This is a genomic window from Enterobacter cloacae complex sp. P14RS (genome assembly GCF_014895895.1).
Lineage (GTDB): Bacteria > Pseudomonadota > Gammaproteobacteria > Enterobacterales > Enterobacteriaceae > Enterobacter > Enterobacter bugandensis.
Window position 1 is genome coordinate 171385 of sequence record NZ_JADBQM010000021.1, and the last position, 115343, is coordinate 286727.

Annotated in this window: 98 protein-coding genes and 1 pseudogene (2 of these 99 only partly in view); 41 read left to right on the top strand and 58 right to left on the bottom strand. The window is 57.3% G+C overall.

Annotated elements, in window-relative coordinates; all coding sequences use genetic code 11:
* Positions 1-315 carry the end of a LysR family transcriptional regulator gene (locus IM295_RS16905; RefSeq protein WP_193067015.1) on the top strand. It extends 585 nt beyond the left edge of the window, so only the last 315 of its 900 coding nucleotides appear in the window; its start codon lies beyond the left edge, outside the window; the stop codon is at positions 313-315.
* Between the two features lie 36 nt (positions 316-351).
* Here IM295_RS16905 and IM295_RS16910 read toward each other — a convergent pair whose 3' ends face one another.
* A complete protein-coding gene (locus IM295_RS16910) occupies positions 352-1260 on the bottom strand; it encodes a LysR family transcriptional regulator (RefSeq protein ID WP_014831948.1) in 909 nt (302 codons plus the stop codon).
* A 212-nt stretch (positions 1261-1472) separates the two neighbouring features.
* Here IM295_RS16910 and IM295_RS16915 point away from each other — a divergent pair, with 212 nt between their 5' ends.
* On the top strand, positions 1473-2459 hold the full coding sequence (locus IM295_RS16915) for an aldo/keto reductase (RefSeq protein ID WP_193067016.1): 987 nt from the start codon (positions 1473-1475) through the stop codon (positions 2457-2459).
* A 46-nt stretch (positions 2460-2505) separates the two neighbouring features.
* Entirely contained in the window at positions 2506-3687 is a 1182-nt protein-coding gene (locus tag IM295_RS16920; protein WP_193067017.1) for an aldo/keto reductase, read from the top strand.
* A 141-nt stretch (positions 3688-3828) separates the two neighbouring features.
* Here the strand turns inward: IM295_RS16920 and IM295_RS16925 are convergent, their stop codons facing one another.
* Complete coding sequence (locus tag IM295_RS16925; RefSeq protein ID WP_193067018.1) at positions 3829-4866, bottom strand: aldo/keto reductase; 1038 nt, start codon at positions 4864-4866, stop codon at positions 3829-3831.
* A 255-nt stretch (positions 4867-5121) separates the two neighbouring features.
* Here IM295_RS16925 and IM295_RS16930 point away from each other — a divergent pair, with 255 nt between their 5' ends.
* Positions 5122-5565 (top strand): PACE efflux transporter, encoded by a 444-nt coding sequence (locus tag IM295_RS16930; RefSeq protein WP_193067019.1) that lies wholly within the window; start codon positions 5122-5124, stop codon positions 5563-5565.
* A 99-nt stretch (positions 5566-5664) separates the two neighbouring features.
* The gene (locus tag IM295_RS16935) at positions 5665-6036 is read left to right on the top strand and encodes a VOC family protein (protein ID WP_193067020.1); all 372 of its coding nucleotides are present in this window, start codon (positions 5665-5667) and stop codon (positions 6034-6036) included.
* A 57-nt stretch (positions 6037-6093) separates the two neighbouring features.
* On the opposite strand, the gene IM295_RS16940 is transcribed toward IM295_RS16935, so the two are convergent.
* Complete coding sequence (locus IM295_RS16940; protein ID WP_193067021.1) at positions 6094-6849, bottom strand: DeoR/GlpR family DNA-binding transcription regulator; 756 nt, start codon at positions 6847-6849, stop codon at positions 6094-6096.
* An 86-nt stretch (positions 6850-6935) separates the two neighbouring features.
* Here IM295_RS16940 and IM295_RS16945 point away from each other — a divergent pair, with 86 nt between their 5' ends.
* Together IM295_RS16945 and tam are read left to right on the top strand one after the other, a co-directional pair.
* Positions 6936-7520: an NUDIX domain-containing protein gene (locus tag IM295_RS16945; protein ID WP_059357551.1), complete on the top strand. Its 585-nt coding sequence runs from the start codon at positions 6936-6938 to the stop codon at positions 7518-7520.
* Between the two features lie 83 nt (positions 7521-7603).
* On the top strand, positions 7604-8362 hold the full coding sequence (gene tam / locus IM295_RS16950; protein WP_193067022.1) for a trans-aconitate 2-methyltransferase: 759 nt from the start codon (positions 7604-7606) through the stop codon (positions 8360-8362).
* 6 nt (positions 8363-8368) lie between these two features.
* Here the strand turns inward: tam and IM295_RS16955 are convergent, their stop codons facing one another.
* The 5 genes from IM295_RS16955 to IM295_RS16975 all read right to left on the bottom strand — a co-directional run bounded on the left by IM295_RS16955 (position 8369) and on the right by IM295_RS16975 (position 13357).
* Positions 8369-9559 (bottom strand): cytochrome c biogenesis protein/redoxin, encoded by a 1191-nt coding sequence (locus tag IM295_RS16955; protein ID WP_193067023.1) that lies wholly within the window; start codon positions 9557-9559, stop codon positions 8369-8371.
* 136 nt (positions 9560-9695) lie between these two features.
* Entirely contained in the window at positions 9696-10994 is a 1299-nt protein-coding gene (locus IM295_RS16960) for an ATP-binding protein (RefSeq protein ID WP_193067024.1), read from the bottom strand.
* Complete coding sequence (locus IM295_RS16965; RefSeq protein ID WP_059357547.1) at positions 10991-11731, bottom strand: response regulator; 741 nt, start codon at positions 11729-11731, stop codon at positions 10991-10993. The genes IM295_RS16960 and IM295_RS16965 overlap by 4 nt, the downstream gene beginning before the upstream one ends.
* Positions 11732-11775: 44 nt before the next feature.
* Positions 11776-12771: an alpha/beta fold hydrolase gene (locus IM295_RS16970; protein ID WP_028013157.1), complete on the bottom strand. Its 996-nt coding sequence runs from the start codon at positions 12769-12771 to the stop codon at positions 11776-11778.
* Positions 12772-12916: 145 nt separating this feature from the next.
* Entirely contained in the window at positions 12917-13357 is a 441-nt protein-coding gene (locus tag IM295_RS16975; protein ID WP_041909975.1) for a GNAT family N-acetyltransferase, read from the bottom strand.
* Between the two features lie 184 nt (positions 13358-13541).
* Between IM295_RS16975 and IM295_RS16980 the strand changes: the two genes are divergently transcribed.
* On the top strand, positions 13542-14090 hold the full coding sequence (locus tag IM295_RS16980) for a GNAT family N-acetyltransferase (RefSeq protein ID WP_193067025.1): 549 nt from the start codon (positions 13542-13544) through the stop codon (positions 14088-14090).
* Here IM295_RS16980 and IM295_RS16985 read toward each other — a convergent pair.
* From IM295_RS16985 to sad, 8 genes are all read right to left on the bottom strand, one after another.
* A complete protein-coding gene (locus tag IM295_RS16985) occupies positions 14078-14992 on the bottom strand; it encodes a bestrophin family protein (protein WP_045260518.1) in 915 nt (304 codons plus the stop codon). The two genes, IM295_RS16980 and IM295_RS16985, sit on opposite strands and share 13 nt — an antisense overlap.
* A gap of 200 nt (positions 14993-15192) precedes the next feature.
* Entirely contained in the window at positions 15193-16644 is a 1452-nt protein-coding gene (locus IM295_RS16990) for a tagaturonate reductase (protein ID WP_193067026.1), read from the bottom strand.
* A 116-nt stretch (positions 16645-16760) separates the two neighbouring features.
* Positions 16761-17288, bottom strand: a complete 528-nt coding sequence (locus IM295_RS16995) for a GNAT family N-acetyltransferase (protein ID WP_193067027.1) — start codon at positions 17286-17288, stop codon at positions 16761-16763.
* An 83-nt stretch (positions 17289-17371) separates the two neighbouring features.
* Positions 17372-18337 carry a sensor domain-containing diguanylate cyclase gene (locus IM295_RS17000; protein WP_028013150.1) on the bottom strand — a complete coding sequence of 322 codons (966 nt, stop codon included), beginning with the start codon at positions 18335-18337 and terminating at the stop codon, positions 17372-17374.
* Between the two features lie 176 nt (positions 18338-18513).
* The gene (locus IM295_RS17005) at positions 18514-18870 is read right to left on the bottom strand and encodes a DUF4186 domain-containing protein (RefSeq protein WP_193067028.1); all 357 of its coding nucleotides are present in this window, start codon (positions 18868-18870) and stop codon (positions 18514-18516) included.
* Positions 18870-19796: a glutaminase B gene (glsB, locus tag IM295_RS17010; RefSeq protein WP_028013148.1), complete on the bottom strand. Its 927-nt coding sequence runs from the start codon at positions 19794-19796 to the stop codon at positions 18870-18872. The genes IM295_RS17005 and glsB overlap by 1 nt, the downstream gene beginning before the upstream one ends.
* Before the next feature lie 62 nt (positions 19797-19858).
* Positions 19859-21448, bottom strand: a complete 1590-nt coding sequence (locus IM295_RS17015) for a methyl-accepting chemotaxis protein (RefSeq protein WP_193067029.1) — start codon at positions 21446-21448, stop codon at positions 19859-19861.
* A gap of 107 nt (positions 21449-21555) precedes the next feature.
* Positions 21556-22944 carry a succinate-semialdehyde dehydrogenase gene (sad, locus tag IM295_RS17020; protein WP_193067030.1) on the bottom strand — a complete coding sequence of 463 codons (1389 nt, stop codon included), beginning with the start codon at positions 22942-22944 and terminating at the stop codon, positions 21556-21558.
* A gap of 98 nt (positions 22945-23042) precedes the next feature.
* Here sad and IM295_RS17025 point away from each other — a divergent pair, with 98 nt between their 5' ends.
* A complete protein-coding gene (locus IM295_RS17025) occupies positions 23043-23921 on the top strand; it encodes a LysR family transcriptional regulator (RefSeq protein ID WP_193067031.1) in 879 nt (292 codons plus the stop codon).
* Here the strand turns inward: IM295_RS17025 and IM295_RS17030 are convergent.
* The 3 genes from IM295_RS17030 to IM295_RS17040 form a co-directional block, all read right to left on the bottom strand.
* On the bottom strand, positions 23875-24357 hold the full coding sequence (locus IM295_RS17030) for a GNAT family N-acetyltransferase (RefSeq protein ID WP_193067032.1): 483 nt from the start codon (positions 24355-24357) through the stop codon (positions 23875-23877). The genes IM295_RS17025 and IM295_RS17030 overlap by 47 nt on opposite strands.
* Positions 24358-24447: 90 nt before the next feature.
* Positions 24448-25242: a PhzF family phenazine biosynthesis protein gene (locus tag IM295_RS17035; protein ID WP_193067033.1), complete on the bottom strand. Its 795-nt coding sequence runs from the start codon at positions 25240-25242 to the stop codon at positions 24448-24450.
* A 26-nt stretch (positions 25243-25268) separates the two neighbouring features.
* Entirely contained in the window at positions 25269-26057 is a 789-nt protein-coding gene (locus IM295_RS17040; protein ID WP_045260510.1) for a PhzF family phenazine biosynthesis protein, read from the bottom strand.
* 177 nt (positions 26058-26234) lie between these two features.
* Between IM295_RS17040 and IM295_RS17045 the strand changes: the two genes are divergently transcribed.
* Entirely contained in the window at positions 26235-27431 is a 1197-nt protein-coding gene (locus IM295_RS17045) for a sugar transporter (protein ID WP_193067034.1), read from the top strand.
* A 46-nt stretch (positions 27432-27477) separates the two neighbouring features.
* Here the strand turns inward: IM295_RS17045 and IM295_RS17050 are convergent, their stop codons facing one another.
* Positions 27478-28143 carry a MarC family NAAT transporter gene (locus IM295_RS17050; RefSeq protein ID WP_041909999.1) on the bottom strand — a complete coding sequence of 222 codons (666 nt, stop codon included), beginning with the start codon at positions 28141-28143 and terminating at the stop codon, positions 27478-27480.
* A 256-nt stretch (positions 28144-28399) separates the two neighbouring features.
* Between IM295_RS17050 and marR the strand changes: the two genes are divergently transcribed.
* Genes marR through marB form a run of 3 tightly spaced genes read left to right on the top strand, consistent with a single transcriptional unit; the run spans position 28400 to position 29487 of the window.
* On the top strand, positions 28400-28834 hold the full coding sequence (marR, locus tag IM295_RS17055) for a multiple antibiotic resistance transcriptional regulator MarR (protein WP_028013139.1): 435 nt from the start codon (positions 28400-28402) through the stop codon (positions 28832-28834).
* 20 nt (positions 28835-28854) lie between these two features.
* Complete coding sequence (gene marA, locus IM295_RS17060) at positions 28855-29235, top strand: MDR efflux pump AcrAB transcriptional activator MarA (RefSeq protein WP_008502237.1); 381 nt, start codon at positions 28855-28857, stop codon at positions 29233-29235.
* A 33-nt stretch (positions 29236-29268) separates the two neighbouring features.
* Positions 29269-29487, top strand: coding sequence for a multiple antibiotic resistance protein MarB (gene marB, locus IM295_RS17065; protein WP_028013138.1), 219 nt, complete (start codon positions 29269-29271; stop codon positions 29485-29487).
* A 38-nt stretch (positions 29488-29525) separates the two neighbouring features.
* Here marB and eamA read toward each other — a convergent pair whose 3' ends face one another.
* A complete protein-coding gene (eamA, locus tag IM295_RS17070; RefSeq protein WP_028013137.1) occupies positions 29526-30425 on the bottom strand; it encodes an O-acetylserine/cysteine exporter in 900 nt (299 codons plus the stop codon).
* Positions 30426-30619: 194 nt separating this feature from the next.
* Between eamA and ydeE the strand changes: the two genes are divergently transcribed.
* A complete protein-coding gene (ydeE, locus tag IM295_RS17075; RefSeq protein WP_193067035.1) occupies positions 30620-31813 on the top strand; it encodes an efflux MFS transporter YdeE in 1194 nt (397 codons plus the stop codon).
* A 46-nt stretch (positions 31814-31859) separates the two neighbouring features.
* Here the strand turns inward: ydeE and zinT are convergent, their stop codons facing one another.
* The 8 genes from zinT to IM295_RS17115 all read right to left on the bottom strand — a co-directional run bounded on the left by zinT (position 31860) and on the right by IM295_RS17115 (position 39877).
* Entirely contained in the window at positions 31860-32501 is a 642-nt protein-coding gene (gene zinT, locus IM295_RS17080) for a metal-binding protein ZinT (protein WP_041910003.1), read from the bottom strand.
* A 52-nt stretch (positions 32502-32553) separates the two neighbouring features.
* Positions 32554-33252 (bottom strand): urea ABC transporter ATP-binding subunit UrtE, encoded by a 699-nt coding sequence (urtE, locus tag IM295_RS17085; protein WP_028013134.1) that lies wholly within the window; start codon positions 33250-33252, stop codon positions 32554-32556.
* A 9-nt stretch (positions 33253-33261) separates the two neighbouring features.
* The gene (urtD, locus tag IM295_RS17090) at positions 33262-34059 is read right to left on the bottom strand and encodes an urea ABC transporter ATP-binding protein UrtD (RefSeq protein ID WP_193067036.1); all 798 of its coding nucleotides are present in this window, start codon (positions 34057-34059) and stop codon (positions 33262-33264) included.
* The gene (gene urtC, locus IM295_RS17095; protein ID WP_045630411.1) at positions 34059-35132 is read right to left on the bottom strand and encodes an urea ABC transporter permease subunit UrtC; all 1074 of its coding nucleotides are present in this window, start codon (positions 35130-35132) and stop codon (positions 34059-34061) included. Before urtC ends, urtD begins: the two co-directional genes overlap by 1 nt.
* The gene (gene urtB, locus IM295_RS17100; RefSeq protein WP_193067037.1) at positions 35132-36706 is read right to left on the bottom strand and encodes an urea ABC transporter permease subunit UrtB; all 1575 of its coding nucleotides are present in this window, start codon (positions 36704-36706) and stop codon (positions 35132-35134) included. Before urtB ends, urtC begins: the two co-directional genes overlap by 1 nt.
* A 24-nt stretch (positions 36707-36730) precedes the next feature.
* Positions 36731-38002, bottom strand: coding sequence for an urea ABC transporter substrate-binding protein (gene urtA / locus IM295_RS17105; protein ID WP_028013130.1), 1272 nt, complete (start codon positions 38000-38002; stop codon positions 36731-36733).
* Between the two features lie 201 nt (positions 38003-38203).
* Positions 38204-39307, bottom strand: coding sequence for a cobalamin-independent methionine synthase II family protein (locus tag IM295_RS17110; protein WP_041910011.1), 1104 nt, complete (start codon positions 39305-39307; stop codon positions 38204-38206).
* 156 nt (positions 39308-39463) lie between these two features.
* Positions 39464-39877, bottom strand: coding sequence for a rhodanese-like domain-containing protein (locus tag IM295_RS17115; RefSeq protein WP_047365183.1), 414 nt, complete (start codon positions 39875-39877; stop codon positions 39464-39466).
* 73 nt (positions 39878-39950) lie between these two features.
* On the opposite strand from IM295_RS17115, the gene ftrA reads away from it, so the two are divergent.
* Positions 39951-40958, top strand: a complete 1008-nt coding sequence (ftrA, locus tag IM295_RS17120; protein WP_193067038.1) for a transcriptional regulator FtrA — start codon at positions 39951-39953, stop codon at positions 40956-40958.
* 156 nt (positions 40959-41114) lie between these two features.
* On the opposite strand, the gene IM295_RS17125 is transcribed toward ftrA, so the two are convergent.
* Positions 41115-41477 (bottom strand): hypothetical protein, encoded by a 363-nt coding sequence (locus IM295_RS17125; RefSeq protein ID WP_045260501.1) that lies wholly within the window; start codon positions 41475-41477, stop codon positions 41115-41117.
* Between the two features lie 246 nt (positions 41478-41723).
* Between IM295_RS17125 and IM295_RS17130 the strand changes: the two genes are divergently transcribed.
* Positions 41724-41954 (top strand): DUF2554 family protein, encoded by a 231-nt coding sequence (locus tag IM295_RS17130; protein ID WP_047368536.1) that lies wholly within the window; start codon positions 41724-41726, stop codon positions 41952-41954.
* Here the strand turns inward: IM295_RS17130 and IM295_RS17135 are convergent, their stop codons facing one another.
* Positions 41955-43919, bottom strand: coding sequence for a U32 family peptidase (locus tag IM295_RS17135; RefSeq protein WP_063942481.1), 1965 nt, complete (start codon positions 43917-43919; stop codon positions 41955-41957).
* 80 nt (positions 43920-43999) lie between these two features.
* Complete coding sequence (locus IM295_RS17140) at positions 44000-44527, bottom strand: helix-turn-helix domain-containing protein (RefSeq protein WP_193067039.1); 528 nt, start codon at positions 44525-44527, stop codon at positions 44000-44002.
* 92 nt (positions 44528-44619) lie between these two features.
* On the opposite strand from IM295_RS17140, the gene IM295_RS17145 reads away from it, so the two are divergent.
* Positions 44620-45792, top strand: coding sequence for a benzoate/H(+) symporter BenE family transporter (locus tag IM295_RS17145; RefSeq protein ID WP_193067040.1), 1173 nt, complete (start codon positions 44620-44622; stop codon positions 45790-45792).
* Here the strand turns inward: IM295_RS17145 and IM295_RS17150 are convergent.
* Entirely contained in the window at positions 45766-46638 is an 873-nt protein-coding gene (locus tag IM295_RS17150) for a helix-turn-helix transcriptional regulator (protein WP_193067041.1), read from the bottom strand. The two genes, IM295_RS17145 and IM295_RS17150, sit on opposite strands and share 27 nt — an antisense overlap.
* Before the next feature lie 174 nt (positions 46639-46812).
* Between IM295_RS17150 and IM295_RS17155 the strand changes: the two genes are divergently transcribed.
* Positions 46813-47709: a DMT family transporter gene (locus IM295_RS17155; protein ID WP_193067042.1), complete on the top strand. Its 897-nt coding sequence runs from the start codon at positions 46813-46815 to the stop codon at positions 47707-47709.
* A 33-nt stretch (positions 47710-47742) separates the two neighbouring features.
* Here the strand turns inward: IM295_RS17155 and IM295_RS17160 are convergent, their stop codons facing one another.
* Complete coding sequence (locus tag IM295_RS17160; protein WP_028013119.1) at positions 47743-48417, bottom strand: DUF3313 domain-containing protein; 675 nt, start codon at positions 48415-48417, stop codon at positions 47743-47745.
* Positions 48418-48551: 134 nt separating this feature from the next.
* Entirely contained in the window at positions 48552-50147 is a 1596-nt protein-coding gene (locus IM295_RS17165) for an ABC transporter substrate-binding protein (protein ID WP_163332444.1), read from the bottom strand.
* A 111-nt stretch (positions 50148-50258) separates the two neighbouring features.
* Between IM295_RS17165 and pepT the strand changes: the two genes are divergently transcribed.
* Entirely contained in the window at positions 50259-51488 is a 1230-nt protein-coding gene (gene pepT / locus IM295_RS17170; protein WP_193067043.1) for a peptidase T, read from the top strand.
* Here pepT and tehB read toward each other — a convergent pair.
* Positions 51485-52078 carry a tellurite resistance methyltransferase TehB gene (gene tehB, locus IM295_RS17175; protein WP_193067044.1) on the bottom strand — a complete coding sequence of 198 codons (594 nt, stop codon included), beginning with the start codon at positions 52076-52078 and terminating at the stop codon, positions 51485-51487. The two genes, pepT and tehB, sit on opposite strands and share 4 nt — an antisense overlap.
* Positions 52078-53079, bottom strand: coding sequence for a dicarboxylate transporter/tellurite-resistance protein TehA (gene tehA / locus IM295_RS17180; RefSeq protein ID WP_193067045.1), 1002 nt, complete (start codon positions 53077-53079; stop codon positions 52078-52080). Before tehA ends, tehB begins: the two co-directional genes overlap by 1 nt.
* A gap of 122 nt (positions 53080-53201) precedes the next feature.
* On the opposite strand from tehA, the gene ydcK reads away from it, so the two are divergent.
* A complete protein-coding gene (gene ydcK / locus IM295_RS17185) occupies positions 53202-54182 on the top strand; it encodes a YdcK family protein (RefSeq protein ID WP_193067046.1) in 981 nt (326 codons plus the stop codon).
* Here ydcK and rimL read toward each other — a convergent pair.
* The 4 genes from rimL to IM295_RS17205 all read right to left on the bottom strand — a co-directional run bounded on the left by rimL (position 54177) and on the right by IM295_RS17205 (position 58622).
* Positions 54177-54725 carry a 50S ribosomal protein L7/L12-serine acetyltransferase gene (gene rimL / locus IM295_RS17190; protein ID WP_193067047.1) on the bottom strand — a complete coding sequence of 183 codons (549 nt, stop codon included), beginning with the start codon at positions 54723-54725 and terminating at the stop codon, positions 54177-54179. The two genes, ydcK and rimL, sit on opposite strands and share 6 nt — an antisense overlap.
* Before the next feature lie 45 nt (positions 54726-54770).
* The gene (locus IM295_RS17195; RefSeq protein ID WP_045260490.1) at positions 54771-56426 is read right to left on the bottom strand and encodes a glucan biosynthesis protein D; all 1656 of its coding nucleotides are present in this window, start codon (positions 56424-56426) and stop codon (positions 54771-54773) included.
* 242 nt (positions 56427-56668) lie between these two features.
* Complete coding sequence (locus tag IM295_RS17200) at positions 56669-57442, bottom strand: transporter substrate-binding domain-containing protein (protein ID WP_025756391.1); 774 nt, start codon at positions 57440-57442, stop codon at positions 56669-56671.
* Between the two features lie 10 nt (positions 57443-57452).
* Complete coding sequence (locus IM295_RS17205; RefSeq protein ID WP_193067048.1) at positions 57453-58622, bottom strand: pyridoxal phosphate-dependent aminotransferase; 1170 nt, start codon at positions 58620-58622, stop codon at positions 57453-57455.
* 114 nt (positions 58623-58736) lie between these two features.
* Between IM295_RS17205 and IM295_RS17210 the strand changes: the two genes are divergently transcribed.
* On the top strand, positions 58737-59579 hold the full coding sequence (locus tag IM295_RS17210) for a LysR family transcriptional regulator (protein WP_192971053.1): 843 nt from the start codon (positions 58737-58739) through the stop codon (positions 59577-59579).
* Here IM295_RS17210 and IM295_RS17215 read toward each other — a convergent pair.
* Both IM295_RS17215 and IM295_RS17220 read right to left on the bottom strand, forming a co-directional pair.
* Positions 59566-61071 (bottom strand): carboxylesterase/lipase family protein, encoded by a 1506-nt coding sequence (locus IM295_RS17215; protein ID WP_193067049.1) that lies wholly within the window; start codon positions 61069-61071, stop codon positions 59566-59568. The genes IM295_RS17210 and IM295_RS17215 overlap by 14 nt on opposite strands.
* 43 nt (positions 61072-61114) lie before the next feature.
* Positions 61115-62458 carry a VOC family protein gene (locus tag IM295_RS17220; RefSeq protein WP_028013108.1) on the bottom strand — a complete coding sequence of 448 codons (1344 nt, stop codon included), beginning with the start codon at positions 62456-62458 and terminating at the stop codon, positions 61115-61117.
* A gap of 506 nt (positions 62459-62964) precedes the next feature.
* Here IM295_RS17220 and IM295_RS17225 point away from each other — a divergent pair.
* From IM295_RS17225 to IM295_RS17260, 8 genes are all read left to right on the top strand, one after another.
* Positions 62965-63150, top strand: a complete 186-nt coding sequence (locus tag IM295_RS17225) for a general stress protein (protein WP_004150795.1) — start codon at positions 62965-62967, stop codon at positions 63148-63150.
* A 94-nt stretch (positions 63151-63244) separates the two neighbouring features.
* On the top strand, positions 63245-63739 hold the full coding sequence (locus IM295_RS17230) for a ferritin-like domain-containing protein (protein ID WP_008502272.1): 495 nt from the start codon (positions 63245-63247) through the stop codon (positions 63737-63739).
* Between the two features lie 23 nt (positions 63740-63762).
* Positions 63763-63966, top strand: a complete 204-nt coding sequence (locus IM295_RS17235) for a hypothetical protein (RefSeq protein ID WP_008502273.1) — start codon at positions 63763-63765, stop codon at positions 63964-63966.
* A 25-nt stretch (positions 63967-63991) separates the two neighbouring features.
* Positions 63992-64498, top strand: a complete 507-nt coding sequence (locus IM295_RS17240) for a ferritin-like domain-containing protein (RefSeq protein ID WP_028013107.1) — start codon at positions 63992-63994, stop codon at positions 64496-64498.
* 17 nt (positions 64499-64515) lie between these two features.
* Positions 64516-65388 carry a manganese catalase family protein gene (locus IM295_RS17245; protein ID WP_028013106.1) on the top strand — a complete coding sequence of 291 codons (873 nt, stop codon included), beginning with the start codon at positions 64516-64518 and terminating at the stop codon, positions 65386-65388.
* Positions 65389-65455: 67 nt separating this feature from the next.
* On the top strand, positions 65456-66859 hold the full coding sequence (locus IM295_RS17250; protein ID WP_028013105.1) for a cytochrome ubiquinol oxidase subunit I: 1404 nt from the start codon (positions 65456-65458) through the stop codon (positions 66857-66859).
* Entirely contained in the window at positions 66859-67869 is a 1011-nt protein-coding gene (gene cydB / locus IM295_RS17255; RefSeq protein WP_193067050.1) for a cytochrome d ubiquinol oxidase subunit II, read from the top strand. Before IM295_RS17250 ends, cydB begins: the two co-directional genes overlap by 1 nt.
* A gap of 8 nt (positions 67870-67877) precedes the next feature.
* Positions 67878-69503, top strand: coding sequence for an alpha-amylase family protein (locus IM295_RS17260; protein ID WP_193067051.1), 1626 nt, complete (start codon positions 67878-67880; stop codon positions 69501-69503).
* Here the strand turns inward: IM295_RS17260 and IM295_RS17265 are convergent, their stop codons facing one another.
* The 4 genes from IM295_RS17265 to IM295_RS17280 are packed head-to-tail and all read right to left on the bottom strand — an operon-like array spanning position 69504 to position 71997.
* Positions 69504-70490, bottom strand: coding sequence for an SDR family oxidoreductase (locus IM295_RS17265; protein ID WP_193067052.1), 987 nt, complete (start codon positions 70488-70490; stop codon positions 69504-69506). It lies immediately after the preceding gene.
* Positions 70491-70507: 17 nt separating this feature from the next.
* Complete coding sequence (locus IM295_RS17270; protein WP_047368522.1) at positions 70508-71026, bottom strand: 2-oxo-tetronate isomerase; 519 nt, start codon at positions 71024-71026, stop codon at positions 70508-70510.
* A gap of 11 nt (positions 71027-71037) precedes the next feature.
* Positions 71038-71484 (bottom strand): DUF421 domain-containing protein, encoded by a 447-nt coding sequence (locus IM295_RS17275; protein ID WP_028013100.1) that lies wholly within the window; start codon positions 71482-71484, stop codon positions 71038-71040.
* 9 nt (positions 71485-71493) lie between these two features.
* A complete protein-coding gene (locus IM295_RS17280) occupies positions 71494-71997 on the bottom strand; it encodes a hypothetical protein (protein WP_193067053.1) in 504 nt (167 codons plus the stop codon).
* A 139-nt stretch (positions 71998-72136) separates the two neighbouring features.
* Here IM295_RS17280 and IM295_RS17285 point away from each other — a divergent pair, with 139 nt between their 5' ends.
* The 4 genes from IM295_RS17285 to IM295_RS17300 all read left to right on the top strand — a co-directional run bounded on the left by IM295_RS17285 (position 72137) and on the right by IM295_RS17300 (position 77218).
* Positions 72137-72526, top strand: coding sequence for a YdeI family stress tolerance OB fold protein (locus IM295_RS17285; protein WP_008502282.1), 390 nt, complete (start codon positions 72137-72139; stop codon positions 72524-72526).
* 64 nt (positions 72527-72590) lie between these two features.
* Positions 72591-73475, top strand: a complete 885-nt coding sequence (locus IM295_RS17290; protein ID WP_028013098.1) for an SDR family oxidoreductase — start codon at positions 72591-72593, stop codon at positions 73473-73475.
* A 182-nt stretch (positions 73476-73657) separates the two neighbouring features.
* On the top strand, positions 73658-74581 hold the full coding sequence (locus IM295_RS17295; RefSeq protein WP_193067054.1) for a LysR substrate-binding domain-containing protein: 924 nt from the start codon (positions 73658-73660) through the stop codon (positions 74579-74581).
* Between the two features lie 255 nt (positions 74582-74836).
* Positions 74837-77218, top strand: a complete 2382-nt coding sequence (locus IM295_RS17300; protein WP_193067055.1) for a glucose/quinate/shikimate family membrane-bound PQQ-dependent dehydrogenase — start codon at positions 74837-74839, stop codon at positions 77216-77218.
* 76 nt (positions 77219-77294) lie between these two features.
* On the opposite strand, the gene IM295_RS17305 is transcribed toward IM295_RS17300, so the two are convergent.
* From IM295_RS17305 to IM295_RS17320, 4 genes are all read right to left on the bottom strand, one after another.
* Complete coding sequence (locus IM295_RS17305) at positions 77295-78989, bottom strand: methyl-accepting chemotaxis protein (RefSeq protein ID WP_193067056.1); 1695 nt, start codon at positions 78987-78989, stop codon at positions 77295-77297.
* A gap of 160 nt (positions 78990-79149) precedes the next feature.
* On the bottom strand, positions 79150-80268 hold the full coding sequence (locus IM295_RS17310) for an S-(hydroxymethyl)glutathione dehydrogenase/class III alcohol dehydrogenase (RefSeq protein WP_041910069.1): 1119 nt from the start codon (positions 80266-80268) through the stop codon (positions 79150-79152).
* A 31-nt stretch (positions 80269-80299) separates the two neighbouring features.
* A complete protein-coding gene (locus IM295_RS17315) occupies positions 80300-80575 on the bottom strand; it encodes a metal/formaldehyde-sensitive transcriptional repressor (protein WP_028013093.1) in 276 nt (91 codons plus the stop codon).
* A 91-nt stretch (positions 80576-80666) separates the two neighbouring features.
* Entirely contained in the window at positions 80667-81605 is a 939-nt protein-coding gene (locus tag IM295_RS17320) for a LysR family transcriptional regulator (protein ID WP_193067057.1), read from the bottom strand.
* Positions 81606-81695: 90 nt separating this feature from the next.
* On the opposite strand from IM295_RS17320, the gene IM295_RS17325 reads away from it, so the two are divergent.
* The 3 genes from IM295_RS17325 (at position 81696) to IM295_RS17335 (ending at position 83354) form a co-directional block, all read left to right on the top strand.
* Positions 81696-82172 carry a GNAT family N-acetyltransferase gene (locus IM295_RS17325; protein WP_193067058.1) on the top strand — a complete coding sequence of 159 codons (477 nt, stop codon included), beginning with the start codon at positions 81696-81698 and terminating at the stop codon, positions 82170-82172.
* A gap of 121 nt (positions 82173-82293) precedes the next feature.
* Positions 82294-82962, top strand: a complete 669-nt coding sequence (locus IM295_RS17330; RefSeq protein WP_028013090.1) for an epoxyqueuosine reductase QueH — start codon at positions 82294-82296, stop codon at positions 82960-82962.
* 119 nt (positions 82963-83081) lie between these two features.
* On the top strand, positions 83082-83354 hold the full coding sequence (locus IM295_RS17335) for a YqjD family protein (RefSeq protein ID WP_028013089.1): 273 nt from the start codon (positions 83082-83084) through the stop codon (positions 83352-83354).
* Between the two features lie 25 nt (positions 83355-83379).
* On the opposite strand, the gene IM295_RS17340 is transcribed toward IM295_RS17335, so the two are convergent.
* On the bottom strand, positions 83380-84843 hold the full coding sequence (locus IM295_RS17340; protein ID WP_193067059.1) for an EAL domain-containing protein: 1464 nt from the start codon (positions 84841-84843) through the stop codon (positions 83380-83382).
* Between the two features lie 281 nt (positions 84844-85124).
* On the opposite strand from IM295_RS17340, the gene IM295_RS17345 reads away from it, so the two are divergent.
* Positions 85125-86009 carry a MarR family transcriptional regulator gene (locus IM295_RS17345; RefSeq protein ID WP_193067116.1) on the top strand — a complete coding sequence of 295 codons (885 nt, stop codon included), beginning with the start codon at positions 85125-85127 and terminating at the stop codon, positions 86007-86009.
* 34 nt (positions 86010-86043) lie between these two features.
* Here the strand turns inward: IM295_RS17345 and IM295_RS17350 are convergent, their stop codons facing one another.
* The 4 genes and pseudogenes from IM295_RS17350 to IM295_RS17365 all read right to left on the bottom strand — a co-directional run bounded on the left by IM295_RS17350 (position 86044) and on the right by IM295_RS17365 (position 108871).
* Positions 86044-87219, bottom strand: coding sequence for an HlyD family type I secretion periplasmic adaptor subunit (locus tag IM295_RS17350; RefSeq protein ID WP_028013086.1), 1176 nt, complete (start codon positions 87217-87219; stop codon positions 86044-86046).
* Positions 87216-89393, bottom strand: a complete 2178-nt coding sequence (locus IM295_RS17355) for a type I secretion system permease/ATPase (protein WP_047368514.1) — start codon at positions 89391-89393, stop codon at positions 87216-87218. The genes IM295_RS17350 and IM295_RS17355 overlap by 4 nt, the downstream gene beginning before the upstream one ends.
* Positions 89394-89465: 72 nt before the next feature.
* Positions 89466-107412 (bottom strand): annotated as a pseudogene (locus tag IM295_RS17360) (Ig-like domain-containing protein).
* Positions 107413-107533: 121 nt separating this feature from the next.
* Positions 107534-108871, bottom strand: coding sequence for a TolC family outer membrane protein (locus IM295_RS17365; protein ID WP_041910078.1), 1338 nt, complete (start codon positions 108869-108871; stop codon positions 107534-107536).
* Between the two features lie 716 nt (positions 108872-109587).
* Here IM295_RS17365 and IM295_RS17370 point away from each other — a divergent pair.
* Positions 109588-110331 carry a DeoR/GlpR family DNA-binding transcription regulator gene (locus tag IM295_RS17370; protein WP_028013082.1) on the top strand — a complete coding sequence of 248 codons (744 nt, stop codon included), beginning with the start codon at positions 109588-109590 and terminating at the stop codon, positions 110329-110331.
* A gap of 13 nt (positions 110332-110344) precedes the next feature.
* A complete protein-coding gene (locus IM295_RS17375) occupies positions 110345-111412 on the top strand; it encodes an oxidoreductase (RefSeq protein ID WP_193067060.1) in 1068 nt (355 codons plus the stop codon).
* Positions 111413-111456: 44 nt separating this feature from the next.
* Here IM295_RS17375 and cybB read toward each other — a convergent pair whose 3' ends face one another.
* Complete coding sequence (gene cybB, locus IM295_RS17380) at positions 111457-111987, bottom strand: cytochrome b561 (protein WP_032644876.1); 531 nt, start codon at positions 111985-111987, stop codon at positions 111457-111459.
* A 188-nt stretch (positions 111988-112175) separates the two neighbouring features.
* Here cybB and gap point away from each other — a divergent pair, with 188 nt between their 5' ends.
* The gene (gene gap, locus IM295_RS17385; protein WP_028013079.1) at positions 112176-113177 is read left to right on the top strand and encodes a type I glyceraldehyde-3-phosphate dehydrogenase; all 1002 of its coding nucleotides are present in this window, start codon (positions 112176-112178) and stop codon (positions 113175-113177) included.
* 53 nt (positions 113178-113230) lie between these two features.
* Here gap and IM295_RS17390 read toward each other — a convergent pair whose 3' ends face one another.
* Positions 113231-114025 carry a YdcF family protein gene (locus IM295_RS17390; protein WP_193067061.1) on the bottom strand — a complete coding sequence of 265 codons (795 nt, stop codon included), beginning with the start codon at positions 114023-114025 and terminating at the stop codon, positions 113231-113233.
* A gap of 202 nt (positions 114026-114227) precedes the next feature.
* Here IM295_RS17390 and IM295_RS17395 point away from each other — a divergent pair, with 202 nt between their 5' ends.
* Positions 114228-115343: the 5' portion of an MFS transporter gene (locus tag IM295_RS17395; protein WP_032644875.1), read on the top strand. 537 nt of this gene lie beyond the right edge of the window; only the first 1116 of its 1653 coding nucleotides appear in the window; it begins with the start codon at positions 114228-114230; its stop codon lies beyond the right edge, outside the window.

A 115343-nucleotide genomic window follows, 5' to 3' on the forward strand; every position in this document is an offset into this window, starting at 1 on the left:
CGTTTTATTACTAACAACCGCATCCTTCCGTTGATTCTGAACGATCGCGGAGAGCAGTTGACGGTTGAGATGCCCGGACAGTTAATCAGCAACGATATTGACGTTATGGCAGACGGGATCCGTAACGGCCTGGGAATTGGACGTTTGTTTGATCCCATCTGGCAGTTACAGCCGGACAGGGAGCGCTTTATACCCGTGATGGAAAGCTACTGGAAAACCTACCCGCCAGTGTATCTCTATTATCCCAAAAACGCGGGTAAAACGAAAAGAGTGAAGGCCCTGATTGATTTTCTGATATCCGCTACGGGGCGATAAAGACGATAACGCATCGTCCCGTATGGAAGCGCTATTTCACAACCCCAGCGGCCTGGCCTCCTGTATGAACTCAATCAGAAGGCGAAGCCCGGTCGGCAGTTGCCGGCGGCTTGAATAATAGATATAAAAACCTTCCTCCAGCGGGGACCATTCCGTAAGCACCAGGCGGAGCCGTCCATCCTTCACATATGGTGCAACAAGAGGCTCCGGAAAATACATCAGGCCGGCCCCGCCTAATACGGCCACAAGACCCGTTTCAGCCTGGTTGACCGTCACTGAGCCAGGCACAGTGATTTGGTACGTTTCGCCATCTCGCTCAAGTTCCCAGCGATAAATCCGATCGTCGCCGAGACGATTGCTTATACAGCGATGGTGTAACAAATCATCCGGATGTTCAGGCGTTCCGTAGCGTTCAAGGTAGTCGGGGGATGCGGCGATAACCCAGCGAATATCGGCAGATAAACGCCGGGCAACCATGTCTTCCGGGACGGTGCCACCATAGCGGATACCGGCATCGAAGCCCGCATCAGTGACGTCAACCATACGGTTACTGGCCACAATATCGATTTCAATATCGGGATAGCGATCCATAAACGCGGGCATAACCGGTGCAAGCAAAAGATTGGCCGCTTCAACGGCAGCATTGATGCGGATACGCCCGGTAGGCGTATTACGATACCGGTTAAGCGATTCAAGCGCGCCTTCTATCTTGTCGAAAGGCTGAAGGACAGACTGAACCAGTTCTTCACCTGCAGCCGTAGGTGTAACGCTCTTGGTCGTGCGATTAAGGAGGCGAACCCCGAGCCGGGTTTCCAGTCCCTTCAGGGCATGACTAAGCGCTGATGCACTGACACCTAATTCAATCGCCGCACGGCTGAAACTGCGATGACGTGCAATAGCCATGAAATAAATGAGATCGGCGACATCAGCTCTGCTTATTTGCATACAGAATCGTTTTCCTTATGCGTTAAGGCCCGAATGCGTTGATACGGAAATGATATACACCATAGACCGACCAGGGCTAATCCGTTGCTGAATTTTTTTCACAAGTCCATCCACCCATCGCCTCTCACTGAACACATTGTGCTTCGTTATTCTTGAAAATTATGCGCTCTGGCCGTCGGTCAGGGCGGAACATTCACCTAACGGAGCCGTGTATGAACTATACGCATCTTGGCCGCACCGGCCTGAAAGTCAGCTGCCTTTGTCTCGGAACCATGAATTTTGGTGACGTCACCGACGAGAAAACCAGCGCCCGCATTCTGGATGAAGCGCTTGAGGCGGGTATCAATTTCATTGATACAGCAGACGTGTATGGCACCGAGCAATCACCCGATATCCAGCAAGGTTCGGGGCTGTCTGAAGAGATTATTGGTCGCTGGCTCCAGCAGGGTGGCCGCCGTGACCGTATCGTTCTGGCGACGAAAGCCTATCAGCCTATGGGACCGGGTCCGAACGATCGTCGTCTTTCTGCTTACCATATTCGCAAGGCCTGCGAGGACAGTTTGCGACGGCTTAAGACCGACCATATTGACGTCTATCAGATGCATCACATCGATCGTTATACACCATGGGAGGAGGTCTGGCAGGCCATGGAACTCCTTGTTCAGCAGGGAAAAGTGCTATATATCGGTAGCAGCAATTTCGCTGGCTGGGACATTGCGACCGCGCAGTCAGTTGCCACGGCCCGTCATTCCCTGGGCCTGGTTGCTGAGCAAAGTCTCTACAATTTGACTGCCCGAACCGTTGAGCTGGAGGTCATTCCCGCATGCCGTCATTTTGGCCTGGGACTGATTCCCTGGAGCCCACTTGCCGGAGGGTTGCTTGGCGGCGTACTGAAAAAGATGGCAAGCGGGCGCCGTGCAAGGCCCGCGTTTGCCCGTCTAATCGAACAGTATCGTCCGCAGCTGGAAGCCTACGAAGGATTATGTGAGGACCTCGGCGAAACCCCTTCCGATGTGGCGCTTGCCTGGCTCCTGCAGAATCCTGTGGTTACTGCTCCACTTATCGGGCCTCGTACGGTCGAACAACTCCGGGAGGCGCTTCACGCAACGACAATCACGCTATCAGACGACACCATGAGCTGTCTCGACGAAATCTGGCCCGGCCCCGGGGGAGAAGCGCCCCAGGCTTATGCCTGGTAATGACCAAATTAATGAATCCTTTCTTCGCTATAGGGAGTTCCAGTTTATGAGCAAGATGATGCATGACCAGCATTCTGCTTCCGTACCCGCTTCCCGGGATCGTCGCAATTTTCTGATCGCCGGCGCCGGTCTGGCGTTGGCCGCTACCACCCTTGGCAGGAGCGGTGCAGTGATGGCGAACCCGGCTGGTCAGGACACGTCGAGCGCCCTTTCGGGTGCTGTTCCCGTCCAGAAGGAGACCTTAACCACGCGTAAACTCGGCTCGCTGGAGGTTTCAAGTATGGGACTCGGGTGTCTGCCTATGGTGGGGTATTACGGCGGTGGTCCGCGCGATCGTAAAGCCATGGTTTCGCTCATCCGGGCCGCCTTCGAACAAGGCATCACGTTCTTTGATACTGCCGAGGTGTATGGCCCCCATCTCAGTGAAGAATTTGTCGGGGAAGCACTGGCCCCCGTTCGCGATCGTGTGGTGATTGCCACTAAGTTCGGTTTCGGCGTGGAGGAGGGGAAGCCAACCTCCCTTAACAGCCATCCTGACCATATTCGCCGTGCCGTAGAAGGCTCGCTGAAGCGTCTGAAAACGGACCACATCGATCTTCTTTATCAGCATCGCCCCGATCCGAATGTGCCGATTGAGGATGTGGCGGAAACCGTGAAGGCGTTGATACAGGAGGGTAAAGTGAAACACTGGGGATTGTCGGAAGCGAGTGCCAGGACAATCCGCCGCGCACATGCGGTATTCCCTGTGACTGCAGTACAGAGTGAGTATGCCATGTGGTGGCGTGAACCGGAGACGCGGATATTTCCAACGCTCGAAGAGCTGGGTATCGGCTTTGTACCTTACTGCCCGACCGCCCGGAGTTTCCTTGCCGGGGCAGTCAATCCAGATCAGCGGTTCGACAGCACAGATCGGCGGCATAACCTGCCACGCTTCCAGCCCGATGCCCTGGCCAAAAACATGGTACTGCTTGAATTTGCGCAATCCTGGGCCCGCCGCAAAAACACCACTCCGGTTCAGTTCGCGCTGGCATGGGTGATGGCACAACGGCCATGGATTGTCCCCATCCCGGGTACGACGCAATATCCGCACCTGATAGAAAATAGCGGTGCACCGCAAGTCCGGTTGACGGACAACGAGTTACGCGAAATCGATGCAGCGCTTGCCAGGATCCCATTGCAGGGTGGTCGCGCAGATCCGTTTACCGAAAGTCAGTTTGATAAAAGTTAAACGGTGATGGCCACCTTTATACTTACTGTCACAGGGAGACTGTAGGTAAAGTCTCCCTGTCTCGCGATCCGACCCGGACATCAAGAGTTGTTCATTGTCACCAACAGCGGAACCGAACCAACGCCGGGCCAGGGTAGGGCATTAACAGTCCTGTATTGCTGAAGGCAGCGTGAGTGAAGGTGGCGTATCCGGAAGCGGGGGAATGATCCCGTCGACGGGGTGCGGCAGATAGCGTGCCTCGAGTTCCATGATTTCGGCATCGCTAAGTGAAAAGTCCAGCGCGCTGATAGCCGTGGAAAGATGTTCTGGTTTCGTCGCGCCGATGATCGGTGCTGTGATGACCGTTTTTGATAGCAACCAGGCAATTGCAACATGGGCTCTTGGCACATCGTGCTTTTCAGCAATGCTGGCAACAACATCAATAACGGGCTTATCCAGAAGGGCTGCGTTCTCATACATTTTTAACGCAAAGGCATCGTTTTGCGTTCGTCGGGACGTGACACTCCAGTCGCGCGTGAGCCTGCCGCGTGCCATCGGACTCCAGGGGATCACACCAACGCCCTGGTCTTCACACAGGGGCAGCATCTCGCGCTCTTCTTCCCGGTAAAGCAGGTTGTATTGCGGTTGCATTGTAATAAATCGGGTCCAGCCGTTACGCTCTGCCGTATGCTGCATTTTTGCAAAGCGCCAGGCTTCCATAGATGATGCGCCGATGTAACGTACTTTTCCTGATTTAACGAGGTCATGCAGAGCCTCCATGGTCTCTTCAACAGGCGTGGAGTGGTCAAAGCGGTGAATCTGAAAGAGATCCACGTAATCCATGCCTAAGCGCATCAGGCTATCGTCAATAGACTGAAAAATGGCCTTGCGGGAAAGAAACCCGGTATTGGGGGAGTTGCGCCACGGAAAGAAGGTCTTTGTCGCCACAACGATCTCATCGCGTCTGGCCATTTCTCTCAGCGCTTTTCCAGTGATCTCTTCAGAACTTCCGCCCGAGTAGATATTCGCGGTATCAAAAAAATTAATGCCCGCTTCAAGCGCCTGACGAATGAGCGGACGTGACGCCTTTTCATCCAGGGACCAGGGTTGAGGCAAGCGTTCAGGTTCACCATAGCTCATACAACCGAGACAAAGACGGGAGACTTGCAAACCGCTACGACCCAGATTCACATACTTCATTCTGTGTTCCTTCTAAACTGCGTGGCCAACGGTGAATCCTCAAGACTGAGGAGGGATACCTCCTGAGGCACGGCAATATTCTTATTTAACATAATATACATTATGCGCACCAATGTAATGCCAGTCAAAATCTGCCTTTCTACGGTTGTGATTGCCCCGATTCATTGATAGCTAGTGAAATCCAACTTCTACGTTTATCCAATGTTAAAAGACGTTTGATATACTCCTGGCTTTGACCACCGCTGCTGTAGACTTATGGAAATCGAACTCAATAAAAGCTTCAAAGAAAGGATTTTCCACGCTGTCATTTTTGAAGTGACGGCCAACGTTATCATCGCTCTGTCTCTTGCGTGGCTGATGAACGTTTCGGTACTCCAGTCGGGTTCGTTGTCGGTGATATCTGCGCTTACCGCAACGGTCTGGAATTTTGTCTTCAATAAGCTCTTTGACTCCCTGCAGAAAAAACATCAGTTCCAACGAACGTTTCTCGTTCGCGCCATCCATGCAGTTGGGTTTGAAACGGGCCTTATCATCTCCTTAATCCCTGTGGCAATGTTCATGCTGAATTTAACGATCGCGGAGGCATTTTTTGTTGAGATTGGCCTTGTACTGTTTTTCCTGCCATACACGATGCTTTTTAACTGGCTCTATGATTATCTGCGTTGGACATTCGTAGGGAGTAAACGGTCTGTTGTGTAGCGAGTATTGATATCGGTCACATTCGCAACCCCTTGATCGTGTTGGACTCCACTCTCTTTCTATACTTCTCATTTCACCATCACTTTTGAGGAGTCCATAATGTTTGATCATGTAAAATTCGGCGTCAGCGATTATGAGAAAAGTAAAACCTTCTTCCTCATGTCGCTTCAACCGCTCGGTGTCGAACTCGTCGATGAAGGCTCTCCTGACTATGGCGTCGAAATGAGTTCCGGCGATGTTTCTCTTTGCCTTTTTCAGTCGAATGATAAACCCGCTCCGCTTCATCTGGCCTTTATGGCCACGACACGCCAGCAGGTTGATGACTTTTACCATGCCGCGCTGCGCGCAGGCGGACGCGACAATGGCGCACCGGGATTGCGCTCCTACGGTAAAAATTACTATGCCGCATTTGTCATTGCCCCTGATGGTCATAATATCGAAGCGGTATGCCATGCCCCCGAAGAAAGATAACTTAATTTCACCCGCTTGCGAGTACCCGCGCCAGCCAGTTTTCTGGCTGGCTCACGCTCAGGCCAATACGACCGATACCCCTTTTTCCGATACCGCATTGACCCAGCCGCGGTCGGTATCGCCTTCGACGACAATCGTATTCGCCAGCGCCACATCGCCAATAACAAATGATGACGCCGTATTTATTTTTTCCGGCGACGCCAGGACAACCGTCTCGGCGGCTCTGCCGGAAAATGCACGTTTGATGCACGCCTCTTCGAAATCTCCGGTCGTCAGCCCTGCTTCCGGATGGATACCGGTCACGCCCATAAAGAACAGATCCGCATGAATGTTTTCGATACCTTCGATGGCCGCCGCGCCGACGGCGACAATCGAGTGTTTATACAAACGGCCGCCGATCAGAATCACCTCGATGGAAGGATGATTAACAAGCCCCAGGGCAATGCTCGGACTGTGCGTCACCACGGTAATACGCAGGTTACGCGGTAAAAAGGCGATCAATTCTGAGGTGGTCGTTCCACCGTCAACGATCACCACCTGGCCCGAAGAAATCAGCTGCGCCCCCTTCTGCGCCACCTTTCTTTTGGCATCCATTTTAACGGACTGTCGTTCCGCGAAAGGCACAGTAGCGGAGGACGACGGCAGCGCGCCGCCGTGAACCCGCTGTAAACGCCCTTCTGCCGCCAGCTCGCGCAAATCGCGTCGGATGGTGTCTTCAGAGACGTCGAAGAGAACGCTAAGTGCTTTTGACTGGACCTGTCCTTCGGCGCCGAGCTTTTCAAGGATCAACTGTTTTCGCTGACTGGTGAGCATGCTGTATTCCTGATGTTGCATGTTTAATCTTGAAAATGCACGATAGTGCTGGTATTGATAGTTACTCTACGTAAGGAGGACGAAACGTGCAATCAAAACGTGCAGATGTGCGCATCATTGACAGTGAAACCCTGTCCGATAACTGGTACTTACTTAAAAAATATACCTTTGACCTGCAAAGACGCGATGGCGAATGGCAGCGGCAAACGCGTGAAGTTTATGACCGGGGGAACGGCGCCACGATCCTGCTCTACAACCGTGACCAAAAAACGGTGATTCTGACCCGCCAGTTCCGCTTCCCGGTCTTCATAAATGGCCATGAAGACAATCTGATTGAGGCGGCGGCCGGCCTGCTTGATAACATGGATCCGGAAAGCCGCATTAAAGCAGAGGCGGAAGAAGAGACCGGGTTTAACGTGTCGAGCGTGCAGAAAATCTTTGAAGCCTACATGAGCCCAGGCTCCGTCACGGAGAAACTCTATTTCTATATTGCCGAGTATCAGCCGAAGGACAAAACCAGCGCAGGCGGCGGTATCAAAGCGGAGGGAGAAGATATCGACGTGCTGGAAATGCCCTTTGAAGAGGCATTGCGGGGAATTGATACGGGCAAAATCGTCGACGGAAAAACCATCATGCTGCTCTACCATATTGCACTGAAAGGCATTCTGTAAACTGCCGCTCGCCCGACGCCTGTCCCGGTGCAGGTGTCGGCCTGTGCTATCCTTGCTGAAACACGCAAAACGGAGATCTGAAGATGGCCGACTGGAACCCCTCGCTTTATCTGCAATACGGCGCTGAACGAACGCGCCCTGCCGCCGAGCTGCTTGCCAGAATTCCCCTGAGTGACGTTGCCACCATTGCCGATTTGGGCTGCGGGCCGGGAAACAGCACCGCGCTGTTGCAGCATCGCTGGCCAAAAGCGCAGATTGTCGGCGCCGATAACTCACCGGCTATGCTGGAAGAGGCGCGCAAGGCACTGCCCGACTGTCAGTTCGTTGAGGCCGATATCCGCCAGTTCAGGCCTGGCCAGCCGTTGAACCTCATCTATGCGAACGCATCCCTACAGTGGATACCTGACCATTACGATCTCCTGCCGCATCTGGCGTCACTGCTCACGCTCAATGGCGTGCTGGCGATCCAGATGCCGGACAACTGGCTTGAGCCCACGCATGTGGCGATGCGTGAAGTGGCGCTGGAGCAAGGCTACCCGGACCGTGGCCGCGAGCCGCTGCCTGGCGTGCATGCCTATTACGATATCCTGTCGGAGGCCGGCTGCGATGTGGATATCTGGCGGACAACCTATTTCCATAAAATGAGTTCGCACCAGGCCATTATTGACTGGGTCAGCGCGACCGGTTTGCGCCCGTGGCTCCAGGAACTGAACGAGAGTGAGCAGCAACGTTTCCTGAAACGCTACCATGAACTGCTGGAAGAGCAGTATCCGCTCCAGGAAAACGGGCAGATACTGCTGGCTTTTCCTCGACTGTTTATGGTTGCCCAGCGTCAGCCCTGAACGGCGCTATGAACGGGCCTCTTTGAGCAGCTGCTGGATAATCTTTTCCTGCTGCTCATAATTCCCTTCGCCAAACGAGGTATAGCGTAGCTGACCTTTAGCATCGAAATAGTAGTGCGCGGGCCAGTACTGGTTGCCAAAAGCGTTCCAGATCTGATAGTTGTTGTCCGTCACAACCCGGTACGGCAGCTGCCATTTATTTACCGCGTTTTTCACCGAGGCGATCGGTTTCTCCCAGGGGTATTCAGGCGTGTGTACCCCTATGACGACCAGGCCCTGAGACTGGTATTTTGTTGCCCAGTCGCGCACGTGCGGAAGCGTATGCTGGCAGTTAATGCAGTCCCAGGTCCAGAAATCGATCAGAACCACCTTCCCGCGCAACGATTCAGACGTGACAGGGTCACCATTTACCCACCCTGTTCCACCGCTTAATGAAGGCAGCTGGCTGCTGGGCTCGGTCATGACGACCGGTTGAAGCTTCGCCGGTTGCGCGGCGGGCTTTGCCAGATTCAGCAGCGCGGTTTCAAGACGATTCGCGACGCCGTTTGCGCCTTGCAGAACAGACGTCATCCCCGTTGCGTTGAAGACGACGGCCGCTAACATCACCACGCCTGCCGCCTGACGTAATTTTTCCATCAGCGCCGATCTTGCTCTCAGCGGCGCCATCAGCGTGCGGCCTCCGAAAACGAGCAGGCCCAGCATCAGCGCGCAGCCGCTACCATAGGCGGCCAGCAAGGCTCCTGTGGCAATGGCCGAGTGTCCGGCAATATTGATGCTGAAAATGGCGCCCAGAATCGGTCCCGCGCAGGGAGACCAGAGCAGCCCGACGGCAAGGCCGGCCAGAAAAGCCGATGCCATACCACGCGTTTGCCCGCTTCGGGTGTTGAGGACATTTCCCGCGCTGACTGCCGGCCCGGCGATACGCTGGGCAAAGGCCGGAAAAATTAAGGCCAGCGCGGCCGTAGCCAGGACGATAAGCGCGATCCAGCGCCCGACAATAGTTGCCTCTGCTATCCACTCGCTGGCGACGGTGACGACCATCGCCACCAGGGTGAACATGACGATCATCCCCGCGAGCAGCGCCAGGATATGTCGCCGCTGCCCCTGAAAACCGGCGAACAGGAGAGGAATTACCGGGAGCGTACATGGACTGAGCAGGCTTATCATCCCGCCCAGGAAAGCAATTATCAGAAACATAGACACCTCACAATACAAGTCCTGCGCCGCTGCAGTGAGGCTATTTCATCGTGCGGATGTGTTCAGGATATGTGTAAAAGCGTGGGTTTTTGTCTCGCTCTGTATCGGCCACGCGGGGAGATACAGAACCGTACAATTAAAGGCGCGGGAGAGTAATCGAAACGTCCAGCCCGCCCTCTGCGCGGTTCTCCAGCTTTAGCTTTCCGTCCAGCTGAGCGGTGAGCTGCGCTGCGATCGCCAGGCCAAGGCCCGTTCCGCCGGTGTCGCGGTTGCGTGATGTTTCTATCCGATAAAACGGCTGTAATACCGCCTCCAGCTCGGCATCTGGTATCCCAGGCCCGCCGTCTATGATGTGAATCACCACCTCTCCGGCAGTCGAGTCATCAATGCTAATGGTGGCATAGTCGCCAAATTTCAGGGCGTTATCCAGCAGGTTGGTCATCACCCGGCGCAGCGCCTGTGGACGCGTGACGATGGGCAAACGGTTTTCGCCTGCCTGAAACTGCACGTTTTTACCGATGTCCTGATAATCGCAGGCGATGCTGTTTATCCAGGCGTTAAGCTCCAGCTTCAGCGAGGTCTCTTCCAGTGATTCTGATGACCGGGCATACGCAATACCCTCACGCACCAGACGAGACATATTATCAAGGTCGTTTAAGAGCTTGTCGCGCAGGTCAGGCTGATCCGCCATTTCAACACGAAGCTTCATGCGGGTAATGGGCGTCTGGAGATCGTGCGATATGGATGCCAGGATCTGCGCCCGCTCCCTGAGATAGGACTGAATGCGCGCCTGCATCGCGTTGAAGGCATGTGCTGCCCGCTGCACCTCGACCGGCCCCTTTTCCGTCATTGGCGAATTGGCAGCCGGGTCCAGGGAGTCTACCGCGCGGGTAAACTGTGAAAAAGGCCGTATCACCTGGCGTACGGCGATCCAGGAGCAGGCAGCCAGCACGAGCAGCTGCAGAATAAGAACAACGGGCAGCCAGCTGGCGACCGGCGGCATCCGAGGGATCAGGTCAATGGTCAGCGGTGCGCCATCATGTAGCGTGAGATGCGCCTGGATATGTGAAATGGCGCCGGGAACGGCGGTGAAACTTAGCGGGTACTGTTCCGCAAGCGTCGCTTTTAAGGTTCGGATGGCGTCCCGGGAGCGCTTGTCCGTCGGCGCGTTGCCAGGCTCTCCCGGTCCCAGAATATAGCGGTAGTTACCCCGTTCAAGGCGCGGCAACCAGGCCGCGCGCTCGCTGGCGGGTAAGCGGTCTAAAATAGCCACGCTGGTCGCGACATCGTATTCCAGATTACCGAGCATCACCGTTCGGGCGCTGTGCATTCGCTCTATCATGACCAGCGTCAGGCTCAGGGCATTGGCGAGCAACAGGCCGGGCAGCACGACGATCAGCAAGCGGGCCAGCAGCGAGCGTGGCCAGAGCGTCATTCGTTAGCCTCTTTGATGGTGACCGGCATGGTAAACACATAGCCCTCGCTGCGCACGGTTTTAATATACGCGGGCGTACGGGCATCTTCATTCAGACGCTGGCGAACCCGGCTAACCAGCAGGTCGATTGAGCGTTCAAAAAGCTCGGCGTCACGCCCCTGCGTCAGGTTGAGCAGCTGATCGCGGGTCAGCACCCTCTGCGGGTGGTCAAGGAAAACGCGCAGCAGGCGATACTCCGCCCCGCTGAGCGCCACAATCACCCCTTCCGGGTCGATCAGGTGGCGGGCAACGGTATCGAGCTGCCATTCGCCGAACGTCACCAGCCGCCCTGCTTCCGTCACCTGTAAATTGGGCGGCATCGTGCGAAAACGGCGTAAAATCGCTTTGATACGCGCCAGCAATTCTCGCGCGACGAAAGGCTTTACGACGTAATCGTCGGCTCCCATTTCCAGACCCAGGATCCTGTCCGTCTCCTCGTTGCGCGCCGTCAGCATCAGGATGGGCAGATCTTTATATTTCCCGACGCGTAATTGCCGGCACAGCGTAAGCCCGTCGTCGCCGGGCATCATAACGTCCAGCACCACCAGGTCGATATGCTGCTTCTCCAGCACGACGCGCATCTCTTTGCCGTTTGCCGCGCCGGAGGCGCGATAACCGGACTTAACGAGATAGTCGATAATCAGTTCACGAATATCCCTGTCGTCATCGACGACAAGGATATGATCAATATGCTCCACCGAAATCTCCAGACCGAAGGGTAACGTACTGAAAATAGCACATTTCAGAGTTTGTCAGCGTCAACAACTGCCTTGACGAAATCCTGCGGATCTTCCTGAGGCGGATTGTGCCCCACGGTTGCGCCGAAGGTACGGTGTTCATACTTACCGGTGAATTTACCCGCGTAGGCCTGCGGTGCCGGATGCGGCGCCCCGTTGTTTCCACCTTCGATGGTGATCGTCGGAACGGTGATATTCGGCAGCGTGGCCAGTTTTTGCTCGTAGGCGTCGTATTTGCGCTCGCCTTTTTCCAGCCCTAAGCGCCAGCGATAGTTGCTGAGCGTTACCGCAACGTGATCCGGGTTATCAAGGGATTTGGCGCTGGCGTTAAAGACAGCGTCGCTAAATTTCCAGTCAGGTGAGGCCTGAGACCAGATCAAACGAGCGAAGTCATGCGTGTTTTTGGCATAGCCTTCAGCGCCGCGCTCGGTGGCGAAATAGAACTGATACCACCACTGCTGCTCCGCTTTTGGCGGCAACGGCTGTTTACCAATCTGCTGGCTGCTGATGAGATAACCGCTTACCGAAACGAGCGACTTAACGCGCTCTGGCCACAGCGCCGCAACGATATCGGCCGTACGGGCACCCCAGTCATAGCCTGCAAACACCGCCTGCTTGATATTCAGGGCGTCCATCAGGTTCACGATATCTTTCGCCATCGCGGAAGGCTGGCCGTTGCGCAGCGTTTTTGCCGACAGGAAGCGCGTAGTGCCGTAGCCGCGCAGAGAAGGCACAATCACGCGGTAGCCTTTTGCCGCCAGCGCAGGCGCGACTTCAGCGTAGCTGTGAATATCGTAGGGCCAGCCGTGTAACAGAATGACCGGTTGGCCGTCTTTAGGACCAATGTCGACATACCCGACGTTAAGATCGCCGGCGTTAATTTGCTGTGGACGATCGAAAGCCGCCGCTAAGTTAGTGCCGGTGACTTCGGCCTGACATGACATGACGGTGCCAAGGGAAACGGTGAGAGCAAGCGTTGAATAAGCGAGTTTGCTGAACATGTTGGTATCTCCGGTTGAGTACAATTCACGGGGATATAACAACAGTTCAATGTATAGCGGATATGTGCGGAAACGCGTTTATTGCAAGCCTGTGTATGTATCTGGAACACGGATACAGTGTGATACAAACACAGGCATTTTTGCCTTAAAGGGAGAGACGATAGCGGACGTAATCGTCAGCGTCACCGTATCGATCGTAGAGTTTACGTGCCGGATTGTTCTCCCGGGTAACCCAGTAGAGCTTTGACCACCCTTCGCGCTTGCCTTCCGCTATCAAGGCATCAATCAACGCCTTACCCGCTCCCGCGCCGCGCTCGGCTGCATCAACAAACAGATCTTCCAGGTAGCAGATGGGCGCGGTTGACCAGGTTCCTTCGTGCAGAACACACATTGCGAAACCGATGACCTTTGCGTCTTTCTCTACAACCCGACAGAACATCGGTGAATGCGTTGAGAGCGCCCTTTCCCATGTCGATGCGGTAACGGACTCCTCGAGGTAGCAATCATAAAAATGGGTATAGCCATCCCACAGCGGTCGCCACTGGGGATAGTCGTCTTCGCGTAGAGGTCTTACCGTGACAGCCATGCGTTCCTCACATTACAAGTCGATTGCCATTTCAAAACAGCGTAAATCAGCCCCCGCCATACGCGAGTGATGATAGTTCCATTTCTGGTAGTGAATAACCACAGCACGCCTCACCAGAATGTGATAGAGATGAAAATACCAGAACGCAAACAAAAACATAACGCTTAAATAAGGAGATCCGCAGATGACAATACCGACCCTCACGACAGAACGTCTCCTGCTGAAACCGCTGGTCGCCGAAGATGCGGTTCAGATTCAAAAGCTGTATCCGCGCTGGGAGATCGTCCGCTATTTGGTCTCTTCCGTGCCCTGGCCCTACCCGGAAAATGGCGCGGAAAACTATGTGAATAACGTCGCGCTGCCGGATATGGCAAAAGGGATAGCCTGGATCTGGAGCATCCGCCGTCGTGAGGTGCCGGATGCGTTGATGGGGATTATCTGTCTGTACGATGTTGACGATAATAACCGCGGATTCTGGCTGGCGCAGGAGTTTCAGGGACAGGGATATATGCGTGAGGCCAGCATTGCCGCGACGGATTACTGGTTTAATACGCTCAACAAACCCGTTTTACGGGCGCCGAAGGCCGCCGCGAACAGCCGCTCCCGTCGTATTTCAGACAGCAGCGGCATGCGGCTCATCAGAACGGAAAAGAAAGCCTACGTCAGCGGGATATTGGACTCCGAACTGTGGGAGATCACCCGCGACGAGTGGAACGCCCATCAGGTCAGCTGATAGTACTTATCCGGCATCAGCCTTTCCGGAATGTTCTCTTCATCGTTCATCTGCAGCAGATCGCGTTCCATCATGTTGCAGATGGCGTCCAGCGGAAGGTCGTTATCTTCTGTGCCAAACGGGTCTTCCAGCTCTTCCGCCAGGGTGTCCAGCGAGATAAAGGTGTATGAGATCAGCGCCGAGACAAACGGCGTCATGTAGTGCAGATCCACAACCAGCGCGAACGGCAGCATGATGCAGAACAGATACACCGTGCGGTGCAAAATCAGCGTATAGGCAAACGGCACTGGCGTTGTCGCAATCCGTTCACAGCCGGAAAGGACGATGGACATATCGTTCAGGCGGTTGTTCAGGCTGTGGAACAGGATGTCCGAAAGCTGCCCGTTACGCCGCCGCACGGCCAGCCACTCCCCCATGACCAGCAAAATACGGTTCGCCGGCGAGTTGGCGCCCATTACCTGAGCTAAAACGTCCGGGGCAAGATAGCGAGAGAGCTGGTCAGCGTTCATTTCCCGACGCAGGGTCATGCGCAGGCAGTTGGCAAAGGCGATCTGCAGGCGGACAAATTCTCCCAGGTGCTTATCGTCCGGCAAGGTGTTTTTTACCTCGCGAAACAGCGAGCGTGCCGCTATCATCAGTTGCCCCCACAGCTGGCGAGCCTCAACGTAGCGTGAATAGCAGGCGTTGTTTCTGAAACCAAGAAAGATTGCGATCGCCACGCCGAGAATGCTAAATGGCGCCACGGTAAATTTTATGCCCAGCGAGGTATACCACGGCAGCATCAGGATAACGGCGATAGAAAGCAGGAAGTTGAGCAGCAGTCGGGTATAGATTTTGGGGAGTACCGAACCGTGCCAGACAAAAATCAGTTGTAGCCAGTGCTGTTTAGGACGAACAATCATAGTGAGTTTCAGGCAAGAAAAGAGCGTGGCTATTAAACGTGATCCCCATCACGGTTGCAAGCATGTTAACGGAACATTGCATTCTCTCACCTGAAGAATGAAAACCGCACGGTGCTGCATTTGATTTTAAAAACAGGGCAAATAGCATGTTGTAACTAAAATAATGCCTGTTTAAACCCGGCCGAAGCCGGGTCACGTAATTAGCAAAGCGGCTTCACCGCTGCGCGCATGCCCTTCAGCAGAATGGCATCAAGATCCCGCGTCACCTGATCAACCAGACCGTCCACCTTCGTCAGGTCCTGCTCCCAGTGCGCTTTTACGCTCAGCACGGCGTGCACCAGTTCGCGGGTAGCGAGCTGATTATCGCGATGCTGCGCCCATAGCTGTTGATAACGTTCCAGCCAGAACGCATCATCCTGCACCGGATAGTTCTCTCCGTTACGCTCCGCGCGATAAAATGCGATCAGTGCCGCTAACGCAAACGTCAGACGCGCTGGCAGTTGACCTGAGACCTTCTGCCCTGCCAGCAGCTGCGGAAGAATACGCGTGCGATACTTGGTCATGCCGTTGAGCGCGATGGAAAGCAGCTGGTGTCTGATGTAGGGATTTCGAAAACGCCCCGTTACCGCGCTGGCGAACGACTCCAGTTCGTCGCGGGGCAAATCGAGAACCGGAATAATTTCCTCATAAATTGCTTTTTCGACGAAAGCGCACACGTCTTCATCATTCATCGCCTCGCCAACCGTATCCAGCCCGGCCTGATAGGCCACCGGTACCAGCGCCGTGTGCGCACCGTTAAGAATGGCGACTTTACGCTCTTTATAGGGCTTGATGTCGTCGACAATCAGCACGTTTAACGGGTACTTATCCAGGCGCAGTTCACCAGCCAGCGAGGCTGGCCCCTGAATGACAAACAGATAAAAGTGTTCAGCCGTGTCAAGGAACCCATCGTGATAACCCAGCTCAGCCTCTAGCGTGTCCACTTCATCCCGCGGGTAACCGGTCACGATACGGTCAACCAGCGTTGAGCAGAAATGGTTTGACTCGTTCAGCCACTGGATAAAGGCGGCAGGCAGCGCCCACTCCTGGGCATAGCGCAACACAAGTTCACGCAATGCGTCACCGTTGTAGTCAATCAGTTCACACGGAATGATAACCCAGCCCTTGTCAGGCGCGCCGTTAAAGTGGCTAAAGCGCTCAAACAGCAGGCGCGTTAGCTTCGCCGGGTAGCTGACGGCAGGCGCATCGTCGAATTTATCCCCCGCGTGATAGCTGATTCCGGCTTCGGTGGTGTTCGAGAAAACAAAGCGCATATCCGGGCTGTGTGCCAGTTTCAGAAAGGCGTCGTAATCGTCGTAGACGCTGATTTCACGGTTAACAGAGCGGATAAGTCGGGCTTCACTCACCTCTTCGCCCTGCTCATTCAGGCCACGAATGATGGTGGTGTACAACCCATCCTGCGTGTTCAGCGACGGGGGGAAGTCGCTCTGAATAGGACGAACGATAACCACACCGGCGTTGAGATCGGTATGTTCATTCAAAAGGTCAATTTGCCAGTCGACAAACGCACGCAGGAAATTGCCTTCGCCAAACTGAATAATGCGTTCGGGATACTGCGCACCGGGAAAATCACGACGGTTGAGCGTGTTCACAAGAGGGTTCCTTTTATGATTAGTCATACAGCCTGATAAGATTGGTACGATAACTTATCAAAACTTTACGACCAGAAACCCTGTTTCGATCAATCCCCGGCGTGGTTGTGAAAAAATTATAAGAATTTATAGAACACCGACGTGGCCGTCATAGCGCCGTCCGGCATCAGCGCGTAGCGCGGGATCTCACCAACCTTTTGCCAGCCGGCACGCTGGTAGAAGGTTTCGGCGCCGCTGCCGGTGGAGGTATCGAGCACCAGAACCGAAATGTTTCTGGCCTGGGCCTCAGCTTCCAGCGCTTCCATCAGCGCCATTGCGGCCCCTTTTCGACGCGCTTTTTCATGAACCAGCAGCTTTGCCACGTCCGCACGGTGCGGCTGGTTTTCCGGCTGGTCGGTAATCAGTTGCACCGTGCCAATGACGCCCTCCTGCGGATCAATACTGGCCAGCACCATGCGCTCGTTGCGCCCTACGCTGTCAGCTATGCCGAGCCAGAATGAACGGGCCTTCTCCAGGTTAAAGGGCAGCATAAAGCTGACGGATGCGCCGCCGTTTACGCAGTTTTCGAGGATCCCGGCCAGCGCATCAAGATAGGTGAGAATGTCGTCGCGGGTGAGGTTTTTGATTTGCAGTGAGGTATTCATTTTTTTGTCCTTAGGATGAATACCCTCACTTTGCATTTAACATTTTATTAACGCAAACGGAACGGTCATACGCTTTTGTTATGTCATCTGGCCCGCTGCCGCTGCTGCTTCATGGCATACATTTTTTCATCGGCATCTTTGAGCCACTGCTGCAGGTCGTTGCCGTTATGATCGAATTCGCTCAGCCCCCAGGAGAACAGAAGCGACCACGGATGTAGCTTGCGTGCATTGTAGTTTTCGACCTGCTCGGCGAGATACTGCATGGCAATCCACGCGCCCTTCTCATCCGTATCAGCAAACAGCACGGCAAACTCATCGCCACCAAAACGAACCAGCATATCCGCTTCGCGGAAAGAGGCGCGCATCAGCTGCGCCATGGTCTTTAACGCCTTATCTCCCTCTTCGTGCCCGTAGCGATCGTTAATCTCCTTGAAACGATCCAGATCCAGCCAGCCGAGCGTTAACGGCTCGGCCCGGCGTCGGGCGATGGAGAGCGTGAACCGCACGAGCTGGTTAAAGCCCCGTCGGTTGAATAATCCGGTCAATTCATCCGTGGTCGCCGCGCTGATTGCCGCAAACTCATCTTCAGCCAGCGCGCCCAAATCCCCCAGCACGGCGAGATCGGTCGCTGAGAACTCCCGCGGTGCGTAGTCAATCAGGCAAAGCGAGCCAACGCTTGCGCCGTTGCGTAAACGCAGCGGAAAGCCTGCGTAAAACCGCACGCGAGGTTCGCCGGCCACCAGCGGGTTATCCGCAAAACGATCGTCCTGAAGCATATCCCCGACGATCAGCGGTGCTTCGGTGAGGATGGTATGGCCACAAAAAGAGATGTTGCGCGGAACGGAATCGGGTGCCTGCCCATCCGCCGACTTAACGATCAGCGTATGCTCATCAATAAGGTTGACCATGGCCAGCGGTACCTGGAAAAAGCGTTTTGCCAGACGCGTTAAGCGGTCAAACGCCGGGGAACTGTCAATCTCAAGCAGACCCGATTCGCGCAGCGCGTTAAGTCTGTCAATTTCATTTTCAGGTGTTGCAGGTGCTTTCATAATGTCTCCTGACGTAAAGCGTTACTCAAAGCGTAGCTTAAACCGAGACATTGTCAGCGTTCGACGTCCTGTTAAGCCGCTATCCATTTCACGTCAATGCGTTATGACGATTTGCTCGTCCGCCAGCCGGGTACGAGGCTGCAGGCGGTAAGCGCAGAACGCATTAAATATCATTTTTAGGCGTTCATCTGTATCACCAGCCAGCGGTGGATCACGCTGACGATATAATGTTGCTGCTGCGCGCTCAGCTGCACGCCCTGGGGAATGTTATGCCATTTTGCCAGACAGCCCCGGCAGCAGGTCGCGGTGGCATGCTGGGCGATAAACACCGGGTGGCCACGCATGGGCGTCTGCTTGCCGTCGTTTGCGGGTTGCGCGGGTGCAAGGCGTTTAGCGACAAAATCGGCGGCATGCTGGTCAATGGTTTCGGGGCCTTTGTCCCAGCAGTACTGTCGTTCCTTATTGCCTAAACGGAAGCGCGAGCGAAACGTCGATCGCGCCAGGCGGGAAAAAAGGGGATCCAGGTCAGACATCAGTATACAGAACGTCCCAGGCGCTGGGTCAGCTTCTCCAGAACCGCCACGCCGGCAAGTGAATTTCCCGTTTCATCCAGCTCCGGGCTCCAGACGGCAATCGCCATTTCATGCGGCACTATCGCCACCACCCCGCCGCCAACGCCCGATTTGGCCGGAAGGCCAACCCGCCAGGCAAACTCCCCGGCGTTCTGATACATGCCGCTGGTAGCCATCAGGGCGTTAACCTGACGCGCCTGAAGCGGGGAAACCACCTCCTGATCGAGGTGCGGCGCGTGCCCCTGGTGCGCAAGGAACAGAAACGTCTGAGCCAGCTCAACGCAGTTCATCTTCAGGGCGCAGTAATGGAAGTAGTTTTGCAGCACGGTCGCCACGTCATTGTGGAAATTGCCGAAGGATTTCATCAGCCAGGCGATAGCCGCGTTGCGGGCCGAGTGTTCAAACTCCGAGCGCGCCACCACCGAATCATAGGCAATATCGTCCACGCCAGAAAGCTGACGAACAATCTCAAGCATTCGCTGACGCGGTGCGCTAAGGCGGCTTTGCAGCATATCGCAGACCACCAGCGCCCCGGCGTTGATAAAGGGGTTACGCGGTTTACCCTGCTCGATTTCGAGCTGAAGCAGTGAGTTAAAGGGCTGACCGGACGGATCTTTTCCCACGCGCTGCCAGATCTCTTCTTCCTCATACTGGCGCATCGCCGCGACCAGACTCAGCACTTTAGAAATAGACTGAATAGAAAAGCGTTCAGTGGCATCGCCTGCCTGGTATCGCTGTCCGTCTATGGTACAGATAGCGATGCCCAGCTTATTCCCGCTCACCGAGGCAAGGGCCGGAATGTAGTCGGCCACCTTCCCCTTTCCTAATAACGGACGAACCTGCGCCAGAATCTCGTCCAGCATCTCATTATGGATGACCGCAGCCACTCTTTGCTCCTTGCCCTCAGGCTAAAACGGGCTGCGAGTATAACAGAGGCTAATGTATTGCGTCAGGCGCTAAGACGAAAACGCGAAACGGCCTGCAATAAAAGATCGGACTGCTTTTGCAGGCGTTCAGAGGCCTCCGAGGCGTCAGAAACCAGCAGATCCGTCTGGCGCGAGACCTGATTCAGCGCCTGAAGCTGGCGCGTCATCTGGTGAATACTTTCTCCCTGACTGAGCGTGGCGGTCGAGATTTCATTCAGCAAACTGCTTAAATTGCCCACCAGACCGGTGACCTGCTGCAGGTTCTCTTCCATCAGATTCACGGCGCGGGAGCCGTCTTCAATGCCCTGCACGGAGCGGTTGATCAACTCCTGAATGGTCTGCGTCGAGTGGCTGCTCTTTCGCGCCAGGAGCCCGACTTCCCGGGCGACGACGGCAAACCCGCGCCCCTGGTTTCCTGCATGGGCGGCCTCAATGGCGGCGTTGAGCGCCAGAATGTTAGTCTGAAACGCCACGCTGTCGATCATCGCCACGATCCCGCGCATCTCTGACGATCGCTCGACGATCGCCCGCATGGAGGCATTCACGGTCGACATCATCTGGTCGCCTCCTACGGCAGCCTGACGCGCTTCATCCGCGCGCGAGCTGGCGAGGCGGGCATAGCCGGTATTCCCTTCCACGTGGGTTTCCAGCACCGCGATATGCGCTGTGACCTTCTCCAGCTCCTTTGCCTGACACGCCGACTGCTGGTACAGCTTCTGGTTTCCCTCCGCGAGGGTGCCAATGTTCTCCACCATCGTGGCTGTAGCGTGGCTGACCTGCGTCACCAGTTGCTGCAGGCCGCGCTGCATGGTGGCAACGCTGTCGCTAAGCTGTCCCGTCTCCCGGTTAAAGCGCATCACGTCCGGCGGCGTGCCGGAGAGATCTCCAGCGGCCAGCCGGTTAATATGCGCAATAAGCCGACGCAACGGCGTAATCACCCACCTGGACATACCGAACCAGACGGCTGCGGCGATGGCGAGTAGCAGAACCGGCGCCAGCAGGAACAACGTTTGCAAACCGGAGAGCTGCGCCATTAAAGCCTGACGCCCCTGCATGGCCTGCTTCTCGCTGGCCTGCTGATAGCGCGCGTAGTTGTCGTTAAAGTCGGTCTGAAACGCCTGTGCCGGCACGGCAAAAAAGGCATCAATCGAGTTGGTTCTGACAAGCGCTTCCGATTGCTCCTTAATGGCATCGTAGAAAAGCTGGTAGCTGTTAATCAGCGCCTCATCTTTTGGCGGGCTGAGCGCCAGCCAGGCTTTCCATGCCTGCTGAGAAACCGCCAGCGACTTTTGTGCGTCGTCCATCAGGCTGTGCCAGCTTCCTTCCGAGCCGGTTTCTTTATCTTGCATAAACCAGACGCCGGAGCGGTTGAGCAGATCGCTCGCCGCCAGCAGGGAGACGCGCGCCAGATCCAGCTTGCTCTGCTGCTGATACGCCAGCAGGTTTTGCCGTTCATTGCGCTGAGCTTCCTTCAGGGAGGCGTTCAGCAGAAAGGATGAGGAGAGCTGTAGCGCGGAGAAAAGGCCAATAATACAAAAGATACCCGTCAGCAGGCCAAACTGGCGAGGGATAAGACGCTGCGCAATACGGCGAAAAATTTGCGTTAGGTTCATAATTTTCTTCAGTAACAAGACGTTAGACGCGTGCGAGTCTACGAAACGAAAATGACAGAACCATTGCAGATAAATGACAACGGCCCTCGTGATGAGGGCCGAATAAATTACACGCGATCCTTCCACACCGTCTGCACATTACAGAACTCGTGCAAACCAAAATGGGAAAGCTCGCGGCCAAAGCCACTTTTCTTCACGCCACCAAAGGCCACGCGCGCGTCGCTGGCGCTGTATCCGTTGATAAACACCCCGCCGCACTCCAGCTCGCGAGAGAATTTATCCGCAAGCGCTGCGTCGGCGGTGAAGACCGTGGCAGACAGGCCAAAGTCGCTGTCATTGGCAAGCGTCAGGGCGTGCGCCGCGTCTTTCGCAACGGTAATGGCCGCGACCGGACCAAACAGCTCCTGGCGGAAGGCCGTCATCGATGGGGTGACGTTCGCCAGCACGGTTGGCGCGTAATAATTCCCCTCAGCGCTGATTTTCTCTCCCCCCAGCAGCAGCGTTGCCCCTTCTGCCAGGCTCGCCTGCACCTGCTGATGCAGTTCATCGCGCAGATCATAGCGCGCCATCGGGCCAAGGTAGTTCTCTTCTTCATCCGGCGAGCCCATCTTTAACGCGGCGACGGCGTCAACGAAGCGTCGGGTAAAGGTGTCTGCAATACCCTCTTCCACAATGAACCGTTTGGCCGCCGCGCACACCTGCCCGGTATTCTGGTAGCGCCCTGCTACCGCCGCCTTCACGGCAAGATCCAGGTCGGCATCGTTGAGAACGATGAACGGGTCAGAACCCCCCAGCTCAAGAACGCATTTTTTCAGCGCCGCCCCCGCCTGCGCGCCAATGGCTGCCCCGGCGCGCACGCTGCCGGTGACGGTTACCGCCGCAATGCGACGATCGTTAATCGCCTGGCTTACGCCGTTATTGGTGGCGTTCACCCAGCCGAATACCCCTTCAGGGAAGCCGGCGTCCGCAAAAATCTGCGCGATAAGTTCCGCCGAGCCGAGCACATTGGGCGCGTGTTTGAGCAGATAGCTGTTACCTGCCAGCAGGATCGGCACCGCGCCGCGCAGCACCTGCCAGAGCGGGAAGTTCCACGGCATCACCGCCAGAATTGGCCCCAGCGGACGATACTCGATGACCGCGTTGTTATTCTCGACCTGCGTGGGTTCAGCATTCAGCATCGCCGGGCCATGTTCGGCATACCAGTCGCAGAGGCCCGCTGATTTCGCCACTTCCGCCCGCGCCTGCTGAATGGGTTTTCCCATCTCGCGGGACATCATCCGGGCCATCTCTTCCGCGCGACCGCGCAGCGCGGTGCCGAGATCGCGCAGCTTCTGCGCCCGGTGGGCTACGCTTTCGCACCGCCAGTGACGAAAGCCCGCATCAGCCAGCGCGATGGCACGTTCAACCTCTTCCTGCGTCGCCCACGGATACGAGGCGAGCGTTTCGCCCGTTGCAGGGTTAACGGACAGAGCATGTGTAGCAGATGAATATTTCATGATGTTCTCCACGCATTTCGGTTGATTAAGTGTGGCTCACTCTGCTATTTCTTAAAAATGAATAATACTGACCACCTTATTCACGAAACGAGAATGCTATGGACTTAACCCAGCTTGAAATGTTCAACGCCGTCGCGCTGACGGGCAGCATCACCCAGGCGGCGCAGAAGGTGCATCGCGTTCCTTCGAATCTGACGACCCGCATCCGCCAGCTGGAGGCCGATCTTGGCGTGGAGCTGTTTATTCGTGAGAACCAGCGTTTACGCTTATCTCCCGCCGGGCATAACTTCCTGCGCTACAGCAGGCAGATCCTGGCGCTGGTGGATGAAGCGCGCATGGTCGTCGCGGGCGATGAGCCGCAGGGGCTGTTTACCCTCGGCGCGCTGGAGAGCACCGCCGCCGTGCGCATCCCTGAGACGCTGGCGCAGTTTAACCAGCGCTATCCGCGCATCCAGTTTGCCCTTTCTACCGGGCCGTCCGGGACGATGATTGATGGCGTACTGGAGGGAACCCTGAGCGCCGCCTTTGTCGACGGGCCGCTGTCGCACCCGGAGCTGGAGGGAATGCCGGTCTACCGGGAAGAAATGATGCTGGTCACCCCTGCCGGGCAGACAGAGGTAACGCGCGCTGCGCAGGTGAGCGGCAGCGATGTTTATGCCTTTCGCGCAAACTGCTCGTATCGCCGACACCTGGAGAGCTGGTTTCATGCAGACAGAGCCGCGCCGGGACGCATTCATGAGATGGAGTCCTATCACGGCATGCTCGCCTGCGTCATCGCGGGTGCGGGCATCGCGCTGATGCCGCGCTCAATGCTGGAAAGTATGCCAGGCCACCATCAGGTTGAAGCCTGGCCGCTGGCGGAAAACTGGCGCTGGCTCACTACCTGGCTGGTGTGGCGACGCGGGGCGATGACCCGCCAGCTGGAAGCGTTTATAGCGCTGCTAAACGAACGTCTTCAACCAGCGCCTTCTCCATAAACAGGCTGAGCGGATCGTCCACATACGGGGCAAACGCCGGACGCCTATCGTAGCCGCTTCGTTCATAAAGACGAATCGCGGCATGCTGTTTGATGCCCGTTTCCAGCCGTACGGTATGGCAGTGACAGCTCAGGGCCTCATCTTCCAGCGCGGCCAGCAGCTTCTCAGCCAGATGTTGCCCGCGATGGGCCGGATCGATATAAACCCGCTTCATCTCCCCCGTTCCGTCGCCGTTGAGCACGATAGCTCCACAGCCAACGGCCTGAAGCTGCGGGTCGCGGACGATCATCAGGATAAGGGATGTCGCGGGCAGTTCTGAAAGATCGAGCAGATGGTTGCTTTCGGCGGGATAGAGTTCGCTCTGATAACGGTCGAGGGCCGCAATCAGCTTAAGAATGTCCGGGTGACGTGCAGATTCAGAGGTAATGGAATACATGGCAGGCTCCTTGCTTTATTTGTGTAACTCAATGTCAACATAGCGCAGGCCTGCCAGGCTGCTTCATAGTATTAACTTATCGCGCAGCCGCTAGCGTAAAAAGATCCGCCCTTTCAGGTACAGGGTGGCCTGGCCGGCAATGAGTACACGGTCGCCCTTCAGCTCGCAGCGAAGATCCCCGCCGCGGTACGACACCTGGCGGGCGTTAAGCGACGTCTTACCCAGCCTTTCACTCCAGTAGGGGATCAGCATGCTGTGCGTGGACCCGGTAACCGGATCTTCCGGCACCCCTTCGCCCGGGCAGAAAAAGCGGCTGACGAAGTCATATTCCCCTTCGCCCGGCGCGGTTACGCAGACCATTTTGCCCAGCGGAACCATCGCGCCAATATCCGGCATTAATGCCTCCACCTGCTGCTGGCTCTCCAGCACCACGAGGTAGTCTCGCCCGACGCGCACCTCTTTTGCCGCCGGGATGCCCAGCGCGCTAAACAGTGCAGGCGGTGGGTTATCGACGACCTCCGTGGACCATGCGGGGAAATTCAGCGTCAGCCAGTCGCCGCTGCGTTTGACCGTCAGCTCCCCCACGAAGCGCGTGGTAAAGTGGATTTCCGTGTGCGGATAGTCCAGATACTCAAAAATGACGTGTGATGCCGCGAGGGTCGCATGGCCGCAGAGGTTAATTTCATGCAGCGTGGTGAACCAGCGCAGTTCAAATCCGCCGTCGGTTCGCACAAAAAACGCGGTTTCCGACTGATTATGCTGCTGTGCCATTTTGAGAAGCGTCTCGTCCGGCAGCCACTCTTCCAGAGGACATACCGCTGCCGCGTTGCCGCCAAAGGTTTTGTCGGTGAAGGCATCCACCAGATAAAAATCAATTTCCCGCATTGTCTCTTCCTCTTTTGTTATCAGTTTTAGCGCAGATACACAGTGCCTTTCAGGTAGCACGACGCCTGTCCGCTCATCAATACGCGCTCCCCTTTCAGCTCGCAGCGCACATCCCCGCCGCGCGCCGAAACCTGACGGGCAAACATTGCCGTTTTCCCCAGCTTTTCGCTCCAGTAGGGGATGAGCATCGTGTGCGCGGATCCGGTCACCGGATCTTCCGGAACGGCAACGCCCGGTGAGAAGAAGCGGCTGACAAAGTCATATTCCCCTTCACCCGGTGCCGTCACGCTCACTTTATGCTCGCCCGGCGTCATTGCCGAAAAGCGCGGCGCAAGCGCTTCAACCTGCCGGGGATTTTCCAGCACAATCACCCAGGCGCGGCCTTTACGGGCTTCAACGTAATGGCGGATACCGAGCGCCGCGAGCATCTCCGGCGGCGGCGTCTCTTCACGGGTCGGGCACGCCGGGAAATCCAGCGTCATCCACTCTCCCTCCCGGCTGACCGTCAGTCGGCCAGAGGCGGTATCAAAGTGGATCCGCGAGTCGGGGTAATCGAGTTCATTAAACAGAACGTACGCGGCGGCCAGGGTGGCGTGACCGCAGAGATTGACTTCAGTGAGCGTGGTAAACCAGCGTAGCTCAATGCCGCCCTTAGTGCAGACGAAAAATGCGGTTTCCGACTGATTATGCTGCTGCGCCATTTTCAGTAACGTTTCATCCGGCAGCCATTCGTTCAGCGGGCAAACCGCTGCCGGATTGCCGCCGAACGAGGTATTGCTGAATGCATCTACCAGATAAAAATCAATCTCCTGCATTGTCTTACCGCCTGTCTGTGCTGTGTTGTACTTTTATATTCAATGAAAACAACGCCCCCGGCTATCGCTTTCATAAGGTAAATATTGAGATCTGCGTCACATAATGGTTGAGTTTTCGCCGTATGACGTTTTAAGATCGCCTTCTCATCTTTCCAGCAACGAATCTCCGACATCCCTATGACAACGAACACAGTTTCCCGCAGGGTCGCGTGGCTACGCGTGGTCACGCTGGCCATTGCCGCATTTATTTTTAACACCACAGAATTTGTTCCGGTTGGGCTGTTGTCTGACATAGCAGAAAGCTTCAAGATGGAAACGGCGCAGGTGGGGATTATGTTAACTATCTACGCCTGGGTGGTGGCGCTGATGTCTTTGCCGTTTATGTTGCTGACCAGCCAGATGGAGCGGCGCAGGCTGTTGATCGGCCTGTTTGCCCTGTTCATTGCCAGCCATGTCCTGTCGTTTATGGCGTGGAATTTTACGGTGCTGGTCATTAGCCGCATCGGCATTGCCTTTGCCCACGCGGTGTTCTGGTCGATCACCGCGTCGCTGGCTATTCGACTCGCGCCGGCGGGTAAACGCGCCCAGGCCTTGAGCCTGATTGCCACCGGCACCGCGCTGGCGATGGTGCTGGGGCTGCCCATTGGCCGCATCGTAGGACAGTACTTCGGCTGGCGTACCACCTTCTTTGCCATCGGCATGGGCGCGCTGGTGACGCTGGTGTGTCTGATTAAGCTGCTGCCCGCGCTGCCAAGCGAACATTCCGGCTCGCTGAAAAGCCTGCCGCTGCTGATGCGTCGCCCGGCGCTGCTGAGTATCTACCTGCTTACCGTTATCGTGGTTACCGCGCACTACACGGCGTACAGCTACATTGAACCGTTTGTGCAGGTGGTCGCGGGCTTTAGCGCAAACTTTGCCACCCTCTTACTGCTCATTCTCGGCGGCGCGGGCATTATTGGCAGCGTGCTGTTTGGTAAACTGGGTAACCAGCATGCCTCCTTGCTGGTGAGCAGCGCCATCGGCCTGCTGCTGGCGTGCCTGGTGCTGCTGCTGCCTGCGTCAGGCAGCGAAAGCCAGCTGGCGATCCTGAGCCTGTTCTGGGGCGTGGCGATCATGATTATTGGTCTCGGCATGCAGGTGAAAGTCCTGGCCCTGGCGCCGGATGCCACGGACGTGGCGATGTCGCTGTTCTCGGGGATATTCAATCTGGGGATTGGCGCGGGGGCGCTGGTGGGTAATCAGATTAGCCTGCACGTATCGATGTCGGCGATTGGCTATCTGGGGGCGATTCCGGCGCTCGTCGCGCTCGTCTGGTCGGTACTCATCTTCCGCAAGTGGCCGGTGGCGCTGGAGGAACAGGGGCAACACGGGTGAGGTGCGCTTGTGCCGGGCAAGGCGTAGCCGCCACCCGGCAATGACATCAGTGGTAGGTCTTAATAATCTCCAGCACGCCGTTAATAATAAACTGCACGCCCATACAGACCAGTAAGAAGCCCATCAGACGGGAAATCGCCTCAATACCGCCCTTGCCCACCCAGCGCATGATCGCACCGGAACTGCGCAGAGACGCCCACACGATAACCCCAATAAGCGCAAAAATTAGCGGGGGTGCAACGGTCAGTACCCAGTCCGGGAAGGTAGAGCTGTCGCGCACCGTCGATGCAGAACTGATGATCATCGCGATGGTTCCCGGCCCGGCCGTACTCGGCATGGCCAGCGGTACAAAAGCAATATTCGCGCTCGGTTCGGACTCCAGCTCTTCAGATTTGCTGGTTGCCTCCGGAGACTCGTGCGCTTTTTGCGCCGGGAACAGCATGCGGAAGCCGATAAAGGCCACAATCAGCCCGCCCGCAATACGCAGCCCGGGAATTGAAATCCCGAAGGTGTTCATCACCAGCTGTCCGGCGTAGTAGGCCACCATCATAATGGCAAACACATACACCGAAGCCATCATCGACTGATGGTTGCGCTCGGCGCTGTTCATATTCCCTGCCAGCCCCAGGAACAGCGCCACCGTCGTTAACGGGTTAGCTAACGGCAGCAGTACCACCAGCCCGAGACCAATTGCTTTAATCAAATCCAACATAGTGCGTCGTTGTCCTTATCCACATTTAACATCGCAATTATAGGGTGAAAGTGTGACGTTCAGCCATCGGCGCAACGTAACGATAGTTTTCCTTTGGGAACGATACCCGTTTGTTATCTTCCTGATTTGAAAGGTTGCAAAAATCGTTCATGAAACGTTTTAGCAATTCGTGGCATCGGCTGATTCATTCAGTTGACTTATACTTGCCTGAGCAATAATATCTGCCGTGATTAAACTACTTGCCAGGGCAATCATTGTGAAAAGCACCAGTGATATCTTTAACGACGTTGTTCCGCTGGGTCGTCTTATTCATATGGTTAACCAGAAAAAAGATCGCCTGCTCAATGACTACCTGTCACCGCTGGATATCACCGCAACACAGTTCAAAGTGCTGTGTTCCATTCGCTGCGAAGTGTGTATCACGCCGGTTGAGCTGAAAAAGGTGCTCTCTGTCGATCTGGGTGCGTTAACCCGCATGCTCGATCGTCTCGTCTGCAAAGGATGGGTAGAACGAAGCCCTAACCCGAATGACAAACGCGGCGTACTGGTCAGGCTCACCAGCGATGGTGCGGCTATGTGCGAGCAATGTCATCAATTAGTAGGACAAACACTGCATCAGGAACTAACAAAAAACTTAACGGCAGATGAAGTGGCTACCCTTGAGCTTTTGCTGAAGAAAATACTGCCGTAAACAGAAAAAGAGGTATGACGATGTCCAGACGCAATACTGACGCTATCACTATTCATAGCATTTTGGACTGGATCGAAGATAACCTGGAATCGCCGCTCTCCCTTGAAAAAGTGTCTGAGCGTTCAGGTTACTCCAAATGGCACCTGCAACGGATGTTCAAAAAAGAGACCGGTCATTCATTAGGTCAATATATTCGCAGCCGCAAGCTGACGGAAATTGCCCAGAAACTGAAAGAAAGCAATGAACCGATCCTTTATCTGGCGGAGCGTTACGGATTTGAATCACAGCAAACCCTTACGCGTACGTTCAAGAACTATTTTGACGTGCCGCCTCATAAGTACCGAATCACCAGCGTGCCGGGTGAATCCCGTTACCTGTATCCGTTAAAACACTGTAGTTAATCATCGCCTGTAAAAGACGTAACCGAGGAAAAAATGAAAGTTACCGCCTCCGCCGCCCTCGCCTTGCTGGTGCTGTTTTCCAGCCAGACCTTCGCGGAGCAAACCCCAGGTGCAACGCAGCAAAATAATCATGACACGATGATTTTGCCGTCAGCACATGACCAGTCGCCTTATGATTTCAACCACATGGGTGCTGGTAGCGACAAATCCGACGAATTAGGCGTGCCTTATTATAATCAGCACGGCCTCTGATTCGTTTTTGCCCCGCAGCCGCGGGGCTTTTTTATGCCCTATCCCCTTACCCGCGCCGCCCGGCGAACCCGCAGGCCAAACACGTTGATGTACAGCCCGGCCATGATCAGCACGGCACCGAGCAGCTGCAGCGCGCTCAGCGTTTCATCCAGCAGTATCGCCGCACTGGCAAGCCCCACTACCGGAACCAGCAAAGACAGCGGCGCGACGCGCCAGGTCTCATAGCGCCCCAGCAGCGAACCCCAGATCCCGTAGCCCACGATGGTGGCGACAAACGCCAGATAGATAAGAGAAAGGATCGTAGTCAGATCGATCTCGACCAGGCTGTTCAGCATCACTTCCGGGCCATCCAGAATAAACGACGCCACCAGAAACGGGATTATCGGAATCAATGCGCTCCAGACTACCAGGGACATCACCTGAGGCCTCGCCTCGTGCTGCATAATCAGCTTGTTGAAAATATTGCCGCACGCCCAGCTCAGCCCCGCCGCCAGCGTGAGCATAAACCCGAGCAGCGCCACATCCTGACCGTTCAGGCTGGCTTCAATCAGCACCAGCACGCCAAATACCGCCAGCGTTATCCCCGCCAGCTGCTTGCCCTGCAGGCGTTCGCCAAACACAAATGCGCCGAGAATAATGGTAAAGAACGCCTGCGCCTGTAACACCAGCGAGGCCAGACCGGCCGGCATGCCGAACTTGATGGCGCAGAAGAGAAACGCGAACTGGCCAAAGCTGATGGTCAGACCGTAGCCCAACAGCAGTTTTAACGGGATTTTCGGACGGGCGACGAAAAAGAGCGCCGGGAACGCCACCAGCATAAAACGCAAACCGGCCAGCATCAGCGGGGGCATGTTGTGCAATCCCAGCTTGATGACCACAAAATTGAGTCCCCATACCACGACCACCAGCAACGCCAGCAGTCCGTCTTTACGCGTCATACCCTGCCCCTGAATTATTAATAATTTGTTAACAGTTCAAGGTAACAGAAAAAAGTGTGCCGCGAGAAGATCATTATTTCTGGCAGGCAGCTGAAGCACTTAGGGATAAATCGGGTGCTATACAAGCCCCTTATGTCATGGTAATCCTGTTAACACTCGTCTAAAAAAAGCATAAGCAACCGTCGGGAAGGAATATGAAACCATCTCTCAGGCGCTCAACCGCAGCGCTGCTGGCATCGTCATTGTTATTAACCATCGGTCGGGGGGCAACGCTGCCGTTCATGACCATTTATCTCACGCGCGTGTTTAATATGAGCGTCGAGAATATTGGTTATGCCCTGACGATTGCGCTGACCGTTGGCGTGGTGTTCAGCCTGGGATTTGGTATTCTGGCCGATAAGTTTGATAAAAAACGCTACATGCTGATCGCGATCGTGGCTTTTATCGCCGGTTTTGTCGCGATTCCGCTGGTGGATAACGTCACCCTGGTAGTGCTGTTCTTTTCCCTGATTAACTGCGCCTATTCCGTCTTTTCGACGGTGCTGAAAGCCTGGTTCTCGGACGTGCTGACCTCCAGCCAGAAAGCGCGCGTCTTCTCGCTCAACTACAGCTTCCTGAACATTGGCTGGACGATAGGGCCGCCGATTGGCACCCTGCTGGTGATGTACAGCCTGCAGCTGCCGTTCTGGCTGGCGGCCTTCTGCGCCGCGCTGCCGCTCGGGTTTATACATTTCTTCGTGCAAAAAAGCGTCGCGCTGGATACCGCCGAGGAGAAGATGCCCTGGCAGCCGTCGGTGCTGCTGAAAGATCGCGCCCTGTTCTGGTTCACCCTCTCCGGCCTGCTCGCGTCTTACGTGGGCGGATCGTTCGCCAGCTGCATTTCGCAATACGTACTGGCCGCCAATACCGACAGCGATTTTGCCCAGAAGGTGGTCGCCGTGGTGCTGCCCGTTAACGCCGCCGTGGTGGTGACGCTGCAGTACGCGCTGGGACGGAAGATCTCCGCCAGCAATATTCGGCCTTTAATGACCGCCGCAACGCTGTTTTTTATCCTGGGGCTGGGAGGCTTTATGCTCTCCGGGGAGAACCTGATTTACTGGGGCATCGCTGCCGCCATCTTTACGCTGGGTGAGATTATCTACGCACCGGGTGAATACATGCTGATCGACAACATCGCCCCGCCGGGGATGAAGGCGAGCTATTTTTCCGCGCAGGCGCTGGGCTGGCTCGGCGCGGCGGCAAACCCGATGATCACCGGCATTATCCTGACCAACCTGCCGCACTGGTCGCTGTTTGCAATCATGATGGTTGCCATCGTCGTTGCCTGGCTGATGATTTTGCGGGGAATGAGCGTGAAGGCGTGGAACGAATCCCCCAAAGCGGCGTAAAAGATAGTGGCCGGGTAAGGCGAAGCCGCCCCCCGGCAATAACGCATCAGTGGTGCAGCATCTCCTCCACCACCTGCTCTTTGTACATCTCGTTTGGATAATAGGTCGGCCAGTTGTCCATCTCTTTCAGCAGCGCCTCGTGGGAGGTATTGCCCATAAAAATGTGGAAGTGCGATGAGGCTTTCGGCCCGATGATGTGGTCGCTGAACTGCACGAACTTCGGCGCCTTGCTGTCGGCATCCTTACACTCAAACAGATAGCGAACGCCTTTTTTGCCCGATGCGTAGGTCAGAATTTTGTAGCCACTGTAGTCATACTGACAGCTGCTGACCGCCTTGCCTCTGTGGAATTCCATTACGTTATTTTCAATGCCGATGGCATCCACGTCCGTGGCATATCCCTTGCGGTAGTAGGCTTTCACCTCGTCAAAGGTTTTGCTTTTATCCTTCTGCGCTTTCTGTTTGAAGACCGGATCCAGCGAACCGTCCAGCAGGAACGGATACACCGACTGCCAGGTGCCGTCCCAGTCGGACAGCGCTCTGTCCTTTACGTCTTTATCCTCAAACACGCCGTTTGCCGCCTTCTGTTCCGCTTCGGTCATCTGATGGCCGTGCGAGTGAGCAAACAGCTGGCCGCTGACCAGCAGCGCCCCCAGAGTCATGGCAAATTTTCCAATATGTGCAGCCAAAGTAACGCCCTCATTCCGTTTTATAAGAATGAGGATGTTATATTATAACATTTCAGATCGCAACCAGCCCGCGAACGCCCTCCTGCTCCATATTTTCGCCCCTCCCGCGCTGAATGATAGTGCCGCGGGACATCAGGAGATAGCTGTCGGCCAGCTCGGCGGCAAAGTCGTAAAACTGCTCGACGAGCAGGATTGCCATGTCGCCTCTGTTTGCCAGGGTGCGGATCACCTGGCCAATCTCTTTGATGACGGAAGGCTGTATGCCTTCCGTCGGTTCGTCCAGAATCAGCAGCTGCGGACGGCTCGCCAGCGCGCGACCAATCGCCAGCTGCTGCTGCTGCCCGCCGGAGAGATCGCCCCCGCGGCGGTGCTTCATCTCTTTGAGAACCGGAAACAGCTGCCAGATCTCGTCAGGAACCTGCTTTGCCTCGCGGGCGGAAAAACGCGACAGCCCAAGCAAAAGGTTCTCTTCCACGGTCAGGCGCGGGAAAATCTCGCGGCCCTGCGGGACATACGCCACGCCGGACTGCACCCGCTGGTGCGGCCTGCTGTGGGTGATCGTTTTACCCTGCCAGATGACCTCCCCGGTTTTCGCCGGGATCAACCCCATCAGGCACTTCAGCAGCGTGGTTTTCCCGACGCCGTTGCGGCCCAGCAGACAGGTGACTTCACCGGGAGCGGCTTCGAAGCTCACGCCGCGCAGGATATGGCTGCCGCCGTAGTACTGATTCAGTTCGTTAACCTGTAACATTATCGCTCCTTAGCGGCCCAGATAGACCTCAATCACCTGCTCGTTGGCCTGCACCTCGCGAAGCGAGCCTTCCGCCAGCACGCGCCCCTGATGCAGCACCGTGACGTGGTCGGCAATCGTTTCGACAAAGCCCATGTCGTGCTCCACCACCATCAGGGAATGCTTGCCCGCCAGGGTTTTGAACAGCTCGGCGGTGTATTCCGTTTCCGCATCGGTCATCCCGGCGGCGGGTTCATCCAGCAGCAGGAGATGCGGGTCCTGCACCAGCAGCATGCCGATCTCCAGAAACTGCTTTTGTCCGTGGGAAAGCAGCCCGGCGCGGCGATCGCGCTCGCCGGTCAGCCGGAGTAAAATCAGCATCTCGTCGATCCGGTCGCGCTGCTCGCCGTTGAGCGTTGCCCGCAGGCTGGCCCAGACGGATTTATCGGTTTTCATGGCGATCTCAAGGTTCTCCCACACCGTCAGCGCCTCAAACACCGTGGGCTTCTGGAATTTACGCCCGATGCCCCGGCGGGCAATGGCCGCAGGCTCCAGCGCGGTCAGGTCGATGGACTGGTCGTAAATCGCTCTCCCGCTTTTGGGTCGGGTTTTGCCGGTGATCACGTCCATCAGCGTGGTTTTACCCGCCCCGTTGGGGCCAATCACGCAGCGCAACTCGCCCACGCCGATATTCAGGGTGAGATCGGTTAGCGCCTGGAAGCCGTCGAAACTGACGTTAATGGCCTCAAGTTGAAGCACCGGGTCAGTCTGGTCCCGGTAGCGATCGCCGGGCAACTGGCGGGTAAATAACTCTTCCGTTGGCTGCATTATTTCTCTCCCTTACGCAACAGACCGTAGACGCCGCGCGGCAGGAACAGCGTGACGGCGATAAAAATCAGCCCCAGAAACAGCTGCCAATACTCCGGCATGGCAACGGTAAAGAAGCTTTTCGCCCCATTCACCAGCGCCGCGCCAATCACCGGCCCCACCAGGGTGCCGCGCCCGCCCAGCGCCACCCAGATGGCGGCTTCTATCGAGTTGGTCGGCGACATTTCACCGGGGTTAATAATGCCCACCTGCGGAACGTACAGCGCCCCCGCCAGGCCGCACAGCACGGCAGAGAGCGTCCACACCAGCAGCTTGAACCCGCGCGGATCGTACCCGCAGAACGTCAGGCGGTTTTCCGCGTCGCGCACGGCGGTCAGGATGCGGCCAAACTTGCTCTTCGCCAGCGCAAATCCGGTGCCCAACGCCAGGAGCAACAACAGCACGGTGGCCAGGAACAGCGCGATGCGGGTGGTCGTTTCCGTCACCGAAAACCCAAGCAGCGTGGTAAAACCGGTGAAGCCGTTATTGCCGCCAAAGCCGGTTTCGTTACGAAAGAACAGCAGCATGCCCGCGTAGGTCAGCGCCTGGGTCATAATCGAGAAGTAAACCCCTTTGATCTTCGAGCGGAAGGCAAACCAGCCAAACACCAGCGCCAGCAAACCCGGCACCATCACGATCAGCACCAGCGCCCAGGCAAAGTGCTGGGTGCCCCACCAGAACCACGGCAGCTCGCTCCAGGAGAGAAACGACATAAACGCGGGCAGGCCGTCGCCTGACGCCTGGCGCATCAGGTACATGCCCATCGCATAGCCGCCCAGGGCGAAAAAGATGCCGTGTCCAAGAGAGAGCATGCCGGCGTAGCCCCACACCAGATCCAGCGCCACCGCAACGATGGCATAGCAGAGGATCTTGCCGATGAGCGTCAGCATCCAGGTCGACAGCGCCAGCGGATGCGTGGCGGGCAGCAAGGCGAAAAACGGTAATATCAGCAGACACGCCACCAGCAGGCTGCCTGCAATCTGTGTCGTGCGCGGCGCTTTACGCGCCAGCGTTAAGGTCAGCGGCTGGCTCATCAGTCAATCACCCTCCCTTTCAGCGCAAACAGCCCCTGAGGGCGCTTCTGGATAAACAGGACGATCGCCACCAGAATCACGATCTTGCCCAGCACCGCACCCATCTGCGGCTCAAGGATTTTATTGAATATGCCCAGCCCGAACGCGGCGGCCACGCTGCCTGCCAGCTGGCCTACGCCACCGAGAACGACTACGAGGAACGAGTCAATGATGTACCCCTGACCAAGCTCCGGCCCGACGTTCCCAAGCTGGGATAACGCCACGCCGCCTAACCCGGCGATCCCTGAGCCCAGCCCAAACGCCAGCATATCGACGCGCCCGGTCGGTACCCCGCAGCAGGCGGCCATGCTGCGGTTTTGCGTCACCGCGCGCACGTTCAGACCAAGACGCGTTTTATTCAGAATCAGCCAGGTGAAGAACAGCACCAGCAGCACGAAGCCCAGCACCACAATGCGGTTCCACGGCAGGGTCAGGTTGGCAAAAACCTGCACCCCGCCGGAAAGCCATGCCGGGTTTGCCACCTCCAGGTTCTGGGCACCAAAGGTCATGCGTACCAGTTGGATGAGCATCAGGCTGATCCCCCAGGTCGCCAGCAGCGTTTCAAGCGGACGACCGTACAGGTGACGGATCACGGTGCGCTCCAGCACCATTCCAATGCCCGCAGTCAGGCAGAATGCCACCGGCAAGGCGATAACGGGATAGAGCGCCAGCCACTGAGGGGCAAGCCCGGCCATTGCCTGCTGCACCATCCACGTGGCGTACGCCCCCAGCATCAGCATCTCGCCGTGGGCCATATTGATGACGCCCAGCAGGCCGTAGGTGATCGCGAGCCCCAGCGCGGCCAGCAGCAGCACCGACCCCAGAGAAAGCCCCATAAACGCCTGGCCCAGCAGATCGCCCCACATCAGGCGATGCGTAATCTGGCTAAGACTCTCTTCTGCGGCCGCGCGAACGCCGGCATCCGGCTCGGTCTGCGCCTGGGTAAACGGAGTGAGTCTGGACTGTACGTCCGGATCGTCTGACTGGCCCAGCAGTTCGACGGCCCTGCGGCGCACCTCCGGCTGCGGGCTCGCCAGCTGGAGGTTTGCCGCCGCCAGCAGCAGCGCCTGACGCGCCACAGCGTCCGCTTCATCCCCGGCGCGCTTTTCCAGAAAAGCGAGCATGTCGGGCTGAGCATCACGCTGGAGCTGACGGGCTGCAGCCCGTCTTTCGGTGACACTGTCACTAACAAGCTGATGCGTGGCAATGGCCGTTGCAGCCAGCACGCGCAGCCGGTTTGTCAGGCGTACGGCTTTGGTTTGCCCTACTGCCGCGCGGGCCTCACCGAGCGAAACCATTTCGCCATTACGCTTCGCAAAGGCGTGCTTTTGGCTGTCGGTATACAGGTTTTCCTTTTGCAGGGACTGAAGCAGCGGAAGCCTGGCGGCATCCGGCGCGGCGGCCCACTGCGTGAGGAGCTCCGCCTGCTGGCCGCGGCTGGCGGCAACAAAACGATCGGCATCCGATGCCTGCGCCATCCCTGGCAGCAGTCCGGAAAGCCATACAAGAGCGATGAACATGCGCATGGCGTTCATGACGTTTCTCCCTGAGGCAATGGCCTAGTTGCTGGCGGTTTTCATCGGCTGGTCGGGCTTTTTGTCATTCCCGGCGATGAACGGACTCCACGGCTGGGCGCGCACCGGCTGTTCCGTCTGCCAGACCACGTTGAACTGGCCGTTGCCTTCAATTTCACCGATCATGACCGGCTTGTGCAGATGATGGTTGGTAGCATCCATGGTGAGCGTAAAGCCAGACGGCGCCTTAAATGACTGACCGGCCATCGCCGCGCGCACTTTATCCACGTCGGTGGTGCCCGCTTTTTCCACCGCCTGTGCCCACATATGGATCCCCACGTAAGTCGCTTCCATCGGGTCGTTGGTCACCACGGTATCGGCATTCGGCAGCTTGTGCGCCTTCGCATAGGCTTTGTAATCCGCGACGAACGCCTGGTTGGTTGGATTATCCACGGACTCAAAGTAGTTCCACGCCGCCAGGTTACCCACCAGCGGTTTGGTGTCGATTCCGCGCAGCTCTTCTTCGCCGACGGAGAACGCCACCACCGGCACGTCGGTGGCCTTCAGCCCCTGGTTAGCCAGCTCTTTGTAGAACGGCACGTTGGAGTCGCCGTTGATGGTCGACACCACGGCGGTTTTGCCGCCGGCGGAGAATTTCTTGATGCTGGCGACGATGGTCTGGTAGTCGCTGTGACCAAACGGGGTGTAAACCTCTTCGATGTCCTTATCCTCAACCCCTTTCGAATGCAGGAACGCGCGCAGGATTTTGTTGGTGGTGCGCGGGTAAACGTAGTCGGTCCCCAGCAGGAAGAAGCGCTTCGCCCCGCCGCCGTCTTCGCTCATCAGGTATTCCACCGCCGGGATAGCCTGCTGGTTCGGCGCCGCGCCGGTATAGAAGACGTTTGGCGACATTTCCTCGCCCTCATACTGCACCGGATAGAACAGCAGGCCGTTCAGCTCCTCGAAAACCGGCAGTACGGATTTGCGCGATACCGACGTCCAGCAGCCAAACACCACGGCCACCTTGTCCTGGCTCAGCAGCTGGCGGGCCTTCTCGGCAAACAGTGGCCAGTTTGAGGCTGGATCCACCACCACAGGCTCCAGTTTCTTACCCAGCACGCCGCCTTTGGCGTTGATCTCGTCGATGGTCATCAGGGCGACGTCCTTTAGCGGGGTTTCGGAGATGGCCATCGTGCCGGACAGAGAGTGCATGATCCCCACTTTGATGGTGTCGGCCGCCTGCACGCCAAAACTCATTCCCATCGCCACGACGGACGCGGATAACGCAAAGGCTTTTAATAAGGTACGACGCTGCATATTTTCACTCCTGAAAAAGAACGCTGTGCGAAAACGTCCGTTACGGCATGGACGCGGAAAAAAGGTGTCAGCGAAGCAGGAGCAAAAAGGATGCCAGAATGGAGGAAGCGCTATTGCAGGAGACAGACGGCAGGATGTAAAGAGAACGACTCAGAATGGCACAGCGCTGCACTTTTATAATGCAGCGCTGAGGAAGCGCTTTTACCAGACTTCGCTGGCGATCTGCGTCACCAGACGGACCTTATCCCACTGCTGGGACTCGCTCAGGCTGTTGCCCTCTTCGGTGGAGGCAAAACCGCACTGCGGGCTGAGGCAGATTTGCTCTTTCGCCACGTATTTCGCCGCCTCTTCCAGACGGGCCTTCACGCCTTCCGGGTTCTCCAGCTCACCGTTTTTCGTGGTGATCAGGCCCAGCACCACCTGCTGCTTGCCCGGGCGAACGAAGCGCAGCGGCGCGAAATCCCCGCTGCGGTCGTTATCGTATTCCAGGAAGAATGCGTCAACGTTGACCGTCCCGAACAGCACTTCCGCCACCGGCTCGTAGCCGCCTTCGGAAATCCAGGTTGAACGGAAGTTACCGCGGCAGACGTGCAGCCCGATGGTCAGATCCTCCGGCTTGCCTTCCAGGGCCTTGTTCAGCACGCGGGCATAGATTTGCGCCAGCTCATCGGCATCGTCGCCGCGCTCGCGGATCTGACGGCGCTGGTCGTCCGAGCAGAGGTAGGCCCAGACGGTGTCGTCCAGCTGCAGATAACGGCAGCCCGCGTCGTAGAATGCGCGTATCGCGTCGCGCCAGGTGGTTGCCAGATCGTCGAAATAGTCGTTCAGATCCGGATACACCGTCGCGTCGATGTCTTTGCGCCCGCCGCGGAAATGGAGCACGCTTGGGCTGGGAATGGTCATCTTCGGCTGGGCATTGCCGCTGATGCTTTTCAGATAGCGGAAGTCTTCCAGCATCGGGTGGTCGCCAAAGCCCAGCTTGCCGGTCACGCGCACGCCGTGGGCTTTGGTTTGTACTCCGTTGAACTGAATCCCCTGCTGTGAATCGTAACGCTCAACGCCCTGAAGACCGTCGAAGAAATCGAAGTGCCACCAGGCACGGCGAAATTCACCGTCGGTCACCACATGCAGGCCGCACGCGCACTGCTGCTCGACGACGTGGCGAATAGCCTCGTCCTCCACCGCGCGAAGCTGTCCGGCATCTATCTCGCCGCTGGCGAACTTCAGGCGAGCCTGCTTGATGGCATCCGGGCGTAAAAAGCTGCCGACTACGTCGGCGCGGTATGGGGCGTGCTGTCGTTGCATGGAAATCTCCTCAGTCTGCCGGTATTAATTGCCCGCAGTGATAATTCATCATTTGAATCTTTAGACTTCTGGATGTCTAAATGTCCAAAAAAGATGTCATACCTGACCGTTTCCGGCAAACGAGAAAATTTCACGTGTGTTGAAAAAAATTCATCTTCACAGCGCGTCAGCGTGCGCCTGGCTGGCAAAGGCGTAGCGTTCATCTTCCCAGCCGGTGATGCCGCCGAGCATGATTTTGACCGGCAGCCCGAGACGCGCCAGCTTCAGCGCCGCCCTGTCCGCGCCGTTACAGTGTGGCCCCGCACAGTAGACGACAAACAGCGTCCCTTCCGGCCATTGAGACATCCGCTCAGCGGTCATCTGGCTCCAGGGCATATGCAGTGCGCCCGGCACATGGCGGCGGGCAAACTGCTCCGGGCTCCCCACCACGTGCAGCAGCACGAAGTCCTGCTCATTATTGGCGATGGCGTGATGCACGTCGGCGCAGTCGGTTTCGACGCTCAGGCGACGCAGAAAATGGGTAACGGCTTCCTGCGGCTCGGCAGCCGGAAATTCAGTAACATAGCTCATGATCCTTCCTCATCTTTGGCGTTTGTGTTAACACTACTCTATCCACAAATTCAGCCCGTGAATGCGCTCGCTTATGCCAGAAAACAGCAAAAAGATGACAAACTTAAGACAGGTTACCCGCCCGCAGGTGGTGGTGCTGGCGTATGACGGGCTATGTACCTTTGAGTTTGGCGTGGCGGTTGAGATTTTTGGCCTGCCGCGTCCGGAGCTGGGCGACGACTGGTATCGTTTTGCGGTGGCGAGCGTGGATAGCGGAGAACTGCGGGCGACCGGCGGGATCCGCATCGTTACCGATGGGGACTTGAGCCTGCTTGCGTCGGCGGACCTGATCGTGGTTCCCGGCTGGCGGGGGCTGGACTCACCGGTTCCTCCGGCGCTCTGCGAGGCGCTGCGCCAGGCCAGCGCGCGCGGATGTCAGCTGCTGTCCATCTGCTCGGGCGTGTTCGTGCTGGCCGCTACGGGGCTGCTGAACGGACGTAAAGCCACGACGCACTGGCGCTACATTGACGCGCTTAAGGTCCGCTACCCTGACATCGAGGTGGTTGAGGATGTGCTCTACCAGGACGAGGGCGATATCCTGACCTCCGCGGGCAGCGCGGCGGGAATCGATCTCTGTCTGCACATCGTCCGGCGGGACTATGGCATGGAAACCGCCAACAGCGTGGCGCGTCGGCTGGTGATCCCCCCTCACCGGGATGGTTCACAGCCGCAGCAGTTGAGCCGCCCGGTGGCGCAGCTGCGGGAAAGCCAGCGCCTGGGCCAGCTGTTTGATTTTCTGCACACGCATCTTACCGAGCCGCACAGCGTCGACTCGCTGGCGCGTCGGGTCGGCATGAGCCAGCGCACCTTTCTTCGTCGCTTCGAGGCGGCAACGGGCACGACGCCCGCACGCTGGCTGCTTAATGAACGCCTGCTGAGAGCAAAAGATTATCTGGAGAGCAGCCGTTTAAGCATCGACAGCATCGCGGAACAGACCGGGTTTGGTCAGGCGTCGACGCTGCGTCATCATTTTCGTCAGCAGTTTGCGCTTTCCCCGGCTCAGTATCGCAAACAATTTTCACGTTCTGATACTGCCCGCTAGCGGCAAAAGCGCAAAAAAAAACCGCCATTATCTGGCGGTAAATGCTTGCATGGATAGATTTGTATTTTGGTCTCTACGTCCCCGACGCTCCATGGTCGGGCAGCGGATCTCATACAAACTAACACTGGCTGTCTCAACGAAAGCTAAACAGCCTGATTAACTCGCGCTGGTGTTGATTTGCAAATAGCGCATCAGGCCCTGCTCAGCGCTCTGCCTGGCATCATCGTTAAGGGCCTCGAGATAAAACGATCGCGATACGCCATAGGGAGCCTTTTCAGAGGGATAAACCGCAAACTGGAATGTTTTTCCCCGTGCCGGATGGGTGCAGTCTAATTCCCAGCGCTGTTCATTTACTCTTTTACTAGTGCAGGCTACGCGTCCATAGTCGCTGGTTAAATAGGAACCAACGCGAATTTCAGCGGACTGAATATATTCTGGTTCGTCATTACCTGCATAACGAATCGCTGCAACGGCACCTACCGCAACAGCCAGAAGCGAAAACGCTATTATTTTTTTCATTTATGAATGACCCATTCCTTAGCCAGAGATTCACTATTATATAGGATTTATCCTTAAAGCGAACATCCAACTATGGACCAGAAATAGGAGGTTTACAAAAACGCACATATATTTTAAGAAAAATCCTAATCGGTATTATGAACCCACGTTATTTGACATTTTCTTTGCGCTATTTTGAAATATTGAATAATAACCCCAAACAATAATTGGCATGATTAACCCGCGCTGTTCTTATTGGGTGAATTTATGTTCAAAAAAGGGCTATCTTTTATCATGCTTATTTGTGCCCTCTTTTCTGGCCAGCTGATGGCCGGGCACAAAGGGCATGAATATGTTTGGGTAAAGAATGTGGAGCATCAGCTGCGGCATGAGGCCGACAGTGACGAATTACGCAGTGTAGCGGAAGAGTCAGCGGAGGGTTTGCGCGAACACCACCTGTGGCAGAAATCGCGCAAACCGGACACGCACGTAAGGTAATTAACTGCCCTTGCGTTTCGGAAGGGTTTTCATCAGATCGTCCGGGCTCACGGACGCAACGATACTGCCCGGCGGTGGCATTTTGAAAATGTGGTTTTTCATTTTGCCGATAACATGCATTTCACAAGGACGGCAGTCAAACTTCAGGGTCAGGACTTCGTCACCGTTGACCAGCTGCATGGGGGTGGCCTTCCAGCTTTTAATATTCCCTTTCGCCTGTTTCGGGCACAGGTTAAAAGCAAAGCGCAGGCAGTGCTTGGTGATCATCACCGGCACATCGCCCTTCTCTTCGTGCGCTTCATAGGCCGCGTCGATAAGCTGCACGCCGTGGCGATGATAAAATTCACGCGCTTTATGGTTGTAAACGTTGGCCAGAAACGATAAATGGGTGTCCGGATACACAGGCGCAGGAACGGATTCGGCCTTACGGCTGCCGCGCGGGTACTGCGCCAGGCGTGCGGCATCCAGCATCTCTGCCGTTTCGCGGCGGAACTGGTTCAGCAGGCTGTTCGGCACGAACAGCGCGTCCGGCAGATTAACCTCGATGGCGCGCGCGTAGTAAATCGTCTGGCCCAGCTTCGCTACGCCGTCCTTCAGGCTGTTAAGCGCTTTCTCCGCGTTGTTTGCCACCTCGAACAGGCCATCAAGGGTATGCGTTACGCTGATGCCGTCTTCGCAGGTCATGGTCAGGATCAGCTGCTCTTCCCAGCCGCCCAGCTCAATGTCCACCGCGATGCGACGCTCGCTGGAGGTTTTCAGCAACGCCTGCTGCCAGTTATGATCCAGGTTACGGTTGAGCGGCGCGTTCGGCCTTGCCTTGTAGAGATCGGCAGGCATTTCATTCGGCCAGACGCGGTAGCGGTTCTCGCCGGTTTTTTCGACCGTGTTGGCGCGGAAGCCCACCACTTCACGCTTAATCATCACGTTCAGGCCGTCGCCGTTCGCCAGCGGCTCGGTCACTTCAACGTCCAGGTGATCTTTCGCCACTTTCAGCACCTCGCCGACCGGTAAACCGATAAACTTCGGTGAGTCAAACGCGCCAATATCCCCTTTGCGGGCGTTCACGAAATAGTCCGTGCTGCCGCGGTGGAAGGTTTTGTCCGTTGACGGAATAAAGAAATGTTCGGTACGACCGGCCGAGGCGCGCGCCAGGTCACCGCGATCTTCGATGATGGCGTCCAGCATCTGGCGATAGTGCGCGGTGATGTTCTTCACGTAGCTCATATCTTTGTAGCGCCCTTCAATCTTAAAGGAACGCACGCCCGCGTCGATCAGCGCGCCCAGGTTGGCGGTCTGATCGTTATCCTTCATGGAAAGCAGGTGTTTTTCGAACGCCACCACGCGACCCTGGTCGTCTTTCAGGGTATACGGCAGACGGCAGGCCTGCGAGCAGTCGCCGCGGTTGGCGCTGCGGCCCGTCTGGGCGTGGGAAATGTTGCACTGGCCGGAATAGGCCACGCACAGCGCGCCGTGGATAAAGAATTCGATCGTCGCGTCGGTTGCCTGATGAATATCGCGGATCTGATTGAGGTTCAGCTCGCGGGCTAGGACGATCTGCGAAAAGCCCACGTCGGAGAGAAACTTCGCCTTCTCAACCGTGCGGATATCGCACTGGGTGCTGGCATGCAGTTCGATAGGCGGAATATCCAGCTCAAGCACGCCCATATCCTGAACAATCAGGGCATCGACGCCGGTCTGGTAGAGATCGGTAATCAGACGCTGCGCGGGCTCCAGCTCATCATCATGAAGAATGGTGTTCAGGGTAACGAACACTTTCGCCCCGAAACGGTGGGCGAACGGCACCAGATCGGCAATATCGCGCAGGCTGTTGCTGGCGTTATGGCGGGCACCGAAGCCAGGGCCGCCGATGTAGACGGCGTCAGCGCCATGAAGGATCGCTTCACGGGCAATGGCGGCGTCGCGGGCCGGGCTTAAAAGTTCAAGATGATGGGATTGCAGGCGCATACTTCGTCGTTATCCGTTATGGTCAAAATGGCGGCTATTGTAGTCAGAAGTATGCGCCAGCGAAACAGTTTTGCGTAGCCTCAGCGGGGATAATGGATCTGAGAGTGAAAATGCACAGGCCTGTCGCTGCTGTTGCGGTAGGCGTGCGGTTTATCGCCGGCAAAACGGACGCCAGAATCGGCATGAACCGTCTGCCACTCGTCGTTGATCTTCATCTCCAGCTCGCCGCTGATGACCACCACATGTTCAATCACGCCTGCCTCATGCGGCGTGGACTCGCTCAGGGCACCCGGTGCCAGCGTGATGGAGAAATGATCGAACCGGAGCGTCTCATCCCAGGGAAAGAGCGGTTTGACCACCATCGCCTGCTGCTGTGAATCAAACACAGCCGGCCTGTCCGCCTCGGGCGTAATGAAAGCGGAAAACGGGACGTTCAGCCCGGTGGCAATTTTCCACAGCGTCGACACCGTCGGGCTGGACTCATTGCGCTCGATTTGCCCGAGCATCGCTTTCGACACGCCCGTTTCGTCCGCCAGCTTCGACAAACTCCAGCCGCGCGTCTGGCGCAGCGTTTTCAGCGTTGCTGCAAGATGTTGTGTAATGTCCATGCTTCCTCCTGATGGCCCTGAGCATATCACTTGTACGCTATAGCGCACAGTGTTACCTTATCGCGGACGTTATAACGCACAGCGGAGTTTCTATGCGCCCTACCTCTCATCTCGTTCCAGTCGTACTGGCTGGATTTGTCGCCGTTCTGGTCGGTTACGCCAGTTCGGCAGCCATCATCTGGCAGGCCGCCGCGGCGGCAGGCGCCAGCGCGCAGCAGATTGCGGGCTGGATGACCGCGCTGGGGGTTGGGATGGGCGTCAGCACGCTGGCGCTCTCCTGGTGGTATAAAGCTCCGGTGCTGACCGCCTGGTCTACGCCCGGCGCGGCGCTACTCGCCACCAGCCTGCACGGCGTGACGCTGGCCGAGACAATCGGCGTGTTTATCTTCGCCAACGCGCTCATTTTACTCTGCGGCATGACCGGGCTTTTCGCCCGCCTGATGAAGCTGATCCCACACTCACTGGCTGCGGCCATGCTGGCAGGCGTACTCCTGCAGTTTGGGCTGCATGCATTTGCCCATCTGGACGGGCACTTTCTGCTGTGCGGCAGCATGATTGCCGCGTGGCTGCTGGCGAAAGCGCTGGCACCGCGCTATGCAATCGTCGTTACGCTGCTGGTGGGCGGGATCGTGGCGTGGGCGGGAGGTGACGTTGTCACGGATAAAATCACCATTTCCTTCGTGACACCTGAGTTTATTGCGCCCACGTTCACCTTCACCAGCCTGGTGAGCATCGGCTTGCCCTTCTTCCTGGTGACCATGGCCTCGCAAAATGCGCCCGGTTTCGCGACCATAAAAGCGTCCGGCTATCCGCTGGCGGTCTCACCGCTCATTATTTTTACGGGTGGGCTGGCGCTGCTGCTGTCCCCCTTCGGCGTCTTTTCCATCTGCATAGCCGCCATTACCGCCGCTATCTGTCAAAGCCCGGATGCCCACCCCGATGCCGGTAAACGCTGGCTGGCGGCCATCGCCGCGGGCGGGTTTTATCTGCTGGCGGGAGTGTTCGGCGGATCCATCACCGGGATAATGGCTGCGCTGCCGCTCAGCTGGATCCAGACGCTGGCCGGTCTGGCGCTGCTGGGTACCATCAGCGGGAGTTTATATCAGGCGCTGAATCATGAAGCGGAGCGCGACGCGGCTATCGTCACGTTTCTGATGACCGCAAGCGGTGTCACGATCCTGGGCATCGGCTCGGCATTCTGGGGGCTGGTGCTGGGCGGCGTAAGCTATGCCCTGTTTTCACGCGCTCGACGCGCGCAGCTGTGACGGCGTGATGCCCATGACGCTGCGAAAACGGTTACTGAAGTGGCTGGCGGAGTTAAACCCGCAGGCCAGCGCGATATCCGTCAGCGGCGTCGAGGTATGCTGCACCAGGTTTTTCGCTTTTTCCATGCGCCGTTGCATAACGTACTGATGCGGCGCCAGCCCCGTCGACTGGCGGAACATGCGGGCAAAATGGTATTCGCTGAGTGCGGCCTGCGCCGCCAGATCGGCCAGCGTCAGGGGCTGTCCGAGGTTTTCTTCAATAAAAGCCAGCACGTTGCGCAGAACAAACGGCGATAGCCCGCCGGTAACGACCGGGAGCTTCCACTGAACGTTGGCGTAGTTTTGCAGCAGGTGGGTCAACAGCAGCGTAGAGGCAGTGCTCAGGGTGAGCTGGTTGGCCTGCTGCTGCCAGTCGCAGCCGAGCAGAAACTGGCGGTAAAGCGCGGTGATTTTCGGGTCGCTGCCAAAAATGCGCTCGTCCAGAGTCAGCGACAGGGGCCGCTTGTCCCAGATTTTTTCGCCCACATCGCGCAGGTGTTCATCGGTGCAGTAGAGATGGACAAACGACAGGTCATCGCGGATATCCCACGTCGATTCGCTCTCTTTCGGCATCAGACAGAAACGGTCCGGTCCCCCGCCGTTCTTCCAGCCGCCCGGCGTCTTTTGATAGCTCTCGTAACCGTCGGCGACGTACAGACTAAGGGTATGATGATTGCTTTTAACCGTTATCGTATCGTGCTTGTTGTACCACGCCGCCAGCTGAATGCCGGAATTGAGCGCGACCGTTTCCCGCAGGACCGCATTCTGCTGGCGAAGCGTTTCAAAGGTATCGTAAGCGTAAGACATAACCGTTAGCGCGTTATTAAGTGAACTGTCAGTCTAAGAACTGTTGTCCCCCGTTGCCAGCCCCCGGAAAAGAAAAAAGCGCAAGATTTTGCAAGTCTACCGCAAGCCGGTGAAAGCCCCAGAGCGATGACAGCGCCATACTGCGGGCTTCCGTGGTTTGAGAAGAGAAAAAATATGAACGCGTTATTATACGGACTGGTGGTGATCATCTGGGGAACCACCTGGATTGCCATTTTCCTCCAGCAGGGTCCCGTACCCGCCCCCGTCTCTATTTTCTGGCGTTTCGCGGTGGCCAGCGCCACGATGATGGTAGTGTTACTTGCCCTGCGCCGGTTGCGTAAGCTGGCGCTGCGGGATCATCTGTTCTGCATGCTTCAGGGATGCTGCGTCTTCTGCTTTAACTTCTGGTGTTTTTATACCGCGGCGGCACACATCAACACCGGGCTGGAATCGGTGATCTTCTCCATGGCGGTGCTCTACAACGCCATTAACTGTTTTATTTTCTTTGGACAGCGCCCGCCCGCGCGTTTCTGGACGGCGGCGGCGCTGGGTCTTGTGGGGATCGTGACCCTTTTCTGGGACGACCTGCTGGCCAGCGGCTGGAGCGTATCGCTCCTGACGGGCATTGGCCTTTCCGCCCTCGGCACGTACGGCTTCTCGCTGGGCAATATGATCAGCATGTGCCATCAGCGCAGAGGTCTGGAAACCATGACCACCAACGCCTGGGCTATGCTTTACGGCACGCTGGTGATGGGGGGTATTGCGCTCTTCAGAGGCGACAGTTTTACCCCGGAATGGACGGTCACCTACATGGGCGCGCTGCTCTATCTGGCCCTCTTCGGCTCGGTGATTGCCTTTGGCGCCTACTTCACGCTGGTGGGACGTATCGGCCCCGGGAAAGCGGCCTACAGTACGCTGCTCTTCCCGCTGGTGGCGCTCTCTATCTCAACGGTGTATGAAGGTTACGTCTGGCACATCAACGGTATCGTCGGTTTGCTGCTGATTCTGGGCGGGAATATGGTGATGTTCACGAAACCAGAGACCTGGTTCAGGCGCCTGCGTACGGCGTAAAAAAACGGCCTGCGCAATGCAGGCCGCTTAACGTTATTTCGCTGTTTTATGCACGTCAAACATGGTGGCGTCCGTCGCCATGTCGTCAACAACCTGCTTCAGCGTCGCAAAGGTCATCGGCGTACTTTCGTTATTCAGCTCTTTACCTTCACCTTTACGAACCACCTTCATCACCGGTTTATTGGTGGCCGCGTCGATCAGCTCACCTTCAAAGTAGAGATGGGTATCCATGGTGCGATGGCCGGTAGCCATCTGCGTACCTGCTACCACCAGCGCGACCGGCACCACTTCATAGAACTGCAGGCCTTCTTTCTGCGAACTCACCCCGGTAATAGCACCGCGGAAAATCAGGCTGTGTTTACCCGGCGTGGTCACAATCGGCTTACGGGTACCAATAGCCGTTTTCATTTTGTTATTGGTGTAATTCAGCAGCTCATCAAGAGTTTGTTTCCCGATCTGAGTCGTCGGTTTTGGCGTTGGATAATAAGTAATTGGCGTCCAGATAATGCTGTCATAGTTGGCTTCGTTATAGGAAGGGTCAACCCAACGCAGCGTTGGTTTACCCGTTGCAGACGTCGTCTGCTGCAAGCCGGAATAATCTTTTAAAAAGCCTGAATATTGTTCTGGAGCCGCGACTTTTGAAGAACAGCCCGCCACTGCCAATAAACCCGTAAGCACTGCAACTTTAAAAAAAGTTTGAGTACGCATGATAGTTTTCCATGTAATCTGCAAGTATGCATTTGAAGTTATAGCAAAAGTTCGGTGGGTTTGTTGTGACAAAAAATGACGTGGGGAGCACAAATTGCGAAAAGAGTGCCCGGCAGCGTACCGGGCAGAGAAAATTACTGATTAATATCCACCTGCCAGAACAAATGTTTACCAAACGGATCGATTTCGTAACCTGTCACCTCTTTGCGCACCGGTTCGAAGATCGTTGAATGCGCAATCATAACCGCCGGCATCTGGTCATGCATGATCTGCTGCGCCTCTTTATACAGCGCCACGCGCTTGTCGCGATCGGTAGTTGATTTTGCCTCCGCGATAATTTTATCAAACGGCTTATAGCACCACTTCGCCGAATTCGAACCGCCGTTGGCCGAGGTGCAGGTAAACAGCGGGCCAAAGAAGTTATCCGGGTCGCCCGTTGCGGTCGTCCAGCCCATCAGGGCAGCCTGATGTTCACCGTCCTTCACGCGCTTGAGATATTCGCCCCATTCGTAGGTGACAATTTTGGTCTGCACCCCCACCTTCGCCCAGTCAGCCTGAATCATCTCCGCCATCCGTCTGGCGTTCGGGTTATAGGGCCGCTGGACGGGCATCGCCCACAGGTCAATACTCATGCCGCCGGCTAAACCGGCCTCTTTCAGCAACGCTTTCGCTTTTTCAGGATCGTAATCGTAATCCTTCAGCTCGCTGTCAGCGCTCCAGACGCCCGGCGGCAGCAGATTTTTGGCCGCGGTGCCGGTGCCGTGGAACACCGCGTCGATAATGGCCGGCTTATTGATCGCCATCGCCAGCGCCTGGCGAACCTTCACGTTATCCAGCGGCGGCTTTTGGGTATTAAACGCCAGGAAGCCGGTATTCAGCCCCGCCTTGCTCATCAGGGTGATATCTTTGTTGGCCTTCATGCGCGGCAGATCGGCCGGGTTCGGGAACGGCATGACCTGACACTCGTTCTTTTCAATTTTGGCAAAACGTACGGAGGCATCCGGGGTAATGCTGAACACCAGCCTGTCCAGCTTTGATTTCCCCTGCCAGTAGTCGGCAAACGCCGTAAACAGAATGCGGGAATCCTTCTGATACTGCGCCAGCTTAAACGGCCCGGTGCCAATGGGCTGCATATCCACCTTCTCCGGCGTGCCCGCTTTCAACATTGCATCGGCATACTCCGCGGAGAGGATCGAGGCAAAATACCATGCCAGATCCGCAACAAACGGCGCTTCAGGGTGCGCCAGGGTAAAACGCACCGTGTGGTCATCGACTTTATCAATAGCGGTAATCAGGCTGCCAAACTCCAGGCTTTCGAAGTTGGAATAGCTGCCGTTAGAGACGTTGTGATAGGGATGGTTCACGTCCTTCTGGCGCATAAACGAGAAGATCACGTCATCGGCGTTAAAATCGCGGGTCGGCGTGAAGAATTTATTGCTCTGAAACTTCACCCCTTTACGCAGATGGAAGGTATAAACCTTGCCGTCGTCGCTCACCTCCCAGCGCTCTGCCAGGCTCGGCACCAGCTCCGTGGTGCCGGGTTTGAAATCGACCAGCCGGTTGTAGACCGGCACTGCGCTGGCATCCACGCTGGTGCCCGAGGTGTATAACTGGGGATTAAAGTTTTCCGGTGACCCTTCGGAGCAATACACCAGCGTTTTCGCGGCTACGGTGGAACTGACCGTGAGCGCAGCGAGTGCCAGCGTTAACGTTGTGCGTTTGCTTGTCATCATTTATTCCTGTCTTTTTAATTCGACGGCTAATTAATTCTTTTGCCATTTCATAAATAACATTAAAGTGAAGTGGCAAACACCCGAAAAATAAATAAGGAAGAAAACACTATGGGCTCGCCGCTTTCCAGACAATTAACGCACCGTTTTTTCCGCTATCTTGCGATTACCAGCCAGAGCGATCCGAAAGTGAAAACTCTGCCCTCGACGCCGGGCCAGCACGACATGGCGCGAGAGCTGGCACAGGAGCTGGCGCAGCTGGGGTTAGACGACATCGTGATTGACGAATTCGCGACCGTGACGGCAGTGAAAAAAGGCAACGTGCCCGGCGCGCCGCGCATCGGCTTTATTACCCACATTGATACCGTTGACGTTGGTTTATCACCGAATATTCATCCGCAAATATTAACGTTTAATGGTGAAGATCTCTGTCTGAATAAGGAAAAAGACATCTGGCTGCGCGTGAACGAGCACCCGGAAATTCTGGCTTATCCTAATGAGGAGATTATTTTCAGCGACGGTACCAGCGTATTGGGCGCAGACAATAAAGCGGCGGTGACGGTGGTAATGACCGTACTGGAAAACCTCACCGCTGAGCATCAGCATGGCGACATTGTGGTCGCGTTTGTGCCCGACGAAGAGATTGGCCTGAACGGCGCCAAGGCGCTGGATCTGAAACGCTTCGACGTGGACTTTGCCTGGACCATCGACTGCTGTGAGCTGGGAGAAATTGTTTACGAGAATTTTAACGCGGCAGCGGCAGAGATCCACTTCACCGGCGTGACGGCGCACCCGATGTCCGCCAAAGGGGTTCTGGTGAACCCGTTATTGATGGCGACCGACTTCATCAGCCATTTCGACCGCCAGCAAACCCCGGAGTGCACCGAGGGCCGCGAGGGCTATATCTGGTTTAACGGCATTCAGGCCGGACAGAACGACGCCGTGCTAAAGGCTAATATTCGCGATTTTGATAAAGCCAGCTTTGCCGCCCGCAAGCAGCAGATTGCGGACGTCGCCGCGCTGATTGCTTCCCAACACCCGACGGCGAAGGTCGACTATCGCATTGAAGATACCTACAGCAACATCAGCAATGCGATTGGTGAAGACCGGCGCGCCATCGACCTGATGTTTGAGGCGATGGAATCGCTCGGCATCACCCCAAAACCGATCCCTATGCGCGGCGGCACGGACGGCGCGGCGCTGTCGGCAAAAGGGCTACTCACCCCGAACTTCTTCACCGGCGCGCACAATTTCCACTCGAAGTTTGAGTTCCTGCCGCTGTCGTCGTTCGAGGCGTCTTACAAGACTGCCCTGCAGATCTGCCTGCTGGCCGCCCGTTAAGCGGGCTTGCGCGCCAGCATGGTGGCAAAGCGCAGCTTGATGCGGTTGCCGTTTTCATCGGTGCGGTGCAGTTCGCCAACCTCTTCGTTGTATTTGAGCAGCTCCCAGCCTTCGTAGTAGCTGCTCAGCTCACCGCTTTTGAACGCAAACGGGAAGCCGACGGTGCACGGGTAATCCGCCGTGTCCATCGCGGCAACGATCAGGTTGTAGCCGCCGGGTTTGGTGCAGCGCTGCATGTTGGCGATAAGGCCCGGAATGGTTTTCGCCTCCAGGAACATCAGCACCACGGTGGAAAGAATAAAGTCGTACTCGCCGTCAAAGCTCAGGCTGTTAAGATCTTTGACGGCAGTGTGCAGATTCTCAATCCCTTCTGCCGCCTTGATGCGCTCAATGTTATCAACGCTCATCGGGTTTTTATCCCAGGCGGTCACCTCGTGGCCGTTGGCCGCCAGATAAAGGCTGTTGCGGCCATTTCCGCAGCCCAGATCCAATGTCTTGCCGGGCTTTACGATCCCCGCGCTGTACAGCACCTCTGAATGCGTACGGGTTAAGCCATATTTCTCTGCGAAGTAATTTTCATCGACAGCCATTATTTTTCCTCAGATTGCATAAGCAGTGCCTTATCAGTGCGCACCAGAAGTTTGCCCTGAATCAGCAGAATAAACGTACGGACCAACAGCATCCCAATGATGAGATTGGTAAAGATAAACAGCGGCACGGCAATGGCGTGGAAGAATCCAGACGAGCTGCCGTGACCCAGATGCAGCCCGGTGGTAGCCAGAGCCGACACGCCAAACGAGAAACTCCAGAAGGAGGCGTTAAACGGCTGAGACACATACCACGGCAGCAGGCGCAGCATAAAGAGCAACTGCAACAGGCCGTAGCCGAACAGCATTTTGGCGAAGGTGTCGGCTTCCCCACCGTTGACGCTAAACCAGGCGCTGCACGCCACCAGCGCGGGCGCCAGCTGAATGCCTAAAGCGGTGCGCTGCGCGGTGGGAAGCTCCCCGACGCTGCGAAGACGCTGGAGGATCACCGGCTCCAGGCTGAGCCAGGAAAAGACGCCCGCGCCGAGAAAAACGAGCCCTGCATCGTTGAACCCCAGAGCACCGCACGCCATCGCGCTGATGAAATTATTCGCCACCGTCGGCAGATACAATCCGGGCGTGGTGGCCTCCTGCGGGTGCCTGCCTCGCCAGAGCCCGGCGCTTTGCCAGGCGGAGTAAGCAAGTTGTAACACCACGCCCACGCCGAACAGCGCCAGCGATACCGGGCGGAACCAGGGCACAAAACCGATTGCGACCAGCATGGTGGTGGCTGGAAAAAGGCTGACGAAGCTGCTCATTACCGGGTGGCGCATCTCTGCCAGCACGCTGTGCGGGAAACGGATCGCACGGGTAATAAACGCCGTCGTCAGTAAAAACCAGCAGGCAACTGCGAGAGCAACCAGAATCTCACCCGGCCAGCGCGTCACCGGCCACAGGGTGCTGGCGTATCGCCAGGCGAAACCCATGCCGATGATGCCCAGCACCATGCCAAAATAGCCTGCGGGAAGGTTAAGCGCCTGTTCAGGTTTGTTTAATTTATCCATTAATTTGAATTTTTAAAATGCATTTTAAATGCCATTTTAAGGGGTTTCAGCAACGGATGCCAGCACAACGGAAAGCCGAAAGTTTGCTACGTTTAGTGAAGACGCATATCAGGGACCCCACGATGAATAAGTATCGGCTCAGCGATGAAACCCGGCTCTGGCAATGGAAAAATGGCGAAACATCCCACTCAACGACGCTGCGGCAGATTATCGCTACGGTGGACTTTAACGATGTGAAGGCTGGCACGAAAGGCGGCTGGATTGACGATGAGCGCGCCCTTGCGCAGGACGGAGACTGCTGGATCTACGATGAAAACAGCGTGGTCTTCGCCGGCGCAACCGTGTCCGGCAACGCGCGCCTGACCCTGCCGTGCACCGTCAGCCATGACGCGCATATCGGCGATAACTGCTGGCTTGACGCCGCAGAGGTCAGCCACAGGGCGCGAATAAGTGACAACGTCACCATTCAGCACTCCTGCGTGCGGGGTGAGTGCCATCTTTACGGCGATGCGCGCGTGCTGCACAACAGCGTCATCATTGCCGCTAAAGGCCTCACGCCGGACCACGACCAGATCCTGCAAATCTACGGCAAGGCGACGGTAAGCCGGTCGCGCATTGTGCATCAGGCACAAATATACGGCGAGGCGATGGTGAATAATGCGTTTGTTGAGCACCGCGCCGAAGTGTTCGACTGCGCGATCCTCGAAGGTAACGAACTCAACAACGTCTGGGTGTGCGACTGCGCCAAAGTGTACGGCAACGCCCGCGTGATAGCCGGTTTCGACGATGACGCCATCCCTACCGTGCGCTACAGCTCTCAGATTGCCGAGAACGCCGTGGTGGAAGGAAACTGCATCATCAAGCACCACGTCCTGATCGGCGGGCAGGCATGGCTGCGCGGCGGGCCGATCATGCTGGATGATAAGGTGGTGATTCAGGGACGCGCGCGGATCAGCGGCGACGTGCTGATTGAGCATCGGGTAGAAATCACCGACGATGCGGTGATAGAGGCCTTTGCTGGTGAGAGCATTCACCTGCGCGGTGAAAAGGTGATCAACGGCGACCAGCGCATCACCCGCACGCCGCTGCTGGGGGCGCTATAGGGTATAAATTTTGCCGTAGATGTTCACATCGTCATAGGCGCTATTGAGGTATTCCGCTTCCCGCATGCACCCTTCCAGCGTAAAACCGTTGCGCAGGGCCACGCTGTTGCTGTGCTGATTCGCCACCCGACACTTGATCACAAAACGGCGGATCTCTCCGCGCTCAGCGTAGTAGCGCATAAACGCCTGCAGCGACTGCGAGAGGATCCCCTGCCCCTGGTGCGCTTCATCCAGCCAGTAGCCGATGTACGCGGCTTTGTTGGCAGGCTCAATCGCATTAAACGACAGTACGCCGACCAGCGCATCCTCCCTGAAGATCAAAAACATTTTGGCGTAGCCGCGCTGGTGCAGCATCTGGTTACTCTGCACGTTGCGTCGGGTGTCATCTTCAGTCCCCACGTGCTGCGCCCAGTCAAAGGCGGTTTGCAGATAGGCTCTGTTTTTGACGACGAGGTTATGCAGTTCGGCAGTGTAGCGCTCTTCGACGGCGCGAAGCTCGAGAGCGTCAGATACGGGAATAGTTTCGGATTGTGTTGCGGTCATTGCCCCTCACCCTAACCCTCTCCCACAGGGAGAGGGAATCGATCGTTAACGCATTACCCGGTCATCAACGTAATGACGTTTATCCGGCGCTGGCGGGAAATACTGATACAGCCAGGTTTCGCTGATGGCATCGCCCTGGCAGCGCAGGAACAGGCGCATATCCACCGGCTCCGTCGAATCCGACGTTGGGTACCAGTCAAACAGAATGCGATACCCGTCAAACGGCTCAACATAAAGGATCTCAACCTGCTTCGCTTCACCGCTGGAGAGCGTAATCACCGGCTCAATGCCTTTTGGCGCAGCGGCCTTCAGGTCGCCGCCGACGAAATCAATCGCAAAGCGACGGGCCCACACTTTCGGATAGTGTTCGCCCGGCGCCCAGCCCTCCGGGAAGCCGCCCATGCCGGTGCGGGTCGCGTAAACGTTGGCCAGCGGGGAACGCACCGGCGGCTGCGCGCTCCAGTAGAGACGATATTTAAAGTCCAGTTCGTCGCCCGCTTTCACCGGTTTTTCCGGCTGCCAGAAGCAGACCACGTTATCCAGCGTTTCACCGGTGGTTGGGATCTCCATCAGCGCGATAGATCCTTTCCCCCAGTCGTTGCGCGGCTCAACCCACAGGCTCGGGCGCTTGTTATACCAGCCCATCACGTCCTGATAGTGGGAGAAATCGCGATCGAGCTGCAGCAGGCCGAACCCTTTCGGGTTTTTGTCCAGATAGGCATTAAACTGCAGCTTCTGCGGGTTATTGAGCGGACGGCAGATCCACTCCCCGTTGCCGCGCCACATTGCCAGGCGGTCGGAGTCGTGGATTTGCGGGTGAATGGTGTCGCACATGCGGCGTTCGTTGTTGCCGCAACTGAACATGCTGGTCATCGGCGCGATGCCCAGCTGCTTAATGTCCTTACGCGCGTAGAGATGGTTTTCCACCTCCATGATCACCTGGCTCTTCTCGCAGTGGATCACGAATTTATAGGCACCGGTGACGCTCGGGCTGTCCAGCAGCGTATAGACGGTAAAGGTGGTATCGCCAGGCTTGACGGTTTCAAACCAGAAGGAGGTGAAGTCCGGGAACTCTTCCGGGGTGTCGGTAAAGGTATCTACCGCCAGACCGCGCGCGGAAAGCCCGTACTGGTAGGTGTCGTCCACCGCGCGGAAATAGCTCGCCCCGAGGAAAGAGACGATATCGCGGCGCGCCAGCTCAGGCGCTTTAAAGGCGCGGAAGCCCGCAAAGCCGAGATCGCTTTGCCCTTCCAGCTGTTTGGTATCGACACCCGTGTCACCGTAGCTGAACAGCTCAGGGCGGAAGTGGATCTCGCGCGCCATAGAGGTAGACTGGTCCAGCGAGAACATCCGCACGCGGCGGCGGAACCCCATTCCCATATGGAAGAACTGCACGTCCAGCTGACGCCCTTCAATGTTGTTCCACAGAGACTGTTTTTCATCGTAGCGGATGGCGTTATACGCCTGCGGCGTCATGGTCGCCAGCGTCTCCGGCAGCGGACGCGGCGCGCCACCCCACGGGGTTTTCGCCAGGTCATGCGCCATGGATTGCAGTACGGAGAAGTCAAACCGACGGCTCTGACCGTCAGCGATGTCAGAGTCAGCCGCATATGCCGCTTTGGAAAACAGGGAAGCAAGGCCAGAGGTGCCGCTCAGGGCTGCCACAGCCAGCGAGCCTTTTAGAAAACGTCTGCGATTCATGCCTGGAAAAACGTCCTTATGGTCGTGTGAATGTGTTTCGCGCTCGGCGAAATGACGGCAAGAAAGAACGCACAGCCTAAACAAAAATGGTTAAGAATCCAATTGTTGGCCGGTGATTATATGAACAAAGTGAGAAATATTTTCTGTCGACCAGAACGGCCCGAAAGTGGTGTAAAGAAAGCCTGGAAAATGTGTAGAAAAATGCCCCGTCAGGACATCAGCTGACGGGGCCAATGAGGCGGTTATTTTACGCTGACATCGATACCCGGGAAGTACTTATCAGCGAGTTTGGCGATCGTGCCGTCGGCACGTACTTTATCAATGGCGGCATCAAGCTGCTTTTTGGTGGCCTCGTCACCTTTGCGCAACCCAAAGCCGATCCCACTGCCGAGGATTGTGTCGTCAGACACCGGTTTGCCGATGAAGCCAAACCCTTTTCCCTGCGGCTTGCTGAGGAAACCCGCCTGCCCGGCCGCGGACATGACCAGCGAGGCGTCAATGCGGCCATTCAGCAGGTCACCCCAGGCCATATTCTGATCTTTATACGACACCACGGTGACACCCTGCTTTTCCCAGTGCTCTTTGGCATAGGTTTCCTGAATCGACCCCTGCAGCACGCCGATGGTTTTCCCCTTCAGCCCTTCAGGCGTCGCTTCGACCGCCGTACCGGCCTTGCCGACCAGCTGAGACGGAATGCGGTAGATCGGCTGGGTAAAATCGATGCTCTTGCGGCGCTGCTCGGTAATGTTCATCGCCGAATTGATGGCGTCAAACTTCTTCGCCACCAGCCCCGGGATCAGCGCGTCAAACGAGGTTTCGACCCAGCTGCACTTCAGCGCTGCCGCTTTGCAGATGGCATTTCCGAGCTCAACGTCAAACCCTTCCAGTTCGCCTGCCGCATTACGGCTTTCAAACGGCGGGTATTCCGCTTCCAGACCGTAGCGCAGCTCGGTGGCCGCGAAGGAGGAAAAGGTACACAGCAATCCCATGCCGACAACTAACGCGCGTAATTTCATCTCATACTCCTTAGCGTGGTTTAACCCGACACAGGGCTTGAGCACCTGCCCGTAACGTCGCCTCATCTTTCGCAAAAGAGAGGCGAATCAATTTATTATCCGTGCCGTCGGCATAAAACGCCGACAGCGGAATGGTGGCAACACCGTACTCAACAATCAGCCGCTTCACCAGCTCGCTGTCGCGCTCGTCGCTAAACTGGCTGTAGTCCGCCAGCATAAAGAACGACCCGGCGCTCGGCAGCAGGGTAAACGGCGAATCGGCCAGCAGGCCGTGCAGCAGATCGCGCTTACGCTGGTAAAACGCCGACAGCGACAGCCAGGTTTGCGGATCGGTCATGTGTTCTGCAAACGCGTATTGCATTGGCGTATCGGCAGAGAACATCAAAAATTGATGGACTTTACATATCTCGTCCATCAGCTCTGCGGGCGCCACACAATAACCCACGCGCCAGCCGGTGACGTGATAGGTTTTTCCGAAAGAAGAAATAATCACGCTACGTTCCGCCAGCTGCGGGTGCGTGGCCATCCCGTGGTGCGGTTCCCCATCAAACACGACGTGTTCATACACTTCGTCAGACAAAATAATGATGTCGGTATTGCGCGTCAGCGCCGCCAGCTGCTGCAGGTCGTTGGCTGAAAAGACCTGGCCGCTCGGGTTGTGCGGCGTATTGATGATGATCATGCGCGTGTGCGGGGTGATTGCCGCACGGACCTCATCCCAGTTGACGGCAAAATCCGGCACCGTGAGCTTGATGGCGACAGGCGTTGCCCCCTGCAGACGAACAATCGGCGCGTAGCTGTCAAACGACGGCTCAAAGTAGATCACCTCATCGCCAGGGTGCACCAGCCCGCTTATCGCCGAATAGAGCCCTTCGCTGGCGCTGGCGGTGACCAGCACCTCGCTGGCAGGGTTATACTGCGTGCCGTAGAGCGCGGCAATCTTATCGGCGATGCGTTCTTTGAGCGGCTGCAGGCCGGTCATCGACGCATACTGGTTATGCCCTGCCTCCATTGCGCGGGTAACGCCGGCGATCAGCTTCGGGTCGCAGGAAAAATTCGGTGCCCCCTGAGAAAGGTTGATGGCGTTATGCTGGGCCGAAAGCTGGCCGATAACGGTAAAAATGGTGGTCCCCACGTCTGGCAGCTTGGAGCGCGTTTGCACCGGCGTTCGTAAAGTCATCCTCTTTCCCTTCTCATGGATATTGCATAACTATTCAAACAACAACTTCGTTGCCGGGACAATCGAATTGTTGTCATAATAGCCATGAGAAAAATGCATAGCTGAGGTGTTTCAATGTCACGCCGTTCGCTCCCGCTCAATGCCATCGACGCATTTTTAGTCACCGCGCGTCATCTGAATCTTACCCACGCCGCCGCGGAACTCTGCCTGACGCAGGGGGCCGTGAGCCGTAAGATTGCCTCCCTTGAAGCCTGGTTTGGCTTTCCGCTGTTTGAGCGCCACGCGCGCGGGTTGCGCCTCTCCCCTCAGGGCAGCGCCCTGCTTCCCGAACTGCAGTCCTCCTTCGAACAACTGCTGAGCGTGGCCGACCAGGCCCGCAGCCAGCACACGGTGATCCGCCTCAAGGCCCCCACCTGCGCGATGCGCTGGCTGGTGCCGCGCCTGCTGGAAGTGGAGCGCGAGCAGCCGGATCTGCAGATCGCGCTCACCACCACGACCGATCATAACGTCAATTTCAAAACCGAATCTTACGATGCCGCCATCGTCTTCGGCACGCACATGAGCGCAGGCGATCTGCTGTTCGAAGAGGCGCTGACGCCGGTGTTCAGCCCCGTGCGAGCGGGTGCCGCGCTGGGTTCGCTGACGTTTCTTCATCCGACAAGGGATAAGACAGACTGGTCACTGTGGCTGGCGAATCAGGAAGGTACGGGCTTTGCTATGCACAAAAATCAACACTTCGATACGATGGATCTCGCCATTACCGCCGCCATTCAGGGGCTGGGCGTAGCCATTGCCGACGAAACGCTGGTGGCAGAAGATATCCGCGCCGGAAGGCTAATGCGGCCCTATGAGACCAGCATTAAAACCGGCGCGAGCTACCGGCTGGTGCTGCGCGAAACGCCTTGTCAGGAGAATGGTCTGGCGGCGTTTCGCGCCTGTTTGCTTAATCGAGGCTGACGTGGTGCTTCATTACGCGCTTGAAGAGGCTCATGCGGGCGCGCATAAAGCGGTTTTCAAGCCTGAAACCTGCATGTTTATTCACACCAATACGTAACAGCACGTCCCGCCCTTTGCGGCAGGCGGGCCAGCGCGTCGGCCCGTGAAGGCTGTCATGCGTTCCGGCATCGCGCGCAAAGCTCACCCAGTAATCAGCCACCTGGGCGGCAAACGCCAGATCCCGTTCGTTAACGTACTGGCGCGAAGGCTCCACCTGCCCGAGGGTATCGAACGCGTACGGCACCTCATTGCCGTGCCAGGCACCGTTGATATAGGTGGCGTGTTCCGCTTCGGCCACATAGTCAAACCAGTAGCGCCAGCAAAGCCCGCCGACGCGCTGCTGGGCCTGCATCACCACGTAGCCCATAGTGGTGAAGGCCATGTCGCGGCACACCTGCCTGCCGAGCTCCTCGTCGCCCTTCACGCCCGGATAAAGCAGCTTGATGAGCCCCAGCCCGAAGCGGCGCTCCCGGCGAAGCTTCTGGATCTGCCCGGCGAGATCGACACCAAACACCGCCATCACGCTGGCTTCATCGCTGTTGGAGCCAATCATCACCGGCACGGGATGCTGGCGGGCGGCGAAAAAGACGTCCAGCATCGCCTCCGGCAAAACGCAATCCCCAACGATAGGGGCCGGGGCGACGTTCAGCGGCGCGGTCAGCGGCCAGAACGCCTCGGGCGGGATCGCGCGCAGCTGCTCTGCCGTCGCATTTTTCAGCCCGAAGTGGGCGGCCAGCGCTTCCCCTTTTTGCAGGGCCTGCGCGCGCGGCGTATCCGGCAATGTGTACCCGCTTTGCACTATCGCCTTATGGAAGAGTCCTTTCGCCAGCGGCGAGGCCAGCAGCGACAGCACGCTGCGCGCGCCGGCGGATTCACCAAACAGGGTCACGTTATTCGGGTCGCCACCAAACGCGGCAATATTATCCCGCACCCATTCGAGCGCGGCGATCTGGTCCAGCAGGGCAAAATTATGCACCACCCGCTCCTCTTCACCTTCCAGAGCGGGATGGGCGAAGAAGCCGAGATGGCCGAGACGGTAGTTAATCGTGACGACAACCACCCCGCGGGATGCCAGGGCTTTGCCGTTATACGGCGGCAGGCTTCCGGCGCCGATCGTAAACCCGCCGCCGTGCAGCCAGACCATGACCGGCAGCGGCCCGGTACGGTCGATAGGGGACCAGACGTTCAGATAGAGGCAGTCTTCAGAAAACTGGCCGGGATCGCCCCCGCCCAGCTCCTGACAATATTCACTGCTTTGCCAGCTTGAGGGCGAAAAGTCGGTAGCTGCACGCACGCCATCCCAGCGTTCCGGCGGCCGGGGTGAGCGCCAGCGCCAGTCGCCAACGGGCGGTGCGGCATAGGGAATACCGCGCCAGAGGTGAACGTTTTCATCGGTTAAACCAGACAGTGCGCCCTGGCGCGTTTCAACCACAGGGGCGGAAGGATTTTGCATAACGACCTTATTTTTTCCATCACACCCCTGAAGAGTAACGATTTCAGAGCAAACCGCAACGCTGTTTGCTGCGCGTTTCCGCCTCCTCGTAGAGCGTAAATTCGTCATACACCGGGCAGCCGAGTGCGGCTTCAAACGCATTGCGGCTGGCATTTCCGTGGCTGCGCGCCTGGGTTTCATTCCCGAGATTGGACTGGAAAATCCCCGCCGCGCTGACCGGAAGGAAATCTTCGTAAATTATCGGCTGGGCCACCACCCACCCGCGCTCGATCAGCGGCTGCGGGTCATCCCCCGGACGAAACGCGTGACGATGGGCCTCTCCCGCCGGGGTCAGGCGATAGCGAAAATACGCCAGCTCCTGACGGCGCAGGAACATTTCGCTGTCCGGGAAGGCGCTGAAAATTTCCCGCAAATGCAGCTGGTGCGTGAGGTTATCTTTTCCGGTTCCGGCCTGGGCCAGCAGGCTATCGTACAGTTCACGGCCTTTCGGGGTCAGCGCCACGCCGCGCTGTTCAATTTCACCGAAGCGTGCGGTGTGGGTGCCTTTATGTTCTCCGGCGAAAAGCACCGGTTCTTCAAGGGCTTTAAAGCTGGTCTGACGCAGCAGGATCGGCACTTCACGACGCGGCGGCCCTTCGATCAGAATTTTGGGCTCAATCCCGTACTTCGGCATCAGCTCCTGTACACGGTCAATGTCCAGCGTGCGCGGCGTGAGGTGATTGATATGGCACCCCGGGAAGCAGACCACGTCAGCTATCAGGCGGTGCTCGTTACTCAACGCCAGGTAGGTCTCCTGGTCGACCGTTGCGTGACGGTGCCAGCGGAAGGTTTCTAACGCTTCCTGCACAAACTCGTGCGCCTGCGCTTCGGTAAAGTGCCCTTCCGACTCATGGAGGTCAATAAGTTCCAGACAGCGCGGCGTAAAGATGTTCCGCTGAGATAGAATTTCTGCCGCCCGCTCGCGTAACGCCACGTTTTCAATCAGCTCAAGGCGCAGCAGTGAGGTAAAGATACGAAACGGATTGCGGCACAGCGCCGCATCGTCAACCGGACGAAACGCCGTTGAGTGGACCGGTACCCCCGCCTGAGAAAGATCGTAATAGCTGACCGGGAACATGCCCATGATGGCAAACATACGACGCAGGGTGGAAAGCTCTTGTGCCGTACCGACGCGGATCGCCCCGTGACGCTCTACGTTCAGGCGCGCCAGCTCGTCGGCGTTCGCCAGTTGTTCATGTAATAGTGGATTATTTTCCAGAACCGCCAGGTTTACGTCCGCGACCAGCTCAAGCAAGGTGCCATACTGCGGAACTTCCTGCTGGTACATCGCCGACATAGCCTGCGAAAAATGTTCCCGAATATCATCAGCCGTGATGGTGTTCGCCATGATGTCATGCCTCCAGTGAATATTACCTGGAGTGTAGAGAAGGCCGTTCCTTCCGGGGGGAAGAATTTCTGATTTGTGATCTTAAGACGCCAGTGGTTAAACCGTGTGCTACCGACCCCTGTCAGCCACCTCGTCATCTTTTTCCAGGATTTTCCTTATGATTCGTAGCGGCTATTTTTTCTAGCCCTTAAGGGGTAATTTTCTCCTAATCACCGCTTGCAAATTATTCGTTTTTGCTAAGCCATTATTATTGGCCTCAACCTTCCGCTTTTTAAATGAAACTTAGGACTAATCCGATCATTTGTTTACAAGTCCTTCCCACACTTCCATATTTCCAAACCAAGCGAAGCGCAAACGCAGCAATAACTAAATATAACGCAACCGCTAATGGCGAAACGAATTTGACGTATGCCTCACAGCGACTAGAGTTATTACTCGAACGACGAGTGATACGGAATATTTTCGTATCGTACTGACATAACCAATATATGACTATGAGGTTTAATATGGCAGAGCATCGTGGTGGTTCCGGTAATTTCGCTGAAGACCGTGAAAAAGCATCAGAAGCTGGACGTAAAGGCGGCCAGCACAGCGGTGGTAATTTCAAAAACGATCCGCAACGCGCATCTGAAGCGGGTAAGAAAGGGGGACAGAACAGTCACGGCGGAGGCCGTAAATCTGATAACTCCTGATCTTATTTAGTACTCTTTTAATAAAACCTGAGAGCATGCTGCGGGCTGAAAAGCTCGCAGTACCCTTTCCTTATTTTACCGGAGCGTAATTATTATGAATATGAAAAGTGTTGAGGATGTATTTATTCATCTTCTGTCCGATACCTACAGCGCTGAAAAACAACTTACCCGAGCGTTAAGCAAACTCGCTCGCGCCGCCTCCAGCGAGAAGCTGAGCGCCGCCTTCACCGCGCACCTGGAGGAGACGCAGGGTCAGATTGAACGTATTGACCAGATCGTCGAACAGGAAGACGGTATTAAGCTCAAGCGCATGAAGTGCGTGGCAATGGAAGGCTTAATTGAAGAAGCTAACGAAGTTATCGAAAGTACGGAAAAAAATGAAGTGCGTGATGCCGCGTTAATTGCCGCTGCGCAAAAAGTGGAGCATTACGAAATAGCCAGCTACGGTACCCTTGCGACCCTCGCAGAACAATTGGGCTACAAAAAAGCCGTTAAACTTCTTGCCGAAACGCTGGAAGAAGAGAAAGAGACCGACCTTAAACTCACCGACCTGGCCGTTGGCAATATTAACCAAAAAGCGCAGAAATGACGCGATAAGACAGGTTAAATAAAATGAGCATCAGTCCCAGGACAATTAAACGGTGCCATTTAGCGGCAGCAATAATATGGTTCATTCTCGCTATCCCTTCCGTAATATGGTGGAAGAATAGCGTACTGTGGGTCATTATCATCAGCATTTACGCCAATATTGTCGGCCACTTATCTGGCTACAGTGCCGCACGTGCCGATCAGGCTGCTGAAAGTGAGACCAAATAAGCGAACCCCTAATGAGGATACAATGATGAATCACGTAGAACACTACCATGACTGGCTACGCGATGCCCATGCAATGGAAAAGCAAGCCGAATCTATGCTGGAATCCATGGCCAGCCGTATTGATAATTATCCTGATGTTCGCGCCAGAATTGAGCAACATATTAATGAGACAAAACGGCAAATTACATTGCTGGAGGAAATCCTCGACCGTAATGATATTTCTCGTTCGGTCTTAAAAGACTCGATGAGCAAAATGGCGGCCCTGGGTCAATCCATCGGCGGTATGTTCCCGTCCGATGAGATCGTTAAGGGCTCGATCAGCGGCTATGTCTTCGAACAGTTTGAAATCGCCTGCTACACCTCCCTGCTCGCTGCGGCGAAAAAAGCGGGCGATACCGCCTCTGTGCCTGCCATTGAGACGATCCTCGCAGAAGAGCGCGAAATGGCCGACTGGCTGATTCGCCATATCCCGCAAACGACGGAACAGTTCCTGCTGCGTTCAGACGCAGACGGTGTCGAAGCGAAAAAATAATCCACAGGAGAGTGCCTATGTTTCGACACGTCAAACAGCTGCAATATACGGTTCGCGTCGCCGAACCCAACCCCGGTCTTGCTAACCTTTTACTGGAACAGTTTGGTGGGCCGCAGGGCGAACTGGCTGCCGCCTGCCGTTACTTCACTCAGGGCCTGAGCGATGACGATCCGGGCCGCAAGGATATGCTGATGGATATCGCCACCGAGGAGCTAAGCCACCTCGAAATCATCGGTACGCTGGTTGGTATGCTGAACAAAGGTGCCAAAGGCGCGCTGGCGGAAGGGGTGGAAAATGAGGCTGAACTGTATCGGTCCATGACCGAAAACGGTAACGACAGCCACATCACCTCCCTGCTCTACGGCGGCGGTACCCCGCTCACTAACTCGGCGGGCGTGCCCTGGACGGCAGCCTACGTCGATACCATCGGCGAGCCGACGGCGGATCTGCGGTCGAACGTGGCGGCAGAGGCCAGGGCGAAAATCATCTATGAACGGCTGATTAACGTCACTGACGATCCCGGAGTGAAGGATGCGCTGGCGTTTCTGATGACGCGTGAGGCGGCGCATCAGCTCTCCTTTGAGAAGGCGCTGCAGTCCATTCGTAATAATTTCCCGCCGGGAAAACTGCCGCCAATCGAGGAATTCACCAACAAGTACTACAATATGTCTGAAGGTGGAGAGGTTCGCGGAAGCTGGAACAGCGATAAGCACTTTGATTACGTTGAGTCCCCCCAGCCTGCGGTTGATGGCGGAGACGGTAGCGCCAGCGTGACGCTCACAGCTGAACAGGCAACCCTGGTTAAGGCGATGTCTGCCCGCACCAAGTCCGATCCCCATTCCGACCCGCTGACCGGTGCCGAGCTGGGTGCCGGAAAGAGTAAACCGTAATCGGTTTTGCCGGGCATCCTGACCTGCCCGGCAATTCTCGTGCCCCATCGCTTCAGAGGTACGGACCATGTTCGAACTTGATGCATTTCATCTCGCCAGAATTCAGTTCGCTTTTACCGTCTCGTTTCACATTCTTTTCCCGGCGATCACCATCGGTCTTGCCAGCTATCTGGTCGTGCTTGAAGGCATGTGGCTGCGCACCAAAAACGACGTCTGGCGCTCGCTGTACCACTTCTGGCTCAAGATATTTGCCGTTAACTTCGGGATGGGTGTCGTTTCCGGACTGGTCATGGCGTATCAGTTCGGCACCAACTGGAGCGGGTTCTCCCAGTTCGCAGGCAGTATTACCGGTCCCCTGCTGACCTACGAGGTGTTAACCGCCTTCTTCCTGGAAGCCGGCTTTCTTGGCGTAATGATGTTCGGCTGGAACAAGGTTGGCCCTGGGCTGCACTTCTTTTCAACCTGCATGGTGGCGCTCGGCACGCTGATGTCGACCTTCTGGATTCTCGCCTCAAACAGCTGGATGCACACCCCGCAGGGTTTTACTATCGAGAACGGGCAGGTCATTCCGCAGGACTGGCTGGCGATTATCTTTAACCCCTCCTTCCCTTACCGCCTGATTCATATGGCCATCGCCGCATTTCTGAGCAGCGCGCTGTTTGTCGGCGCGTCGGGCGCATGGCACCTGCTGCGCGGTAACGATACCCCTGCCATACGCACCATGTTCTCCATGGCGATGTGGATGGCGCTGCTGGTTGCCCCCATTCAGGCCGTCGTGGGCGATATGCACGGCCTGAACACGCTTGAGCATCAGCCAGCCAAAATTGCCGCCATAGAGGGGCACTGGGAAAATCCGCCCGGCGAGGCCACGCCGCTGCTGCTGTTTGGCCTGCCCGATATGGACGAGGAGCGCACCAAATACGGTCTTGAAATCCCCGCGCTCGGCAGCCTTATCCTGACGCACAGCCTCGATAAGCAGGTTCCGGCGCTGAAGGACTTCCCGAAAGAGGATCGCCCAAACTCGACCATCGTCTTCTGGTCGTTTCGCATCATGGTCGGAATGGGCCTGCTGATGATTACCCTCGGTCTGGTCAGCCTCTGGCTACGCTATCGCCACCGGCTCTACCACTCGCGTCCGTTCCAGTGGTTTGCTCTTTGCATGGGGCCCGCGGGTCTGGTGGCGCTGCTCGCCGGCTGGGTGACCACCGAAGTGGGCCGCCAGCCGTGGGTGGTTTACGGTTATCTGCGCACGATTGACGCGGTCTCCCTGCACAGCACCCTGCAGATGAGCATCAGCCTGCTGGCGTTCTTCGTTGTCTACTCGTCGGTGTTTGGCGTGGGCTATGTGTACCTCATCCGGCTGATTAAGAAAGGCCCGCAGCCCGTCGATACGCTGACGTCAAACACGTCGGGCACCCCCGCCCGTCCACTGTCTGCCGCGGAGTCTGTTCCGGAACAGGAGAGAAACTGATGGGCGTCGATATCTCTGTTATCTGGTTTGCCATCATCGTCTTTGCCACGCTGATGTACATCATTATGGATGGCTTTGATTTAGGCATCGGCCTGCTGTTTAACTTCGTGGGCGATGCGAAAGAGCGCGATGTGATGGTCAACAGCGTAGCGCCCGTATGGGACGGCAACGAGACCTGGCTGGTGCTCGGCGGCGCAGGGCTGTTTGGCGCGTTCCCGCTGGCTTACGCGGTGATCATTGATGCCCTGACGATCCCCCTCACCGCGATGCTGATCGGCCTCATCTTTCGCGGCGTCGCCTTTGAGTTTCGTTTTAAAGCGACGCCTTCGCACCGCAAGTTCTGGGACTACTCCTTCGCCGGTGGCTCTCTGCTCGCCACCTTCAGCCAGGGGATCGTCGTGGGGGCGGTGATCAACGGCTTTGAGGTTGAGGGCAGACGCTTTGTGGGCTCGCCGCTTGAATGGCTGACGCCCTTTAACCTTTTCTGCGGTATCGGCCTGGTGGTCGCCTACACGCTGCTGGGCACCACCTGGCTTATCATGAAAAGTGAAGGTGCCCTGCAACGCCGTATGCGCGAGCTAACCCGCCACGTGCTGCTGGCCCTGATGGTGGTGATCGCGGTGGTCAGCGTCTGGACGCCGCTCGGCTGGCAGTACGTGGCCGACCGTTGGTTTACCCTGCCCAACTTCTTCTGGTTCCTGCCGGTTCCCCTGCTGGTAGGCCTGTTTAGCGTGCTGATCTGGCGGCTGACCCGCAACCCGGCCAGCCACTCGCGTCCCTTCCTGCTGACGCTGGGGCTGATCTTCCTCGGATTTAGCGGCCTGGGTATCAGCCTGTGGCCAAACATTATTCCGCCGCGCATCACCCTGTGGGAAGCCGCGGCGCCCCCCGCCAGCCAGCTGTTTATGCTGGTCGGGACCCTGCTGATAATTCCGGTGATTCTGGTATACACCGCCTGGAGCTATTACGTGTTCCGGGGCAAGGTTTCGGATACTGAAGGCTATCACTGAGGAACGCTATGACGGACTGGCATACACGGGCCATTATCTACCAGATTGATACCGCGCTTTTTTACGATATGAACGGCGATGGCTGCGGGGACATCGCCGGGATCGCGGCCAAGCTGCGCTATATTCGCCGCATGGGGGCGACAGTTATCTGGATTACCCCGTTTTACCTCACGCCCTTTCTCGATGAGGGCTACGACGTCAGCGACCATCTGCAGGTGGACCCCCGCTTCGGAAAACTGGCCGATATCATCGCTTTTATCGAACAGGCCCGGGAGCTGGGCATACAGGTCATTATTGAGCTGCTGATCCAGCACACCTCGGACGCCCATCCCTGGTTCCAGCAGGCCCGCCGCAGCCCCGCCTCGCCCTATCGCGATTACTATATCTGGTCGGATAACGACGACGACGATACGCCCCCCATGTTCCCCGGCGTGGAAAAGAGCGTCTGGAGCTGGGACGACGAGGCGGGACAGTATTACCGGCACATGTTCTACCGCCACGAGCCGGACCTGAACCTGACCTCGCCCGCCGTGCTTAAGGAGATTGAGAATATTATCCTCTTCTGGCTCAAGCTGGGGGTATCGGGATTTCGACTGGATGCCGCATCACACCTCACGAAGCAGGCGGGCAGCGGTGACGAGAAAAAGGGCCTGTGGATCCTGGAGCACATGCGCCGTCTTATCGAACAGCGTAATCCGGACGCGATCCTGCTCGGCGAAGTGGACGTAGACGTTGAGGTTTATAAAGACTATTTCGGCAATAACGACCGTCTGCATCTGGTGCTCAACTTCTGGCTCAACAAGTATTTCTACGTCAGCCTGGCCAGAAAAAGCGCCCGCCCGCTGCGCAACGCGGTGAAGAAGATGATCGTCCCGCCAGATTCATGCTGTTTTGCCAACTGGCTGCGCAACCATGACGAGCTGGATCTGGAAGGGATTAGCCAGAAAGATAAACAGTTCGTGCTCGACACCTTCGCCCCTGACGAGGAGATGAACGTCTATCAGCGTGGGATCCGCCGACGTCTGGCCCCGATGCTGAATGGCGATCCAAAGCGGCTGGCGTTTTGCCACGCGGTGCTCTTTTCCCTGCCGGGCGTCCCGGTGATGCGCTACGGGGATGAGATCGGCATGGGTGACGACCTTGAACTGGAGGAGCGCTACGCCGTCCGCACCCCAATGCAGTGGGCAGGTTCACAGGGAGGTGGTTTTTCGGCGGCCGATCCTGAAAAATTTATTGCGCCGATAATCGACCACGGGCCCTACCGCTATCAGAAAATCAACGTCGCCGATTCGCTGCTCCACCGCAACTCGCTCCTGCACCGGATTATTGATATTGCCAATACCCGCTCGGAGTTCCCCGAAATTGCCGTGGCGCCCTTTCGCCTCATCACCCTCAATCATGACGCGGTGCTGGGGATCTATTACGAGACCGACGAGCGCAGCATTCTGACCTTCGTTAACTTCAGCGACCAGCCGGTACAGTTCACCGCCAGAGGGATCCGCAATGCCACCTGGACTGCCTGCCTCGCGGACAAACGCTACGACGACGCGCTGGTTTGCGGCAAAACCGTCGAACTCAGTATTGGCGCCTACGGCTACCGCTGGTTCTGGACGCACCGCAGCGCGCTGCGGTGATTAGCGTTTCCGGCGGGTTATCAGACGCGTCAGCATAATCCCCGCCACCGCGAGGGCCCCCAGCGCCACCTTGCCCGGCATACCGGAGGTGACGGACGTAGCGCGGTTCTTCGCTTCGTCGGTAAAACGACCATGGATTTTGTGCAGGTCGTCAATCGGCTGGTCGAGATAGTCCCGCCGATCCGCTGCGTTCAGATCGTCGGTCATCTGGCCTTCCCAGGCTTTTTTTACCATCAGACGGTCAAGGTAGCCCGGAAAGAAGAATTGCCCGACGATGGACTGGATAGTGCTGCTGCCCACCCACAGCTCTCGCACCGGTTTCTGCGCAACCTTAAAGATGGCGCTGGCGGCCACTTCAGGCTCAAAGACCGGCGGCACCGGTCGCATCGCCCAGGCGAACTTATTCCTTGCCCATTCGAACTGCGGCGTATTGAGCCCCGGCATCTGCACCATGGAAAGCTGAACCCGGCTGTTCTCGTGCATCAGCTCCGTGCGCACCGCATCGGTGAATCCGCGGATCGCCGCTTTGGCCCCGCAGTAGGCCGACTGCAAAGGGATGGAACGGTAGGCCAGCGCGGACCCCACCTGAATAATCACCCCCCTGTCGCGGGGCACCATCAGCTCCAGCGCGGCGCGGGTGCCGTTAACAAATCCGAGATAGGTAACATCCGTCACGCGACGAAACTCATCCGGCGTCAGGGTACGAAACGGCGCCAGCACGGCCCCCATCGCATTGTTGATCCAGACATCAATCGCCCCGAGGCGATACTCAATCTCGTTAGCCGCATCCACCACCGCCTGGCTGTCGGCGACGTCCGCCTGCACCGCGTGGGCATTAACGCCGAAGCGGCGAAGCTCTTCCTGGGTGGAGTGCAGGCTGGCTTCATCGCGGGCGATAAGCCCCACATCGTAACCTGCCTTTGCAAATTTCAGCGCCGTGGCTTTTCCCACGCCCGCCGTCCCGCCGGTAATCACTATGACCGCCATAGAACCTCCGCGTGAATTTAGCCGTTATTGCCGTCCGACAATGTTGTCACCAGTTCAGCGAGCGAAAATTGCACCGCTTTTTCCACCACATCCTGGCAGTCGCCGGAGAAAAGGACGGTGCGGGTTTTCGTCTCACCGCAGATATTCCAGGCAAAGCAGACCGTTCCCGCCGCCGTACCGTCATCGCCCCCTTCCGGACCCGCGTAGCCGCTGATGGCGATGCTGATATCCGCCTGGGCAATGTCGCGGATGCTGGCGGCCATCTCGGTCACCGTCTGTTCACTGACGGCGGTATAGCGCGCCAGCGTCTCCTGACGCACGCCGAGGATCCGCGATTTGGCTTCATCGCTGAACACAACCAGCCCGACGTCATAAAAATCGGCCGTGTTTTCCTCTGCACACAGCGCCACCGAGAGCTTTCCTCCCGTGCAGGATTCCGCGGTGGTTAAGCGCAGCCCGGCATCGGTTAATTTACTCGCCAGCTTTTTGGTGAGTTCACTCACGGTATAATGACTGTCGTGTAAAAGATTGCTCATCTTGCCGCCTCTTATTTTTCAACAGGAATGATTGAAATATGTCCATTGCGCTCAAGTATGGCATATTTAATTTCGCTAAGTTCTGTAATGCCATTATTTTGACGCGCTGACACCAGAATATCATCACAAGATACGTCGACTTTTTTTAGCTTATCCGCTAATGGAACGCCATTCTCAACCAGAATCACAGGGGTCCCATCAAGAATATTCTCCACCGGGGAAAAATATTTCTTCATCAGGCCAAATATAATGTCAACGACCACCAGCGTGGTAATGGTAATCATTGCGCCGGTAACCGAGAAATCCTGCCCCAAAAGCGCCTGTTGCGTCGCCTCACTAATAATTAAGAGGAGGATGAGATCAAAGCTGGTCATCTGCAGCAGCGCCCGTCGCCCTGCCACTTTAAATACCACCACGAGAAACAGATAAATCGCCAGCGCGCGAAAGACCATATCCATATCAGCCTCCTAGGGGTAAATAAATTGCCAGAGGTTAATCTCCGGCTCGTTGTTGACGCGGATGACGGTGTTCCATTTACCGGCTCTGGAAGGTGTCGTGAAGTATAAAACAGAGAAGTTGGCTGATTTTTGCAGGTCGTCATAGACCAAATAAAGGGTTTTGCCGTGGCTATACATTTTGTCTGGCTGCGGCCAGACGCTGCCGGGCTCGTATACGTCGCTGCTGTCGGTGGTCAGGCTGAGGGTATAGCTGCCCTCCGTCTTCACCGGGAAGGTGACCTGCATTCTTGACTCCGTCTCCCGCCGGCCGAAGCGTTCATAGTTTATGCTCAATGAGTTAGCGGAATTGGTTTTGGCCGTATCGCTCACCACCCCGCTGGAAAACAGACCAGCAACCGCTGCGATGATAATAGCCAGGAGGACCACAAAACCCACCTGGCGAAATGAATATTCAAATCTCAACAAGCGATAACTCTCATCTATCCCGGGTAACTTTTCATTTTCATGCTTCATAGTCGTTGTCACCGTTTCGCTTATTTCAAGATAGTTTTGATTTCCAAAGAGAATGTTTTTAAGACTTATCACATTTGCCACATAAAGGAATAGCAACAATACTTAATATGTCAAGACACTCAAAAATGAAGGATATCAGATGAAATTATCACTTATTTCCGCTTTTTTGATATTTCTGGTTCCAGCTGCATGGGCAGATAATAACGGCGGGTTACAAAAAGGTGAAGCACCGCCACCGCCCCACGCGCTGGACAGCGGATATCGTGGAACCGACGACGCGCGTATTATGACCATCGATCAGGCAAAACAATTGCACGATGGCGCGACAATTTCATTGCGCGGTAATCTTATTGACGGTAGCGGCGATAAGTTTGTATTCCAGGATAAAACCGGAAAAATCGACGTTATTATTCCCCAGGCAGTCTTCGACGGCAGAACGGTAAAACCCGATCAGATGATCAGTATCAACGGTTCGCTTGATAAAAAATCATCGCCTGCCGTCGTTCGTGTTGATCGTTTGCAGAAATAATTCAGCGAAGCGTTAACGCTGCAACTATCCATCAAATCTCACCCCTTGGCTTAAGGAGTCAGCTATGAGTGATACTACACAACGTACGAACGCTTACCCGAAACCCCCGTTCCCGGAACAGCCGCAAACGCCGCCGGGACTGGCGTCTGAAATGCAGCCTGTACCCGATCACGGTGAAACAAGCTATAAAGGGCATGGCCGCCTTGCCGGCAAAAAAGCGCTGATCACCGGTGGTGACTCCGGGATTGGTCGCGCAGTGGCTATCGCCTACGCCCGCGAAGGGGCAGACGTCGCCATCAACTATCTGCCTGAAGAAGAGAAAGATGCCGCCGAGGTCATCGACCTGATCAAAGCGGAAGGCCGCAAGGCCATCGCGCTGCCAGGAGACGTCCGTGACGAGACCTTTTGCCAGAATCTGGTCGAAGAAGCCGTTTCGAAGCTGGGCGGGCTGGATATTCTGGTCAACAACGCAGGCCGTCAGCAGTTCCGGGAATCCCTTGAAGAGCTGACCACCGAAGATTTTGACGCGACGTTTAAAACCAACGTTTACGCCCCCTTCTGGATCACCAAGGCCGCCCTGCGCCACCTGAAAGCGTCGTCCGTGATCATTAACACTTCCTCCGTTCAGGCAGTGAAGCCCAGCCCCGTACTGCTGGACTATGCCCAGACGAAGGCCTGTCTGGCGGTGTTTACCAAATCCTTAGCCAAACAGCTGGGTCCGAAAGGCATTCGCGTCAACGCCGTCGCCCCCGGCCCGTACTGGACGGTACTCCAGTCCAGCGGCGGCCAGCCGATGGAGAAAGTGAAGGAGTTCGGAGGTGATACCCCGCTGGGTCGTCCGGGACAGCCCGTCGAGATTGCCCCGCTGTACGTCACGCTGGCCTCGGATGAGTGTTCCTTTACCTCCGGCCAGGTATGGTGTTCTGACGGCGGCGACGGCGTTATCTAAACCGGTTTGCAGCTTATCCCTCCGCAGTGAGCAATAAATGAACAAGGACGTTCATCACCCACCTCGCCTGAAAAACATGTTGTAACTCAAACAGATCAAATGTTAAAAATATTTTGCTATCAAGTTATCAAAATTAAACAACTTAACTTGTCACCCGCATCGCTCTGTTTTTAACATCGCCTATGGAAAAAAATGGTCTGTTCAGTCAGCGCATACGCTTGCGCCATTTGCATACATTTGTGGCCGTCGCTCAACAGGGAACGCTGGGGCGCGCGGCTGAAACTCTTAACCTGAGCCAGCCCGCGCTCTCAAAAACCCTTAACGAGCTGGAACAGCTGACCGGCGCCCGTCTATTTGACCGCGGTCGGCTGGGGGCACAGCTGACTCTGGTGGGCGAACAGTTCCTGACGCACGCCGTGAAGGTGCTGGATGCGCTCAACACCGCAGGCCAGTCCCTGCACCGAAAAGAAGAGCAGACCAGCGAGGTGGTGCGCGTCGGCGCCCTGCCAACCGCGGCGCTGGGGATCCTGCCGCCCGTTATTGGTCAGTTCCACAAACAGCAGCGCAATACCACTATTCAGGTTGCCACCATGAATAACACCATGCTGCTCGCGGGGCTGAAATCGGGTGAGCTTGATCTCGGTATCGGTCGAATGTCCGACCCCGAGCTGATGGGCGGTCTCAATTATGAACTGCTGTTCCTGGAATCCCTGAAGCTGGTGGTTCGACCCGATCATCCCCTGCTGCAGGACACGGTGACGTTAAGCCGGGTGATGGAGTGGCCGGTGGTGGTTTGCCCGAAAGGGACCGTCCCGCGCCAGGCCGCCGAAACCTTGCTGCAGATGCAGGGGTGTACGCTACCCTCAGGGTGCATCGAAACGCTTTCGGCTTCTCTTTCGCGCCAGCTTACTCTGGATTATGACTACGTCTGGTTCGTCCCCTCCGGTGCGGTAAAAGATGATTTGCGTCAGTGCACGCTGACCGCCCTGCCGATCGCCTCCCCCGGTGCGGGTGAACCCATCGGTATTTTGACCCGGGTAGATACTCCCCTTTCCACGGGCGCACAAACGCTACTGAGCGCTATCCGTAAATCTATGCCTGTCTGATTCCCTTCACCCCTCACCCAGTTCCCTCTCCCACAGGGAGAGGGAACTGGGCTGTGCGTTAATCAAATAATGCGGAATGATTCATTAACAATTGCGTAAAACAAATTAACAGTTTTATCATAACGGCGGGTTCACCATTTGGTTCGTTAATCGTTATATAAACAAGAATTCATTCGTTTTAATCATTGCTCTCCCCGCATTTATTATCCATATGGTACATATCCGGCAATGCGGAGAGATTCAAAGGAGACAGAAATGGCATTTGGCAGCGCGCCGCGCGGGATACCTCGTATTTTGCAGTGGCTCCTTGCCGGACTGATGTTGCTCATCGGTCTGGCGGTCGGCGGGTTGGGCTTCAAGCTCGCCGCCGTAGGCGGAAGTTTTTACTTCGTGATAATGGGCGTGGTGATGGTCATTGCCGCGCTCCTGATTTTCCTCAATCGCAGCAGCGGGATCGTGCTTTACGGCATCGCGTTTATTGCCTCGCTGTTCTGGGCGGTAAGCGATGCGGGCTGGGATTTCTGGCCGCTCTTCTCGCGCCTGTTCACTTTTGCCGTACTGGCCTTCCTCTGCGCCATCGTCTGGCCTTTCCTGCGCGCGGCCAACCGCGGCGCAGCGAATAAAGCCCCGGCTTATGGCGTTGCGGCGGTTCTCGCACTGGCGATGCTGGTCAGCCTCGGCTGGATGTTTAAGCCACAAACCCTCGTGGCGGCGAACGAGCCCGTTCCGGTGAAACCCGTTGCTCCCGGCGAACAGCAGAAAAACTGGGAACACTGGGGCAACACCACCCACGGCGACCGCTTCGCCGCGCTGGACCAGATTAACAAGCAAAACATCAGCGATCTGAAAGTCGCCTGGGTGGCGCACACCGGGGATATTCCGCAGAGCAACGGCTCAGGTGCGGAAGATCAGAACACGCCGCTGCAGATTGGCGACACGCTCTATGTCTGCACGCCGTACAGTAAAGTGCTGGCGCTGGACGTGGATTCAGGTAAAGAAAAATGGCGTTATGATTCGAAAGCCACCGCGCCGAACTGGCAGCGTTGCCGTGGTCTGGGCTACTTTGAAGATCATGCAAACGTGACAGCGTCACAGACCGGGAGGTCGCCAGCGGCATGCCCTCGCCGCCTGTTCCTGCCGACCACCGATGCCCGTCTGATTGCCATCAACGCGGATACCGGCAAGGTTTGCGACGACTTTGGTGACCATGGCACCGTTGACCTGAGCGTTGGCATGGGCGAAATCAAGCCGGGCTATTATCAGCAGACCTCCACGCCGCTGGTGGCCGGAAACGTTGTTGTCGTCGGCGGTCGCGTCGCGGATAACTTCTCCACCGGCGAACCGCCGGGCGTGGTGCGCGCCTACGACGTTCACACCGGTAAACTGGCCTGGGCGTGGGATCCGGGTAACCCGAACCTGACCGGCCTGCCTCCGGAAGGCCAGACTTATACCCGCGGTACGCCGAACGTCTGGTCTGCGATGTCTTACGACGCTAAGCTGAACCTGATCTACCTGCCAACCGGCAACGCCACGCCAGACTTCTGGGCAGGCGAGCGTACCGCGCTGGACGATAAGTACAGTTCCTCCATCGTCGCCGTCGACGCCGCCACCGGACAGGTGCGCTGGCATTTCCAGACCACCCACCACGACCTGTGGGACTTCGACCTGCCTTCCCAGCCGCTGCTGTACGACCTGCCGGACGGCAAAGGCGGCACCACGCCTGTACTGGTGCAGACCAGCAAGCAGGGCATGATCTTTATGCTCAACCGCGAAACCGGCAAGCCGGTGGCGAAAGTGGAGGAACGTCCAGTTCCGGCGGGTAACGTTGAAGGTGAACGCTACTCTCCGACCCAGCCGTACTCCGTGGGCATGCCGATGATTGGCAACCAGACGTTAACAGAGTCCGACATGTGGGGGGCGACGCCTGTCGACCTGCTTCTGTGCCGCATTCAGTTTAAAGAGATGCGTCATCAGGGCGTCTTCACCCCGCCGGGTCTCGACCGTTCCCTGCAGTTCCCCGGCTCGCTCGGCGGAATGAACTGGGGCAGCGTCTCCGTTGACCCGAACAACAGCCTGATGTTCGTCAACGATATGCGTCTGGGGCTGGCAAACTACATGGTGCCGCGCGCGAACGTGGCGAAAAACGCCAGCGGCATTGAGATGGGGATTGTCCCGATGGACGGCACGCCGTTCGGCGCAATGCGCGAACGCTTCCTGTCGCCGCTGGGCATTCCGTGCCAGAAGCCGCCGTTCGGAACCATGTCAGCTGTTGACCTGAAAACCGGCAAGCTGGTGTGGCAGGTACCGGTTGGTACCGTGGAAGATACCGGCCCGCTGGGCATTCGCATGCATATGCCAATCCCAATCGGGATGCCAACGCTGGGCGCGTCGCTGTCAACCCAGTCCGGCCTGCTGTTCTTCGCCGGCACCCAGGATTTCTATCTGCGCGCGTTTGATACCGCCACCGGGAAAGAGATCTGGAAGGACCGCCTGCCGGTCGGCAGCCAGTCCGGCCCGATGACCTACGTCTCGCCGAAAACCGGTAAGCAGTACATCGTCATTAACGCCGGGGGCGCTCGCCAGTCGCCGGATCGCGGTGATTACGTTATCGCGTACGCGTTACCCGATAAGCAGTAACGGATGAAAAAAGGGACCGAAAGGTCCCTTTTTTGTCGGCCGGGTAAACGAAGCGCCACCCGACACGGCCAGCGACTCAGAACGTTTCCCAGTTATCACCGTTATTCGCTACCGCCGGACGTAGTGCAGCAGGTTTTACTGCCGCAGAGTTCTTCTGTTGAGTACGCCCCTGAGCCTTACCGCTCAGACGAAACGCCCCGACCGCCTCTGTCAGACGCGCGCCCTGTTCCTCCAGCGACGCGGCCGCCGCGGAGGCCTCTTCCACCAGCGAGGCGTTCTGCTGGGTCACTTTATCCATCTCCGAAATAGCCTGGCTGACCTGCACGATACCGCGGCTCTGCTCGTCAGACGCGGCGGCAATCTCCAGCATGATGTCGGTGACGCGCTTCACCGCCTCGACGATCTCATTCATGGTATTGCCAGCGGCAACGACCTCACCGGAACCCTGGTCTATCAGCGAGACCGATTCGTTGATCAGGCTTTCGATCTCTTTTGCGGCGTTGGCGCTGCGGCTTGCAAGGGTACGAACTTCGCTGGCCACCACGGCGAACCCGCGTCCCTGCTCGCCCGCCCGCGCCGCTTCTACCGCCGCGTTAAGCGCCAGGATGTTGGTCTGGAAGGCGATGCTGTTGATCACCGCGGTAATCTCAGAGATTTTCTTCGAACTGCTTGAGATATTGCCCATAGTTTTCACCACACCGGAGACCATCTGGCCGCCGCGGCTGGCTTTCCCGGAGGCATCTTCCGCCAGCTTGCTGGCATGATGGGCGTTATCGGCGTTCTGCTTCACCGTCGCGGTCAGCTGCTCCATGCTGGCGGCAGTCTGTTCAATCGCCGCGGCCTGCTGCTCGGTGCGTGATGAGAGATCGGTGTTACCGGCAGAGATCTCGCTGGTACCCCGGTAGATCTCCTCCGCCCCCTGACGGACAGTGCCGACCGTTGTTTCAAGGGAGTGCTGCATGGTTTGCAGATCGCGCGTCAGGCGGCCAATTTCGCTGCGTCCGGCCACGTCGTCCGGCATCGTCAGGTCGCCTTTGGCGATATTCTCGATACGTTTCGCTGCACGCTGCAGCGGATTAATGACCGTGCGGCGCAGCACAACGAAGGTCATCGCGGTCAGCACCAGCGCCAGCGCAAACGCGCCCACCATAAACATCAGACCCAGCTGCGTGCGGCTGTGCGCCTGCGCCGTCAGCGCATTGGCGCGGTCGGTGCGGATCTTAATCGCCTTCAGCAGAACGGCGTTGTAAGCATCGTCCAGCGGGCGCGCGGTCTCATTTTCGTGGTTGATGATCGCCTCGAACATGCCGTTTTTGGCAAATTTGACCATCGGCTGGAGGCCCGCAATATAGGCGTCGTAGCGTGCCTTCAGGTCTGCATCCAGCGCTTCGTCCGCAGCGCTGCGCACGGAACGATGCATATAGGCGGTAAAGCTATCCTGGGACTGCTTAATGCGCGTTTCCGCCTCACGGATGTTCTGCTTCATGGCCTCCATCTCCGCGATACGGCTTGCCGCGCCGGCGTGGATCATATTGATACGCGCGGTGCGCAGATGGTTTGAGCTGTTCGACAGCCCCATACGCACCTGAATTTCGGACGTAACGTCCTGCTGATCGTTGTCGGCCTGTAGCAGGAAATACCCCGCCAGACCCGAGCTCAAGGCAAACAGCAGAATAATGCCACCGAGAATGGAGGAAAACAGCGGAACCAGCCTGATGTGATGCAGGAAGCTCAGCTTGCGCTGCGCCTGCATCGAAGAAGTGTTGTCCATGACCGTCGACTCTCTTATAGGTAAGATGCGCAAAAACACGCCTGTTAGATAGTCATCGGCACGGCAGAGATTTAGATTACGGCTAAAAACGCCGCACTGGTCACACTTTAGAGAAGATTATTAAAGAAATGCCAGCGGCTAAAAACCGCTGGCAGAAGAGTTACTTGTCGCCGAAATGAATGACGGTACGGATGGATTTTCCTTCGTGCATCAGATCGAACGCCTCGTTGATCTGTTCCAGCGGTAAACGGTGGGTAATGAACGGGTCGAGCTGAATTTTACCGACCATCGCGTCTTCCACCATGCCGGGAAGCTGGGTACGCCCCTTCACGCCGCCAAAGGCGGAGCCGCGCCAGACGCGTCCGGTTACCAGCTGGAATGGACGGGTTTTGATCTCCTGTCCTGCCCCGGCCACGCCGATGATGATGCTCTCACCCCAGCCCTTGTGGCAGCATTCCAGCGCAGAACGCATTACGTTGACGTTGCCGATACACTCGAAGCTGAAGTCCACGCCGCCGTCGGTCATCTCAACGATGACGTCCTGAATCGGTTTCTCGTGATCCTTCGGGTTCACGAAATCGGTCGCGCCCATTTCACCCGCCAGCTTGAATTTTTCCGGGTTGGTATCGACCGCGATGATACGCCCGGCCTTCGCCTGCACCGCGCCCTGAATAACTGCCAGACCAATACCGCCGAGACCGAACACCGCCACGGTGTCGCCCTCTTTGACTTTTGCCGTGTTATGCACCGCGCCAATGCCGGTAGTTACGCCGCAGCCCAGCAGGCAGACTTTATCCAGCGGCGCCTGCGGGTTGACCTTCGCCAGCGAGATCTCCGCGCAAACGGTGTATTCGCTGAAGGTGCTGGTACCCATGTAGTGATAGATTGGCTCACCGTTGTAGGAGAAACGGGTGGTGCCGTCCGGCATCAGCCCTTTCCCCTGAGTGGCGCGCACGGCCTGGCAGAGGTTAGTTTTGCCGGATTTACAGAACTTACACTCGCCGCATTCCGCCGTGTACAACGGGATAACGTGATCGCCTGGCTTCAGGCTGGTCACGCCCTCGCCCACTTCCACCACAATCCCGCCGCCTTCATGACCCAGCACCGCCGGGAAGACGCCTTCCGGATCGTCACCGGAGAGGGTAAACGCATCGGTATGGCACACGCCGGTATGGGTGATTTTGATCAGCACTTCGCCTTTTTTCGGCGGTGCGACGTCGATGTCGACGATTTTCAGCGGCTGGCCGGGGCCAAATGCAACAGCTGCGCGAGATTTCATCATGTCTTCCCTTTTTGTCAGGTGTGTGGATTTATTTTAGATAAGAGCGCAGCAAATGGCCGACTTCCGCCATGCGTACGGCTCGCTGATCCGGCGTTGTGTCTCCCGTCACCAGCTCGTCTTTGAGATGTATTTCAACCATTTCGCCCATCAGGCCATTGGCAGCGCCGCGCACGGCGGCAATTTGCTGCAGGATGGCCAGACAGGGGTCGCCCGACTCCAGCGCGCGTTCAAGGGCATCAACCTGGCCCCGAATGCGGCGGACGCGGGTAAGAATACGTTTTTTATCTTCGGGTGAGTGCGGCATATGCCCTCCTGATACTATAGGGGGGTATGGTATATGAGTTATCTTACATATGTAAACTTACTTTTAACGTGAAATCTAGATCGCGCTGAGCTTATCCGGCACTCATCCCCCTGCAATCTTGCGCCAGCATTTGCAGCTCCTCCTGAAGCCATCGGGTCGCCCCCCGCTGGCCGCTGCGCTTATGCGAGTAAATTTTCACCTCAAATTTGGGAATAGAGAACGGCAAGGCAAAAATCCTCAGTTCCGCCGCCGCCACCAGCTTCTCGGCGGCGTAACGAGGAATGGCCATCAGCAGGTCGCTATCCGCAACGATAAACGGCGCGCTCAGCATCGACGGCGTTTTGATCGCAATGTGCCGCGTATAGCCCAGCTGCTCGAGCCGCACGTCCAGGACGCCCTGCTTTTCATTCCACGGCGTCACCACCAGGTGTCGGGCAGCGAGATAATCCTCCAGCGTCAGCCGGGTCCGGCGTGCGTTGCTGATGACCACATACTCATCTTCAAACCAGCCGATCTCTTCCAGTTCCGGATGGCGGATATCGTCCTCGGTGCTGAAACCGAGCGCCAGATCCACTTCACCGGCCAGGAGTTCCGTCAGCGCCGGGCTGTGCGGCAGATAGCGCAATTCGAAACGCAAGCCCGGGGCAGCAGTCTGCAGCTTGTGCATCAGGGCGGGAAAAATACATAGCGCGGTAAAATCCGTAATCCCAATTTGCAAGCTTTCGGTACTGCTGGCGGCGTCAAACTCCGGCTGCGGGGTCAGCTCCTGATTAAGGAACGACAATGCGGAAGCAATAGAAGGCGCAAGCTGAGAGGCGTACACGCTGGGGGACATACGATGCCCTTCCCGAAAAAAGAGCGGATCGTTAAGGGCTGTGCGCAGACGCGACAGCGCATGGCTCAGCGCCGAGGTGCTCATCGCCAGCTCGTCGGCTGCGAGGCGAACGGAACGGTGGCGGTAAATGGCGTCAAAAACGGGCAGCAGGTTTAAATCAAGACGTCTCAGCGCCGGATGCATAATATTCATCATTTGTTGATTTCATTGCACTTAATTCTTCGGACAATACTCCGTATGCTTAACGCCATCAATCGCGAACCGTGCAAAAAAACAGGAAAAACAATGAACATAACCCTTCGTCAGGCCCGTCCCGAAGATGCAGCGGCTATTTACGCCATGATCTATGAGCTGGCGGTATATGAAAAAGCCCCCGAAGAGGTCGTAACCACGCCGGACGAGATCCGGGAAACCCTCTTTGGTGCGGGCAGTAAAACCGAGGCGTTGATCGCTGAGTTTGACGGCAGGATCGCCGGCTATGCCGTGTTCTTCACCAGCTATTCGACCTGGCTTGGACGCAACGGGATTTATATGGAAGACCTGTACATTTCCCCGGACTACCGCGGTAAAGGCGCAGGCAGAGCGCTGCTGAAACATATCGCTCAACTCGCGGTAAAACGGCAATGTGGCCGCCTTGAATGGAGCGTGCTGGACTGGAACCAGCCCGCCATCGATTTTTATCTCAGCATTGGCGCGCTGCCGCAGTCCGAATGGGTGCGCTACCGTCTTGACGGCGAAGCGCTGCTCAAATTTGCCGAATAGCGGCACCGCTCAGCGCGAGGATCCCGACCAGGCGGATCCTCGATTCCCGCCAGTACCGTCTGAAGACATTAATAACTTGTGCTACAATTCCATAAATTTCATTAACATATTGTAGAACAACATGAGTACAACCCCCTTCATCCGCCCGCAGCTCACCCTGCCAAACGGCGCCGATAAACTTCTGCTGCACTCCTGCTGCGCCCCCTGCTCCGGTGAAGTCATGGAAGCTATCCAGGCCTCGGGCATTGACTACACCATTTTCTTCTATAACCCCAACATCCATCCGCAAAAGGAATACCTCATCCGTAAGGAAGAAAACATTCGTTTTGCAGAAAAACACGGCGTGCCGTTTGTTGATGCCGATTATGATACTGATAACTGGTTCGAGCGTGCCAAAGGCATGGAGTGGGAGCCCGAGCGCGGCGTCCGCTGCACCATGTGCTTCGATATGCGCTTCGAGCGTACGGCGCTCTACGCGGCGGAAAATGGTTTCAGCGTTATCAGCAGCTCGCTGGGGATCTCTCGCTGGAAGAATATGCAGCAGATCAATGACTGCGGCCAGCGTGCGGCAGCGCGCTATCCGGGGATGGTCTACTGGGACTACAACTGGCGCAAACAGGGCGGCTCATCACGCATGATTGAGATCAGCAAGCGGGAACAGTTTTACCAGCAGGAATACTGCGGCTGCGTGTATTCCCTTCGGGACAGCAACCTGCACCGCAAGTCTCAGGGCCGCCCGCTTATCCGCATTGGCAAGCTGTATTACGGCCAGGATGAGAACGAAAAATAACGCCCTCTTCTGGTGTAGATATATCCGAAAACCGGCCAATTCCCTCCGAAATTTAGCGTTCCGCCTCTCATCTTTTCAAAGAGAGGCTATCCTTTAACTATCAACAAAAGGAGGCAAAAATGTCTGATTTCGGTACTGATAAAAACACCCAGTTTGCTGAAGACAAAGCAAAAAATAAATTTGATGAACTTTCAGGTTCAGCCCAGCAGCAGTTCGGTGAATTCGTTGATTCACCGAAGCATCAGGTAAAAGGTGCTGCGAAAAAATATGCCGCACAGGCCAGCGATGCTGTCTCTGACGTGACTGAAGCGGTCAGAAATAACCCGCTCACCGGTCTTATCGCCGCGGGTGCGGTTGGTATTGTGCTTGGCCTGTTGCTGGGACGCAAATAAACAAGGCCCTTCGGGGCTTTATTTTTTAGCTGAACAATCTCACCATGCGGTCTAATTCCTCCTCTTTCACGGCGCGCGAGAGATAATATCCCTGAAAGTTTTTCACACCCAGCTCGACTAATTTTTCAAACTTCTCCTCACTGTCAACGCCCTCTGCAATGCAAGCTGTTCCGGTCATATCGCTGTAAATCTGTATCGCTTTAATCAGATTATAATCGTTGTCGTTCGCCACAAAATGATCGACGATGTCCCGATCCAGTTTCAGCCCATCAAAATGCACCTGCCTCACGGGGAACATGGCATGATGGCTTGAGAAGCAGTCGTCAAGAAACAGTTTGCACCCCGTATTACGCAGGTGCCGCATGGTTTCTGGGATGCTTTTATCTTTCGTTACATCAATATCTTCCGCGAATTCAAAGACCAGCTTTTCTGCCCACTGGGGGTTAAGCAGCATGCCGATGGCTTTCCTGGCCATCTCTGGCAGCGCGTTCCCGGACGCCAGGCGAGGCGGAATATTAACGGAAAAATAGAATTTACCGTTATATTTATTTATCCCGGACACGGCGGCGTGGATCACCATAGCCGTAATCTTTAGCCATACTTCATAATTAGCGATATCATTCAGAAAACGCGCTGGCTTTACTATTTTACCGTTCTTATTCCAGCGAATAAGTATCTCAAACCCCACCCCTTTCTTGTCACGATCGGTAATGATCTGGTAGGCGGGAAATATCTCCCTTTTCACCAGCGCATTAAAAACTTCCGCTTCTTTATCCGTGAAGTCCACTCTTTGATTTTGGCTTTTAATCCGCCTTTCCACTTTTACATTGCGCGGTTCATTCAACCATCGCTTGATACAATGTAATTTCTGCAGACCTTCTTTACGATGGGTGTAAACCGTTTTATTAGAAAGCCTCAGTTTGTCGCACAGGTCTTTTATAGACATGCCGCGATAGAAGTTCAATAAAACATCAACCTCTCTTCTTGTCAGCCATTTGAGCTTTTCTGACGAAGAACAGTCCAGATAGTAATCGCGTAATAAGCGCGAGCGGTCCTTAAAGCCATTATTGTGGGTGTGGAAACAGGTTATTACATCAGATACGCTGGCTATGCGAATCAATGATAATTGATGACTGTTATTTAGAAGACTACCCAGGGTTCGATACAGCCAGCTGTCCGGTATATCACCATACAGGGTAACACGACGAATAACAGGAAGTGAATTGAGTACGGCTGCCAGTCGCGTCAGGCTCTCCAGGAGAGCTACCGTACCTTTTCCCAGGAACACTACGATGTGAGCGTTTTGATGAATAAGGATATTTTCCTTGTCAGGATCAGATAACGCATCTCCATCAAAGTGAATATGCGCAGTCTCTATGCCGTACTTTTTGAGCAGCAGGTGATATCCCTGAAACGTAAAGCCGCAGGTTGAAATGACAAATCTTTGCTCGTTGCACGCAACATTCCTGAGAGAAATTTGGTGGGTCATAACCTGCTCCTGGGCACGAAAGCGCCATTATTATTATGAGTATGGAAACCAACAGCGGTGTGTATAATAATTTTACAATACACCATCAGGTTAAGATACTGTTATCAACGCCATGCACTGTAACATCTTTGCGTTAATCACCCTTTTCCCACGCATAAATATAACTCTATATTTCTTTTAAAATACCGACCGCAAGCCACTTTTTCTCAGGTATAATGAAAATTCCGAAAAAGAAGGCTGGATACTTCATCTATCGGCTCATCAAATACGAGAAAAATGCTATGGATAATCACATCTCATCCAGGGCCTTGCTACATCGAAGGGATGTTATAAAAAGCAACCCGCGGTTTAGTGAGGCAATATTAGAGCACTACACAATCAATGACGCCATCTACAAAAAACAACCCTTGTTCTACAAGACAATGCTTCAGGAATCACGGTTTAACATTATTCTTTCCATGTGTTGTTTTATATTTGGCAATCAGGCCGAATCCGTCTCAGAGATAAAAGAGTTATGTTCCCGCTATAAAATAGCCAGCCCCAACAGCGTTATTGCGATCATTACGTTACTCCGAACCACGGGACGCATCAGGACCTGGCGCTGTACGGAAGACCGGCGAAAAACGAGAATTGCCCCAACCGAAAAAGGATTGAATGAACTCAAACGCTATATGTCCGGTGCATTTTTACCCGTCAGCATTCTTTACCCGACGTTTAATATTGATGTTAACCTGCTGGATAATGACACATTGAGAAATAATTTCTTCCGCCGCGCGGCAGAATATCTTTTTCGGGGATTAACGTTCAGAAAAGTTTTACCGGAAGTGGGGTTATTTATTGATAAGGATGGAGGCCGCATGATTCTGCTGTATCTTTACCTGCAGGCCATAAAAAACAAATCCGCCCACGGCGCGGTTATTCAATACTCCGCCAGCACGCTCGCTAAAGAATTCTTTGTCTCCCGGATCCACGTCAACCGGATTATCAAATCGGCGCATGAGGCAGGTTATCTTAAAGATCGCGGTGACGGTCGCCTGTCGGTGTATCCGGCGTTTTTCGAACTGGTCGAAAACTATGCCGGATTATATTTCGCCTATGTTACTCATTACATTAACGTGGTGCCGAAGGAGCGACGCCACCCAAACAACGTAACGTCAACGGTATAATACAAATGGCGTTCGGTATCCCGAACGCCAATCTTTATCTTTCGCGCAGCGCCTCTTTTGCCTTGTTCAGCGGTTTCAACAGATAATCCAGGATGGTTTTGCTGCCGGTTTTAATATCTACCGTTGCAATCATCCCTGGAAAGACCGGAAAGTCTTTGCCCTGCTTATTGGTCAGGTGGTTACTGTCGGTGCGGATATAGACGCGGTAGTAGTAGACATCTCTTTTCACCTCGTCCTGCAGGGTGTCCGGCGAAATCATGGTCACCTCGCCCTCCAGCCCGCCATAGATGGAGTAGTCATAGGCCGTAATTTTCACCAGCGCTTTCTGGCCGGGGTGGATAAACGCGACATCGCGCGGCGAGATTTTCGCCTCAACCACCATCTGGTCGTCCAGCGGGACCAGGCTCATCAGCTTGCCGTTCGGGGGAATAACGCCGCCCACGGTCGTCACGTCAATATCCTTCACAATCCCACGCACCGGCGCGTTGAAGGTCAGCCGGGTCAGGGAGTCCTCACGCCCTTTCATCACCGAACGCTGGGCTTCAATCTCCGCGTTGGCTTTCGCCAGCTCTTCACGGGCGCGGACGTAATACTGATTTTTCATCTCGGTGATTTTATTCTCAAGCTCATTTTTTTGACGCTCAAGACGTAACACCTCAACCTTGCTGGCCGCCCCCTGGGTCACCAGCGGACGGGTCAACGACAGCTCGCGCTGCACCAGCTCGGCGCCCTGACGTAAGCCGGCCAGCCCTTTTTCAAGGCTCTCGCGACGGGACTGATAGAGCGCCGTTTCCTGTTTGACCAGCTCAACGTCATCGTCCAGCTCCTCGGGAAACGCGAGTTCCGTGTCGTTAACTTCGGCCTTCAGTCGCGCAGCCGTTGCCAGCGCCGCGTTCAGACGAGACTCGCTCTCCAGCACGCTGGACTCGGTTTTAGTCCGGTCAAGCTGTGCCAGCTGCTGACCGCGCTCAACGATATCGCCTTCGCGAACCAGCAGGCTGTGGATAATCCCTCCTTCCAGGGACTGAATCACCTGCTCATGGGAGGACGGGATCACCTTGCCGCTGCCGGTCGTGACTTCGTCCAGCTGGAACAGGCTCGCCCAGGCGATAAACACCGCCAGCAGGGCGAACAGCGACCATGCTACCAGCGAGGAACGCGGCAGGCGCGGCTCTTTCAGACGGCTGTTATAACGGGAGAAATCGTTCATGCCGCACCCTCCTCTGCTACAGCCGCCGGCTTCATGGTCACGGTGCGCTGTGCCGCCTTTTGCGGCGCCAGCCCGTGCTGATGCAGGATCGCGTCGCGCGGGCCGTCCATCACCACCTTGCCGTTTTCCAGCACAATAATGCGGTCGACCAAATCCAGAATCGGCAGGCGATGCGTTGCCACCACCAGCGTCCGGCGCTTGCCCAGCCATTTGTGAAGATGCTGAATAAACTGCTTCTCGCTCATCTCGTCCAGCCAGGCGGTAGGCTCATCCAGCAGCAGGATATTCGGGGCAGTTATCAGCGCGCGCGCCAGCAGCAGCGCCTGACGCTGTCCGCCGGAGAGGCCCGTTCCGCCCTCGTTGATGATGGTGTTCAGCCCCATTTTCTGCTTACGCACGTACTCCAGCGCGCCGCTATTGACCAGCGCCTGATGAATTTCATCGTCGGTGGCGAGCGGGTTCCCCATCAGGATATTGTCCCGCACGGAGCCAAAGAACAGCCGCGCCTGCTGGCTAAGCAGCTGCATGTCGCGACGCAGGTCGGCCGGGTCCAGATGATTGAGAGCAATATCGTCCAGCAGAATGCTCCCCTGCTGCGGCTCCTGCATGCCCGCCAGAAGCTGCAGCAGCGTGCTTTTACCGGAGCCGTTACGCCCGAGCACCGCCACGCGCTCACCGGCGCGAATCTGCAGTTTGCTGATGTTCAGCACGGTGAGTTTCTCTTCCTCGTCATAGTAGAAGCCGACGTCTTCCAGCCGGTAATCCCCGCGCAGGTGGGCTTTATGCACCTTCTTCCCGTGCTGCGGATCGTCAATCGGGCGCTGCATCAGGTCGTCCAGCCCCTTGCGGGCCACTTTTGCCGACTGCCAGCGCGAGAGCACGCCAGAGATCTGCGACAGCGGCGCGATGGTACGCGATGCCAGAATCGAGGTTCCCACCAGCGCACCGGTGGTCATGTCGCCGCTGATGACCAGGTAACAGCCCACCAGCAGGACCACCGCATAGACGATGGACTGCACCTCCTGAGTCCAGGTCAACAGCAGCCCCGTCAGCCAGCGCTGCTTCATGCCGACGCTGGCGGCCACGTCGTTGGTGTTGTTCCACTGGTTCTGGAAACGCTGCTCGGCGCGCATCAGCTTGATGTCTTCAATGCCCTGCACCGCTTCTACCAGCGTCGCGTTACGAATGGCAGATTCGCGCATCCCTTCGCTGGAGAGTTTCCCCAGCGGGCGCTGCACCAGCAGGCCCGGAATAAGCAGCAGCGGCACAGCGAGCAGGACCACCAGCACCAGTGGGCCGCCAATCATCCACAGAATAAAGACGAACAGCAGGAAGAACGGCAGGTCGGAGATCGCCGCAATGGTGGTGGAGGTGATGAGTTCACGCACCGACTCCAGCTCGCGGATCTGGGCGATAAACGATCCGGTTGATTTGGAGCGCGCCCCGTTTTTAATTCGCAGCGCGTGGGCAAAAACGCGTTCTGAGATGCGCAGGTCGGCGCGTTTCCCCACCACGTCCGAAATATGCACGCGCAGCATGCGCATGATGAATTCAAACACGATGGCGAGCATGACGCCGCCAAACAGCACCCACAGCGTGGCCTCCGACTGCGACGGCACCACCCTGTCGTATACCTGCATGGAGAAGACCATGCCGGAGAGTGCCAGCACGTTAGCGACCAGCGCCACCAGCATGATGTCGCTGTAGCGGCGCCAGTCCTTCAGCGCCAGCTGCCAGAACCAGTTTTTCTCATACGGTTTGATGTAGTCGTCCACGCGTGCATCCGGCGTAGACTCTAGCGGGCGCAGCACCAGCAGCGTTTTCAACCGTGAGCCGAGCGCGTCCCGCGTTAGCGTCGTCTCCAGCCCGCCGTCGCCGCTGAACTGCAGGCTTACGTTGCCTTCGTTGTCCATGCGGTTAATGACCGCGATTTGACCGCCAGTGAATTCCGCCAGCAGCGGCAGGCGCCACGGATCGAGAGATGTTGCATCCGTCGCCACGCGCATTCCCAGCCCTAGCTGGCGCGCCATCTCCTCCAGCACCAGCTGGCGCGGAGACTGACTTTCATGGTTAATCGTGACCCGAACGTGCTCCACCGAAAAGTCCAGCCGGTAGTGCTTCGCGATGATGAGCATGCCCTGCAGCCAGGGTTCGTACTGTGGATGTGTCTTCATAATCTCCGGGTTAACGCCATTCGTGTAAAGAAACGCCAAAAGGCCGCGAGGATTGCTCCCCGCGACGTTGGTTTACGCAATTAACAGCTGATGATTCGCCAGCAGCGTCGCCAGGTCCGTCTGCACGCCGTTCAGCGTCACCAGGGTGGTTGGCGAGAACTGGCCGCCGGTACCGTCCAGATCCACCTGGATTTCGGTATTGCTGCCGTTCTGCACCACGCGGACGTAATCGGTGATGTTGCCCGCGCTGCTGTCCAGCGTGGCCACGCCGTTCACGTAGCTCGCCGAGCCCGTGCCGGTATAGCCGCTGCCAGAGAGCAGATCGCGCAGGTCAATACGATCCGTGTCCGCAGTCCCTTCCCAGGTGCCGACGGTGAAGCCGTTCACCACGTCGTGCCCGTTACCGCCCGTCGCGTCCGACGCGTTGATCAGCTTGTAGAGCAACGTATCGTGACCGCCGCTGCCGATGTTGAAGGTGTCGTTCCCGCCTCGGCCTTCGAACTGGTTATCACCGCTGTTGCCGGTAATGACGTCGTCGAAGTTCGAGCCGTTGATGCCCTCAATGTTGAGCAGTCGTGACGTACCGAACCCGGTGTCCTGCGCGGTAGAGAGACGCAAATCAACGGTTACGCCGGAAGTCGCATTGCGGTAATCCACCACGTCCATCCCGCCGGTGTTGCTCCAGGTGTCGTAGTCAGAATGGGTATTCCAGCCGCCGGAACCGTTGTAGGTATAGGTGCCATCCTCTGCGATAAAGGTGTCGTTATACCCGGTCCCGGTGAGGGTCCCGCTGTGGCCGCCTGTAGCTGCTTCAGCCGTCAGGACGTAGCCCTCTTTGCCGTTGCCCGCCTCCAGACCGCTCCAGGTGACGTTATCCGACACGCCGTTGGTGATCTTCAGGATCTCGGCCGAATAGGTTTCATTCGGATCCAGCCCGTAGAAGCTCACCAGCGCAGAGGTATCGTTCGAACCAATACCAGACTGGGCGTTGATGATCTGCGACGCCACCAACACGCCCGCGGCGTTGTACAGATTGACCGTGTTGCCGTAGTAGGCGTTGATGCCCTCGCTGTCGACAATGTGCAGGTGCATCGCGCTACCGTCAGCAATTTTGGCGCTGTTTTGCACCAGCACCACCTTGCCGTTCTGCTGCGACACCAGCAGATCCTTCGCGCCGTCCCAGTTGTAGTCCACTGCCGCCACGCCGGTGGCGTAGGCCAGACCAGTCTTAAGCTGGCTGGCGGTCCAGCTTGAACCGTAACCGTTGTTGGTGAACAGCGTCGCCGTCTGTGAACCGCCGTAGGTGCTGAGCTTGATGATGTCCATCTGCCCGTCCCCGTTCCAGTCCACCGCCACCGAGAGATACCCCGCCGTGGCGTTAGAGGCTTCCACCGCGCTCTTGGTGGCAGAGAGCTTCCCGGTACCGTCGTTGTAGTAGATCACCCCGCCGTTGTTGTTGTAGCTGCTGCCCAGGTACAGATCCATGTAGCCATCGCCGTTGAAATCCGCCCACGTCATGGACGCCGCCGTGGTGGTATTCGCGGCGTTTACCACAAACACGTTGGTCAGGTTCTGGCCGATGGAGAGCGTGCCGTTGCCGTTGTTGTTGATCACGGTTAACGAGTACGCGCCGCTGCGGTTGGTGTGCTGAACAATATCCACCGTACCGTCGTTGTTCAGGTCGACGCCGGAGATTTCACGCCCGGAGTCGAACTGACCGTAGAAACCGCCCTCACCGCCGGTGCCGTCCGGCGACAGAACGCCGTTGTTGTTCACCAGGTAGGTCAGTGAGTCCATACCGGCATCGCCGTAAGCCAGATCCAGATAGCCATCGCCGGTTTTATCGTACGCAATCACGCCGCCGTACCAGATGGTGGTCCCCATCGCCAGCTGGCTGGCGTTATAGGTGCTGCCATCGTAGGTCCACATCACCTGAGTAGACCCGGCGTAGGTATTCTCGGTCGCGAAGATATCCTGCGTGCCGTTACGGTCAAAGTCGGCGGCGGTCTGGCTCACCACGTAGTAGCCGCGGGTGTTGGTCAGCGTATTGCCGGCATAGGTCGAGCTATCGCTGCTGGAGTAAGCCTGAGTGTTCGCAATGATATTCCACAGACCGCTGCTGTTCATGCCGAGGGTCATGGTGGAGTTGTTGCTGTTCCCCGCCGTGGTTGCCCAGTCGGTATTCACCGAGGTGGTATCAATCACCAGGCTGCCGGTCGCCGTACCGGTGGTATTGCCGTTACCCGCGCTGCTCTTCACCTGCGCCGTCACGCTGTAGCCCGCCACGCTCAGGGCATCGCCGTCCGGGATCTGCAGGTACCAGGTATTGTGATCCGGGTCGACTACTACGGCACCACCCGTCTGGGAGGTGTAGGTTTTCCCGTTCACCGTCACCACCAGGTATTCACCGTTCACCAGGTCGGCGGAGACGGTACCGCTGACGATTGGGGTGGTATCCGACGTGGTCTGGGCGGTAATCGCCGCCGTGGTGGTCGGGATACTGGTATCAACGTTCAGCACGAAGCCGTCCGATTCCGTGTAGTTACCGGCTTTGTCGGTCACGCGCACGATGTACGTGTGATTGCCATCGCTCAGGCCGTTATCCTGGAAGGACCAGCTTGCGCTGCCGTTCATGGTCACCTGACCGAGCAGAACGCCGTCGCGGTATAGCTGGACGATCTCGCCGTCTTCAGGGGCGCGGTTGAGCGTACCGTTGATCAGCGGCGCGTTATCGTCCGTTGCCACCGCGCTACCAAAGGTGCCCTGACGCTCGCCTTCACCATCGGTATAGCTCACTACCGTGCCTACCGTAGCTGGCGGCGTGGTGTCCACCGTCACCACCTGAGAGGCGGTGGAGCCGACGTTGCCCGCCTGGTCGATGATCCGCACCTGGTAGGTGTAATCCCCGTCAGGCAGATCGCGGGTATCGGTGTAGGTCCAGCGCTGATTAGTCACCGTGGTGTCAACCCAGGTGTTTCCGCCGTCAAGGCTGATCTGCACCCGTTCGTCGCTCGCCAGCGCGCTGCCCAGCGAGCCGTTGATGGTCAGGGTGGTGTCCATAGTGATGAAATCACTCCCGGACTGCCCGGTATCATCGCTGATGCTGTCGATGGTGATGCCGTACTGCGGCGCCTGGGTATCCACCGTCACGGTCTGAGTGGTAGTGGCACCGACGTTGCCCGCCTGATCGACTACCCGCACCTGATAGCTGTAATCGCCGTCGGCCAGAGTGCGCGTGTCGTTATAGCGCCACTGGGTACCGCTTACCGTGGCATACACCCAGGTGCTGCCGCCGTCCATGCTCACCTGCACGTACTCACCCGCCCCTAACTCTGCGCCAAGCGTGCCATGCAGGGTGTACGAGGTCGAACTGGTCAGGAAGTCGTTATTGTCGAAGCCAGTATCCACGGTGATGTTATCCACCGTCACCGTAATCGCCGCATCCGGGGCGACCGTATCGACGGTCACCTGCTGATGGGCGCTGGCGCCCACGTTGCCCGCCGCATCCACCACGCGCACGTAGTAGTCATAGGTCTGGTTACCCAGCGTACGTCCGTCCACGTAGTACCAGCTGTTGCCGGTGACAATCACGTTCTGCCAGGTGACGCCGCCGTCGATGCTGATCTGGGCATACTCGCCGTCGGCCAGCGTCGCGCCGAGCGAGCCGTGCAGCGTCAGGGACGTATCGTTGGTGATAAAGTCGCTGCTGCTCAGGCCGGTATCGTCGCTGATGCTGTCGATAGCGATCGTTTTGCTGGCGTCCGGCGCAACCGTATCAATCGTCACGACCTGGCTGTCGGTGGCGCTTATGTTGCCCGCGTCGTCAATCACGCGCAGCTGGTAGTTGTAATCCCCGTCGGCCAGCGTACGACCATCCACGTAGGTCCAGGTCAGGCCGCTCACGCTGACGTCGGTCCAGGTGACGCCGCCGTCGAGGCTGATCTGCGCGTGGTCGCCGCTGCCCAGCGCCGCGCCGAGCGTCCCTTTCAGGCTGATCTGGTTGTCGCTTGTGATAAAGTCGCTGCCGGACAGGCCGGTATCCTGGGTGACGGAATCCACGGTAATGGTCGTTGCCGCAGGCTTCGTCAGGTCAATCACCACGTCCTGGCTGTCCGTTGCCCCCACGTTGCCCGCGCTATCGATCACCCGCACCTGGTACTGATACGTACCGTCCGTCAGGGTGCGGCCATCGGTGTAGCGCCACGTGGTGCCGGTCACTGTCAGGTCAATCCAGGTGGTGCCGCCGTCGAGGCTGATCTGCGCCTTCTCGTTATTGCCGAGCTGCGCGGTCAGGGAGCCGTTGACCACTACCTGCTTATCGTTGGTGATGAAATCCGTCGCGCTCAGGCCGGTGTCGTTTTGCAGCGAATCAATGCTGATGCCCATCGACGGCGCGGTGAGATCGACGGTGACGGTGTGGTTATCGCTGGCGCTGTTGCCGATGGCGTTGCTGACCTGCGCCTTAATCACGTACGAACCGCCGTCTGCCAGGGCGGTGACGTCTGCGCTGCCCACCGTGTAGCTCCAGGTGCCGTCATTCTGCACGGTCGCCGCGTAGGTTTTGCCGTTCAGGGTGATGGTCACCGTCTGGCCCGCAGGCGCGTCGGTGGTGCCGCTGACGACCAGCGGCGTATCGTGTTCGGCCGCGTTGACGATATCGTCCTGCGCAAAGGTGTTAATGGTGATGGTTGGGACATCGCCGTTCAGCGTCACGTCATGGGTTGCGCTACCCGGGTTGCCCGCCCTGTCGCTTACCGACACGGTAATGGTGTAATCCCCGTCGCTCAGGCCGAGGAAATCACGCCCCGGCACGAAGACCGACCACGTTCCGTCCGCCCCGACGGTCGCCTGATAGCTGTGCCCGCTGAAGGAAACGGTCACCGTCTGGCCCTGTTCTGCCGTGGTGGTGCCGCGGATGGTCTGACCCGCCAGCTGCTCCGCGTTGTTGACGATATCGTCATCCGCAACGGTGCTGATGGTCACGGTCGGTGCAGCGGTATCCACCGTTAAGGTGTGCGTGGTCTGGCCGCCGTTACCGGCTTTGTCGTTGACCGACGCAGTGACCGTCAGCGCCCCCTGGCTCAGGATAGCCAGATCTGCCGCCGGCACATCGAGCGTCCAGGTGCCGTCGCTGCCCACCAGCGCAGTGTAGGTTTTGCCGCCCAGCGTCACGGTGACGGTCTGGCCCGCCTCCGCGCTGGACGATCCGTGTACCGTCAGTGGCTGCTGCGCTTCCAGCGCGTTCAGCATGTCGTCACCCGACAGCGTCGCAATGCTCACGACAGGCGCGGTGGTATCCACGCTGATGCCGTGCGTCGCCGAGGCGCTGTTGCCCGCGCTGTCCTGCGCCGACACGGATACCTGATAGCTCGCGCCATCAGCCAGGGCGCCCACGTCTGCGGCCGGAACGGTGGTCGTCCAGCTGCCGTCGCTCTGGATGGTGGCCGTATAGGTCTTGCCGTTCAGCGTCACGGTGACCTGCGTCCCGCTGGCGAACTGGGCGCTGGAGCCGTTAATCACCAGCGAACTACCCGCTTCTGTCGCGTTGATGACGTCGTCACCGCTGAGGGTATTCACCGTCAGCGCCACGGAAGCCGTATTCACCACCACATCGTGGGTCTGGGTGCTGCTGTTGCCCGCGCTGTCGGTAATGGTCGCGCTAATGGTCACGGTGCCGTCGGTCAGGGCAGAAATCACGCTGGCCGGAACGCCCACGCTCCAGTTGCCGCTGGCATCAACGGTGGTGGTGTACTGGTTTGAACCGATGGTGATGACCAGCTTATCGCCGACGCTCGCGCCGGTTGCCGTGCCGCTCACGATCTGCGCCTGCCCGTGCTCCACGCTGTTGATGACGTCATCGCCCGCCACAGCCTTAAAGCTGACGGACGGCGGTGTGGTATCAAGCGTAATCGCTTTGCCCGCGCTGCCCGGGTTACCCGCGGCGTCGCTCACGCTGACCTGCACGGTGTAGCCGTTATCGGCCAGTGCGGAGAGGTCAGTGCCCGGCACGTTGACGCTCCAGATACCGCCCTGCTGCACCTGAGCGCTATAGCTCTTGCCGCCCAGCGTCACGGTGACCGTCTGCCCGGCTTCCGCTGTGGTGGTGCCGGAGATGGTCACGCCCGCAGCCGCTTCGCTGCCGTTAATCACGTTATCACCTGCCACAGTATCAATCGTCACGGTCGGCGCGGTCGCATCCACGCTGTACTCGCGGCCTGCCGTCGCGCTGTTGCCGTGCACGTTGGTGACGCTCACCTGCACGCTGGCGTCGCCGTCCTTCAGGCCCGCGAGATCCGCGGAAGGCACGGTGGCCGTCCAGTTGCCGTCGGCATCCACTTTCGCGGTGTAGGTTTTGCCGCCGAAGGCGATTGTGACGGTCTGGTTTTCCTCCACGTTCGAGGTGCTGCCCGAGAGCACCAGATCCGCGCCTTTCTCCGCCGCGTTAATCACGTCGTCGGTGGCGATCGCATCGATGCTGATAGCCACGGCCGCCAGATCGACGGTGACGTCGTGACTGATGGAGACCGGGTTGCCCGCGCTGCTCTGACCTGCCACGGTGACGGTCACCGCGCCTGCTGCCAGGGCACCCACGTCTGCGGCCGGGATCGCCGCGCTCCAGGTACCGTTCGCCAGCACGGAGGCCGCATAGGTTTTGCCGTTAACGGTCACGGTGAGCGTGGTGCCCGCCGCCAGCCCGTCGCTGGAACCGGTGACGATCAGGTTCTGTCCGTGCTCGATGCTGTTGATCACATCATCGCCCGCCACGGTATTGATACGCAGACCCGGCAGGCTGGCGTCTATAACGATTTCGCGCTCGCCCGCGCCGGTATTGCCGTGGCCGTTGGTGACGGTCGCCGACACGGTCAAATCGCCGTTGCCCAAGGCCGTCAGGACGGATTCCGGCACGCTCACGGACCAGGTCAGATCGCTCTGCACCGTCGCGGTGTAGCTGTTGCCGCCGATGTTCACCGTCACCGTGTTACCGGCTTCCGCGTTCGCCACCTTACCGGTGATGGTCTGGCCTGCCGCCACTTCTGCCGCGTTGATGACGTTATCACCCGCCACGGTGTTGATGGTGACGGTCGGCAGCGCGGTGTCGACCAGCAGGTTCGCCGTATTGCTGACGCTATTGCCCACGCCGTTGGTCGCGGCTGCGCTCAGGGTGTAATTCGCTTCGCCCAGACCCGCCAGATCCGCCGCCGGAACCGTCAGGCTCCAGGTGCCGTCTGCGGCGGTCGTCGCGGTGTAGTTTTTGCCGTTGAGGGTCACGCTCACCAGGGTGCCTTCCGCGAGGTTGGCGCTGGTGCCGCTGACGCTTAGTTCCTGACCTTTTTCCACCGCGTTCAGGACGTTATCGCCGCTGATGGCGTTGAAGCCCACGGACGGCAGCCCGGTGTCCACGGTGACGTTATGGCTGCCGCTGCCGGTGTTGCCCGCCGCGTCGGTAACAGACGCAGTGACGGTCGCGTTGCCGTCGCTGAGGCCGGAAATCACGCTGGCCGGAACGCCCACGCTCCAGTTCCCCGCCGCGTCCAGCACGGTGGTGTACGTCTGGCCGCCGATAGTCACGGTGACCTTATCGCCCGCTGCTGCGCCGGTGGCGGTGCCGCTGATGATTTGCGCCTGCGCGTGCTCAGCGAGGTTAATCACGTCATCGCCCGCCACGGTGTTGATGGTCACCGCAGGCACGGTCACGTCCACCGTCAGGTTATGGTTTACGGATGCCGGGTTGCCCGCCTTGTCGCTTACGCTCGCGGTTACGGTGACGCTGCCGTCGCTGAGCGACGCCAGATCAGCTGCCGGAACGTCCAGCGTCCAGCTGCCGTTAGCGCTGACGGTTGTGGTGTAGTCCTTGCCGTTCAGCGACACGGTCACGGTCTGGCCCGCTTCGGCGGTGCTGGTGCCGGAAACCGTCAGGTCAGACTGCGCTTCCGTGGCGTTCAGGATGTCGTCAGTCGCAATCGTATTGATGGTGACGGACGGCGCGGTGGCATCCACGCTGTACTCGCGGCCCGCCGAAGCGCTGTTGCCGTTGACGTTGGTGACGCTTACCTGCAGGCTGGCGTCACCGTCCTTGAGGCTCGCCAGATCCGCAGCCGGCACGGTATAGGTCCAGTTGCCGTCTGCTTCTACGGTAGTGGTGTAGATNNAGCACCAGATCCGCCCCTTTCTCCGCCGCGTTGATCACGTCGTCGGTGGCAATGGCGTTGATGCTGATGGCAACAGAGGCCAGATCGACGGTGACGTCGTGGCTGATGGTAATCGGGTTACCCGCCGCGCTGTCGCCGGTGACGCTGATTTTCACGGTGCCTTCCGGCCACGCGCTCACGTCCGCAGACGGAACCGCCGCGCTCCAGGTGCCGTCCGCCAGCACCGTCGCTGCATAGTCTTTGCCGTTCACGGTAACGGTCAGCGCCGTGCCCGCCGCCAGCCCGTCGCTGGAGCCGGAAACGATCAGGTTCTGCGCATGCTCGATGCTGTTGACCACGTCGTCGCCCGCCACGGTGTTCACGCGCAGGCCCGGCAGGTTAGCGTCTATCGCGATCTCACGCTCGCCGCTGCCGGTGTTGCCGTGGCCGTTGGTGACGGTTGCCGTCACGCTCAGGCTGCCGTTGCCGAGTGCGGTCAGCACATCAGACGGCACGTTCACGGACCAGCTCAGATCGTTCTGCACCGTTGCGGTATAGCTGTTGCCGCCAATGGTCACGGTTACGGTGTTGCCCGCTTCGGCATTCGCCACGGTACCGCTCAGGGTCTGGCCTGCCGCCACTTCCGCCGCGTTGATAACGTTATCGCCCGCCACGGTGTTGATGGTGACGGTCGGCAGCGCGGTGTCGACCAGCAGGTTCGCCGTATTGCTGACGCTGTTGCCCACGCCGTTGGTGGCGGCCGCATTGAGGGTGTAACTGGCCTGACCGAGACCGACCAGATCCGCAGCCGGAACCATCAGGCTCCAGGTGCCGTCCGCCGCCGTCGTCGCGGTGTAGTTTTTACCGTTCAGGGTCACGGTCACCACGGTGCCTTCCGCCAGGTTGGCGCTGGTGCCGCTGACGCTCAGATCCTGACCTTTTTCCACCGCATTCAGAACGTTATCGCCGCTGATGGCGTTAAAGCCCACGGACGGCAGCCCGGTATCGACGGTCACGTTATGGCTGCCGCTGCCGGTGTTGCCCGCCGCGTCGGTAACAGACGCAGTGACGGTCACGGTGCCGTCGCTGAGGCCGGAAATCACGCTCGCCGGAACGCCCACGCTCCAGTTACCTGCCGCGTCCAGCACGGTGGTGTAAGTTTGGCCGCCGATGGTCACGGTGACCTTATCGCCCGCTCCCGCGCCGGTGGCGGTGCCGCTGATAATCTGCGCCTGACCGTGCTCGGCGACGTTAATCACGTCGTCGCCCGCCACGGCGTTGATGGTGACCGCAGGAACGGTCACGTCCACCGTCAGGTTATGGTTTACGGATGCCGGGTTGCCCGCCTTGTCGCTTACGCTCGCGGTAACGGTGACGCTGCCGTCATTAAGCGCCGCCAGATCCGCCGCCGGAACGTTCAGCGTCCAGCTGCCGTCCGCGCCGACGGTTGTGGTGTAGTCCTTGCCGTTCAGCGTCACGGTCACGGTCTGGCCCGCTTCGGCGGTGCTGCTGCCGGAAATCGCCAGGTCAGACTGCGCTTCCGTGGCGTTCAGGATGTCGTCGGTCGCAATCGTATTGATGGTGACGGACGGCGCGGTGGCATCCACGCTGTACTCGCGGCCCGCAGAGGCGCTGTTGCCGTTCACGTTGGTAACGCTCACCTGCACGCTGGCGTCACCGTCCTTCAGGCCCGCCAGATCCGCAGCCGGCACCGTGGCGGTCCACTTACCCGCCGCGTCCACCGTGGCGGTGTAATTCTTGCCGCCGAAGGTGATGTTGACGGTTTGATTTTCCTCCACGTTTGAGGTGGTGCCGGAGAGCACCAGATCCGCCCCTTTCTCCGCCGCGTTAATCACGTCGTCGGTGGCAATGGCGTCGATGCTGATAGCGACGTTCGCCAGATCCACCGTCACATCGTGGCTGATGGAAACCGGATTGCCCGCGCTGCTCTGGCCCTCAACGGTCACGGTGACCGTGCCTGCGGCCAGGGCACTTACGTCCGCAGAAGGGAGAGCCGCGCTCCATGTACCATCCGCCAGTACCGTCGCGGGATAGGTTTTGCCGTTGACGGTAACGGTCAGCCCCGTGCCTGCGCTCAGGCCATTGCTGGAACCGGTAATAATCAGGTTCTGTCCGTGTTCGATGCTGTTGATCACGTCGTCGCCCGCCACGGTGTCCACGCGCAGGCCCGGCAGGCTGGCGTCTATCGCGATCTCACGCTCGCCGCTGCCGCTGTTGCCCACGCCGTTCGTCACGCTGGCGGTTACAGTCAGATCGCCGTTGCCCAGCGCCGTCAGGACCGATTCCGGTACATCGACGGACCAGGTCAGATCGCTCTGTACCGTTGCGGTGTAGCTGTTGCCGCCAATCGTTACGGTCACGGTGTTGCCCGCCTCGGCATTCACCACCTTACCGCTAATGGTCTGGCCGGCAGCCAGCTCCGCCGCGTTAATCACGTCGTCACCGGCGACGGTGTTGATAATCACCCCCGGCAGAACGGACTCCACGTTGACGGTGTGCGAGGTGCTGGTGCCGTTGCCGACGCTGTCCGTTGCGGAGGCAGTGACGGTGTAAAGCGCTTCACCCAGCTGCCCCACCTCGCTCGCCGGAACCGTCGTGGACCATTGGCCGTTGGCCTCAACCGTGGCGCTGTAGGCTTTGCCGTTGAGCATCACGGTCACCACCGCGCCCGCCGCCAGTCCGGAAGCCGTACCGGTGATGGTCAGATCCTGCGTTTTCTCGCTGCTGTTGATCACATCGTCACCGGAGACGGTGTCGATGGTCAGCACCGGCGCGCTCAGGTTGACTTCCACCTCGCGCGTCGCGCTGTTGCTGTTTCCGGCTTTGTCGGTCAGCGCCGCGGTGATGGTGTAATCCCCGGCGGTCAGGGCACCGACGTCCGCCGCAGGCACGCCCACGCTCCAGTTGCCGGACGCATCCAGCGTCGCCGTGTAATCTTTGTTATTGATGGTGACGGTCACCACGTCGCCCGCCGCCGCGCCGGTCACTGAGCCGGTGACGATCAGAGCCTGCCCGTGCTCGGCGCTGTTGATCACGTCGTCATCGGAAACGGTGTTGATGGTCAGCTGTGGCACGGTGGTATCGACCAGCACATCGCGAGCCGCGGAGGCCGGGTTGCCCGCTTTGTCCGACACGGCGGCGCTGACGGTATAGTTCCCGTCGGTAATCGCGCCCAGATCCGCAGAAGGCACGGTCACGCTCCAGCTGCCGTTTGCCTGCACGATGGTGGTGTAATCCACGCCGTTCAGCGTGACGGTCACGGTCTGGCCCGCTTCGGCGTTAGAGACGCCGTTGATGACCAGATCCTGCTGCGCTTCGGCGGCATTGATGATGTTGTTGTCGCTGACGATTTCGATGGAGACCGTCGGCGCGGTGGCGTCTATGCCATACTCGCGTCCCGCCGAGGCGCTGTTGCCGTTCACGTTGGTGACGCTCACCTGCACGCTGGCGTCGCCATCCTTCAGGCCAGCCAGATCTGCCGACGGCACGGTCGCCGTCCAGTTGCCGCTGGCATCCACTTTCGCCGTGTAGGACTTGCCGCCGAACGTGATGTAAACCGTCTGGTTCTCTTCCACGTTGCTGGTGGAACCTGAAAGCACCAAATCTGCGCCTTTTTCTGACGCATTAATCACGTCGTCGGTAGCAATCGCGTCAATGCTGATAGCAACCGTCGCCAGATCGACCTTCACGTCGTGGCTGATGGAGACCGGGTTGCCTGCCGCGCTATTTCCCTCGACCTTCACGGTGACCGTGCCTGCGCTGAGCGCGCTGACGTCTGCCGCCGGAATGGCCGCCGTCCAGGTACCGTCTGCCAGCACCGTGGCCGCGTAGGTTTTGCCGTTGACGATCACGCTCAGCGCCGCGCCCGCTGCCAGGCCGTCGCTGGAGCCGGTAATAATCAGGTTCTGCGCATGCTCAATGCTGTTAATCACGTCGTCGCCCGCCACGGTATCGACGCGCAGGCCCGGCAGATTGGCGTCGATGGTGATGTCGCGCTCGCCGAAGCCGGTGTTGCCGTGGCCGTTAGTGACGCTGGCTGACACCGTCAGATCGCCGTTACCGATAGCGGTTAAGACCGCGGAAGGCACGTTGACCGACCAGCTCAGATCGTCCTGAACCGTCGCGGTATACGTATTGCCGCCGATTGAAAGGGTGACAGTGTCACCGCTCGCCGCGCCGCTCACCTTCCCGCTCAGGGTTTGTCCGGAAGCGACTTCCGCCGCGTTAATCACGTCATCGATGGCGATTGCGTTAATGGTAACCTGCGGCAGCGCGCTGTCGACCAGCACGCTATGGCTGGCGTTCGCGCCGTTGCCTGCGCTATCGGTCACGCTTGCCGTGACGGTATAGCTCGCTTCGCCCAGCGCAGAGACGTTCGCCGCCGGAACGGTCACGCTCCAGCCGCCGCTGGCGTTGGTGGTCGCGGCATAGCTGATGCCGTTCAGGATCACCGTAATGGCAGTACCTTCCGGCTGGTTGCTGGTGCCCGAAATCAGCAGATCCTGGCCTTTCTCGACCGCGTTAATCACGTCGTCAAGCGCCAGGGTATTGAAGGCAATCTCCGGCGCAGCCAGGGAGACGTCAAATTCATGCGTGGCGGTGGTGCTGTTACCCGCTTTGTCGGTGAGGGTCGCGGAGATCGTCTGCTCGCCGTTAGCCAGCGCGCCCACGTCTGCCGCCGGAACGCCCACGCTCCAGCTTCCGGACGCGTCCAGCATCGCGGTGTAGTCTTTGCCGTTCAGGGTGACGGTAATGACGTCACCCGCCTGCGCGCCCGTGACCTTGCCGGAGACGATCAGCGCCTGGCCGTGCTCGGCAATATTCACAATGTCGTCGCCCGCGACGATGTTGAAACTAATCTGCGGTACGGTGGTATCCACCAGCACGGAGGCATCCGCGCTGGCCGGGTTGCCGGCTTTGTCGGACACGGTCGCCGTGACCGCCGCGCTGCCGTCGGTGATGCCCGCCAGATCGGCTGCCGGCACGACCAGCGTCCAGCTACCGTCAGCCTGCACCTGCGCGGTGTACTGGTTGCCGTTGAAGGTTACGGTAACCGTCTGGCCTGCTTCGGCAGTGGACGTCCCGCTCAGGGTCAGATCCTGCGCTGCCTCAGCCGCATTCAGCATGTTGTCGCCGCTGATGGTATTGATGGTCACCGTTGGCGCGGCGGTATCGACGCTGAACTCCTGCGCAGACGACGCCGCGTTGCCGTTCACGTTGCTCACGCTGACCTGCACGCTGGCGTCGCCGTCCTTCAGGCCGCTCAAATCGGCTGCCGGTACGGTGTACGTCCAGTCGCCGTTGGCGTTCACCGTCGTGGTGTAGGTTTTACCCGCAAAGGTGATGGTGACGGTCTGGCCCGCTTCTACGTTCGCGGAGGAGCCGGAAAGCACCAGATCCTGACCTTTTTCTGCCGCGTTGAGCACGTTGTCCGCGGTCACGCTGTTGATGCTGACGGCGACCGGCGCGAGATCGACGTCCACGATGGTGCCGATAGTCACCGGGTTGCCGGAAGGGTCCTGCGCGCTTGCCTTGATATCCAGCGAACCATCCGCCCACTGGGACACGTCCGCTGCCGGAACCGCCGCCTGCCAGGTACCGTCCGCCAGTACGATTGCGGAATAGATCTTGCCGTTAATGGTCACCGTGACGGTGCTGCCCGCTGCCAGATCGGTGCTTGAACCGGAAACAATCAGGTTCTGAGCGTGCTCGATGACGTTAATGACATCATCACCCGCCACGGTATCAATACGCAGGCCCGGCAGTTGGGCGTCGATGGTGAAGTCCAGCGAAGTCGAACCGGTGTTGCCGTGCGCGTTGGTGACGCTGGCCGATACGGTCAGTTCGCCGTTGCCGAGCGCGGTTAACTGGCTCTCGGTTAACGGCAGGCTCCATGAGAGATCGTCCTGCACGGTAGCGGTGTATGTCTGCCCGCCGAGGATAATCGTGACGGTATCGCCCGATGCCGCGTTAGAGACCTTCCCGGTCAGGGTTTGCCCTGCGGTGACTTCCGCCGCGTTGACGATATTGTCGGTCGCGAAAGTGTTGATAGTGACGACCGGCAACGCGCTGTCCACCAGCACATCGTGCGAAGTTGAGGCGCTGTTGCCCACATTATCGGTAACGCTCGCCGTCACGGTGTAATTGGCTTCGCCCAGCGCGCTCACCGCAGAGGCGGGCACGGTGACGCTCCAGCTGCCGCTGGCGTTAGTGGTGGTGGTGTAGTTGATACCGTTCAGGTTTACGGTGATGGTGGTCCCTTCCGGCTGGTTGCTGGTACCGGAAAGCAGCAGATCTTCGCCCTTCTCTGCCGCATTGATCACGTCATCTACGGCCAGCGTGTTAATACCGATAACAGGCGTCACGGTATTCACCACCACATCCAGAGAACTGCTGCCGGTGTTGCCGGAGCGATCGGTCACGGAGACGTTAATGGTCCAGGTGCCGTCCGTCAGCCCCTGAACGACGGATGCAGGCAGGCCGAGGCTCCAGTTGCCCGCCGCGTCCACCGCGGTGGTGTAGTCCACGTTATTAATAGTGATGGTGACCAAATCGCCCGCCGCCGCGCCGGTGACGGAGCCGCTCAGGATCTGCGCCTGAGAATGGGCCAGCTGGTTAACGGTGTTGGTGTCGGTGACAAAGTCATTAATGGTCACCTGCGGCACGGTGGCATCCACCAGCCCAACGCGGTCCGCACTGCTGCTGTTACCTGCCACGTCGCTGACGGAGGCCGTCACGGTGACAGTGCCGTCTGCCAGCGCGCCAACGTCGGCGGCAGGCACGTTCAGCGTCCAGGTGCCGTCAACTTGTACGGTAGTTTGATAGTTTTTGCCGTTCAGCGTCACGGTGACCGTCTGGCCCGCTTCAGCGGTTGTGCTGCCGCTGAGCACCAGATCCTGCTGCGCTTCTGCCGCATTGATGATGTTGTCGTCGGTCAGATTATCGAGCGTAATGGTCGGCGGCTGCGTATCGACAGTCACCACGCGTGAGGCGTCCGCGCTGTTGCCGCTGACGTTGGTCACGCTGACGCTTACCTGCGCCCGCCCGTCAATCAGCGTTTCCATGGCGTTCGCCGGGACGGTCAGGCTCCATGAGCCATCCTGCTGCACCTGCGCGGTAAAAGTCTGGTCGGCAAATTTCACCACCACGGTTTGCCCTGCCTCCACGCCCTGCGTCTGGCCGGAAAGGGTTAAATCGCTCCCTTTTTCTGCCGCGTTCAGCAGGTCATCGCCGGAGACGGTATCAATGGTGACCGCCACGGCGTTGAGATCGAGTTCAATCGGGTGTTCAGCCGCAACGGTGTTGCCCCAGGCATCTTCCGCGCTGACGCTGACCGTCATACCTCCGGCCGTCCAGGCCTGCAGATCCGCAGCAGGAACGCCAATGCTCCAGCCGCCGCTGGCGGTCACCACGGCCTGATAGTCGACGTTGTTGATGGTGACGACAATCGGCGTACCTGCGGCCAGATGGGTGCTGGCGCCGGTGACGGTCAGATCCTGCTGTTGCTCGATGGCATTGATTACGTCATCGCCGGAAATGGTGTTTACGCGCAGACCCGGCAGTTCCGCGTTGATATTGATATCGCGCTCGCCGGTGCCCGTATTACCGTGCCCGTTGGTCACGGAGGCGGTAAAGGTCAAATCCCCGTCGCCGAACGCCTGAAGATCCGCTGAAGGGATCGTGACGTTCCAGGTCAGATCGCTGCCCACCGTGGCGCTGTAACTCTTACCGCCAACGGTAACAGACACCATATCGCCCGCCGCCGCGCCGGTAACGCGGCCACTGAGGGTTTGGTCCACGCCCGCTTCGGAGTTATTAACCAGGTTATCCCCCGCAAAGGTGTTAATGATCACCTTCGGGAGCACGGTATCGACCAGCAGATTCGCCTCTGCGGAGCCGCTGTTACCCACGCTGTCGGTGCCGCTGACGCTGACGTTATAAAGGGTGTTCGCCAGATTCAGGACGTCGGATACCGGCACCTGAACCGCCCAGATACCGTTTTCGACGGTCGCCTGATAGCTGACGTTGTTCAGCGTCACGGTAACGGTGCTGCCGTCCGGCAGGTTGCTGGTGCCGCTCAGTCTCAGCGGCTGCATCGCCTCCCGGGCATTCAGCACGTTGTCCTGGCTGATGGCGTCAATCGTAAATTCCGGCGGGTTGCCGCTTAGCGCAATGCCGTGCGTGGCGCTACCAGTGTTTCCCGCTGCGTCGGTGACGGATACGGCAAGGGTGTGGTTGCCCTCGCCCAGCGCGCCGACGACGGAGGCAGGAACGCCCACGCTCCAGCTGCCGTCTGCCTGTACGACGCCGGTGAAGGTCTGGCCGCCAAGGGTCACGGTGACGACATCGCCTGCCGCCGCGCCGCTCGCCTGCCCTGAAATAATCTGCGCCTGTCCCTGCTCGCTGGTGTTGAGGATATCGTCGCCCGCGACGGTGTTGATGGTAACAACCGGCGCGTTGGTATCCACCGTGAAATCCGCGGTCACGGACGAGCCGTTGCCCGCTTTGTCGCTGACGTTCACCGTCAGGGTGTGGTGACCCTCATTAAGGGCCTGCACCTCGCTGGCCGCCAGCGTGACGGACCAGGTGCCGTCGCTGCCCACCGTGGCGTTATAATTTTTGCCGTTCAGCGTCACCGTCACAATCTGCCCGGCTTCCGCGTTGGTTTTACCACTCAGCGTCAGCGGCTGGTTGTGCTCAGCGGCATTAATGATGTTGTCCTGCGCGAGCGTATCGACGGAGAGCGTTGGCGCAGCGGTATCCACGCCAATCGTCTGGCTTCCGCTCACGGTGTTACCCGCCGCGTCTTTGCCGCTGACGCTGACGGTCCAGGTACCGTCGCTGAGCGCCTGCGCGTCTGCCGCAGGCACGTTAACGCTCCACGCGCCGTCTGCTCCCACCTGAGCGGTGTAGATTTTTCCGTTCAGCGTTACGGAAACGTCGGTTCCCTGCGCCAGATGCTGGCTGCTGCCGGACAGCGTAAAGCCTGCGGACTGTTCGCTGGCGTTAATCACGTTGTCACCCGCCGTTGTCCCCAGCGTAAGCGTGGCCTCGGACGTAGAAACGGTCACGGTGATGTTGCCCGCTGACGTGGTTTTACTGCCGTCGATCTGCACCACCGACCAGGTGTGCTCTCCGTCGGCCTGGGTCGGGAGTTTTACCGTCCAGGTGCCGTCTTTACCGACCATCGCGCTGGCGATGGTGCTGCCGCTGCCGTCTTTAATCTGGATGGTCGCGCCCGGCTGACCGGTACCGCTGAAGGTCGGCGCGTTATCGTCCGTGAGGGCGTTTGCGCTCAGCACTCCCTGCTTGTCGCCCACCTTGTCCGACAGCAGGAAGGTCGGCGTGGCGCTTTCCACTTCTTTGGTGTTATCAATGACTTTGGTTTTGGTTTCGCCGTCACCGCCGTGGGCCAGCAGTGCGCCGATAGCACCGCCGCCTAACGCCGCCCCTGCAATCCAGCCCCACGGCGCATCGCTTAAGACGCTTCCCTGCTCCAGGAAAGGTTCAATGCTGCTAATGGGTGTGGCCTGCGCGGTTAATTCAGTAGCGGCAACGCCTGATGCTTCCCCGGCATCGGCAAAAGAGAGATGAGTCAGTTCCTGCCCGTCGTTGAACACCAGCTCTGACTGATGTTGGGTTTCAGGATCTTCAACAAAATAGTTATTGCAGCGAATAACGCTGCCGTCCTTCATATAAATGAGAAGGTCTTTACCCTGGCGGACATAACGCACCACGTCCTGAGCAGAGCCCTGAATTTCAATCACGCTCGGCGATGAAATAGAGACCGACAGATTTCCTTCGCCGGTTAATTTCGTTTTCTCCGCCGTTTTGCGAATGATGACATCAACAACCTTTACGTTACTCATATTCCTCTCCTTGCAGGTGTACGGATCCCTGTGGATATATCCACCACACGGATGTAGCTATCCCTGGGAAAAAACACCCATTATTTTCAGACTTATTTCGTGCAGCTATGCGTGGCTTTTGTTAACTCAAATCGGGTAATTTTGCGGCAGCGTTTTTCTCTATTCCAATAAGCGGCATTAAATTATCAACCGCGGAAGCATAATTAATTGCCGAACTCCAGCCATCATACTCGGCGATTATTTTCGCCGACGTGGCCTGCCAGACATCCTGCTCAACGCTGAGCAAATCATTAATGCTCCGCTTGCTCAGGGTGTATTCATTTTTATAAACCTCGCGGGCCCGCAGCGCATTTTCCAGCTGCCGCTTCCCGGCCTCCATTCTTCCCCGTGCGCCGGTCCAGTCAGCTTGCGCGACGGAGGCCTTTTGCAGCACGTCGAAACGCGCCTGATCGACCTGAGAGGACGCCATCGCCCGTGCACCCTCAGCCTGACGCACGCGTGCAGATACCGCTCCGCCCTGATAAAGCGGTGCGTCAATATTGAGCTGGATCTGGTCGTCCCAGTATGAGCGGTTGTCCGACTCGTAACGCGTGCGTCCTCCCTTCAGGCTCAGGGTTGGCCAGTGCTGGGACTTCGCCGTTTCAACGCCATACTGGGCCGAACGTTCCATATTCTGCGCGGCCATTACCGCCGGTATTAACGAATAATCAATGCGGTTGAGCGAATCCGGCTCAACGGCGAGGTTTGCGGGTACCGGCGAATAATGATCTGCCTGCATTCCGGTTAATACCGCAAGCCTTGCGCGGGCGCTGTTCAATGCGGCGTTATACTGCGCCACCGTCGCCTGCATGCCGGCAATACGCGTGCGGGTCTGGAGTTCATCGGAGGTGGAACTCACGCCCGCATCGGCGCGCAGTTTTGCCAGCTGCTCCACGTTTTTCAGTGCCTGAACATTCTCTTTTGCCGCCTGTAGCAGATCGGAATAACGTTTGACCTCCACGTAGCCGAGCGCCGTTTTTTCCGCCACGTCAGAAAGCGTGCTCATCAGCTGGTAGCGGTAGCTATCGCGCTGTGCGGAAGACTGGCTGATGCTGTTGTTGGTCTTGCCAAAATCGTATATCAGCTGGGTCAGGCTCACCCCCCAGGCCGCAGAGTTCTTCAGCGAACCGCTGGAATCGGTGGTCTGGCTATGCCCCGTACTCCCGTTCAACGCTATTTGCGGCATCCAGCCGCTGCGCGCCTCGTCTATTTGCGCCTGACCAATACCTAACTGCGCGGCCTGCTGGCTAATTGACGGATCGCGATCGATAGCGAAAAGAATACTTTCCTTTAAGGTCGTCGTTGCCATCGGGGCAATACCTACCGCGCCACTATTGGCATAAGCCGTATTTAGGGCTAATGAAATTAACGCCAGCGTAGCTATAAATTGGCGTGAAACAGGCTTGCGTAATATCGTCATTTTATCTCCCTGACTCTGAGTGATACTCAAGCAATTACCCAAAAAGAGGTACAGATAATTAGACAAATATCTTATTTAACTTCCTCGCTAAATTTCAGGTAAAGCTCCCCATACCCATTTCCGATGGAGATGAGATCCGCCTTTGTCTTATTAAATTTAAGAAATTACTTATTTCATAAGTTGATTTGCAGCATAACAAAATGTGGTATAGGCCACTACACCCACAATGTTAATGCGGTGTTACATATAAGAAAAAACATGGGGTTTCTGGACAAAACTCCGAAAGTAGCCTTTCAGATGAAACATCAAAACACACTGTAATTTAAGGAAAATTCTTAATCTCCTCTGCGCACATTTTTGCGTTAATTTCTGAGCGGGTCAGACACAAAGATTTTCAAAGAAGTGTCAACTTAAGTAAGAGCCATCGATTTGTTGAAAAATAATTCCAATAAAAAACATAAATCAGACATTAAATGCTTTATTTTAATTTCATATCAGCACATTCAACCAATTAATAACAATGCGTTGGTTACATAACCCAAATCCTTGATTAAAACATAACATTAACACTGTGGTTAACATTCAGAACGGCTTAATGATATCCGCTTAATATAATTCCAATAATTAAACATCAACCTGGTTTACGATACTCCTTCCTTCTGCGTCAAAATGCTGTATTATGCAATTTATTGCGACATTTTGCAGGATTGCTGCCCATGCACAAAACCGCACGTCAACGCTATGTCCTTGATATTCTCAGTGAACAAGGTCAGGCCAGCATCACCGAGCTGGCAGAAAAGCTGCAGGTTTCGGCGGACACTGTTCGTCGGGATCTGACCGATCTGGAAAATCAGGGGCTTGCCCAGAAGAATCACGGCGGGGCTATTGCTCTGAATCTTTCGGCCATGAATCGTCAGGGCCGCAATACCCTGCTGCCGGAAACAAAGCAGCGCCTGGGGAAACAGGTTGCGCAGGCGGTTCCGCCGGGTTCCACCCTGTTTCTGGATGCCGGCAGTACGGTGATGGCCGTCGCCACTTTTCTGCAGGGGCCTCACACCGTGATCACTACCTCGCTGGATATCGCCCAGCATTTTAGCGACCGGGAAGACATTGAGCTTATTCTGCTCGGTGGAAAATGGGACCCGAAGCAGCGCCTGTTTGCCGGCAGCGCCACGTTGTCCCTGCTGTCACGCTATCGGGCCGATATCGCCATTCTTGGGGCGTGCGCCCTTCATGCCGAACTCGGTTTGAGTGCCGGTAAAGAAGCGGATGCCGAGGTGAAACGCGCGATGCTCGCCGCAAGCCATGCGCACTGGATTGTTGCCGATCACCTGAAAGTTAACCGCTGCGAGCCGTATCTGGTCTCCGGGCTAACCGATATTCATCAACTCTTTTTAGATCGTCCCTGGCCTGAGCTTGGGGACCCTGGCGCATTACGGGTCACGGTGTGCGCGCAATAACGTGGAGAAGGTCATGAGTAAAGTTCAAACAATCAACATTGCGCTGATCGGGTATGGTTTTGTCGGTAAAACCTTCCATGCCCCGCTGATCCAGTCCGTGGACGGGCTCAAGCTGGCGGTGGTCTCTTCCCGTGATGAAGAGAAAGTGAAGCGCGATCTTCCGGATGTGCTGGTGGTAGCCACGCCCGAAGAAGCCATTCAACATCCTGATGTCGACCTGGTGGTCATTGCCTCCCCTAACGCCACCCACGCGCCGCTGGCGACGCTGGCCCTGAACTCGGGAAAACACGTGGTCGTGGATAAGCCTTTCACTCTGGATATGCAGGAAGCCCGGGACCTGATTGCCCTGGCGGATGAAAAGCAGCTTCTGCTCTCCGTTTTCCACAACCGCCGCTGGGACAGTGATTTCCTCGGCATTAAGCAGATTATTGAGCAAGGCACGGTTGGCAAGGTTAAACATCTGGAGTCGCATATTGACCGCTTCCGCCCGGAAGTGCGCGTGCGCTGGCGCGAGCAGAACGTCCCCGGCAGCGGTCTGTGGTTTGACCTGGGCCCTCACCTGATCGACCAGACGCTTCAGCTGTTTGGCCTGCCAGAGTCTGTTCAGGGAAATATTGCCACGCTGCGCGACGGCGCAGAGGTTAACGACTGGGCGCACGTGGTCCTCAATTACCCGGATCATAAGGTGGTTCTGCACGCCAGCATGCTGGTGGCTGGCGGTACGGCGCGCTTTACCGTTCACGGGGACAAAGGCAGCGTGGTGAAAGCCAGAATCGATCGCCAGGAAGCGCAGCTGCTGGCTGGCGTAATCCCCGGCAGCGACGCCTGGGGCGAAGACGACGACAGCATGGTGTTCTTCGGAGCTGATGGTGAACCCCAAACGATTGCCACGCCAAAGGGCGATCAGCGGCAGTACTACATCAACGTGCGGGATGCGATGCTCGGGAAGATCGCCAATCCCGTTCATCCTGTCGAGGCGTTAGCGGTCATGGCTGTTCTGGAAGCGGCGGTGAAATCGTCAGAGACGGGGTCAACGCAGACGCTGGCGTTAACTGATGAAGAGCGTGTTCTTGTGGGTTAAAAAACAAGCCGGGTGGCGCTGCGCCGCCCGGCACGAGTTAAAGACTACTGACGCTTATTCGGCATCATGCGCAAAAGAGTATTATCTTTCCAGAAATAGTGGTGCATCAGCGCCGCAAAGGCGTGCAGACCAATCACGAAATAGCCCAGATTTGCCAGCGTAACGTGCCACTCCTTCAGCACATCCACCAGGTCAAAATTCCCCTCCGCCGCGTGAGGCATCGCCAGACCAAAGGCGAACCAGTCGTTTCCACGGTTATACATCATTACAATGCCAATCAGCGGCAGCGCAATAAACAGCAGATAGACGATCAGATGCCCAAGGTGGGACATACCGGTAATCATCGCTTTGGGTTTAGGCTGAATGGGCGGTGCGGGAAACTTCAGGCGGATCAGCAATCTCGCCACCATCAGCACCAGAACCGAGATGCCGCAGGAGACGTGGATCATGTTAATAAGCGGTCGATCGGAACGCGGGAAAAAGCCTCTGAATTCCATCGCGCAGTAGGCGACGACGATTAACAAAAACACCAGCCAGTGAATCGTGATTTGCAGGCTTGTATATTTAGTGCGCATGGGATTTCCTGAAATAAACAGTCACCGCGCCAACATAATCTCCTTTCCTTAAAAATTCATTAACTTTTCTGTATGGTTTTTCAAATACTTCCCCTCGCATGAAGCATCTTCAATTGCTGCCCTGCCCGTGATGGTCTAAGCCTGGATGAGTTCAAACTGTCGTATCGACACGTTCACAGGAGAACACCATGAGTAAAATTGGCATTAACGGATTTGGACGCATTGGACGCCTTGTGCTGCGCCGCCTTCTTGAAACCCAGGACAGTAATACCGTCGTCGCCATCAACGACCTCACCTCCCCGAAAGTCCTGGCCTACCTGCTCAGGCATGATTCCAACTACGGTGGCTTCCCCTGGAGCGTGGACTTCACCGAGGATGCGCTGATTGTCGACGGTAAAACCATCGCGGTGTACGCCGAAAAAGAGGCAAAGCACATTCCGTGGAAAGCCGCGGGCGTGGATATCGTCGTGGAGTGCACCGGCTTTTATACCTCAGAAGAAAAATCGCGGGCGCACCTGGACGCCGGTGCGAAGAAAGTGCTGATTTCGGCGCCCGCGGGTGAGATGAAGACCATCGTCTATAGCGTGAATGACGATACCATTGACGCCAGTGATACTATTATTTCCGTCGCGTCCTGCACCACCAACTGCCTCGCCCCGCTGGCAAAAGCCCTGAACGACGCGTTTGAAATTAAAGTGGGCACCATGACCACCATTCATGCCTATACCGGCACCCAGGCGCTGGTGGATGGCCCGCGCGGGAAAGATCTGCGCGCCTCGCGGGCGGCGGCAGAAAATATTATTCCGCATACCACCGGTGCGGCGAAAGCCATCGGCCTGGTGATCCCCGCGCTCAGCGGCAAACTAAAGGGTCACGCCCAGCGCGTGCCGGTGAAAACCGGATCGGTAACCGAGCTGGTAGCGATTCTGGGTAAAAAGGTGACGGTCGAGGAGATCAACGCCGCGTTGAAAAAGGCGACCCAGGGGAATAAATCGTTCGGGTATACCGATGACGAGATTGTTTCTTCAGATGTGATTGGCTCACACTATGGTTCGGTGTTTGACGCCACGCAGACGGAGGTGTCAGAAGCGGGAGACCTGCAGCTGGTGAAAGCCGTTGCCTGGTATGACAACGAGTATGGGTTTGTGACGCAGCTGGTGCGGACGCTGGATAAGTTTGCGGCGCTGTGATTCTCCCCTCACCCTAACCCTCTCCCCAATGGGGCGAGGGGATTGTTCCGTGCTCAGATGATTTTACGCGCCACCTTCAGGACTGGGTCCTGTTGAAGCTGTCTCCATGCGGCGGTGACGGTTTCAGGGAATTCAACGTGGGCGATAAAATCCCGCCCGGCCGGGCCATAGCCGTTGACGTCATCATACAGGCGCGGCAGTTCCCCCATAACCAGTGAAAGATAACGGTCAACGGGCCACAGCCCGGCGTTGCCCCCACTAAACTCTACGCCCTCAGTGCCGTTTTGCAGCGCTGGCGTAAACCCGGGATGGCTGATCCACTGCGGTGATGCGGGTTCATCGCGGCACACGCGGGCAAACGTCGCCATCGTGCGGCGCTGCATCGTTGGGTCCTGCACCACCAGCACGCGCCCGCTTGTCCGCTGACGCTCTTTCAGCATGTTCCAGCTAAAGCGCGCGTTTTCACCGCAGTTGGTGGAGCGATCTTCAACCCACACGCGCGCCTCGGGGATCTGCCAGAACGCCCGCGCAATATCGGCGAGAATGCTCGCTTCGGCCCGCCCTTCGACTTGTAAGGTGTGATAACGCGGATGATTGCCGATAGCTGAATATAAAAACGCGGTTGAATGACCAATACCGCCGCTAATCAGGAGCGGGATTTCTCGCTGCGCGGCAATACGGCAGGCTGCCTCAATGGTCGGGATCACCGCGTTCCCTGCCAGAATTACCGCATCGACGTCCGGGGGCTGGCGGCTGCCGCTCAGGTCATCCTGCGCCAGCCATTCACCGACAGTATTAATGGCCGCCAGTGTGGCATCCGGCAGGATGGGAAAATGGGTCTGTTCCATGATGAACTCCTTCTCGCTATCCCTGCAGGGTAGCGACTTCAGGTTCTCAACACAACGGCGACATCGTGCCGCTCTTTTTCCTTAAATTTCTCTCGTACATTTGATTAACATGCGCAAATCATATTCACTTGAATTATCATTTGCGGCAGACGTAGAATCGCTAGCCCGCTAATTATTCAATCATTTCTAAGGTAATGACGTTATGCGCCTGCCCGAACGCGACCCTTATGCTCCTCGCGAGTGGCAGCCCCATGAGAAACCCGCCCTGCTGGGTTCGCCTTCCACTCCCGAGCACAGTACGCCAAAACGCGTCGCCTATGGCGTCGTTGGGCTGCTGGTTTGCCTGACGGGGGCACTGGGCAATGCGGTGGTTACCGCCAACCTGCAAAACCTGCAGGGAACCTTCGGGGCCTGGTCGACCGAAATCGCCTGGCTGCCCGCAGTCTATGTGATGACCAACATCTCCATTAACCTGCTGCTGGTCAAATTTCGTCAACAGTACGGCCTGCGCGCCTTTACGGAAGGTTTTCTGGTGCTGTACGTGCTGGTCACCTTTTTCCACCTGTTCGTTAACGACCTCAGTTCCGCGCTGATGGTACGCGCCGCGCACGGGATGGTGGCCGCCGCGCTCAGCTCGCTGGGGATTTACTACCAAATCCAGGCCTGGCCTGCGAAGCATCGCCTGAAGGCGCTTACCATCGGGATCACCGGATCGTCGCTCGCTATTCCGCTGGCGCGTCTGTTTTCCACTGAGCTTCTCCAGCTGGACGAGTGGCGCGGGCTCTATTTCTTTGAACTGGGGCTGGCGCTGATCTCCCTGGCCTGCGTAATCGCCTTAAAACTGCCGCCGGGTGACCGACGCAAGGTCTTCGAGAAGAAAGACTTTGTCACCTTCTTTTTACTGGCTCCCGGAATGGCCCTGCTCTGCGCCGTGCTCTCTTTAGGCCGTCTTGACTGGTGGTTCGAGGCGCCGTGGATCGGCTGGTCGCTGGCGCTATCGCTGGTGCTGATTGTTTCCGCCATCGTGTTTGAACATAACCGCGCCAACCCGCTGCTGAACACCCGCTGGCTGTCGAGCGGCAGCATCGTTCGCCTGGGGCTGATCATGCTGCTGATCCGCATCGTGCTGGCGGAGCAAAATACCGGCGTCATCGGATGGCTGCAGTACGTGGGGTTACAGAATGAGCAGATGACCCATCTGGCGTGGTCCATTTTCGCCGGGATCGTCTGCGGGATCGTCACCAGCTGCCTCACCATCAAGCCCACAAAGCTGGCGTGGCCGATTATCACCTCTCTGGCGCTGATGATTGTTGCCTCG

What these genes read in the sequence shown, in the direction of transcription:
- IM295_RS17235 (WP_008502273.1), top strand. Translation starts at nt 63,763, where the DNA reads ATGAGCATCAGTCCCAGGACAATTAAACGGTGCCATTTAGCGGCAGCA.
- cydB (WP_193067050.1), top strand. Translation starts at nt 66,859, where the DNA reads ATGGGCGTCGATATCTCTGTTATCTGGTTTGCCATCATCGTCTTTGCC.
- urtD (WP_193067036.1), bottom strand. Translation starts at nt 34,059, where the DNA reads ATGCAGCCAACGGAAGAGTTATTTACCCGCCAGTTGCCCGGCGATCGC.
- eamA (WP_028013137.1), bottom strand. Translation starts at nt 30,425, where the DNA reads ATGACGCGTAAAGACGGACTGCTGGCGTTGCTGGTGGTCGTGGTATGG.
- IM295_RS17215 (WP_193067049.1), bottom strand. Translation starts at nt 61,071, where the DNA reads ATGCAAAATCCTTCCGCCCCTGTGGTTGAAACGCGCCAGGGCGCACTG.
- IM295_RS17025 (WP_193067031.1), top strand. Translation starts at nt 23,043, where the DNA reads ATGGACTTAACCCAGCTTGAAATGTTCAACGCCGTCGCGCTGACGGGC.
- IM295_RS17335 (WP_028013089.1), top strand. Translation starts at nt 83,082, where the DNA reads ATGTCTGATTTCGGTACTGATAAAAACACCCAGTTTGCTGAAGACAAA.
- tam (WP_193067022.1), top strand. Translation starts at nt 7,604, where the DNA reads ATGGCCGACTGGAACCCCTCGCTTTATCTGCAATACGGCGCTGAACGA.
- IM295_RS17040 (WP_045260510.1), bottom strand. Translation starts at nt 26,057, where the DNA reads ATGCAGGAGATTGATTTTTATCTGGTAGATGCATTCAGCAATACCTCG.
- IM295_RS17150 (WP_193067041.1), bottom strand. Translation starts at nt 46,638, where the DNA reads ATGTCTTACGCTTACGATACCTTTGAAACGCTTCGCCAGCAGAATGCG.
- IM295_RS17220 (WP_028013108.1), bottom strand. Translation starts at nt 62,458, where the DNA reads ATGGCGAACACCATCACGGCTGATGATATTCGGGAACATTTTTCGCAG.
- IM295_RS16980 (WP_193067025.1), top strand. Translation starts at nt 13,542, where the DNA reads ATGACAATACCGACCCTCACGACAGAACGTCTCCTGCTGAAACCGCTG.
- IM295_RS17245 (WP_028013106.1), top strand. Translation starts at nt 64,516, where the DNA reads ATGTTTCGACACGTCAAACAGCTGCAATATACGGTTCGCGTCGCCGAA.
- IM295_RS16930 (WP_193067019.1), top strand. Translation starts at nt 5,122, where the DNA reads ATGGAAATCGAACTCAATAAAAGCTTCAAAGAAAGGATTTTCCACGCT.
- IM295_RS17355 (WP_047368514.1), bottom strand. Translation starts at nt 89,393, where the DNA reads ATGAAGACACATCCACAGTACGAACCCTGGCTGCAGGGCATGCTCATC.
- IM295_RS17280 (WP_193067053.1), bottom strand. Translation starts at nt 71,997, where the DNA reads ATGAAGCATGAAAATGAAAAGTTACCCGGGATAGATGAGAGTTATCGC.
- rimL (WP_193067047.1), bottom strand. Translation starts at nt 54,725, where the DNA reads ATGACCGCAACACAATCCGAAACTATTCCCGTATCTGACGCTCTCGAG.
- ydeE (WP_193067035.1), top strand. Translation starts at nt 30,620, where the DNA reads ATGAAACCATCTCTCAGGCGCTCAACCGCAGCGCTGCTGGCATCGTCA.
- IM295_RS17155 (WP_193067042.1), top strand. Translation starts at nt 46,813, where the DNA reads ATGAACGCGTTATTATACGGACTGGTGGTGATCATCTGGGGAACCACC.
- marA (WP_008502237.1), top strand. Translation starts at nt 28,855, where the DNA reads ATGTCCAGACGCAATACTGACGCTATCACTATTCATAGCATTTTGGAC.
- IM295_RS17230 (WP_008502272.1), top strand. Translation starts at nt 63,245, where the DNA reads ATGAATATGAAAAGTGTTGAGGATGTATTTATTCATCTTCTGTCCGAT.
- IM295_RS17130 (WP_047368536.1), top strand. Translation starts at nt 41,724, where the DNA reads ATGTTCAAAAAAGGGCTATCTTTTATCATGCTTATTTGTGCCCTCTTT.
- IM295_RS17300 (WP_193067055.1), top strand. Translation starts at nt 74,837, where the DNA reads ATGGCATTTGGCAGCGCGCCGCGCGGGATACCTCGTATTTTGCAGTGG.
- IM295_RS16955 (WP_193067023.1), bottom strand. Translation starts at nt 9,559, where the DNA reads ATGTTTCTGATAATTGCTTTCCTGGGCGGGATGATAAGCCTGCTCAGT.
- IM295_RS17365 (WP_041910078.1), bottom strand. Translation starts at nt 108,871, where the DNA reads ATGACGATATTACGCAAGCCTGTTTCACGCCAATTTATAGCTACGCTG.
- IM295_RS17330 (WP_028013090.1), top strand. Translation starts at nt 82,294, where the DNA reads ATGAGTACAACCCCCTTCATCCGCCCGCAGCTCACCCTGCCAAACGGC.
- IM295_RS17350 (WP_028013086.1), bottom strand. Translation starts at nt 87,219, where the DNA reads ATGAACGATTTCTCCCGTTATAACAGCCGTCTGAAAGAGCCGCGCCTG.
- IM295_RS17290 (WP_028013098.1), top strand. Translation starts at nt 72,591, where the DNA reads ATGAGTGATACTACACAACGTACGAACGCTTACCCGAAACCCCCGTTC.
- IM295_RS16995 (WP_193067027.1), bottom strand. Translation starts at nt 17,288, where the DNA reads ATGAATACCTCACTGCAAATCAAAAACCTCACCCGCGACGACATTCTC.
- IM295_RS17295 (WP_193067054.1), top strand. Translation starts at nt 73,658, where the DNA reads ATGGAAAAAAATGGTCTGTTCAGTCAGCGCATACGCTTGCGCCATTTG.
- IM295_RS17305 (WP_193067056.1), bottom strand. Translation starts at nt 78,989, where the DNA reads ATGGACAACACTTCTTCGATGCAGGCGCAGCGCAAGCTGAGCTTCCTG.
- IM295_RS17115 (WP_047365183.1), bottom strand. Translation starts at nt 39,877, where the DNA reads ATGAGCTATGTTACTGAATTTCCGGCTGCCGAGCCGCAGGAAGCCGTT.
- urtA (WP_028013130.1), bottom strand. Translation starts at nt 38,002, where the DNA reads ATGCAGCGTCGTACCTTATTAAAAGCCTTTGCGTTATCCGCGTCCGTC.
- IM295_RS17325 (WP_193067058.1), top strand. Translation starts at nt 81,696, where the DNA reads ATGAACATAACCCTTCGTCAGGCCCGTCCCGAAGATGCAGCGGCTATT.
- IM295_RS17260 (WP_193067051.1), top strand. Translation starts at nt 67,878, where the DNA reads ATGACGGACTGGCATACACGGGCCATTATCTACCAGATTGATACCGCG.
- IM295_RS17375 (WP_193067060.1), top strand. Translation starts at nt 110,345, where the DNA reads ATGAGTAAAGTTCAAACAATCAACATTGCGCTGATCGGGTATGGTTTT.
- IM295_RS17275 (WP_028013100.1), bottom strand. Translation starts at nt 71,484, where the DNA reads ATGGATATGGTCTTTCGCGCGCTGGCGATTTATCTGTTTCTCGTGGTG.
- IM295_RS16920 (WP_193067017.1), top strand. Translation starts at nt 2,506, where the DNA reads ATGAGCAAGATGATGCATGACCAGCATTCTGCTTCCGTACCCGCTTCC.
- IM295_RS17345 (WP_193067116.1), top strand. Translation starts at nt 85,125, where the DNA reads ATGGATAATCACATCTCATCCAGGGCCTTGCTACATCGAAGGGATGTT.
- IM295_RS16975 (WP_041909975.1), bottom strand. Translation starts at nt 13,357, where the DNA reads ATGGCTGTCACGGTAAGACCTCTACGCGAAGACGACTATCCCCAGTGG.
- cybB (WP_032644876.1), bottom strand. Translation starts at nt 111,987, where the DNA reads ATGCGCACTAAATATACAAGCCTGCAAATCACGATTCACTGGCTGGTG.
- sad (WP_193067030.1), bottom strand. Translation starts at nt 22,944, where the DNA reads ATGAAATATTCATCTGCTACACATGCTCTGTCCGTTAACCCTGCAACG.
- IM295_RS17015 (WP_193067029.1), bottom strand. Translation starts at nt 21,448, where the DNA reads ATGAACCTAACGCAAATTTTTCGCCGTATTGCGCAGCGTCTTATCCCT.
- IM295_RS17005 (WP_193067028.1), bottom strand. Translation starts at nt 18,870, where the DNA reads ATGTCTGACCTGGATCCCCTTTTTTCCCGCCTGGCGCGATCGACGTTT.
- IM295_RS17250 (WP_028013105.1), top strand. Translation starts at nt 65,456, where the DNA reads ATGTTCGAACTTGATGCATTTCATCTCGCCAGAATTCAGTTCGCTTTT.
- IM295_RS17045 (WP_193067034.1), top strand. Translation starts at nt 26,235, where the DNA reads ATGACAACGAACACAGTTTCCCGCAGGGTCGCGTGGCTACGCGTGGTC.
- IM295_RS16935 (WP_193067020.1), top strand. Translation starts at nt 5,665, where the DNA reads ATGTTTGATCATGTAAAATTCGGCGTCAGCGATTATGAGAAAAGTAAA.
- ftrA (WP_193067038.1), top strand. Translation starts at nt 39,951, where the DNA reads ATGCCAGAAAACAGCAAAAAGATGACAAACTTAAGACAGGTTACCCGC.
- urtB (WP_193067037.1), bottom strand. Translation starts at nt 36,706, where the DNA reads ATGAACGCCATGCGCATGTTCATCGCTCTTGTATGGCTTTCCGGACTG.
- marB (WP_028013138.1), top strand. Translation starts at nt 29,269, where the DNA reads ATGAAAGTTACCGCCTCCGCCGCCCTCGCCTTGCTGGTGCTGTTTTCC.
- IM295_RS17205 (WP_193067048.1), bottom strand. Translation starts at nt 58,622, where the DNA reads ATGACTTTACGAACGCCGGTGCAAACGCGCTCCAAGCTGCCAGACGTG.
- IM295_RS17195 (WP_045260490.1), bottom strand. Translation starts at nt 56,426, where the DNA reads ATGAATCGCAGACGTTTTCTAAAAGGCTCGCTGGCTGTGGCAGCCCTG.
- urtC (WP_045630411.1), bottom strand. Translation starts at nt 35,132, where the DNA reads ATGAGCCAGCCGCTGACCTTAACGCTGGCGCGTAAAGCGCCGCGCACG.
- IM295_RS17390 (WP_193067061.1), bottom strand. Translation starts at nt 114,025, where the DNA reads ATGGAACAGACCCATTTTCCCATCCTGCCGGATGCCACACTGGCGGCC.
- IM295_RS17225 (WP_004150795.1), top strand. Translation starts at nt 62,965, where the DNA reads ATGGCAGAGCATCGTGGTGGTTCCGGTAATTTCGCTGAAGACCGTGAA.
- IM295_RS17030 (WP_193067032.1), bottom strand. Translation starts at nt 24,357, where the DNA reads ATGTATTCCATTACCTCTGAATCTGCACGTCACCCGGACATTCTTAAG.
- IM295_RS17370 (WP_028013082.1), top strand. Translation starts at nt 109,588, where the DNA reads ATGCACAAAACCGCACGTCAACGCTATGTCCTTGATATTCTCAGTGAA.
- tehB (WP_193067044.1), bottom strand. Translation starts at nt 52,078, where the DNA reads ATGGCTGTCGATGAAAATTACTTCGCAGAGAAATATGGCTTAACCCGT.
- IM295_RS17160 (WP_028013119.1), bottom strand. Translation starts at nt 48,417, where the DNA reads ATGCGTACTCAAACTTTTTTTAAAGTTGCAGTGCTTACGGGTTTATTG.
- IM295_RS17135 (WP_063942481.1), bottom strand. Translation starts at nt 43,919, where the DNA reads ATGCGCCTGCAATCCCATCATCTTGAACTTTTAAGCCCGGCCCGCGAC.
- gap (WP_028013079.1), top strand. Translation starts at nt 112,176, where the DNA reads ATGAGTAAAATTGGCATTAACGGATTTGGACGCATTGGACGCCTTGTG.
- IM295_RS17210 (WP_192971053.1), top strand. Translation starts at nt 58,737, where the DNA reads ATGTCACGCCGTTCGCTCCCGCTCAATGCCATCGACGCATTTTTAGTC.
- pepT (WP_193067043.1), top strand. Translation starts at nt 50,259, where the DNA reads ATGGGCTCGCCGCTTTCCAGACAATTAACGCACCGTTTTTTCCGCTAT.
- IM295_RS16985 (WP_045260518.1), bottom strand. Translation starts at nt 14,992, where the DNA reads ATGATTGTTCGTCCTAAACAGCACTGGCTACAACTGATTTTTGTCTGG.
- IM295_RS17200 (WP_025756391.1), bottom strand. Translation starts at nt 57,442, where the DNA reads ATGAAATTACGCGCGTTAGTTGTCGGCATGGGATTGCTGTGTACCTTT.
- IM295_RS16925 (WP_193067018.1), bottom strand. Translation starts at nt 4,866, where the DNA reads ATGAAGTATGTGAATCTGGGTCGTAGCGGTTTGCAAGTCTCCCGTCTT.
- IM295_RS17140 (WP_193067039.1), bottom strand. Translation starts at nt 44,527, where the DNA reads ATGGACATTACACAACATCTTGCAGCAACGCTGAAAACGCTGCGCCAG.
- IM295_RS17240 (WP_028013107.1), top strand. Translation starts at nt 63,992, where the DNA reads ATGAATCACGTAGAACACTACCATGACTGGCTACGCGATGCCCATGCA.
- IM295_RS17320 (WP_193067057.1), bottom strand. Translation starts at nt 81,605, where the DNA reads ATGATGAATATTATGCATCCGGCGCTGAGACGTCTTGATTTAAACCTG.
- ydcK (WP_193067046.1), top strand. Translation starts at nt 53,202, where the DNA reads ATGAATAAGTATCGGCTCAGCGATGAAACCCGGCTCTGGCAATGGAAA.
- IM295_RS16940 (WP_193067021.1), bottom strand. Translation starts at nt 6,849, where the DNA reads ATGCTCACCAGTCAGCGAAAACAGTTGATCCTTGAAAAGCTCGGCGCC.
- urtE (WP_028013134.1), bottom strand. Translation starts at nt 33,252, where the DNA reads ATGTTACAGGTTAACGAACTGAATCAGTACTACGGCGGCAGCCATATC.
- IM295_RS17050 (WP_041909999.1), bottom strand. Translation starts at nt 28,143, where the DNA reads ATGTTGGATTTGATTAAAGCAATTGGTCTCGGGCTGGTGGTACTGCTG.
- IM295_RS17270 (WP_047368522.1), bottom strand. Translation starts at nt 71,026, where the DNA reads ATGAGCAATCTTTTACACGACAGTCATTATACCGTGAGTGAACTCACC.
- tehA (WP_193067045.1), bottom strand. Translation starts at nt 53,079, where the DNA reads ATGGATAAATTAAACAAACCTGAACAGGCGCTTAACCTTCCCGCAGGC.
- IM295_RS17145 (WP_193067040.1), top strand. Translation starts at nt 44,620, where the DNA reads ATGCGCCCTACCTCTCATCTCGTTCCAGTCGTACTGGCTGGATTTGTC.
- IM295_RS16960 (WP_193067024.1), bottom strand. Translation starts at nt 10,994, where the DNA reads ATGACGCTCTGGCCACGCTCGCTGCTGGCCCGCTTGCTGATCGTCGTG.
- IM295_RS16910 (WP_014831948.1), bottom strand. Translation starts at nt 1,260, where the DNA reads ATGCAAATAAGCAGAGCTGATGTCGCCGATCTCATTTATTTCATGGCT.
- IM295_RS16915 (WP_193067016.1), top strand. Translation starts at nt 1,473, where the DNA reads ATGAACTATACGCATCTTGGCCGCACCGGCCTGAAAGTCAGCTGCCTT.
- IM295_RS17315 (WP_028013093.1), bottom strand. Translation starts at nt 80,575, where the DNA reads ATGCCGCACTCACCCGAAGATAAAAAACGTATTCTTACCCGCGTCCGC.
- IM295_RS17165 (WP_163332444.1), bottom strand. Translation starts at nt 50,147, where the DNA reads ATGACAAGCAAACGCACAACGTTAACGCTGGCACTCGCTGCGCTCACG.
- IM295_RS17035 (WP_193067033.1), bottom strand. Translation starts at nt 25,242, where the DNA reads ATGCGGGAAATTGATTTTTATCTGGTGGATGCCTTCACCGACAAAACC.
- IM295_RS16970 (WP_028013157.1), bottom strand. Translation starts at nt 12,771, where the DNA reads ATGTTCAGCAAACTCGCTTATTCAACGCTTGCTCTCACCGTTTCCCTT.
- IM295_RS17340 (WP_193067059.1), bottom strand. Translation starts at nt 84,843, where the DNA reads ATGACCCACCAAATTTCTCTCAGGAATGTTGCGTGCAACGAGCAAAGA.
- IM295_RS17000 (WP_028013150.1), bottom strand. Translation starts at nt 18,337, where the DNA reads ATGAAAGCACCTGCAACACCTGAAAATGAAATTGACAGACTTAACGCG.
- IM295_RS17125 (WP_045260501.1), bottom strand. Translation starts at nt 41,477, where the DNA reads ATGAAAAAAATAATAGCGTTTTCGCTTCTGGCTGTTGCGGTAGGTGCC.
- IM295_RS17265 (WP_193067052.1), bottom strand. Translation starts at nt 70,490, where the DNA reads ATGGCGGTCATAGTGATTACCGGCGGGACGGCGGGCGTGGGAAAAGCC.
- IM295_RS17110 (WP_041910011.1), bottom strand. Translation starts at nt 39,307, where the DNA reads ATGCAACGACAGCACGCCCCATACCGCGCCGACGTAGTCGGCAGCTTT.
- IM295_RS17285 (WP_008502282.1), top strand. Translation starts at nt 72,137, where the DNA reads ATGAAATTATCACTTATTTCCGCTTTTTTGATATTTCTGGTTCCAGCT.
- IM295_RS17310 (WP_041910069.1), bottom strand. Translation starts at nt 80,268, where the DNA reads ATGAAATCTCGCGCAGCTGTTGCATTTGGCCCCGGCCAGCCGCTGAAA.